Source organism: Deltaproteobacteria bacterium (assembly GCA_016210005.1).
Classification (GTDB): Bacteria; Desulfobacterota; Binatia; order HRBIN30; family JACQVA1; genus JACQVA1.
Genome location: JACQVA010000256.1, coordinates 1 through 89,772 on the forward strand (window position 1 = coordinate 1; position 89,772 = coordinate 89,772).

At 66.5% G+C, this 89,772-nt stretch carries 78 protein-coding genes and 1 pseudogene; 48 read left to right on the forward strand and 31 right to left on the reverse strand.

The features are described 5' to 3' along the window. From HY699_23855 to HY699_23865, 3 genes and pseudogenes are all read right to left on the reverse strand, one after another. Window positions 1–143, reverse strand: a pseudogene (locus HY699_23855) (GIY-YIG nuclease family protein). Window positions 144–231: 88 nt separating this feature from the next. Then, a complete protein-coding gene (locus tag HY699_23860; protein ID MBI4518841.1) occupies window positions 232–822 on the reverse strand; it encodes a class I SAM-dependent methyltransferase in 591 nt (196 codons plus the stop codon). A gap of 2 nt (window positions 823–824) precedes the next feature. Then, the gene (locus HY699_23865) at window positions 825–1,337 is read right to left on the reverse strand and encodes a ComF family protein (protein ID MBI4518842.1); all 513 of its coding nucleotides are present in this window, start codon (window positions 1,335–1,337) and stop codon (window positions 825–827) included. Between the two features lie 286 nt (window positions 1,338–1,623). Here HY699_23865 and HY699_23870 point away from each other — a divergent pair, with 286 nt between their 5' ends. The 4 genes from HY699_23870 to HY699_23885 all read left to right on the forward strand — a co-directional run bounded on the left by HY699_23870 (window position 1,624) and on the right by HY699_23885 (window position 3,909). Further along, the gene (locus HY699_23870) at window positions 1,624–1,956 is read left to right on the forward strand and encodes a hypothetical protein (protein MBI4518843.1); all 333 of its coding nucleotides are present in this window, start codon (window positions 1,624–1,626) and stop codon (window positions 1,954–1,956) included. Between the two features lie 79 nt (window positions 1,957–2,035). Continuing rightward, entirely contained in the window at window positions 2,036–2,215 is a 180-nt protein-coding gene (locus HY699_23875) for a hypothetical protein (GenBank protein MBI4518844.1), read from the forward strand. A gap of 8 nt (window positions 2,216–2,223) precedes the next feature. Continuing rightward, a complete protein-coding gene (locus HY699_23880) occupies window positions 2,224–3,405 on the forward strand; it encodes a CoA transferase (protein ID MBI4518845.1) in 1,182 nt (393 codons plus the stop codon). A 24-nt stretch (window positions 3,406–3,429) separates the two neighbouring features. Beyond that, on the forward strand, window positions 3,430–3,909 hold the full coding sequence (locus tag HY699_23885; GenBank protein MBI4518846.1) for a transcription elongation factor GreA: 480 nt from the start codon (window positions 3,430–3,432) through the stop codon (window positions 3,907–3,909). Here HY699_23885 and HY699_23890 read toward each other — a convergent pair. Further along, the gene (locus tag HY699_23890) at window positions 3,888–4,910 is read right to left on the reverse strand and encodes a galactose-1-phosphate uridylyltransferase (protein MBI4518847.1); all 1,023 of its coding nucleotides are present in this window, start codon (window positions 4,908–4,910) and stop codon (window positions 3,888–3,890) included. The two genes, HY699_23885 and HY699_23890, sit on opposite strands and share 22 nt — an antisense overlap. A 77-nt stretch (window positions 4,911–4,987) precedes the next feature. Here HY699_23890 and HY699_23895 point away from each other — a divergent pair, with 77 nt between their 5' ends. The 11 genes from HY699_23895 to HY699_23945 all read left to right on the forward strand — a co-directional run bounded on the left by HY699_23895 (window position 4,988) and on the right by HY699_23945 (window position 16,525). Next, complete coding sequence (locus HY699_23895) at window positions 4,988–6,793, forward strand: long-chain fatty acid--CoA ligase (protein MBI4518848.1); 1,806 nt, start codon at window positions 4,988–4,990, stop codon at window positions 6,791–6,793. 152 nt (window positions 6,794–6,945) lie between these two features. Beyond that, window positions 6,946–7,446 (forward strand): ribosome maturation factor RimP, encoded by a 501-nt coding sequence (locus tag HY699_23900; protein ID MBI4518849.1) that lies wholly within the window; start codon window positions 6,946–6,948, stop codon window positions 7,444–7,446. 21 nt (window positions 7,447–7,467) lie between these two features. Further along, complete coding sequence (gene nusA / locus HY699_23905; protein ID MBI4518850.1) at window positions 7,468–8,775, forward strand: transcription termination/antitermination protein NusA; 1,308 nt, start codon at window positions 7,468–7,470, stop codon at window positions 8,773–8,775. Beyond that, window positions 8,772–9,044 (forward strand): YlxR family protein, encoded by a 273-nt coding sequence (locus HY699_23910; protein ID MBI4518851.1) that lies wholly within the window; start codon window positions 8,772–8,774, stop codon window positions 9,042–9,044. The genes nusA and HY699_23910 overlap by 4 nt, the downstream gene beginning before the upstream one ends. A gap of 10 nt (window positions 9,045–9,054) precedes the next feature. Next, window positions 9,055–11,766: a translation initiation factor IF-2 gene (infB, locus tag HY699_23915; GenBank protein MBI4518852.1), complete on the forward strand. Its 2,712-nt coding sequence runs from the start codon at window positions 9,055–9,057 to the stop codon at window positions 11,764–11,766. Window positions 11,767–11,835: 69 nt separating this feature from the next. Beyond that, window positions 11,836–12,123 carry a DUF503 domain-containing protein gene (locus HY699_23920; protein MBI4518853.1) on the forward strand — a complete coding sequence of 96 codons (288 nt, stop codon included), beginning with the start codon at window positions 11,836–11,838 and terminating at the stop codon, window positions 12,121–12,123. Window positions 12,124–12,222: 99 nt separating this feature from the next. Beyond that, window positions 12,223–12,621, forward strand: coding sequence for a 30S ribosome-binding factor RbfA (rbfA, locus tag HY699_23925; protein MBI4518854.1), 399 nt, complete (start codon window positions 12,223–12,225; stop codon window positions 12,619–12,621). Further along, window positions 12,621–13,499: a tRNA pseudouridine(55) synthase TruB gene (truB, locus tag HY699_23930; GenBank protein MBI4518855.1), complete on the forward strand. Its 879-nt coding sequence runs from the start codon at window positions 12,621–12,623 to the stop codon at window positions 13,497–13,499. Before rbfA ends, truB begins: the two co-directional genes overlap by 1 nt. Before the next feature lie 29 nt (window positions 13,500–13,528). Next, the gene (locus HY699_23935; GenBank protein ID MBI4518856.1) at window positions 13,529–14,644 is read left to right on the forward strand and encodes a glycosyltransferase family 4 protein; all 1,116 of its coding nucleotides are present in this window, start codon (window positions 13,529–13,531) and stop codon (window positions 14,642–14,644) included. After that, window positions 14,641–15,630, forward strand: a complete 990-nt coding sequence (rfaE1, locus tag HY699_23940) for a D-glycero-beta-D-manno-heptose-7-phosphate kinase (protein ID MBI4518857.1) — start codon at window positions 14,641–14,643, stop codon at window positions 15,628–15,630. The genes HY699_23935 and rfaE1 overlap by 4 nt, the downstream gene beginning before the upstream one ends. Before the next feature lie 19 nt (window positions 15,631–15,649). Beyond that, window positions 15,650–16,525, forward strand: coding sequence for a YicC family protein (locus HY699_23945; protein ID MBI4518858.1), 876 nt, complete (start codon window positions 15,650–15,652; stop codon window positions 16,523–16,525). Window positions 16,526–16,561: 36 nt separating this feature from the next. Here the strand turns inward: HY699_23945 and fabD are convergent, their stop codons facing one another. The 7 genes from fabD to lon all read right to left on the reverse strand — a co-directional run bounded on the left by fabD (window position 16,562) and on the right by lon (window position 26,711). After that, complete coding sequence (gene fabD / locus HY699_23950; GenBank protein ID MBI4518859.1) at window positions 16,562–17,500, reverse strand: ACP S-malonyltransferase; 939 nt, start codon at window positions 17,498–17,500, stop codon at window positions 16,562–16,564. A gap of 264 nt (window positions 17,501–17,764) precedes the next feature. After that, entirely contained in the window at window positions 17,765–20,041 is a 2,277-nt protein-coding gene (locus HY699_23955) for a hydantoinase B/oxoprolinase family protein (protein ID MBI4518860.1), read from the reverse strand. 9 nt (window positions 20,042–20,050) lie between these two features. Beyond that, window positions 20,051–20,953: an SDR family NAD(P)-dependent oxidoreductase gene (locus tag HY699_23960; GenBank protein ID MBI4518861.1), complete on the reverse strand. Its 903-nt coding sequence runs from the start codon at window positions 20,951–20,953 to the stop codon at window positions 20,051–20,053. A gap of 126 nt (window positions 20,954–21,079) precedes the next feature. Continuing rightward, on the reverse strand, window positions 21,080–21,682 hold the full coding sequence (locus HY699_23965; protein MBI4518862.1) for a histidine phosphatase family protein: 603 nt from the start codon (window positions 21,680–21,682) through the stop codon (window positions 21,080–21,082). Continuing rightward, the gene (gene glgA / locus HY699_23970; protein ID MBI4518863.1) at window positions 21,679–23,124 is read right to left on the reverse strand and encodes a glycogen synthase GlgA; all 1,446 of its coding nucleotides are present in this window, start codon (window positions 23,122–23,124) and stop codon (window positions 21,679–21,681) included. The genes HY699_23965 and glgA overlap by 4 nt, the downstream gene beginning before the upstream one ends. Before the next feature lie 23 nt (window positions 23,125–23,147). Next, complete coding sequence (galT, locus tag HY699_23975; GenBank protein MBI4518864.1) at window positions 23,148–24,149, reverse strand: galactose-1-phosphate uridylyltransferase; 1,002 nt, start codon at window positions 24,147–24,149, stop codon at window positions 23,148–23,150. Window positions 24,150–24,278: 129 nt separating this feature from the next. Next, window positions 24,279–26,711, reverse strand: coding sequence for an endopeptidase La (gene lon / locus HY699_23980; protein ID MBI4518865.1), 2,433 nt, complete (start codon window positions 26,709–26,711; stop codon window positions 24,279–24,281). A 207-nt stretch (window positions 26,712–26,918) separates the two neighbouring features. On the opposite strand from lon, the gene HY699_23985 reads away from it, so the two are divergent. Genes HY699_23985 through HY699_23995 form a run of 3 tightly spaced genes read left to right on the forward strand, consistent with a single transcriptional unit; the run spans window position 26,919 to window position 28,599 of the window. After that, window positions 26,919–27,341 carry a DUF2203 domain-containing protein gene (locus HY699_23985; GenBank protein MBI4518866.1) on the forward strand — a complete coding sequence of 141 codons (423 nt, stop codon included), beginning with the start codon at window positions 26,919–26,921 and terminating at the stop codon, window positions 27,339–27,341. A 12-nt stretch (window positions 27,342–27,353) separates the two neighbouring features. Then, on the forward strand, window positions 27,354–27,821 hold the full coding sequence (locus HY699_23990; protein MBI4518867.1) for a DUF4149 domain-containing protein: 468 nt from the start codon (window positions 27,354–27,356) through the stop codon (window positions 27,819–27,821). Window positions 27,822–27,843: 22 nt separating this feature from the next. Then, window positions 27,844–28,599 carry an HAD family hydrolase gene (locus tag HY699_23995; GenBank protein ID MBI4518868.1) on the forward strand — a complete coding sequence of 252 codons (756 nt, stop codon included), beginning with the start codon at window positions 27,844–27,846 and terminating at the stop codon, window positions 28,597–28,599. A 27-nt stretch (window positions 28,600–28,626) separates the two neighbouring features. Here the strand turns inward: HY699_23995 and HY699_24000 are convergent, their stop codons facing one another. Further along, a complete protein-coding gene (locus tag HY699_24000; GenBank protein MBI4518869.1) occupies window positions 28,627–29,616 on the reverse strand; it encodes a polyprenyl synthetase family protein in 990 nt (329 codons plus the stop codon). 134 nt (window positions 29,617–29,750) lie between these two features. On the opposite strand from HY699_24000, the gene HY699_24005 reads away from it, so the two are divergent. The 7 genes from HY699_24005 to coaBC all read left to right on the forward strand — a co-directional run bounded on the left by HY699_24005 (window position 29,751) and on the right by coaBC (window position 35,205). Then, window positions 29,751–30,104 carry a DUF971 domain-containing protein gene (locus tag HY699_24005; protein ID MBI4518870.1) on the forward strand — a complete coding sequence of 118 codons (354 nt, stop codon included), beginning with the start codon at window positions 29,751–29,753 and terminating at the stop codon, window positions 30,102–30,104. Next, on the forward strand, window positions 30,038–30,940 hold the full coding sequence (locus HY699_24010) for an Mrp/NBP35 family ATP-binding protein (GenBank protein ID MBI4518871.1): 903 nt from the start codon (window positions 30,038–30,040) through the stop codon (window positions 30,938–30,940). The genes HY699_24005 and HY699_24010 overlap by 67 nt, the downstream gene beginning before the upstream one ends. 106 nt (window positions 30,941–31,046) lie before the next feature. Next, the gene (locus HY699_24015) at window positions 31,047–31,382 is read left to right on the forward strand and encodes a YfhL family 4Fe-4S dicluster ferredoxin (protein MBI4518872.1); all 336 of its coding nucleotides are present in this window, start codon (window positions 31,047–31,049) and stop codon (window positions 31,380–31,382) included. A gap of 69 nt (window positions 31,383–31,451) precedes the next feature. Further along, the gene (locus tag HY699_24020) at window positions 31,452–32,225 is read left to right on the forward strand and encodes a CDP-alcohol phosphatidyltransferase family protein (protein ID MBI4518873.1); all 774 of its coding nucleotides are present in this window, start codon (window positions 31,452–31,454) and stop codon (window positions 32,223–32,225) included. Then, window positions 32,218–32,394 (forward strand): hypothetical protein, encoded by a 177-nt coding sequence (locus HY699_24025; protein MBI4518874.1) that lies wholly within the window; start codon window positions 32,218–32,220, stop codon window positions 32,392–32,394. The genes HY699_24020 and HY699_24025 overlap by 8 nt, the downstream gene beginning before the upstream one ends. Next, the gene (locus tag HY699_24030) at window positions 32,391–33,389 is read left to right on the forward strand and encodes a flippase-like domain-containing protein (protein ID MBI4518875.1); all 999 of its coding nucleotides are present in this window, start codon (window positions 32,391–32,393) and stop codon (window positions 33,387–33,389) included. The genes HY699_24025 and HY699_24030 overlap by 4 nt, the downstream gene beginning before the upstream one ends. Continuing rightward, complete coding sequence (gene coaBC / locus HY699_24035) at window positions 33,376–35,205, forward strand: bifunctional phosphopantothenoylcysteine decarboxylase/phosphopantothenate--cysteine ligase CoaBC (GenBank protein ID MBI4518876.1); 1,830 nt, start codon at window positions 33,376–33,378, stop codon at window positions 35,203–35,205. The genes HY699_24030 and coaBC overlap by 14 nt, the downstream gene beginning before the upstream one ends. On the opposite strand, the gene HY699_24040 is transcribed toward coaBC, so the two are convergent. Further along, the gene (locus tag HY699_24040; protein ID MBI4518877.1) at window positions 35,105–35,941 is read right to left on the reverse strand and encodes a zinc dependent phospholipase C family protein; all 837 of its coding nucleotides are present in this window, start codon (window positions 35,939–35,941) and stop codon (window positions 35,105–35,107) included. The two genes, coaBC and HY699_24040, sit on opposite strands and share 101 nt — an antisense overlap. Before the next feature lie 163 nt (window positions 35,942–36,104). Here HY699_24040 and HY699_24045 point away from each other — a divergent pair, with 163 nt between their 5' ends. From HY699_24045 to HY699_24055, 3 genes are read left to right on the forward strand one after another with little or no spacing between them, the layout of a single operon-like run. After that, window positions 36,105–36,800: a uracil-DNA glycosylase gene (locus tag HY699_24045; GenBank protein ID MBI4518878.1), complete on the forward strand. Its 696-nt coding sequence runs from the start codon at window positions 36,105–36,107 to the stop codon at window positions 36,798–36,800. Continuing rightward, the gene (locus tag HY699_24050; protein ID MBI4518879.1) at window positions 36,800–38,125 is read left to right on the forward strand and encodes a nodulation protein NfeD; all 1,326 of its coding nucleotides are present in this window, start codon (window positions 36,800–36,802) and stop codon (window positions 38,123–38,125) included. The genes HY699_24045 and HY699_24050 overlap by 1 nt, the downstream gene beginning before the upstream one ends. Window positions 38,126–38,145: 20 nt before the next feature. Further along, a complete protein-coding gene (locus tag HY699_24055; protein ID MBI4518880.1) occupies window positions 38,146–38,904 on the forward strand; it encodes a slipin family protein in 759 nt (252 codons plus the stop codon). A 40-nt stretch (window positions 38,905–38,944) separates the two neighbouring features. On the opposite strand, the gene HY699_24060 is transcribed toward HY699_24055, so the two are convergent. The 4 genes from HY699_24060 to HY699_24075 all read right to left on the reverse strand — a co-directional run bounded on the left by HY699_24060 (window position 38,945) and on the right by HY699_24075 (window position 47,956). After that, the gene (locus HY699_24060; protein ID MBI4518881.1) at window positions 38,945–43,999 is read right to left on the reverse strand and encodes a 2-oxoacid:acceptor oxidoreductase family protein; all 5,055 of its coding nucleotides are present in this window, start codon (window positions 43,997–43,999) and stop codon (window positions 38,945–38,947) included. A 98-nt stretch (window positions 44,000–44,097) separates the two neighbouring features. Beyond that, a complete protein-coding gene (locus HY699_24065) occupies window positions 44,098–45,093 on the reverse strand; it encodes a hypothetical protein (GenBank protein ID MBI4518882.1) in 996 nt (331 codons plus the stop codon). Then, a complete protein-coding gene (locus HY699_24070; protein MBI4518883.1) occupies window positions 45,083–46,036 on the reverse strand; it encodes a 2-oxoglutarate oxidoreductase in 954 nt (317 codons plus the stop codon). Before HY699_24070 ends, HY699_24065 begins: the two co-directional genes overlap by 11 nt. A gap of 24 nt (window positions 46,037–46,060) precedes the next feature. Continuing rightward, window positions 46,061–47,956 carry a 2-oxoacid:acceptor oxidoreductase subunit alpha gene (locus HY699_24075; GenBank protein ID MBI4518884.1) on the reverse strand — a complete coding sequence of 632 codons (1,896 nt, stop codon included), beginning with the start codon at window positions 47,954–47,956 and terminating at the stop codon, window positions 46,061–46,063. Between the two features lie 549 nt (window positions 47,957–48,505). Here HY699_24075 and HY699_24080 point away from each other — a divergent pair. Beyond that, window positions 48,506–49,306 carry an SDR family oxidoreductase gene (locus tag HY699_24080; GenBank protein ID MBI4518885.1) on the forward strand — a complete coding sequence of 267 codons (801 nt, stop codon included), beginning with the start codon at window positions 48,506–48,508 and terminating at the stop codon, window positions 49,304–49,306. 134 nt (window positions 49,307–49,440) lie between these two features. Here the strand turns inward: HY699_24080 and HY699_24085 are convergent, their stop codons facing one another. The 4 genes from HY699_24085 to HY699_24100 are packed head-to-tail and all read right to left on the reverse strand — an operon-like array spanning window position 49,441 to window position 54,293. Continuing rightward, window positions 49,441–50,223 (reverse strand): polysaccharide deacetylase family protein, encoded by a 783-nt coding sequence (locus HY699_24085; GenBank protein MBI4518886.1) that lies wholly within the window; start codon window positions 50,221–50,223, stop codon window positions 49,441–49,443. Window positions 50,224–50,239: 16 nt separating this feature from the next. Next, the gene (locus tag HY699_24090) at window positions 50,240–50,860 is read right to left on the reverse strand and encodes a class I SAM-dependent methyltransferase (GenBank protein MBI4518887.1); all 621 of its coding nucleotides are present in this window, start codon (window positions 50,858–50,860) and stop codon (window positions 50,240–50,242) included. Continuing rightward, window positions 50,860–51,729 (reverse strand): HEAT repeat domain-containing protein, encoded by an 870-nt coding sequence (locus HY699_24095; protein ID MBI4518888.1) that lies wholly within the window; start codon window positions 51,727–51,729, stop codon window positions 50,860–50,862. Before HY699_24095 ends, HY699_24090 begins: the two co-directional genes overlap by 1 nt. Then, a complete protein-coding gene (locus HY699_24100; protein MBI4518889.1) occupies window positions 51,726–54,293 on the reverse strand; it encodes a glycosyltransferase in 2,568 nt (855 codons plus the stop codon). Before HY699_24100 ends, HY699_24095 begins: the two co-directional genes overlap by 4 nt. A gap of 196 nt (window positions 54,294–54,489) precedes the next feature. Between HY699_24100 and HY699_24105 the strand changes: the two genes are divergently transcribed. The 7 genes from HY699_24105 (at window position 54,490) to HY699_24135 (ending at window position 62,316) form a co-directional block, all read left to right on the forward strand. Further along, on the forward strand, window positions 54,490–54,636 hold the full coding sequence (locus tag HY699_24105) for a hypothetical protein (GenBank protein ID MBI4518890.1): 147 nt from the start codon (window positions 54,490–54,492) through the stop codon (window positions 54,634–54,636). Then, window positions 54,633–55,457 carry a trehalose-phosphatase gene (gene otsB, locus HY699_24110; GenBank protein ID MBI4518891.1) on the forward strand — a complete coding sequence of 275 codons (825 nt, stop codon included), beginning with the start codon at window positions 54,633–54,635 and terminating at the stop codon, window positions 55,455–55,457. Before HY699_24105 ends, otsB begins: the two co-directional genes overlap by 4 nt. 7 nt (window positions 55,458–55,464) lie before the next feature. Next, window positions 55,465–56,136 carry a hypothetical protein gene (locus HY699_24115; GenBank protein MBI4518892.1) on the forward strand — a complete coding sequence of 224 codons (672 nt, stop codon included), beginning with the start codon at window positions 55,465–55,467 and terminating at the stop codon, window positions 56,134–56,136. Then, on the forward strand, window positions 56,133–57,356 hold the full coding sequence (locus HY699_24120) for a glycosyltransferase (GenBank protein ID MBI4518893.1): 1,224 nt from the start codon (window positions 56,133–56,135) through the stop codon (window positions 57,354–57,356). Before HY699_24115 ends, HY699_24120 begins: the two co-directional genes overlap by 4 nt. Window positions 57,357–57,362: 6 nt before the next feature. After that, window positions 57,363–59,603, forward strand: coding sequence for a trehalose-6-phosphate synthase (locus HY699_24125; GenBank protein MBI4518894.1), 2,241 nt, complete (start codon window positions 57,363–57,365; stop codon window positions 59,601–59,603). A 70-nt stretch (window positions 59,604–59,673) separates the two neighbouring features. Then, window positions 59,674–60,360, forward strand: coding sequence for a DUF4336 domain-containing protein (locus HY699_24130; protein MBI4518895.1), 687 nt, complete (start codon window positions 59,674–59,676; stop codon window positions 60,358–60,360). Window positions 60,361–60,387: 27 nt separating this feature from the next. Further along, complete coding sequence (locus HY699_24135; protein MBI4518896.1) at window positions 60,388–62,316, forward strand: mechanosensitive ion channel family protein; 1,929 nt, start codon at window positions 60,388–60,390, stop codon at window positions 62,314–62,316. Window positions 62,317–62,813: 497 nt separating this feature from the next. On the opposite strand, the gene HY699_24140 is transcribed toward HY699_24135, so the two are convergent. The 3 genes from HY699_24140 to HY699_24150 are packed head-to-tail and all read right to left on the reverse strand — an operon-like array spanning window position 62,814 to window position 65,896. Further along, a complete protein-coding gene (locus tag HY699_24140; protein MBI4518897.1) occupies window positions 62,814–64,322 on the reverse strand; it encodes a glycosyltransferase family 39 protein in 1,509 nt (502 codons plus the stop codon). A gap of 14 nt (window positions 64,323–64,336) precedes the next feature. Next, complete coding sequence (locus HY699_24145) at window positions 64,337–64,525, reverse strand: hypothetical protein (GenBank protein MBI4518898.1); 189 nt, start codon at window positions 64,523–64,525, stop codon at window positions 64,337–64,339. Window positions 64,526–64,585: 60 nt separating this feature from the next. Then, window positions 64,586–65,896, reverse strand: coding sequence for a cation:proton antiporter (locus tag HY699_24150; protein MBI4518899.1), 1,311 nt, complete (start codon window positions 65,894–65,896; stop codon window positions 64,586–64,588). 208 nt (window positions 65,897–66,104) lie between these two features. Between HY699_24150 and HY699_24155 the strand changes: the two genes are divergently transcribed. Genes HY699_24155 through HY699_24170 form a run of 4 tightly spaced genes read left to right on the forward strand, consistent with a single transcriptional unit; the run spans window position 66,105 to window position 69,953 of the window. Next, window positions 66,105–67,244 (forward strand): extracellular solute-binding protein, encoded by a 1,140-nt coding sequence (locus HY699_24155; protein ID MBI4518900.1) that lies wholly within the window; start codon window positions 66,105–66,107, stop codon window positions 67,242–67,244. Next, entirely contained in the window at window positions 67,241–68,080 is an 840-nt protein-coding gene (locus HY699_24160) for a sugar ABC transporter permease (protein MBI4518901.1), read from the forward strand. The genes HY699_24155 and HY699_24160 overlap by 4 nt, the downstream gene beginning before the upstream one ends. Next, complete coding sequence (locus HY699_24165) at window positions 68,077–68,886, forward strand: carbohydrate ABC transporter permease (GenBank protein ID MBI4518902.1); 810 nt, start codon at window positions 68,077–68,079, stop codon at window positions 68,884–68,886. The genes HY699_24160 and HY699_24165 overlap by 4 nt, the downstream gene beginning before the upstream one ends. Beyond that, window positions 68,886–69,953 (forward strand): ATP-binding cassette domain-containing protein, encoded by a 1,068-nt coding sequence (locus tag HY699_24170; GenBank protein MBI4518903.1) that lies wholly within the window; start codon window positions 68,886–68,888, stop codon window positions 69,951–69,953. Before HY699_24165 ends, HY699_24170 begins: the two co-directional genes overlap by 1 nt. A gap of 96 nt (window positions 69,954–70,049) precedes the next feature. Here the strand turns inward: HY699_24170 and HY699_24175 are convergent, their stop codons facing one another. Next, window positions 70,050–70,394 carry a hypothetical protein gene (locus tag HY699_24175; GenBank protein MBI4518904.1) on the reverse strand — a complete coding sequence of 115 codons (345 nt, stop codon included), beginning with the start codon at window positions 70,392–70,394 and terminating at the stop codon, window positions 70,050–70,052. Between the two features lie 90 nt (window positions 70,395–70,484). On the opposite strand from HY699_24175, the gene HY699_24180 reads away from it, so the two are divergent. The 7 genes from HY699_24180 to HY699_24210 all read left to right on the forward strand — a co-directional run bounded on the left by HY699_24180 (window position 70,485) and on the right by HY699_24210 (window position 79,775). After that, window positions 70,485–73,373: a molybdopterin-dependent oxidoreductase gene (locus HY699_24180; protein ID MBI4518905.1), complete on the forward strand. Its 2,889-nt coding sequence runs from the start codon at window positions 70,485–70,487 to the stop codon at window positions 73,371–73,373. A gap of 93 nt (window positions 73,374–73,466) precedes the next feature. Further along, window positions 73,467–73,754 (forward strand): Asp-tRNA(Asn)/Glu-tRNA(Gln) amidotransferase subunit GatC, encoded by a 288-nt coding sequence (gatC, locus tag HY699_24185; protein ID MBI4518906.1) that lies wholly within the window; start codon window positions 73,467–73,469, stop codon window positions 73,752–73,754. 48 nt (window positions 73,755–73,802) lie between these two features. Further along, window positions 73,803–75,260, forward strand: coding sequence for an Asp-tRNA(Asn)/Glu-tRNA(Gln) amidotransferase subunit GatA (gatA, locus tag HY699_24190; protein MBI4518907.1), 1,458 nt, complete (start codon window positions 73,803–73,805; stop codon window positions 75,258–75,260). Between the two features lie 20 nt (window positions 75,261–75,280). Beyond that, complete coding sequence (gene gatB, locus HY699_24195; GenBank protein ID MBI4518908.1) at window positions 75,281–76,732, forward strand: Asp-tRNA(Asn)/Glu-tRNA(Gln) amidotransferase subunit GatB; 1,452 nt, start codon at window positions 75,281–75,283, stop codon at window positions 76,730–76,732. A gap of 17 nt (window positions 76,733–76,749) precedes the next feature. After that, entirely contained in the window at window positions 76,750–77,682 is a 933-nt protein-coding gene (gene cysK / locus HY699_24200) for a cysteine synthase A (protein ID MBI4518909.1), read from the forward strand. A gap of 42 nt (window positions 77,683–77,724) precedes the next feature. Further along, window positions 77,725–78,243 (forward strand): nuclear transport factor 2 family protein, encoded by a 519-nt coding sequence (locus HY699_24205; protein MBI4518910.1) that lies wholly within the window; start codon window positions 77,725–77,727, stop codon window positions 78,241–78,243. Then, window positions 78,240–79,775, forward strand: coding sequence for a hypothetical protein (locus HY699_24210; protein MBI4518911.1), 1,536 nt, complete (start codon window positions 78,240–78,242; stop codon window positions 79,773–79,775). Before HY699_24205 ends, HY699_24210 begins: the two co-directional genes overlap by 4 nt. Window positions 79,776–79,804: 29 nt before the next feature. On the opposite strand, the gene HY699_24215 is transcribed toward HY699_24210, so the two are convergent. The 6 genes from HY699_24215 to HY699_24240 all read right to left on the reverse strand — a co-directional run bounded on the left by HY699_24215 (window position 79,805) and on the right by HY699_24240 (window position 87,513). Further along, a complete protein-coding gene (locus tag HY699_24215) occupies window positions 79,805–80,842 on the reverse strand; it encodes a DMT family transporter (protein ID MBI4518912.1) in 1,038 nt (345 codons plus the stop codon). A gap of 453 nt (window positions 80,843–81,295) precedes the next feature. Then, a complete protein-coding gene (locus tag HY699_24220; protein MBI4518913.1) occupies window positions 81,296–82,951 on the reverse strand; it encodes a response regulator in 1,656 nt (551 codons plus the stop codon). A 170-nt stretch (window positions 82,952–83,121) separates the two neighbouring features. Beyond that, entirely contained in the window at window positions 83,122–83,271 is a 150-nt protein-coding gene (locus HY699_24225; GenBank protein MBI4518914.1) for a hypothetical protein, read from the reverse strand. A gap of 587 nt (window positions 83,272–83,858) precedes the next feature. Then, on the reverse strand, window positions 83,859–84,488 hold the full coding sequence (locus HY699_24230; protein MBI4518915.1) for a response regulator transcription factor: 630 nt from the start codon (window positions 84,486–84,488) through the stop codon (window positions 83,859–83,861). Continuing rightward, window positions 84,482–86,152 (reverse strand): PAS domain-containing protein, encoded by a 1,671-nt coding sequence (locus tag HY699_24235; GenBank protein ID MBI4518916.1) that lies wholly within the window; start codon window positions 86,150–86,152, stop codon window positions 84,482–84,484. Before HY699_24235 ends, HY699_24230 begins: the two co-directional genes overlap by 7 nt. A 224-nt stretch (window positions 86,153–86,376) precedes the next feature. Further along, window positions 86,377–87,513 carry a hybrid sensor histidine kinase/response regulator gene (locus tag HY699_24240; GenBank protein ID MBI4518917.1) on the reverse strand — a complete coding sequence of 379 codons (1,137 nt, stop codon included), beginning with the start codon at window positions 87,511–87,513 and terminating at the stop codon, window positions 86,377–86,379. A 452-nt stretch (window positions 87,514–87,965) separates the two neighbouring features. Between HY699_24240 and HY699_24245 the strand changes: the two genes are divergently transcribed. Further along, on the forward strand, window positions 87,966–89,772 hold a 1,807-nt coding region (locus HY699_24245; protein ID MBI4518918.1), incomplete at its 3' end, for a HAMP domain-containing protein.

The following is an 89,772-nucleotide window of genomic DNA, read 5'->3' on the forward strand; positions in this document are numbered from 1 at the left end:
CGCGCTTCGTAGTAGACCAGCTTGTCAACGCCGTACTTGGCCGAAAAACCCTCCACTACCTTGCTCTAATGCTGCCACACCCGCGTTGCCAGCTGTGAAGTCACCCCAATGTACAGCGTGCCGTTTCGTTTGCTGGCCAGGATGTAAACGCAGAACTAGCTTGTCCGTAGCGCCAAACGCCAAACTGGATTCCCGCTTTCGCGGGAATGACGGCCATAACACCGAACCACGTTACCCACAAATTTGTCGCGCACCCGGCCGGCGGGCCACCAATCGCCCCAGGTATGTCGGGCCGACTTCGGTCTCCAAGCGGCCCTCTTGCGCCGCCAGGACCTCGAAGTCCTCGAAGTAGCTGAGCAACTCGCCGTGGCGCAGCAGGTGCTCGGGGTTGGTGGGATGGCCGATCAAGCGTTGCTCGATCAGAAAGGTCTCGCAGATCACGATCCCGCCCGGACGCACGGCCCGCTTGAGGGCATCGAACAACGTGCGCTGCAAGTAGCGGATATTCACGGCCGCGGCGTAGTGGTCGCGGGGCAACGGGAATTCCTCCAGGTCGGCCTGCAAGGCGCGCACCGGCAGATGCTCCGCGCGGGCTACGGCCGTCAGGTATTGCAGGCCGGTGAAGGAGATGTCGATGGCGTCGACGGGATGGCCGTGCCGGGCCAGGTAGAGGCTGTTGCGTCCGTCGCCGGCGGCCGCGTCCAGCACCGGCCCGGGCGCGATCAGGTGGCGGAAGGTTTGGAGGAACTGTGACGGCGGATCGGCAGCGTGCCGGCCCCGGCTGCCGTAGCGATGCTCCCAGCGGTCGCGATCGGCGCGCATCGTCAGTGCAGCACCGCGCGCGCGAGCACGAGCACATCTGTATAGACGGCGCCGGCACGCTTGAGGGTGCGGCTGCACTCGTCGGCAGTGGCGCCGGTGGTGTAGACGTCGTCAATCAAGAGCACCCGGCGGCCGGCAACCCGCCGGTCAGAGCTGACCCGAAATGCGCCGGCGACGTTGCGTCGGCGCGCGCGCTCATCGAGTTCAACCTGCGGATCGGTGGCGCGCACGCGCTCGAGCGCGAAGGGATCGAGCAGGCACCCGAAACGCCGCGCCACCCCGTGGGCCAGCAGCAGCGCCTGATTGAAACCGCGCCAGCGTAACCGGCTCAGGTGCAGCGGCACCGCAATAATCAGGTCGTAGCGGCTGACCTCGAGCGTGCAATGCCTGATCATCAGCCGGGTCAGCGCCGGCGCCAGACTGACATCGGGGCCGTACTTGTAGCGTTGCAGGGCATGTTTGAAGGGGTCGGTGCGCTCGTCGTCGGCGGCATAGGTGGCGCAGGCGCGGGCCACTCCGAACGCCGGCCGCCGCCCCAGACAGCGGTGGCACAAGTGATCGGGGCCGCTGCCGGCAAAGGGATCGCCGCAGATGGAACATAGGGGGGAAGCGGGCGGATGGATTTCCCCTTCACACGCTTCACAGAAAGACGCGGCGGCGCTGGTGCCACCACAGCCGGGGCACTTCGGCGGATAGAGCAGATCGAGTGCGCGAACCCACCAGGACACGCGCGCATGCTACGCACTGACTCCGCCGCGCGCAACTTTTGTGATCGGCCGGCGCACGCGCTAGACTGCCGCCATGCGGTGTCGCAGCTGCCAACAGACGGCGGGATGGTTGCGCCGGTCGTGCGCTACCTGCGAGCGCCTGGCCGCCGTCGTGGCGGCCAATCGCGGCCAGGGCCTCAGCCACACGCTCGATCTCCTCATCGCCACCGGCGTACCCGCGGCCCACATCGAGAAGTTCCTTGCGGCCGAGCCGGATGGCCACGGCAGTATCCGCGATCAAATCGTTGCCGATATGACCAACGAGTTGATGCACGCCCTCGGCCAACCGAGCGCGCAGACCGCCGCTGATGTGAAACGGGCTCGCACGCGCGGCCAGTGGCATGCTTACGGACAACGCCCGCGCTAGGCGCCGCACCGAGGGATGGGCGACGAACTTTGACTGGACGCAAGCCGGCATATTATACGTTGAGCACTAAGGAGCGGCCATGAAACGCTTCGTCATTGGTTTCGCGATCGGCATGGGCCTGATGTACTGGTACCTGGAAAACGGGGAGCGCGTGTTCGGCAATGCCAATTCCTGGATGGAGAAGTCCGCCTCCGGCTATCGGCACGATCGCGTCCACGATGCCGCCAAAGAAGTCGCCGGCGAAAAGGCCCAGCGCTGATGCCCGCAATGGCCCTGGGCGACCTGCGGGTCCTCGATCTGACGCGGGTCATTGCCGGCCCCTTCTGCACCGGCTTGCTGGCAGACTTTGGCGCCGAAGTCATCAAGGTCGAGCTTCCCGGCCGTGGTGACGATACCCGTTATGGCTACCCGACGGTGGCAGACGTGCCGGTCGCCTTTCTCGCCCTCAATCACAACAAGAAAGGCATCACGCTCGACGTGCGCAAGCCCGCCGGGCGTGAGCTGCTGCTCAAGTTGATCGACCGCTGCGATGTCTTGGTCGAAAACTTCGCGGCCGGCACGATGGAGAAGTGGGGGCTGGGGTACGAGGTGTTGCGAGCCCGCCACCCGCGCCTGATATACGCGGCCCTGTCCGGCTTCGGCCAAACCGGCCCCTATGCTCATCGCACCTCCTACGACATCATCGCTCAGGCCATGGGTGGCTTGATGAGCCTGACCGGCTTTCCCGATGGACCACCGACGCGCGGCGGCGGCGCACTCGGTGATTACATCGGCGGCCTATTCCTTGCCGTCGGTATCCTGACCGCGGTGCATTTTCGCGCCCAGAGCGGGCAGGGGCAGCTGGTCGATGTCTCGAACATGGATGCCATGTTCACGATCCTCGACAGCTGGCCGACGGTGACCGCGATGACCGGCCGGCTGCCGGCCCGCTTGGGCAATCGCCACCCGTTTACCGCACCCTACGACTGCTACCGCGCGACCGACGGCTACGTTGTGATCGGTGTGGCGAATAACCAGCTCTTCCGTACGCTCGTGACGGCCGTAGGGCGCCCGGAGTTGGGGCAGGATGTACGCTTCAAGTCGCCGCGCGCGCGGTTGGAGCATCACGACGAGATCAACGGCGTCATCGGCGGCTGGGTGGGTTGCCGCACGGTGGCCGAGGTGATGCGGGTGCTCGGTGCCGCCAACGTGCCCTGTGCACCGGTGATGACGGTCGACCAATTGTTGACCGACCCACAACTCCGGGCGCGCGACATGGTGGTGCAAGCGCCGCACCCCCAGATCGGACCGGTGACCATGCCGGGCGTCCCGATCAAGCTTTCGGCCTCGCCCGGGGCGGTGCGGGCGGTGGGGCCCGGGCTTGGCCAAGATAACGAGGCAGTGTACCGTGACTTGCTCGGGTTGTCGGCGGCTGAAATCTCGGCGTTGCAGGCCGAGCAAGTGATTTAGGGCAGAGGGCGCGGGAAACACACTATGGAACTTCCGGTTATCCAACGGCTGAAGAAGGATCTCGCCGAGCTCACCAACGAGCTGAACACAAAGATTCCCAAGCTGCTGCAAGAAGCAGCCGCGCACGGCGATCTCAGTGAGAACGCGGAGTACGACGCCGCTAAGCAGCGCCAGGAGTACGTCCGCGCCCGCATCGCGCAGCTCAACCAGCGTATCCGCGAGCTATCGCTATACAACGTCAGCCAAATCCCCGACGGCGTTGTCGGCTATGGCAGCCGAGTCACGGTCGAGGACATCGACGAGGGCGAGGTGCAGGATTTCGAGATTGTGTTTCCCGAAGAGGTCAACGCCGGCGCCGGGCAGATTTCACTGAGTTCACCGCTGGGGCGGGCCCTGCTCAATCGCACCGCGGGCGATGAAGTGGAAGTGCAGACGCCGCGCGGGAAGAAGACCTACCAGATCGTCACCCTGCGGACCTTTCATCAGCGCGCCGCCTCCGACTGATCCGGGAGCACGCCGTCGCGCAGGGCGGCGGCAGCGTCTTCGGGGGCGACCGGGTTGAAGTACACCCCGGTGGCCCATTCCATCCCCAACTCGCCGGCCAGGTGCGGGATCAGCTCCCAGTGCCAGTGAAAGGTTTCGTGCTTGCTGCCGTCAAGCGGGCCGCTGTGGAGCGCCAGGCTGAAGTGTGGATTGGCAAGCGTGGTGCGCAGCTTACTCATGGTGTCGCGCAACAACGCCGCCAGTGCCGGCAGCTGGCGTTGGCTGATGGCGCCGAAGTCGGCGTGGTGTTGGCGCGGCAGAATCCAGATCTCGAACGGAAAGCAAGAGGCGTAAGGGGCGAAGGCGACGAAGTCGAGATTGGCCGAGATGACCCGGCTGCCGGCATTCACCTCGGCCTCCAAACAGTCGCAGAACACGCAGCGTTCCTTGAGCCGATGAAAGAAGTCGGCCGCCGCTAGTTCGTCATCGATGCGCCGCGGCACAAACGGCGTGGCGACGATGTGGGAATGATTATGAGGGTAGCGGCTGGTCGGTGCCCCGTGATTCTTGACCAGCGCGATCTGGCGAAAGCGCGGGTCGCGGCGCAAGTCGTTGAAGCGCGTGAGGTAGCTCTCGAGCAAGCGCGTCATCTGTGCCAAGTCGAAGTCGGCCCAGTGCGCGTGGTGGTCGGGAGTATCCACCACCAGCTCGTGGGCGCCGATGGCACTCATCAAGTCGAATGGCCCGATCCCGCGCCGCTCCAGTTTGCCTTCGATGTGCAGCAGCGGCCGGCGGTCGGGCGTAATGCGGACCAGCCAGCCGGTGGGGTTGGCTTCGGTGCGCTCGCCGCGCACGGCGTACAGCTCATTGGGGTTCATGGCCTCGTTGCCGGGGCAGAAAGGGCAGGGGGTTTCTTCCATCAGCGGCACCGCCGGAGCGCGCCGGCGTACCACATCCGCGCGCCGCTCGGGTGCAACGATAACCCAGCGGCGCATCAACGGATCACGACGTAGCTCTGACATGGCGGTGCCGGCACCCTTGCGTTAGGACCGTGTGCGGCACTATAGGCGCCCCAGCGCACGGTCGCAATGAGGAATGCATGACCCCGAACAACTTAGCTGACATGTTCTTTGCCCAAGCGGCGCGGATGGGTAACCGCCCGCGTTACCGCTACCGCAGCGAAGCCGGGTGGCGTGAGGTCTCGTGGGCGCAATGCCGCGAGCGCGTGCAAGACCTTGCCGCGGGCTTGTGCGCGCTCGGCCTGACTCCCGGTGCGACGGTGGCGCTGCTCAGCAGTACGCGCCCGGAGTGGACGGAGATCGACTTGGGCATCCTTGCGGCCGGCGGTGTAACCGTTCCCATCTACCCTTCCAACCTCGCGGCCGAGTGCGGCTACATTGTGTGCAACGCCGAAGCCCGCATCGTTTTCGTCGAGAACGAGAAGCAGCTGGCCAAGATCATCGAGGTGCGCGACCGCGGCTTCGAGCTCGATGGCGTTCGCCATCAAGCAACCGTGCGCCACGTTTGCTTGATCGACGGGCCGGGCGGCGGCGATGTGGTGGCGCTTGCGGACCTGATGGCCCGCGGGCGCGCCGAACGCGAGCGCCACCAGCCGGAATTGCAGCGGCGCCGCGCTGCGCTCGGCCGGGACGCGCTTGCTACCATCGTTTACACCTCGGGAACTACCGGGCCCCCGAAAGGGGTGATGCAGACGCACGGGAATCACCTGGCGGCCGTCGAACAGCTAATGCGCCTGGGTTTGATCGCCGAGGGCGAAGTGGACTTCTTCTTCCTGCCGCTGGCCCATTCGTTCGCGCGCTTGCTGGAATACCTTGGCTTGTACGCCGGCACCGTGACCGCCTTCGCGCGCAGCATCGACACGCTGATCGAGGACGCCGCCGCGGCCCAGCCGCACGTGATCCCGGCCGTGCCCAGGGTCTATGAGAAGATCTACGCGCGTATTCAGGCTACCCGCAACAGCGCCTCGCCGCGCAAGCGGCGCCTGCTCGATTGGGCCTTTCAGGTCGGCCGCCGGCATAGCCAATGCCTACAGCAGGGGCGAGCGGTGTCGCCGTTGCTGGCGCTGCAGGTGGCAGTCGCCCATCGCTTGGTCTTCCGCCGCATCCACGCCTTGCTCGGGGGCCGTCTCAGGTACCTGATCTCTGGCGGTGCCCCGCTGGCGCGCGAGATCGCCGAGTTCTTTCATTCGATCGGCCTGCTGGTGCTCGAAGGCTACGGCCTCACCGAAACCACACCGATATTAACCGTCAACCGGCCGGGCGCTTTCAAGTTCGGTACCGTCGGCCAAGCCCTGGACGACGTGGTGCTGCGGATCGCCGAGGACGGCGAGGTGCTCGCCACCGGCCCGAACATCGCCCAGGGCTATTTCAGACGGCCGGAGGCTACCGCGGAAACGTGGGACGCGCAGGGTTGGTTCCATACCGGCGACATCGGCGAGTTGGACGGTGATGGGTTCTTGCGCATCACCGATCGCAAGAAGGATCTCATCAAGACCTCCGGGGGCAAGTACGTGGCACCCCAGACCGTCGAGAACCTGCTGAAGACGCAGCCGCACATCAGTCAAGCCGTCGTCATCGGCGACAACCGCAAGTACTGTGTGGCGCTGATAACTCTCGACGCCGAAGAAATCCAAAGCTGGGCCCGGGCGCAGCGGGTGGATCTCCCCGCGCGCGAGCACTGGCCTGCCCATCCCGAGATCATGGCCTTGATCGATCGCGAAGTGGCTGCGGTCAACCAACAGCTGCCCTCCTACGGCACGATCAAGTATCACCGCATCCTGGCCCACGACTTCAGCCCCGAGAGCGGCGAGTTGACCCCGAGCTTGAAGGTGAAACGCAAGGTTGTGGCCCAGCGTTATCAGCCGCTGATCGAGGAGATGTACTGAGCCCCGGGGGCGCCGGCGACCGCATCCGTGTGCGAATTCCGCTGAGCTGCGGCGCACTTGCTGCGGCAGTAGGGGTGTGCTACATCCCCCAGCGACATTGAGGGCCGCTGAGGAAAAGTGGGCCGCGCGCCCACTTTTTTTGTTTTGGAGATATGGATAAATCTGTGGCCGAGCGCGTCTGGGCGCTGGCCGAACCCTTAGCGCAACAGGAGGGACTGGAGATTGTCGACGCGGAGTTCCGTCGCGAAGGACGGGGGATGGTGCTACGGCTGTACTTGGACCGAGCGGGCGGCGTGGCGCCGGATAGCCCGCGCGGGATGGGCGTGACGCTGGACGAATTGGCCCGCTTCAGTCGCCAACTGGGAGATGTGCTCGATGTGCACCAAGCCGTACCCGGCAGTTACACGCTGGAAACCTCGTCGCCGGGGATCGACCGGCGGCTGCGTGTGCCGGCGCAGTTTGCGCGCTACCTCGGTAAGCGCGTGCGCCTGCGCCTGCTCGAGCCGCTCGCCGGCCGGCGCACGCTGCTGGGGCTGCTGAAGGAAGTCCGCGATGACGGCATCCTCGTCGATGCACAACCGGAGGCGCTATTTGTTCGCTATGCCGAAATTAGCCAAGCCAATTACGAGCACGAGTTCGGACGCCAACTCTGAGCGTGGCTCACGGAGGGTACCATGCAACCTGAACTCAGCCGAGTGATCGATCAAGTCAGCAAGGAAAAGAGTATCGACAAGTCGATCGTCATCAGCGCCGTGGAAAACGCGATGCTCTCGGCGGCCAAAAAGGTGCTCAGCGCCGATATCCGCGTCGAGGCCAAGTACAACCCCGACCTCGGCGAGGTGGAGTTGTTCAAGATCCTCACCGTCGCCGAAACCGTCACCAATCCGGAAACCGAAGTCTCGCTCGAAGACGCTCGCGCCAATCTCGATCCCGAAGCCAGCGTCGGCGACGAACTGCTCGAAAAGCTCGATCAGCGTTACGGCCGTATCGCCGCCCAGGCCGCGAAACAACATCTGATCCAACGCCTGCGCGATGCCGAACGGGACATCATTTACAACGAGTTCAAAGACCGTAAGGGTGAACTGACGCATGCCGGTATCGTGCAGCGCTTCGAAAAGAAGAACATCATCGTCAATCTCGGCCGCACCGATGCCATCTTGCCGGAGAAGGAACAGATCCCCCGCGAGCGCTATCGCCAGGGCGATCGCATCCGGGCTTACATCCTCGACGTCGAGATGAGCAGCAAGGGGCCACAGATCATCTTGTCGCGCACCCATCCGGGCTTTCTGGTCAAGTTGTTCGAACAGGAAGTGCCGGAGATGTACGAAGGCATCGTCGAGGTCAAAGGCGCGGCCCGCGAACCCGGGGGCCGCGCCAAGATCGCCGTGATCTCCAACGATCCCGACGTCGACCCGGTCGGTGCCTGCGTCGGCATGAAGGGGACGCGCGTGCAGGCGGTGGTACAGGAACTGCGCGGCGAAAAGATCGACATCGTGCACTGGACCCCGGACCCAGCGGAGTATGTCTGCCGCGGGCTCGCTCCGGCGAAGGTGTCGAAAATCATCATGGACGAGGACGAACACGTCATGGAGGTCATCGTCGCCGACGATCAGCTGTCGTTGGCCATCGGTAAGAAGGGCCAGAACGTGCGCTTGGCCTCGCGCCTGAGCGGTTGGAAGCTCGATGTGCGCAGCGAAGCCGAGGCCGAAGAGGAGGCGCGCAAGGCCCGCGCCGCGCTGACCGCAATTCCGAACCTCGGCGATGTGACGGCAGAACTGCTCTATCAGTACGGCTTCAAGTCCGCTGAAGAAGTGATCGCCACCGACGAGCAGACCATCGCCGAGATCGACGGCATCGGGCCGGAGAAGGCGCCGATCGTGCTCAAAGCCGTGCGCGCCTACATCGAAGAACAGCAGCGGCTAGCCGCAGCGGCGGCCGCGGCGGCCGCCGCTGAACCCAAGGGAGAGGACGAGCCCGCGTGAGCAAGTCGCTGCAGCTCCGTACCTGCCTAGGTTGCGGCCAGCGTGCACCCCAGCCGGAGCTGGTGCGGCTGGCGGCGATGCCGGACGGCGCTATCGCTGCGGATTGGCGCCACCGCCAGCCCGGCCGGGGCGGCTACCTGCATCAGGAGCGCAGCTGTTGGGAGCGATTCGCGGCGCGCAAGGGGCCGGTGCGCTCGCTGCAACGGTCGATGAGTCGTGCCGAGCGCCAGCTGCTGGTCGCTCGCCTGCGAGCAGATTCGGAGCTATAGAAGAATGTCCATGGCTGGGAAGCGCATAAGCACGCTGGCGAAAGAGTGGTCGACCGGCCCACACAAATTCGAGGTGAAGGACTTGCTCGCTCACCTGGAACGGCTCGGCATTCACGGCAAACGGCCGCAGAATTCGCTCAGCGATGAAGAGGTGGACCAGTTGCGCGCGGCCTGCTTCGGTGAGAAGCCCGTCATTGCCGTGGGCGAAGAACGCACGGTAACCAGCGACGAGGGCCAAACCAGCGTCGAACGGCGGGTCAGCACGCGCGTGATCCGACGCCGGGCCGCGCCGGTGCAGCCGGCGCTGCCGGAGGAAGCCCCCGCGGCTCCGGCTGAGCCCCTGATCACCCACGCCGAAGTTATCGAAACCTTCAGCGAGCCGTTTGCGACCGAGCCGTTCGTGGAGCCCGAGTTGCCGGTTCACATTGAGCCCAGCTTGCCGCCGGTCGCGCCCGCCCCGACACCGCCGCTGGAATTACGACCGGTGGCACCGGCGCCGCCCGCGGCAGTCGTCAAGCCCGCGCCCAAGCCTGCGCCGCCACCAGTTGCTTCGGCGAAACCGCAGGCCATGCCGGCGGCCCGAGCCGGTGCCGCCCCGGCTATGCCCGAAGCCCAGCGCGGCCCGCGCGTGCTCGGGCGCATCGATCTCAAGAAGGCGGAACCGCCCAAACCGGCGCCCCGCGCCGAACGCGAACGGCCGGCGGCGGCGGTGCAGCCTCCGGCCGCGCTCTTCCCGCCCGAGGAGACGGCGGAAGCGGGCGGCCGCGGGCGCAAGAAGAAACGACGGGTTATTCAGAAACCCGAAACCGCCCCCGAAGTCCTTGGCGGCCGCGATACCCGTTACGGCAAGCTGCCGCGCAAGAAGCGCGCTCAGCCCGGCAAGGAACAGCGCAAGACGGAAATCACCACTCCCAAGGCGAGTAAGCGGGTGGTGCGCATTTCCGAAATCATCACCGTTGGTGACCTCGCCAAGGCGATGGGCGTCAAGGCCGGCGAGGTCATCAAGAAGCTGATGGACGCTGGCATGATGGCCACGATCAACCAGGTGCTCGATGCCGACACCGCCTCCCTGATCGCGACCGAATTCGAGTACAACGTCGAGAACGTGGCCTTCAACGCCGAGTCCGCCATCGAGGTCGATCGCGAAGCCACCACCGAGGACCTGCCGAAAGTCCCCCGGCCGCCGGTGGTTACCATCATGGGCCACGTTGATCACGGCAAGACCTCGTTGCTGGACCGCATCCGCCAGACCAACGTCACGGCCCAGGAAGCCGGCGGTATCACGCAACACATCGGCGCCTATAGCGTGGAAGTGCACAACAAGCGGGTGGCCTTCCTCGATACCCCGGGGCACGAGGCCTTCACCCAGATGCGCGCCCGCGGCGCCAAGGTGACCGACATCGTCATCCTCGTGGTCGCCGCCGATGACGGGGTAATGCCGCAAACGGTCGAGGCGCTCAATCACGCGCGCGCCGCCGCCGTGCCGGTGATCGTCGCGATCAACAAGATCGACAAGCCCGAGGCCGACCTCGACCGCATTCGCCGCGACCTCGCCAACCACGGCTTGGTGCCGGAAGACTGGGGCGGTGACACCGTCTGTGTGCCGGTGTCGGCAAAGACCGGCGACGGCATTCCCCAGCTGCTCGAAATGCTGCTCTTGCAGGCGGAAATGCTCGAGCTGCAGGCGCCGCTCGAGGCCCTGGCGCGCGGTACCATCGTCGAAGCCAAACTCGATCGCGGCCGTGGACCGGTGGCCACCGTGCTGGTGCAGGAAGGCACACTCAAGATCGGCGACCCCTTCGTCTGTGGCGGCGAGTACGGCCGCCTGCGCGCCATGATCGACGACAAGGGCCGCAAACTCAACAGCGCCGGGCCGTCTACGCCGGTCGAAATCCTCGGCCTCAATGGCGTGCCCGATGCCGGCAACGCCTTCGTGGTGGTCAAGGACGAGGCCACCGCCCGACAGGTCGCCGACCACCGCCGGCAAAAGCAGCGCGAGGCCGACCTGGTCAAGAGCGCCAAGGTCTCGCTCGAAGACCTCTACGAACAGATCCAACAGGGCGAGGTCAAGGAGCTGCGCGTCGTCATGAAAGCCGACGTCCAAGGCTCGGTCGAGGCCTTGTCGGAGGCGTTGTCGCGGCTGTCGAGCGAGGAAGTCCGCCTCAATGTCCTGCATGCCTCGGTCGGCGGCATCACCGAGAGTGATGTGTTGCTGGCGTCGGCTTCCAACGCCGTGATCATCGGCTTCAATGTGCGGCCCGAGAGCAAGGCCGCCGACCTGGCCGAGCGCGAAGGCGTCGATCAGCGCCTCTACACCGTCATTTACAACGCCGTCAACGACGTGCGCGATGCCATGGAGGGCCTGCTCGAACCGACGTTTCGGGAAAAGACGGTGGGGCGCGCACAAGTGCGCGAGGTCTTCGCTATCCCCAGCATCGGCGCGGTCGCCGGCTGCCACGTCAGCGAAGGCAAGCTCACCCGCGGCGCCGCGGCCCGGCTGGTGCGCGACCACGTTGTCGTGCACACCGGCAAGGTGGCGACCTTGCGCCGGTTCAAGGAGGACGTCCGCGAGGTCCAGTCCGGCTACGAGTGTGGCCTGACGCTCGAGAACTATCAGGATGTGAAAGTCGGCGACGTGGTCGAAGCCTACGAGAGCGAGGCCGTCACCCGCCGGCTGACGCCGACGGCGGGTCGTGCCGTCGCGGCGGAACGACGCGTCTAGGAGCCTGTCGCATAGACGGCCCGCCGGCCAGCTGGCCGCCCGGGCGTGAGCCGTGCAGGGTCGATTGCCATGGTGGTTGGCGTTCTCAGACTGACGTTGTTCCTGCCCGAGAACCACTCCCTCAAGGGTAAACGCGGCGTGATCAAGAAGATCAAGGCGCGCATCGCCAACGAGTTCAACGTCTCGGTGGCCGAGTGTGATGGCCAGGACTTGTGGCAGCGGGCGGTGCTCGGCGTGGCCCAAGTGGGGCCGGACGCTCCCTATGTGGACGGCACCCTGCGCCAGGTGGTGCGCTTCGTCGAGGAGCTGCACCTCGCCGAAGTGGGGGCCGATGAGATCGAGGTGTTTCACTGCTGAGCGGGTCAAGCGGCCGAGCTGGCCAGCGCAATCGCGGGTGTTCGCCCGCTTCCCCGCTGGCGACCAGCAACGCTGGACCTGCCGACTAGTGGCTTCGCCATGACTGGACATCGCACCGAACGGGTGGCCGACGCACTGCGCGCCGTGATTGCGGAACTGCTGGTGCGCGACATTAAGGATCCGCGCATTGGCATGGTGACCCTCACCGGCGTCGAAATGAGCCCCGACCTCAAGCACGCCCGGGTCTTCTTCAGCTGCTTGGGTGACGAGGCCGCGCACCAGCGCTCATTGGCAGGGCTGCGCAGCGCCAGCGGCTTCATCAAGGCGCAGGCGGCGCGCCGCCTCAAGCTCCGCTTCACCCCTGAGATCACTTTCATCTTCGACCCAGCGCTAGAACGAGCCGAGCGCCTGGCGACGTTGTTGCGCCAGGCCGAGCAACCTGACCAGGAGGCCGCCCCCGGCGACCGCGATGATACGGGCGGTGAGGGGGAAGCATGATCGACGGTATCTTGCTCGTCGATAAGCCCGAGGGGCTGACCTCGGCTGCCGTCGTTCGCATCGCCAAGCGCAGTTTGCGGGTTAAGGTGGGGCACCTCGGCACGCTCGACCCGTTTGCCACCGGCCTGTTGCCGCTGTGCCTCGGTGAAGGTACCAAGATCGCCCAATTCCTGGTCGTTGCCGACAAGGTTTACGACGGCTTTATCCGGCTCGGCAGCGAGACCGATAGCGGGGACCGTACCGGCCGGGTGGTACGCACGGCAGAGGTGCCCGTCTTCGAGCCGGCGGCACTCGAGGTGCTGGCGCAACGCTTCACCGGCGAGCAACTGCAGACCCCGCCGATGTTCTCCGCGATCAAGCAGGGCGGGGTTCCGCTCTACGAACTCGCCCGCGCGGGCACCGAGGTTGAACGCGCGCCCCGCCCGGTGGTGATCCATCGTCTGCAATTGCGGCTGGTGGCGCCCGACCTTCTCGCGCTCGCGGTCCACTGCTCGAAGGGGACCTACATTCGCGTCTTAGCGCAGGACCTCGGCGTGGCACTGGGCTCGGCCGCTCACCTCGAAGCGCTGCGGCGTACGGCCTTCGGCGCCTTCAGCCTCGGCGATGCCGTCTCGCTCGCCGACCTCGAAGCCGGGCGGGTAGACAAGCTGATCGGCCTGCGCGCCGCCCTGCGGCACTTGCGCGAGTTCAGCATCGATGTCGGGCAAGCCCACCGCGCGCGTAGCGGCCAGGCGGCGGCGCTGCGCGACCTGCCGGCGGCCGCGGCGGTGGAAACGGCCAAGCTGATTGGCCCCGGCGGAGAACTGATCGCGGTGGTGTCAGGGGCGGCGGCCGCCCCGTGGCGCTTTGAACGGGTGTTTGCGCACCAACAAGTCTGAGCGCTGGCGGGCGAGGTGCGGGGTTGGCAATGCTGTCCGTTCTGCATGTGGATCCGGAGCGGCGCTGGGGCGGCGGGCAAGTGCACCTGCGCGAGTTGTGCCGCAAGCTGCGCGAGTTCGGCGTGTCACAAGCGGTTGCCTGCCATCCCGGCGCACCGTTGCATTTGGCGCTCGCGGCCGATGGGTTGGTGACGTTGCCGGTGCCGATTCGCAACGCCTTCGACGGGCGCGGCCTGTGGCGGCTGCGCCAGGCGCTGCGCGGCGGGTTGTTCCAGGTGGTGCACTTTCACACCGCGCACGCGCACGCCCTCAGCCCGTGGCTGCCGCGACAGCGGCGGGCGTTCGTGGTCACCCGTCACATGGAGACACCGCCGCGCAGCGCGCTGCTGTTCAATCACGCCGTCGATGGCGTGATCGCCATCTGCGAAGCGGTGCGCGGTGCGCTGCTGGGCGTGGGCGTCGCCGCCAGCAAAGTGCGGGTGATCTATCTCGGTATCGACCTGGCGCCACCGGCGGCAGGGGCGGCGGCGCGCCAGGCGCAGCGCCGGGCCTGGGGTGTTAGCGCTGACGAGATCGTGGTCCTGACCGCGGCGGTCTTGGAGCGCCGCAAGGGGCACCGCTTTCTGATCGAAGCGATCAGCCGACTGCCGCCGCTGCCCGGGCCCCCGGCACGCTTCGTCTTCTGCGGCAGCGGCTCGCAACAGCCGGCGCTGGCGGCGCAGGTGCGTGCCGCCGGGCTGGCCGATCGCGTTCTACTTGCCGGGTTTGCCGGTAACATGCCGGAGGTGTTGGCTGCCGCCGACCTCTTCGTCTTGCCGTCATTGGCCGAGGGCCTGCCGGTGGTGCTGATGGAGGCGATGGCCGCCAAGCTGCCGGTAATCGCGACCGCGGTGTCGGGCACGCCGGAAATCGTTGCCGACGGGGTGAACGGCCGGCTGGTGCCGCCGGCGGATCCGGCGGCGCTGGCGCGGGTGCTGACTGAGCTACTCGCCGACCCGGGCCGGCGGCTGGCCATCGGCCAACGTGGCCGCGCGCGCGTCGAGCAGCATTTTAGCAGCGAACGCATGGCGCGGGAGTTTCTGGCATACTATGAAGGCCTGCGCGCGCACCTGAATGAGCGACGCTTGGACGTGAGAGCAAGATGATCGGCGCCGACCATGTCGCCCGCTGGCTGCGGAGCTTTGCGAAAGTTCGCGTGCTAGTGCTCGGTGATCTCATCCTCGACCAGTTCATCTGGGGCCGGGTTGAGCGCATCTCGCCCGAGGCGCCGGTGCCGGTAGTGCAGGTTACCGATGAGTGTTTTCGGCTCGGCGGGGCCGCCAACGTGGTGCACAATGTGCGCGTGCTCGGCGGGCAAGCGGCCGTCCTGGGGGTGGTGGGAGCGGACGCTGCCGGGCGCCGGCTGTTGCAGCTGTTGCGCGCGATCGGCGCGAAGGTTGACGGCGCGGTGACGAGCCGGGGCGTGGGCACGACGCGCAAGACGCGCATCGTGGCGCACCAACAGCAGGTGGTGCGCCTCGATCGCGACCAGCCGTCGCAGCGCACGGCGGCCGCCGCGGCGCGCTTGGCGCGCGCGTTGCCGCGGCAGGTGGCCGCTGCCGATGTGGTGGTGGTCTCCGACTACGGCAAGGGTGTGGTCACCCCGGCGCTGCTGGCGCAACTGGCGGCGCTGCGCCAGCGCCGCGGCTTTGTGCTGGTCATCGATCCCAAGAAACAGAACTACGCCCACTACCGCGGGGCCACGCTGCTGACCCCGAACACCGCCGAGGCCAGCCAGGCCGCCGGTGTCGAGATCACGGACGCGGCGAGCTTGCAGCGTGCCGGCGCGCTGCTGCTCGAACGCTGGCAGGCCGAGGCCATCTTGATCACTCGGGGTGAGCACGGGATGGCGCTGTTCCAGCGCGGCGGCCCGGCTCGTCACTTCCCCACCGTCGCCCGTCACGTCTTCGACGTCACCGGTGCCGGTGATACGGTGGTGGCAACCGCGGCCCTGGCCTTGGGCGCGGGCGCGGCGCTGGAAGAGGCGGCGGTGCTGGCCAATCACGCCGCCGGCATCGTCGTCGGCGAGGTCGGCACTGCCACCGTGTCGCTCGCCGCATTGCGCGCCGCGTTGCGCCGGGGTGCAGCGTGAGCCGTACAGGGAGCTACGCATGCGCAGTATGACAGGGTTCGGACAGGCAACCGTGGAAGGTGACGGCCGCCGCATCACCGTCGAAGTGCGCTCCGTCAATCAGCGCTTTCTCGACGTCAAGCTGAACATGCCGCGGGAATACGCGCCGTGGGAGAAGGATCTGCGCGCGTTGGTTCAGGCGGCGGTTGGCCGCGGCAAAGTGGACGTGGCGATCAACCGCAGCGGTAACTCCACCGTCGAGGTCCGCGTCGAAATCAATCAGACCCTGGTCCGCGCTTACATCGACGGCCTGAGGCAACTGCAAGCGGAATTGGGTCTCGGCGGGCAGATCGATCTGGCGTTGCTGCTGAGCCGGCCGGAGGTGCTGCGGGTGGTCGAACGCCGGGGTGACCCGGCGCTCGAGATCGCGGCGGTACGCCGCGGACTCGAAGAGGCGTTGCACCGCTTCAACGCCGAACGCGCTCGCGAGGGCCGCGCGCTTGCGCGTGATCTGCGTCAGCGCCTCAAACACCTGCGCCAGATCGCCACCCGCATGCGCGCGCGCGCTCAGCGCCTGGGCCCGCTGTTGGCGCGCCGATTACGCCACCGCCTGGCGGAGCTACTCGAAGGCACCCCGGTCTCCGAAGAGCGGCTCCTGCAGGAGGTGGCGATCATGGTTGAGCGCGCCGACGTCACCGAGGAGCTGGTTCGCCTCGACAGCCACATGCAGGCGATGGCCACCGCCATCGCCGGGTCTGAGGCGGCCGGCCGGCAGCTCGACTTCCTGTTGCAGGAGCTTCACCGCGAGATCAACACCATCGCCTCCAAGAGCGCCGACTTGGATATGACCAACCTCAGCCTGGCTGCCCGCGCCGAAACCGAGAAGGTGCGCGAGCAGGTGCAGAACGTGGAGTAGTGCGCCGGAGCTTCGGGGCGCGCGCCCCGTGTCGCTTCAGCCGCTGGCGCCGGCCCCACCGGTCAATGCCGCCCGGGCGGCCGCCGCCGAGGCTCGGTCATGTACGTTGAAGCGCTTGAGGTTGCGGTCGATGCGGCGGGCAAGGCCGGTGAGCACGTTGCCGGGGCCGACTTCGACGACCGCGTGGATGCCCTCGGCGGCAATCATGCGAGTCATCAGCTCGTGCCAGCGGACAGTGCGGCTGACCTGCCGGGCCAGCCCGTCGCGGGCGTCGGCGCCGGAGCAGATCTTGCGCGCGTCGACGTTGTTGTAGAGCGGCACCCGCAAGTCACGGAAAGTGACGGCGCACAGGTCGGGCAACAGCCGTGCGGCGGCGGGCTGCATCAGCCGGCAATGAAACGGGGCGCTGACGGGCAATTCGATGGCCTTGGCGCCGGCCGCGGCCGCCGCCGCGCGCACCGCCGCGCGGTCGCCGGCGATGACGATCTGGCCCGGAGCGTTGAGGTTGGCGATGTCGACGACCCCTTCGCCGACACTCGCCAGGGCGCGCTCAACGGCTGGCAACTCCGCCCCCAGGAGCGCGAACATCGCCCCCTGTCCTTCCGGCACGGCCTCCTGCATGTAGCGGCCGCGCCGGTGTACCAGCGCGATGGCATCGCGGAAATCGAGGGCCCCGGCCGCGACCGCGGCGGCGTATTCACCCAAGCTGTGTCCGGCGACGACGGCCGGTTCGAGACCGAGCACGCGATAGGCCGCGATGCTGGCCAACACAATAGCCGGCTGCGTGTTGGCGGTGCGGCGCAGTTCCGCCTCCGGCCCCTCCAGTACGATGCGTGAGAGCTGGAAGCCGAGCACGTCATCGGCGGTGGCGAACAACTCGCGCACTTCGGCGAAATGTTCGTGGAGGTCAGCGGCCATGCCGACCGCTTGCGAACCTTGTCCGGGGAAAATGAACGCAACGCCTGCCAGACCCATGCACGCTTTCCTACGACGCCCAGCGGGGTTTGCGCAAGGCCAAGCGCGGCCTCGGCGCGCGCTATGCGGACAAAGGGCCGGAGCCCTCGAAGTGGCGGAAGGAGATGCTCGGTTTCTTCATCGACCCCCGTGATCTCGTCGATGTCCGGTTGCATTTCCCTGACTCCGCGTCTCCGTGTGAGCATGCCGTGTTGAATCGTTGCCGGCGAACTGATGGCCTTGACCCAGGCGATTCCCGGCGCGGCGACGGTACGCAGAAATCTGTCAACGTGCCGCGCCGGTGCGCGACTGCAGCTCCCCGAGTTGAGCCTCCAACTCGGCAATGCGCAGATCCTTGGGGTCCGGCATGAACACCTCGGTGATGTTGCCCGCCGGCATGCGCTGGCGCAGCGCGCCCTGGCCAGCATACACCACGGTGTCGTCATCCCACGATCCATAGTACGGGATCTCCATGGGCGGTTCTGCGGTCGCCCACTGCTTGACGAACTCGGCGTACGGCTGGCCGCGCCGCCGCCGCGCCATGCGCTCGGCCGCGCGCGCAGCGCAGGTGGCGTCCTCGTCCACCACCAGCGTCTCCTGGTCGTACACCACGCAGTAGATCGCCCGCGCCGACTCGTGTGAGATCAGTTCCTCGCTCAGATCCTTCATCACCAGTGCCGGCTCCCGCTCCAGCACGTCACCATAGCCGGCGCCGGCGCCCTGACAGGTCATGTAGATCTCACCCTCGCGCGCCAGCTCGAACGCCATGCCCGCATCCTGGCTGAGGTACTGCCCGCCGGGAATCGGCCGTTCGTTCATCAGCCGCACGATGTCGAAAGGAAAGGCGGTGCCGTGTTGCGCGAGGTAGTCGAAGACGTTGACGCCCTTGACCTTGGCGACCGGATAAGCCGGGCAACCGTAGCCGCCGAACAGCGGCGGGGCGGAGCAGAACCACGACCCCGACTGGGCGGTCATGAAGCCCCACATCGCGCTGCCGCGCACTGCCACCATCTGCTCGTAGCCGAGGCCGCCGCGGTACTTGCCCCAGCCGACGCGGTCGCGCGCCAGCTGCTGGGCGATCAGCCGCACCATCGGCAGCTCTTCCTCGTTCAGCTCCTGCTCGCCGGTGTCGCACATGTAGCCGAACAGCGGCGAGAGCGCGTGCTCACCGTCGCGGTTCTCGCGTGCCCCTTGGCCGTTGCCGTTGATGTCGGCGCAGAAGTTGCCGGTGACCTCGAAGTGCTGCGTCAGGCCGCCGTAAACGAAGGTGGCCGGCTGGTTGTACTGCGAGGCAATGATGTTGGTGTAGCGCTTCGGCACGCTGTAGCAGAACTTCGCCAACGCCAGGCTGAAAAGCGTGATCAGGCGGAATAGCGGCAGCAGACTCATCGCGTTGGGGGCCTCGACCGAGGCATCGATCAGCGAGTTTGAATCACTGACGAAATCGACCGGCGCGATCACCGCCTGATTGTGCGGCAGGTCCGGCCAGATGTTCTGTAGCAGCGTGGTCAGCAGTGCGATCTTCGCCGGCGCGATGACGGCGTTGATGGAGCGGTTGGTAAACTGCGGCGCCGTGCCGCGGAAGTCAGCAGTGATCTGCTCACCTCTGACGGTGAGAGTGACGCTGATCTTGATGAGGGCGTTCTCGCGCAGCGTGGAATCCAGCCAGCTGACCGCGCGTACGGTGCCGTCGGGCATCGCCGCGATGCGGCGGCGAACTTCCGCCTCGGTGTCCTCTAACGTCTGGCGCAACGTGGCGATGAGATACTCCCGGCCGAATTCGGCGCAGATGGCGTGCAGCCGATCGATCAGCCGAATGCAGGCATGCAGTTTGACCTTGAGGTCCTCGTACTGCAGCTTGGGATCGCGCACCGAGTTCTGCAGGAAGGTGAGCAGGTCACGCTTGATGCGGTAGTGCTCGACGATCTTGAAGGGCGGCATCTTGAGCCCTTCGTCCCACTTGCTTTCCGCTTTCGCCGGCATACCGCCGGGCTCGCAGGCGCCGTTTTCTCCCTCGTGAATCGTGGACGACACCCAGCCGATCAGCTCGCCATCGGCGAATACGGGCATGATCAGGCTCTGATCGGTGTTGTGGACACCGCCGTAACGGGAATCGTTGTGAATGAAGCCGTCGCCGTCGCGTACGCCCACCGTCGGCTCGTCGCTCCAATACTGCTTGACGAACTTGAGCGGATAGTGACAGACGCCGGCGAAGCCGACGATGCCGCGCGGGCCGATCATGGCCAAGTCGCCGGCGGCGGTGAAGACCGCGGTGACCAGATCGCCCCACTTGGCGCCGGGGGCCGCGCCCATCTGCTCGACCATGGTGAAGCTCTCAGAGAGCGCGGCGTCGAGGCGGCCGCGCACCTGCTGCAAACGGTGCGGATCGGGACGGTGCCGCAGAATCGCGTCTTCGGCGGCGGTGCGCGGCGCGAGGCGATGCTCGCGCATGATCTCCGGGTCGGGGCCGTAGAACAGTTTGTGCGTATCGATAAACGCGCGCAGCAGTTGCTGCTCTTCCGCACTCAACTCGCTGGGCGGCGCGCCCGGTTCCAGGCTCATGGCCGGCCTCTAGTCGAGCTCTTGCCCGTCCATGCCGGCGTTCTTGCGCGCTTGCCGCACCAAATCGGCCACGATCGGCCCCAGCGTCGTCGGGTCCTCCACCGGTTTGGCGACCGGGCCGCGGTGCCAGCCCTCGGCGATGCCCAGCAGGGTGCCGGTAGCCTCGAAGACCTTGCCGGTGACGGTGGCCGATTCGGCGCTGGCAAGCCAAGTCACTATCGGTGCGATCCAGCGCGGGTGGAGCGCGGCCTTGGCCGCCTCGTCGCCGCGTCCCATGGCGAGATCTTCCGTCATCCGCGTCAGCGCCCCGGGAGCGACGGCGTTGACGGTGATGCCATAGCGGCGCAGTTCACGGGCGGCGATGACGGTGAAGGCGGCAATGCCGGCCTTGGCCGCGCCGTAGTTGGTCTGGCCGGGGTTGCCGTAGATGCCGGATACCGAGGTAGTGTTGATGATGCGGGCGTCCACTGGCTTGCCGGCTTTAGCCTGATCGCGCCAGTAGGCGGCGGCGAAGTGGGCGGGGGCAAAGGTGCCCTTCAGATGCACCTTGATGACAGCATCCCACTCGGCTTCGGTCATGTTGACGAGCATGCGGTCGCGTAGGATGCCGGCGTTGTTCACCAGCACGTCCAGGCGGCCGAAGCTAGTGATGGCTTGCCGGATCATGCTTTCGGCCCCGGCCCAATCGCTGATGTCATCGCCGTTAGCGGCGGCCTCGCCGCCGGCAGCCTTGATTTCGTCTACCACCTCGCTGGCCGGCCCCAGCGAGGCGCCGGTGCCGTCGCGGGCCCCACCCAGGTCGTTGACGATCACCCGCGCACCGTGCGCGGCCAGCATCAGTGCGTGCTCGCGGCCGATACCGCGCCCGGCGCCGGTGACGATGGCGACTCGCCCTTCGCATAGCTTGCTCATTGAGAACCCTCCTCGCGCTCTGGCTGCCGGACTCGGCGTTGAAGTCCGGTCTGGACCTGTGGCTTACGCCAGGCTCGCAAGCGAATCAATGCCTTCGCCCTGGAGGCGCGGAGCACGAGAGCGCGGCTACTCGATCAACGGGCGTGTGCTGAACACGCCGCCGTGGTGCTCGACCACGATAATGCCGGCGTTGGCGGTTGCCAACACTTGTTCCCAACACCCGGTGATGTGGGCTTCTATCGCCATGAGGACGCCGGCGTGAGCCACGACCACGACATCTTGCGCGGGGTAAACGCTGGCCAGGCGCAGCAGGGCCGGCACGACCCGGCGCTGCACGTCGGTGAGCGCCTCTCCGCCCGGCGGCCGCCATTCCCAGCGCCGCTGCGGGTTGAATGCCGGGTCCTGCAGCGCGACGTCGTAGGGCTGGCCCATCAGTTGTCCCATGTGCTGCTCGCGCACTTCGGGGTCGATCGACAGTGGCAGGGCGAGCTCGGCGGCAATGATCTCGCCGGTCTCGCGGGCACGGGCATAGGGGCTGGCGACGACGCGGATCGGGGCGAACTGCGCGTGAATGCGCTCAGCGGCGTTGCGCGCCTGCGCCCGCCCATTGTCGGTCAGCGGCACCTCAGTCGAGTGCGTAAAGCGGCGGTCGCGATTGCCCTCGCTCTCACCGTGGCGCACCCAAATCAGCCGGCCGGCGCCATCGCCGCTGCGCTGCCTCAGGCTCATCGGCCGAGCAACCCGCGGTAGAGTTGGAGGTACTGCTGGGCGCTGCGCGCCCACGAAAAGTCTGCCGCCATCGCGTTCTGCATCAGTATTCGCCATTGCGCCGGCCGGCGGTAGCAGCTCAGCGCGCGGCCGAGGCAGTCGAGCAAGGCCGGCACGCTGTAGTCGCTGAACTTGAAGCCGGTGCCGGTGCCGGCCGCCGGTTCGAACTCACTGATGGTGTCGTCGAGCCCGCCGGTGGCCCGTACCACCGGGATGGTGCCGTAGCGCAGGCTGTAGATCTGGTTGAGCCCGCAAGGCTCGTAGCGCGACGGCATCAGGAACATGTCGGCCCCGGCTTCGATCTGGTGGGCGATGGTGTTGTCAAAGGCGATCCGCACGCCCACCTGCTTGGCGAAGCGCCGGCCGAGAGCAGCAAGCAGGTCCTGGTACTGGGCGTCGCCGCTGCCCAGCACCACCAGTTGGAGCTTGCGCCGCAGTAGCACGGGCAGGGCCTCGGCAAGCAGGTCGAAGCCCTTCTGTGCCGCCAGCCGCGAGACGATGCCGAGCAGCGGTCGCTTGGGTTCAACCGGCAGGCCGAACAGCCGCTGCAGGTCGGCTTTGCAGGCGGCCTTGCCGGCGAGGTCATTGGCGCTGTAGCGGGCGGCGATATGCGGGTCGTGCTCGGGACTCCACTCGCGGTAGTCAACCCCATTGAGGATCCCGGTCAGCGCCCGGCGGCGCGCGCGCAGCACGCCAGCGAGTCCGTGGCCGAATTCTTCGGTCTGGATCTCCTCGGCATACTTGCGGGAGACGGTGGTGAGGGCATCGGCGAACACCATGCCGGCCTTGAGGTAATTGATCTTGCCATAGAACTCGAGTTGCTCAGGATTGTAGTAACGCCGGTCGAGAATGAGCAAGTGCCAGTCGGCGTTCCAGAACAGGCCTTGGTAGGCGAGGTTGTGGATGGTGAGGACGGTCTTGGTGGCGGCCAGCGTGGGATAGCGGGCGGCGTCTGCCCGCAGGAAGGCCGGGGCGAGCGCGGTCTGCCAGTCGTGACAGTGCAACACCGCGGGTGCGCCCAGGTGTGCGGCAATCGCCAAGACGGCGCGAGCGAAGAAGGCGAAGCGTTCGGCGTTGTCGAGGAAGTCGCCCGCGGCGGTGCCGTAGAGGCCGTCGCGATCGAAATAGGCATCGGCGCAAGGCAGATACACCGGCACGGCGCCGGCCAGTTTGGTGGTGAGGATCTCGACGCTGACTTCGCGGTTGCCCACCGGCACGGTGATCGACCAGCCCGCCGGTTGCAGCCCGAAGCGCTCGCGGTTGATCGCGCGATAGGCGGGTAGGACCACGGTGACGTCGGCACCGGCGGCTTGCAAGACGCCGGGCAGGGCGCCGGCGACATCAGCCAAGCCCCCGGTCTTGGCCAGCGGTACGGCCTCGGAGGCCGCCATCAGAACCTTCATTGTCTGTGGCTGAGCAATCGCGGCTACGACTCGCCGGCCTCGCGCAGCGCGCGGGCCGCCTCCTCGGGCGGTGTCGGGTTGATGTAGAAGCCGGTGCCCCACTCGAAGCCGGCGACCTTGGTCAGCTTGGGGATGATCTCGAGGTGCCAGTGGTAATAGCCGGAGTCGCTGTCTTGCAGGGGCAGCGAGTGAATCATGTAATTGAACGGCGGCCGGTCGAGCACGCGATTGAGGCGGCGCAAGGCGTCGCGCAGTGCTTGCGCCAAGTGATGGTACTCGTACTTGGTAGCGTTCTCGAAGGCCGCACCGTGCTGCTTGGGGAGGATCCAGGTCTCCAACGGAAAGCGCGGCGCAAACGGGCAGACGGTGATAAAGTCGGCGTTTTCGGCGACCAGGCGCACGCCGCTCTCGGTCTCCTGGCGCACGATGTCACAGAAGACGCAGCGCTCCTTGTATTGGAAGTACTCGCGCGCCCCTTGCAGCTCCTCGGCGACGTTGAGCGGCACGATCGGCAGGGCGATCAGCTGCGAGTGTGAATGCTCCAGGCTGGCGCCGGCCTCGGCGCCGTGGTTCTTGAAGATCAGGATGAAGCGGAAGCGCCGGTCCTTGCGCAGGTCGAGGATCCGGTCCCGGTACGCCCACAGCACTTCCTCCACCTGCGCCACCTGCAAGTCGGCGAGATGGCTATCGTGGTCGGGGGTTTCGATCACCACCTCGTGAGCTCCCAAGCCGTTCATGAGGTCGTACAGGCCCTCGCCGTGGCGGCCGAGTTCGCCCTCGATGCGCAATGCCGGGAACTTGTTGGGGACCACCCGCACGCTCCAGCCGGCGGTGTCGGGGCCGTTGCCGTTGCTGCGGTAGGCAAGCACCTCCGGCGGGGTTTCCAGCTCGTGTCCGGCACAAAAGCCGCACGGGCCGCCGCGGCGCGCATCGCCGCCATGGGTGAAATCGTGCGGGCGCTTGCTGCGTTCGGTGGCAATGATCACCCACCGTCCCATCACCGGGTCTTTGCGAAGCTCGGGCATACTCAACCAATATTCCGTATCAGGCGCGGGCGAGCAAGCTGTTCTAGGAGAGCGGACGAAGACGCGGAGCAGCAGCGGTCGGCCCCGCCGCTATCCCGGGAAAGCAGCCGCGGGGGTGTGGACGGCCGATCACGAGGCCGCGGCACGCAGGCGCTGGCTGCCGGCCTCGCTGTCGCTGGCCTCGAGTGCCAGGGCGAGCACTTCGTCGAGCGTATCGACGAAGTGGAAAGTCATCTCCTTGCGTGCCGACTCGGGCACATCTTCGAGGTCGGTTTCGTTGCGCTTGGGCAGGATTACGGTGGTGATGCCGGCGCGGCGGGCGCCGAGCACCTTTTCCTTCACGCCGCCGACCGGCAGCACCTTGCCGCGCAAGGTGATCTCGCCGGTCATGGCGAGGTCGTGGCGCGCCAGGCGCCCGGTCAGCAGCGAGGCCAGTGCGGTGGCGATCGTCACGCCCGCCGACGGCCCGTCCTTGGGCACGGCACCGGCGGGCACGTGGATGTGCAAGTCGAGGTTTTCGAAGAAGTCGGCCGCCAAGCCGTAGCGCTCGGCGCGGCTGCGGACGTGGCTGAGGGCGGCTTGCGCCGATTCCTTCATCACTTCGCCCAAGTGGCCGGTCAGCGTCAGCCCTTTCTTGCCGGTCATCTTGGTGGCTTCGATGAAGATGATGTCGCCGCCCATCGGCGTCCACACCAGCCCGACGGCGATGCCCGGTTCGTTGGTGCGCTCGGCGATTTCAGAAAAAAAGCGGCCGGGGCCGAGCAGCTCGCGGACTCTTTCCGTGGTGATGGTGGCGGGTTCGGTCTTGCCCTCGGTATAAGCCCGCGCGGTCTTGCGGCAGATACTGCCGATCTCGCGCTCGAAGTTGCGCAGCCCGGCCTCGCGCGTGTAGTGGCGCACCAGCTGCACCAGCGCCTCGTCGCTGAACGTGATCTGTTCCAGCGCCAGGCCGTTTTCTTTCACTTGCTTGGGCAGCAAATGGCGGCGGGCGATCTCAAGCTTTTCCTCCTCGGTGTAGCCGAGCAGCTCGATCACCTCCATACGGTCGCGCAGCGGCGGCGGAATCGGTTCGAGCATATTGGCGGTGGTCACGAACATGACCTTGGAGAGATCAAACGGAACATCGAGGTAGTGATCCTGGAAGGTGTTGTTCTGCTCGGGATCGAGCACCTCCAACAGGGCCGAGGCCGGATCACCGCGGAAATCAGTCCCCAGCTTGTCGATCTCATCGAGCATGAACAGCGGGTTGTTGGAGCCGGCGGTGCGCAGGCCCTGAATGATGCGGCCGGGGCGGGAGCCGAGGGAGGTGCGGCGGTGGCCGCGCATCTCGGCTTCGTCACGAATGCCGCCGAGCGAAAGGCGGATGAACTTGCGGCCGAGGGCACGCGCGATCGACTTGCCGAGCGAGGTCTTGCCGACTCCCGGCGGGCCGACGAAGCAGAGGATTGGCCCCTTGGAGTCCTGCTTCAACTTGCGCACGGCGAGGAACTCCAAGATGCGGTCCTTGATCTTCTCGAGATCGAAGTGATCTTCATCGAGAATGCCGCGGGCGTGAACGATCTCGAGGTTGTCGGTGGTCGAGGCACTCCAGGGCAGGTTGACCAGCCACTCGATGTAGGTGCGCACGACAGAGTGTTCGGCCGACTCGGGCGGGATGATGCGCAAGCGCTCGAGTTCGTTCTCGCAGGCTTTGCGCGCCTCCTCCGGCATATTGGCCTGCTCCATCTTGGCGCGCATCTCCTCGATCTCGGCCGCACGCGGATCGCCTTCGCCGAGTTCCTTCTGGATCGCGCGCATCTGCTGGCGCAGGTAAAACTCCTTCTGGTTCTTCGACAGCTCCGACTGCACCTGGGTCTGGATCTTGTGCCCGAGCTCGAGCAGCTCGATCTCGCGGTTCAGGATCGCGGACAGGCGCTCCAGCCGTGCTCGCACCTCGAGGGTGCTGAGCAGCTCCTGCTTTTCCTCGATCGAAATGTTCAAGTTCGAGGCGATCAGGTCGGTGACCTTGCCCGGGTCCTTGATGTTCATGACCACGACCTGCAGCTCGTCGGGCAGGTAGGGGATCATGGAGACGAACTTGGCGAACTGGTTGACCATGTGCGCTTGCACCGCCTCCAGCTCCTTGGAGCCGTCGTGCAAGTCGCTGAGGTGGCGCACACGCGCGCGCATGTACGGGGTCAGCTGTAGGAACTCGGTGGTCTCGATTCGCCGCAGGCCCTGCACCAGAATGCGCACGCTGCCGTCGGGGTACTTGAGCATCTTGAGGATGCGTCCGGCAGCTCCGCGGCCGAACAGCCCGGCCGGTTCCGGCGCTTCCTCCTCGGGGTTCTTTTGCGCGATCAGCGCGAGCATGCGGTCGCTGGCGAGGGCTTCTTCCACCGCTTGCAGCGAGGGTCCGCGCGAGATCAGCAGGGGCACGATCGCAGATGGGAAGATCGCCACGCCGCGCAAAGGCAGCACCGGCAACTCCGTCGGCACGGCGATGCCGCTCAGGTCATCCTCGAAGCCGAAGAACCGCTGCTCTTTGATTTCGGTGATTTCCGTCTCTTCGCTTTCGCTCATGTTCTCACGACTCGGGTTTGGCCGGCGCGGTTACCGGCTCTCGTGCGCGGCGATCCGGCTCTCAGCTTTCGTTGCGGCGTGAATCTAGTACACACCTGCTATGCGAACAAGGGGGCAGCTTACGGTCGTGAAAGAGCGGCCGAGCCAGTTTGACTTAAGCCAAGTGGGCCGCTAGGGACGAACCACAACTGGGCGAGGATGATTGTTGTGGCAGACCGCTTGTTCAGCATCGAGGAAGCCAACGCGCTCATTCCCAAGCTCGAACTGCTGATGGCCCGCTTGCAGCAGAGTGCCGCGCAGTTGCGCCGCAGTATCGAAGCTCTGGCGGCGGAAACCGGCCGGGCGGCCAACGACCTTAGTGGCAGCGACATCGTCACGCTGCGCCCGGGACTGCGGCCGCTGATCGTGGAAATGGAGCAACTGGTCGGCGAGATCGAAGCCTGCGGCGGCGAGTTCAAGGGCTTGGATCTGGGCCTGGTGGATTTTCCCGCCGAGGTCGATGGTGAAGTGGTGTTGCTGTGCTGGCAGTTCGGCGAGAAGGAAATCGCCTATTGGCACGCGTTGGAGGCGGGCTTCTCCGGCCGCAAGCCGCTGTCGCGGCAGCGCGATCGACGCAAGTACTTGCAGTAGGCTGGTGCGGCAGTGGTCTTCGCCGGCGTCAAGGTCATCTATCTGCTTGCCCTGATTGTGTGGCTGGGTGAAGTCGTGTGCGTGTCATTCGTGGCCGCACCGGCCCTGTTTCGCGTGCTGGCGGTGGCCGACGCCGGGCGGGCGGTGAGCGCGATCTTCCCGATCTACTACAAGGTGGGCTACGCCTGCGGTGGCTTGCTCTTGGGTAGTGCTTTGATCTTGCGTTCGCTTGCGGGCGGGCGTGCCTGGGCCGTGGTGGCGGCGCTGGCGGCGCTGATGCTGGCCGCGACCCTATATGCCGGCGTCGTGGTCCAACCGCGGGCCCAGAGCTTGCGCCACCAACTCCACGCCGAGGTTGCCGCACCGGAGGTCAAGGCGCAATTCGACCGCCTGCACCATTTGGCGGTGCAACTCAATGTCGCCGTGCTGCTCGGGGGCTTGGCGATCGCCGCCATCACGGCGGTGCAGCTCAAGCCCTAGGTTAACTCGATCTCCCGGTTTGATGTACCGCGCGGTAGTGTTCGACCTCTACGACACGCTGGTGGTGTTCCGGCCGCAAGTGCCGGCACTCGAGGTGGCGGGCACCCGCTATCGGTCGACCATGGAATGGATGGCCGAGACGGTGGCGCGTGAGTTGCCGGCGGTGGAATTCGGCGACTTTCTGCGTGCCGTAGCGGAGACCACCACGGAGATCATTCGCGCGCGCCCGCCGGAATACCTCGAAGTGCCGTCGGCCGAGCGATTCCGGCGGGTGTTGCTGCGCCTGGATTACGGCCGCGCCGACTTGGCCGAGAAGGCCGCCTGTTTGTCGCAGGTGCACATGTGCCACTTGGCGGCCCAGACCGAACTACCCGCGGAACACCTCGCCTTGGTGCAGGCCCTGGCGGCGCGCTATCCGCTCGGGCTGGTGTCGAACTTCGATCACGGCCCGACCGCCCGCGCCATCTTGGCCCGCCATCGACTCACCGATCTATTCCGCAGCATCGTGATCTCCGATGGATTTGGCCGGCGCAAGCCGCACCCGGCGATTTTCGCCGAAGCCTTGCGCCAGCTCGGCGCCGCCGCGGCCGAGGCGCTGTTCATCGGCGACAGCGCGGTCGACGACGTGGCGGGGGCCAGCGCAGCCGGCATGGCCACGTTGTGGATCAATGCCCGCCGCGAGCCCTTACCCGACGGCGTGCCGGCGCCGACCCACACCGTCACGCGGCTGGTCGCCGTCGCCGAGATCCTCGGCATCGAACTGCAAGCGCTGAATTGATCGCAAAAGGGTCCGCCGCGGCGCGGGCTACGACACGCGCTCGACCAGTTGATCGATCAGGTCGAGCAGGTTGTCCTTGTAAGCCGAGGGGGGCACGACTTGCATGGCGGCGCGGGCGCGGTCGGCGTGACTCATGGCCAGGGTGCGAACTTCGTCGAGCACACCGGAACGCCGGATGCGTGCCAGCGCGGCGCTAACATCGGCGGCGGTCGGCTCCGGCTTTTGGAACAAACGGCGTAACTCGTGGTCACTGCGCATCGCCAGCACCACCGGCAGCGAAGGGTTGCCGTCGCGCAGATCAATGCCGACGGGCTTGCCGATGCGCTCCTCGGTGCCGGCGACGTCGAGCAGATCATCGACCATCTGGAAAGCGATGCCGACGGCAAAGCCGCACTCGGCCATGCCGGTGACCACGACCTCATCGGCGCCGCCGAGATGTGCCCCCGTGCGCGCCCCTTGTTGAAAGAGCGACGCGGTCTTGCGGTTGATGATCTCCAGGTAGTCGGCGAACGTCACTGAGGGATTGTGCCGGAAGCGCGCCTGCATGATCTCGCCTTCGGTAAGCGCGACGCAGGCCTCGGCCGCCCAGCTGATGACCTTCTCGTCGAAGCGGGCACAGAGCTGAAAGGCGCGGCAAAAGAGGAAGTCACCGGCCACCAAGGTGTCGGCAAGGCCATACTTGCGTAACGCCGAATCGTTGCCGCGGCGGATCTCGCTACCGTCGATGATGTCGTCGTGCAGTAGTGTCGCGGAGTGAATCAGTTCGAGCGCGGCGGCGGCGTCGACGATGTCCGCCAGATTACCGCGGCCGCAGGCGCGGAAGACCAACAAGGTGACTGCCGGGCGCACCCGTTTGCCGCCCGAGTCGAGCAGATAATGCGAGATCTCGCTCAGCCGCGGCTCGCGCGAGCCGATCAACTCCGTCAGCCGCTGCTCGACCCGCTCGAGCTCTTCGCTGATCAACAGGCCGGCGGCTTCGGAGTACTGGCGCGCGGCGCTGGGGCTGGCGGTGGTCACGTTTCAATCCTTTACACAGGGCGGGTGAGTGTTTGCAAATAATGACAAATCCTCCGGGGAGTCAACCCCGAGCCCGCACCCAGCGCGGCTGCCTGCGTTGCTTTTCAGAAGCGGACTGGTAGGGTCATCCGATCATGGCCGGCTCCGAGATTCCCACCGACATCAGGCGCCTGGGCAAGCACGGCGTCGAGATTGTGTGGCGTGACGGCCACCGCTCCGAGTACACCAACCACGAGCTGCGCCAGCACTGCCCGTGTGCCGCTTGCCGCGCCCGCCCGCAACATGCGTTGCCGGTAGTCGGTGCCGGCGGCGCGGAGCTGTTTGCGGTCCAGATCGGCGTTGTCGGCCGCTATGCCATCAGCATTCAGTGGAGTGATGGCCACGACACCGGCATTTACAGCTACCGCACGCTGCGCGGACTATGCCCGTGCCCTGCCTGCCGTACGCCCGCGGGCGCGGAGGGCGCGAAGGCGCACCTGCCAGCATGACCACCAAGGCGCAGCAGAGTCCGAACGAGGAGTTGGGGCCGATTGCCGGCGTGCGCGATATCATCGCCGTCGCCAGCACCAAAGGGGGCGTGGGTAAGTCCACCGTCGCCGTCAACCTGGCCCTGGCGATGCAGCGGCACGGCAGAACGGTGGGGCTGCTCGACGCCGACGTTTACGGGCCCAGCCTGCCGCTAATGCTCGGCGTTTCCGGCCGGCCGCGGATGGCGGACGACAAGCGCATTTTTCCGCTGGAGAAGTACGGCCTGCGGGTGATGTCGCTGGGCTTCTTTCTCGACGACTCGTCGCCGGTGATCTGGCGTGGCCCAATGGTAATGGGCCTAGTGCGGCAGTTTCTCAAGGACGTCGAGTGGGGCACGCTCGACATCCTGGTGATCGACCTGCCGCCGGGAACCGGCGACACCCAGCTCACTTTGGTCCAGCAAGTTCCCCTGGCCGGGGCGGTGATCGTCACCACGCCACAGGCGGTGGCCTTGCTCGATGTGCAGCGCGGCATCGCGATGTTCGAGCAGGTCAACACCCCGGTGCTCGGGGTGGTGGAGAACATGAGCTATTACCACTGCCCGAAGTGTGGCCGTAACGACGAATTATTCGGCGCCGGCGGCGGCGCACGCATTGCGCAGAGCTTCGGGGTGCCGCTGCTGGGCCAGCTCCCGCTCCAGCCGGCTATCCGCGCCAGCGGTGACGCCGGAACACCTATTGTGGCGGCGGAGCCGCAGGGCGAGGCCGCGATCATCTTCGGCAGTATCGCCGGCCGGGTGCTGGATGCCATCGAGGCCGCGCGCGGTGAAACCGCCGCCCCACGTATCGTCGGGTAGGCGCGGGGACCATGCGGCTTTGCAGGGCGGGCGCGAGTTCCTTGTTCAGCGTGGAGCCATGTGGTAGCTTCGCGCGACTTTTTTTGTTCAACCGGAGGCTGCGTTAATGTCAACCGTGATCACCGAGGAATGCATCAACTGCGGCGCTTGTGAGCCGGAGTGCCCGAATACCGCCATCTACGAAGGTGGTGCCCAGTGGGAGTCGGATGGCTCCAGCCACCCAGCGATTAAGGATGACATCTATTACATCGTGCCGGACAAGTGCACCGAGTGCGTCGGCTTCTTCGATCAGGAGCAGTGCGCCGCGGTGTGCCCGGTGGACTGCTGTGTGCCCGACCCCAACATACCCGAGACCGAAGGCGTGCTGGTCGAGCGGGCGCGCAAGCTGCATCCCGACAAGGAAATCGGCGCCGATTTTCCCTCGCGCTTTCGCAAAGCCTGAGGCTGAGGCTGCCGGCCTGGATGCAAGTGGCCGCGCCGTTTCGCGATTGCTGTCGGCCTTGAGGGTTGCATGGAGCTAGCCTCGCGTGCCGGGCTCGCGGCGCTGCTCTTGGTCTTGATCCCGGCCTCGGCCCTCACCAGCATCATCTGGTTTGCGCGTCGCCGCCCCGACACCAGCGCGGCCGGCGGGTCGTTGCTGTTGGGCCCGACGCTGCGCGCCTGGCATTTCGAGAATATGCGTCCTTTCGAGGACGCCTTGGTGCGCCGTCGGGTGCCGCCGGCGTGGCTGTCGTGGGCGCAACTGCTGGTCGGCGTAATCGTCGGCCTCACCTACGCTCGGGGGTTGATGTTCGATAGTGGCTTGCTGCTAATCCTGGCGGGCACGCTCGATATTCTCGACGGCCGGGTGGCGCGGCGCACCAACTCCGGCAGCCGGCGCGGGGCGTTCATGGACTCGGTCATCGATCGCTACGCCGACAGCATCGCCTATCTCGGTATCGCTGTCTACTTCCGCGACTCGTGGGTGCTGTGGGCGGCAATGTTGGCGCTCGTCGGCGGGGTAATCACCAGTTACACCCGCGCCCGCGCCGAAGGGCTAGGGGCCACCTGCTACGTCGGCCTGCTGCAGCGGCCGGAGCGCTACGTCCTGCTCGGGCTGGGCTCGGTCTTCAGCTCGTTGGTCGAGCAACTCGCCGGCCATCCGGCGAACTGGCAGCCCAACGTGCTGCTCACGGTCGTCATCGTGCTGCTGGCGGGGCTGTCCAACTTCACCGCGGTGCAGCGCGCGCTGCACGTCATGCGGCAACTCGATGGGCCTTTGCCACCGGGGCCGTCACATGGCTGAGCTCGATGCCAAGGGCCGGCGCGTTCTCGGCTACTTCGTCTTCATGCTCGGGGCCGGGCTGGTGTTGGACAGCTCGGCTTTGTGGTACGGAGTGCTGGTGATGATTGCCGGCGCCGCTTGCTTTGCCGCGGGGGTAACGACCCGGCCGCCGCCGGGGGATGCCGCGTGAGCCGCACGGTTCGCATCGCTCTGAGCATCGCGATCTCGGCGATCTTCCTGGCCTTCGCCGTGCGCGGGGTGGAGTGGAGCAAGGCGGCCGCGGCTTTGGCCGGGGCGCATTACATCTACGTCATTCCGATGATCGCGATCACGGTGTGGTCGCTCTACATCCGCGCCCAGCGCTGGCGCGTGTTGCTGCGCCCGGTGGGCAGGCCGGCCATGCGCACGCTGGTGGCAGCCACCAACATCGGCTTCATGGCCAACATGGTGCTGCCGCTGCGCATGGGCGAGGTGATTCGCCCGGTCTTGCTCAGCCGCAAAGAGAACGAGCCGCTCGGTGGCATCCTGGCCACCATCGTACTCGAGCGCATCTTCGACATGTTCACGATACTGTTCCTCTTCGGCGTTTCGGCGGCGGCGGTGACGGTGTCGCCGACGGTAAGCCAGTGGGGTTACCGGCTGTGCGGCCTGGCGCTGGCCATCGGTGCTGCGGTCGCCTTCATCCGCTGGCAGGAGGCGCTGGCGCTGCGCTTGCTGCAGCTGGGGCTGCGGCCGCTGCCGGCGCGACTGGCCGGTCCGATCGAGCACTTCTTTCGCGGCTTCGTGCAGGCGCTCGAGATTCTCGATAGCCCCTTGACCTTCGTGCAGTTGCTGGGGTGGTCGCTGTATCTGTGGGTGGTGATCGGCAGTATCTATCTGTGCGGCATCGTGGCCTTCGATCTCAGCGTGCCGCTGCTGGTGGGCGCGATTGCGGTGACCGCGATCGTCGCCATCGCGGTATCGGCGCCCTCGGCGCCCGGCTACATCGGCGCCTTTCAGCTCGGTTGCGGGCTATCGCTGGGGATTTTCGGGGTCTCGGAGAGCGACGCCTTCGCTTACTCGATCATCTTGCACGTGACCCAGTTTGTCGGCGTCGTCGCCGCCGGGCTATACTCGCTGTGGCGGGAGAACATGTCGTTGAGTCAAGTCGAAGCAGTGTCGGAGGCCGAAGGTGCGGCGTCTTGAGCAGCGCACCATCGTGCTCGGGCTGAGCGGAGGCATCGCCGGTTACAAGGCGGCTGAGACCGTCCGGTTGCTGGTCAAAGCCGGCGCCGGCGTGCGGGTGGTCATGACCCGCAACGCGCAGCAGTTCATCACCCCGTTGACGCTGCAAACGCTCAGCGGCCACCCGGTCGCCACCGACACATTTGATCTGACGCAGGAGTCGGAGATCGGTCACATCAAACTGGCCGACTCGGCGGACGTCGTGGTGGTAGCGCCGGCGACGGCCAACGTGATCGGCAAGCTCGCTCACGGCATCGCCGACGACCTGTTGACCACGCTGCTGCTGGCAGTGCGGGCCCCGGTGCTGATCGCGCCGGCCATGAATAACCACATGTACGAGAACACGATCGTGCAGGAGAACTTGGCGCGGCTGCGCGCCCACGGCTATCGCATCATCGAGCCGGCAGCGGGCTACCTGGCCTGCGGCTATGAAGGCCAGGGCCGCCTCGCCGATCCGGAGGTCATCGTGGCCGAAGTGGCGCGCGCGCTGACGCCGCCCGAGTTGTCGGGCCAGTGTGTGTTGGTCAGCGCGGGGCCCAATCGCGAGCCCATCGATCCGGTGCGATTCATCTCCAATCGCTCCACCGGCAAGATGGGCTTTGCGCTGGCCGCGGCCGCGTGGCGGCGCGGCGCTGAGGTCGTGCTGGTTGCCGGTCCAACCAGCCTAACGACCCCGCACGGCGTTCGGCGCGTCGACGTCAGCACCGCCGCGGAGATGCAGCGAGCGGTGCTGGACGCCTTCGAGCGCGCCAACGTGGTGCTGATGTCGGCGGCCGTGGCTGACTACCGCCCGGTGAAAGTGGCCCCCGCCAAGCTCAAGAAGGGAGCCGGCAACTTGCAACTCGAACTGGCGCGCACCGCTGATATCTTGTCCGACCTCGGGCCGCGTAAAGGTGATCGTATCGTCGTCGGCTTCGCCGCGGAAACCGAGGCCGTGCTCGCCAACGCCCAGCGCAAGTTGCGTGAAAAGGGCGTGGACTTCATGGTGGCCAACGACGTCTCGCGGGTGGATGCCGGCTTCGCCGTCGATACCAACGCGGTAACGATTGTCGGCTCCGACAACAGCGAGGAGTTGCCGCTGATGTCCAAGGACGAGGTGGCGGAGGCGATTCTTGATCGCGTGGTGGCGCGGCTGCGCGCGCGGCAGAGCGCGATCTTAACGCCAAGCTCGCGCGCGCAGTGCTGCTCCAGGGCCATGGGCGAACCCCGCAGTCCCGAGGCCGTCCAGCTGGTCGCCGGCCTGCTGGCGGCTACCCCGGCCTTGCTTGCCGAGGCGCGAGCGGCGCTGAGCGCAGAGTTCGGCCCGCTCGAGGCCGCCAGCGCGCCCTACCGCTGGAGCGAGAGTTCCTACTACAGCGAGGAGATGGGCGCCGAGATTTGGCGCCAGTTCGTCAGCTTTGCCGCCTGTGTCGATGCCGGCGACCTGGCCGCGGTTAAGCAGCGCACCAACGCTATGGAGGGGCGCTGGCGCTCGCCGCAGGGGCGGCGGGTCAACCTCGACCCCGGTTATCTCGCTGATAACAAGCTGGTGCTGGCGTCAACCAAGGACGCCGCCCATCGTATCTATCTGGGTGGCGGCATTTACGCCGAGGCCACGCTGCACTTCGCCCACGGCTCGTGGCGGCCGTATCCGTACACGTACCGCGATTACGCCGGTGATACGGCGGTCGCCTTCTTCAATGCCGTGCGGGCGCGCCGGCGGGCGGCGGGCCATGGTGCGGGGCCGGAGCAGCCAGCTGCGCCCGCAACGTCTCAGGACGCAGGACCAAAGCGCTGATCTCGTGGCGCAAGGCGGGCGTGATGCGCCCTTGGTTGAGCAATGATCGCAGCGTGCGGCGAATTCTCATTGCCTGCGCCAGGGCCTGCTTCCCGGTGGGGTCGCCGCCTTGCGACGCTGACTTCCTGCCGTCATGGAGTAGCTCGACAATACTATCCACGCACAGCTGGTTGTAGATCGGCACCACCGCCGGCGGTAGGGCGAAACGGGAGCGGGCATCGACTGCCAGCACGACGCGGTGCCACTGCTCGAACCCTTGCCACGCCAACACCGAGTTGAAGATACGTTTGTTGGTGCGAAAGGAGAACAACGAGCGAGCCACCACCCGCTCGACCAGAGCGTCGCAATGGCGAAAGCGGCCGCGGCGCAGCTCCTGCGCCAGATCGCGCAAGGCCGGGTCCTGTAGCGAATCGAAGCGGGCCTCCCAGTAAACGTGGCGCAGGGTGCGCGCCGGGTAGCTGACGATCAGTTGCGTCGGCACGAAGTGGTTGTGCGAATAAACGTCGGCGGCGAGATGCGAGAGGTAGCCGCACGCAAACGCCCGCTCGGCGTCGGAACGGGCGGCCGCCCGCACCTGCCAGCCCACCAGCCACGAATGACAGTGGGCCGCCAGGGCGCGGGTGTACTTCTTGACCTGCGTGATGTCGGCGCCGATGCAGCCGTAAAGGTATTCGAGCGGATGCTGCGCCAACAAAACTTGAAGGGCGGCAGTGGCGGTGTTAAGGTTCTGCAACACTGTCGACCCGTGAGCCAAGTGCGTAATCGGCCCCCATGCCTGCGCTTCCGAGGGCGCCAACAATCCGGCGATAAACACTGTAAGCAGGACTACAGCCATCGCCAGTGAGCGTACTATGGCGACACCGACCCCTCAAGCTGAATTGCTCGCGCTGGTGGCCAGCATGCGTGCGGCGGTAGAGGAGCTGCGCGCCACCGGGGTGGCGGGCTTTCCGCCGGGCGGTATCACGCCCGCACCGGCAACTCGGAATGAGCCCCCGACCATAATGGCCGCGGGCGGCGGCGACCAGGCCACGGACGCCCATCCCTCGCTCGCGGCGCTGCGTGCCGAGATCGGCGACTGCCAGCGCTGCAAGCTGCACCAGGGGCGCACCCACCTCGTCTTCGGCGTCGGCAACCCGAACGCCGAGATCATGTTCGTCGGCGAGGGCCCGGGCCAGGACGAAGATCTCCAGGGCGAGCCGTTTGTCGGGCGAGCGGGCCAACTGCTGACGGAAATCATCACCAAGGGCATGAAGATGCGCCGGGCCGACGTCTACATTGCCAACGTGGTGAAATGCCGGCCGCCGAACAACCGCAATCCCGAGCCCGAAGAGATCGCCGCCTGCGAGCCCTTCCTGCTCCGGCAGATCGAATGTATCCGGCCACGCGTGCTGGTGGCGCTGGGGAAGTTTGCGGCGCAGACCCTGCTGCGCGAAACCACCCCCATCACCAGACTGCGCGGCCGCTGGTTCGACTACCATGGCATCAAACTGATGCCGACTTTTCATCCCGCCTATCTGTTGCGCAACCCCGCGGATAAGAAGCTGGTGTGGGAAGACATCAAGCAGGTGCTAGCCGAGGTCGGAAGGCCGCTGTGATGCCCCAGCACAGCCGTTCTCTGGTGGCGCGCTATCGCCGCGCAACACGCCTGGCGGGCATGATCGTCATGCTGCAACTGGCGCTGCCGCTGGGTGCCGCCTCGCGCCACGTCAACCTCATCGAAATCGACGCCGGCATCAACCCGGCCACCGCCGACTTCATCCACGAAGCCATCGACGAGGCTCGCCGTGACGGGGCACAGGCACTGATCATTCAACTTGATACCCCCGGCGGTCTGCTCGACTCGACCAAGAGCATCGTCAAGGACATGCTCGGCTCGCCGGTACCGGTGATCGTCTACGTTGCCCCCAGCGGCGCCGGCGCGACCTCCGCGGGAGTGTTCGTCACTATGGCGGGAAGCCTGGCCGTGATGGCACCGGGCACTAATATCGGCGCCGCGCATCCGGTCGGCGGCCAAGGGGAAGACATCGGCGGTGATATGCGCGAGAAGGCGGAGAACTTCGCCGTCTCACTGAGCAAGACCATCGCCCAGCAGCGCGGCCGCAACGTCGACTGGGCCGAGAAGGCGGTGCGCGAGAGCGTCTCGATCACCGAGCAAGAAGCCCTCACCCTCAAAGTGATTGATCTGATCGCCACCGACTTGAACGACCTGCTGCGGCAAGCCGACGGCCGCGAGGTCGACGTCAACAACGCCAAGGCGCGCCTCGAGCTCGCCGGTGCCGAGGTGGCGCGCAAACAGATGCGGCTGAAGCAGAAGCTGCTCAACATTCTGGCCAACCCCAACGTCGCCTACCTGCTCATGATGGCCGGATTGCTCGGCCTCTACGTCGAATTCACCCATCCGGGCGTGTTCTTCCCGGGCGTGGCTGGGGCGATTTGCCTGCTGCTGGCGCTCACCGCCTTGCAAGTGCTGCCGATCAATTACAGCGGGTTGGCGCTGATCTTTCTCGGCGTGGCGATGCTGGTGGCCGAGCTGTTTCTGCCCAGCTTCGGCGTCGTCGGCGTTGGCGGCATGATCGCGTTTGTCATCGGCTCGCTGCTGCTGTTTGACACCCCGGAATCAAACCTCGCCGTCGACCGCGGCATCATCTTCGCCGCCGCCGCCACGCTCGGGGGCTTCACCATGGTGGTGGGCTTTCTGGTGGTCCGCTCGCAGCGGCGCAAGCCCGCGCTCGGCCGCGAAGGCCTGGTTGGCGAGGTCGGCGAAGTGCGGCAGCGGCTGGCGCCCAACGGCAAGATCTTCGTGCATGGCGAGTATTGGAACGCGACCGCTCACGAGCCGATCGAGGTCGGTGAGCACGTCGAAGTGGTCGCGGTCGATGGCCTGAAGCTGGTGGTGCGCCGCGCCGCGGCCGCCGGCTGAACTGCGGAAGGAGGCGAGGCATGCTCGGTCCGGTTGCAACCGTCGTCTTGCTGGGGGCAGCTTTTATCCTCAGCGGCATCAAGATCCTCAGGGAGTACGATCGTGGGGTGATCTTCCGCCTGGGGCGGCTGGTCGATCATCGCGGGCCGGGAATCATCTACGTCATCCCCTTCATCGAGCGCATGCAGCGCGTGGACTTGCGCACGGTGACCATGGACATTCCGCCGCAGGACGTGATTACCAAGGACAACGTCTCGGTCAAGGTGAACGCGGTGCTGTACTTCCGCGTCGTCGATCCCAACAGAGCGGTGGTGGAAGTGGTCGACTACCTGTTCGCCACTTCACAGCTGGCGCAGACCACTCTGCGCAGCGTTTGCGGCCAGGCCGAACTCGACGAGCTGCTGGCCGAGCGCGAGCGGATCAACGACCGCATCCAGACTATTCTCGACCAGCAGACCGACCCGTGGGGAATCAAGGTGGTGACGGTCGAGGTCAAGCACATCGACCTGCCGCAGGAGATGCAGCGCGCGATGGCGCGGCAGGCCGAGGCCGAGCGCGAGCGGCGCGCCAAGGTGATCAACGCCGAGGGCGAGTTCCAAGCCGCGCAGAAACTCGCCGACGCCTCCGCCATCATCAGCCAACACCCGATGGCGTTGCAGCTGCGCTTCCTGCAGACCCTCACCGAGATGGCGGCGGAGAACAACTCGACGACGGTGTTCCCGGTGCCGGTGGATCTCCTCGTCCCGTTTTTCACCAAGGCGGAGAAGGACAAAGGCTGAGACTGCCGGGGCGCGCACCGCGGGCGCGCTACCACCGGCTTCAGGCGGCGCCGCCGTTGAAGGGCTGGGCGCGCGCGACCCACTTGTCGACGTCTTTTTCCTTGGCGTTGAGCGGTGCCGCCGGATGAATGATGGCCACCGGGCAACGCTCCGCGGCTGTCACCAGCTGTTTGTAGGTGCCGGCCCGCGGGTCCTTGATGTACGCCTGCTTCTGCGCGTTGTAGGCGAACAGCTTGCTGTTGACGTTGATGCACTCATCGCAAGTGGTGCAGCGCTCGGAGTCGATGTAAGGGCCGTTGCCGCGCGCCTCGCTGCCGGTCTTTGCTGCACCGTTGGTGCCGGCGGGTGCCACTGGGGCTGTCGCCACCAGGGCGGTGTCCGCGAGTGCCGGGGTCGGGGCAATGCTCGCCGCTGCCGGCGTAAGGTCGGGCAGCGCTTTGGCCTGCGCCAGCAGCGCGGCGATGGTCTGATTGCCATCGCCGGCTTTCAGCAGGCCCTGCGCCAAACGCCGCGCGATCTCGCGCGGGTACTGCGCGCGTAAGTTGGCCAACTGATCTTCAAACTGGCGGCGCAGCGCCGCCTCTTTTTCTTCGAACTCCGTCTGAATCGCCCCGGCCAGGGCCTCACGAACCGCCGGTGCTAGCTCCAGCCCCGCCATCTGGCGCAACTGCGACCAGAAATGCAGTCGCTCTTCCGCCAGCCGCACGATCTCCGCCGAGGCCGCCAGCCGGCTCAGCCGGCGCCCCTCGCCGAGCACATAGATGAACGGGGTCAGATGCGCGCGCTGCGGCGGAGCCAGCTGCAGGTACTCGTGGAATGCCGCCAGCGATTCCGGCGCCGCCTCGCGTGGTAGCGGTTTGAAATGCCGCTTGAACCGCGCTTCGGTGGCGGCCCAGTCGGCGATGGTGAGCGGCAGCGTCATCGTCTGCTCTGCCCCGTTGTCGTCGACGTAAGCGAGGTCGTACGACGGCCACACGTCATCGAGCGCCGGGTTGCCGTCGAGACTCAACCGGTCGGCCATCGCCGGACCGCCGTCGGGATCGTAAACCAGGGCCGGAAAGGCGCGGCTTTCCAAGCTCAGCTTGGAAGCCTCGAAAGCGGCGTCGTCGGCGATGCCGTGCTCGGGCGGGCAGGGCGAATGCAGCACGAAGATCGCCGGCCGCCGCGACTGCAAGCCCTTGAGCACCCCCCCGATCAAGTGTGACGGGGTCGCTTGCGATGACTGCAGCACAAACACATCCCGGTGCGCGATTGCCAGCAGGCTCAGCTCTTTGCGGACTTCTTCCTTACCGCGTTGCGCCGATCCGAATGCCGCCATGTCGGAGACCTGGCCGGTATAGCCGCTGGTGCAGGCCTGACCGCCGGTGTTGGAGTAGACCTGGGTGTCGAGCACGATCACGCGCGCCGGCTTGCCCGAGGCCAGCAACCGCGACAGGTTTTGGAAGCCGATATCCATCATCGCGCCGTCGCCGCCGACCGCGAAGATCGGCGGGCACATGGCGAATTCCTCGTCGCTGAACTGGCGCCAGTCGAACTTGGTGAACTCGGCCTCGTGCACGCCCTCGCGATACTCGCCGGCCAGCACTGCCTCGGCGCGGCGTACGGCGATGAAGCCGTCGGCCATCTTACGCATGTGGCCTTCAAACAACCCGATGGCGATCGAGGGCGCGTCTTGGAATAGATGATTGACCCACGGGAATGGGTACGGGTTGTAAGGGTACGTGCTGCCCCACACCGACGAGCACCCGGTCGAGTTGGCGATGCCGCAGGCGGCGCGGCCCTGGCCGCTGGGGCCTGCGGCGTAACGCCAGCGTAGATCCTTCAGCTCAGCAATCATGCCGGCGATCTGTGCCAGCGCTGCTCGCTTCGACTGATCGAGCGGAATGGCCACCTCGGCGCCGGGCGCCGACAGCACCGCGCCCAGGTCGGCACCCGAGGCCAAGATGGTGCGGGCCTTGCCGTCGAGACGAGCGATGAGATCGTCGAGCCGCTCGATATGGCGGGCCACGCGCGGCTGCATCATTGCCGTGACGGCGGCGAGCACCAGGTGGATGGAGGTCTTCTCGCCGCAGCCCATACAGGCGCCGTCGCCGCCGGCCATGGCGCCGTAGTTCTCCTTCTTGAGCAACAGCGACGGCAGCACGCCGATACCTTCTTCGAGGCTGGCGATGTTGACGTAGCGGTCCGCGGTGTCGGGCAGATGGCGCCACAGCGCCCAGTTGCGGCGCAGCTTGGCGATCGCGGCCTCGTCTTGCTTGCTGGTGATGAGCGCGCCGTCGGGGCAGACCTCGACGCAGAGCATGCAGCCCTTGCAGGTGTTGGGGTTGACGGTAATCGAGAGCAGGCCGCCGTTGCCCGCGTGCTTGGACTCCGGGACCTCGAAGAACGGATTGGTCTTGGCCAGCGGAAAGTCGGCGAGTGTCCCGAGCACGCGTGCAAACTCGCTGTCCAAGTCTGCCCGTTGCGGTGCTTCGGCATGCAGCTCGGGCCCGAGGTCGCCGTAGGCGAGGGAGAGGATGTCGGCAAAGGTGGTGAACGGCACCGCCTTCATCACCCGCCGGCACTCGCGCGCCAGCTGTGGAACGATGCCGCGCAGGTTATCGAGCGCGTCACCGTTGGCGGCGGTGGCGATGGCGGCTTCGATCACTTCCTCGACCGTGTTGACGACGCCGGGGATGGCGGTATCGGGGCACTGCGTCCAGCAGCGGCTACAGCCGGTGCAGCGGGCGGCGATGAATTCCGGCACCTCGAAGCGCACGTCGGTCATGTCACGGATGACCGAGGTGGCTGCCGGCATGGCGCTGATCGCGGCGAACGGATCGGCGAGACCATCACTGCCGCCCTGATGCAGCGCGCACACCTGTTCGCAGAAGCGCTGCGCGTTGCCGATGCCTTGCTGGGCGGCCGGATCGCCAAGAGCCGGCAGGGCAGGGCGGCCGCCGGCGGGCGCGCCGCTCTCGTCCATCGCGGCCGGGTCGAGCGCGCGCACTTGATCGAAACCGCGGCGGATCACGCGCAGGTTGTCCTCGACCACGCGTTCGCCCTGATGGCCGAACTTCTTTTTGAGCTGCTTGCGAATACCGTCGAACAGCTTGACATCGTCAAGCCCGGCCTCCGCGCTCAGCGGCGCGACGCGGAAGAAGGCGCCCATGAACGCCGCCCCTTGCATGCGATAGCGCAGCTCGGCGTCGGAGGCTTCCTCGCGCGCGATCTTGAAGGCGTCGAGAAAGAAGACCCGGATCTGCTTCTGGCGGATCTCGCGCCGCGCGCTCGCCGGCAGCAAGTTCCACAGCTCCACCTCGGTCCCGTCGCACTGGAGCACGAACACGCCGCCCGGGGCGAGACCGGCCAGGGGATTGGAGTGACGGAAGACGTTGGCGTCGGGTGACAGCACCACGTCGACGTGCCGCAGCTCGCAATTCAAGCGGATCGGCTCACGCGCCAAGGTGGCGTAAAAGGTGGTGGGCTGCCCCTTCTTCTCGGAGCCGTACTTCGGATTGGCCTGGATATGGAGCCCGAGCAACTCGGCGGCGGTGAGCGCCAGGTTCTTGCCCATGGTGATCGCGCCCCACCCGCCCACCGAGTGGATGCGGATGGATACCGAGCCCTCGCTGTCGAGCTTGACCTCTTCGGCGCAGCGCAGTGCCAGCTGCGGCAAGTGCGGGTAGCCGGCGAGCAATTGCTGCTGCCATTGCTCGACCTGCGGCGAGTGCACGTTGGAGCGTACGAAGTCGATACCGAGATAGAACTGCCGGCGCCGGCTACCGCTGTCGAGCATGTTGTCGGCGGCGGCGACGATGTCTCCCGGCTGCAGATCACGGCTGCCGAGCCCGAAACAGCCGGAGTAGAAATCCGGCACCTGGTCGCCGGCACAGGCCGCCACACCGGCGTAAGGCGGCACCCCCTGGGCGCGGCCGTTCTCCAGCGCCTGCCCCATCGCGGCGCGGATCTCGCGCAGCAGCGGCGGGTCGACCGCGAGCGGCTGATCCACCCGTTCGAGCACGGTCACGCCCCGCTTGCCCCGCAGCAAATGGGTGACGAGGTCGGCGGGGAAGGGACGGAACATGGTGAGGTTGAGCACGCCGAGCTTGAGCTTGCGGGTGGCGCGCAGGTAGTCACAGACCGCCTCGGCGTTGGTCACCACCGAGCCTTGACCGACAATGACGTAGTCGGCGTCGTCAAGGCGGTAGCCGGCAACGCGGGCGTACTGGCGGCCGGTCAGCGTGGCGTACTCGGAGAACGCGCGGTCGGCGAGCGCGGCGATGTGATCGAAGTAGAATGGCCGCTGCGCTGCGACTCCTTGCTGATAGCTGTCCTGGTTCTGCACCACGCCCAGTTGCGCCGGGTAATCGAGATTGAACATCTCGGGGATACGGCGCCGCTGCGGGCCGAAAACCAGGCGCTGTGCGGGCGTGGGCGTCTCGATCAGGTCCCAGGGCGCGCCGAGGTACTCCTTGACCAGTTCCCGCTCCGGCAGGTTGATCGACTCGATCACGTGGCTGGTGAGAAAGCCGTCCTGCGCGCAGATCCCGGGATTGAGCGAGAGTTCGGCAATGCGGTGTGCGATCAAGTTGAGATCGGCGACCTCTTGCACGTTCTTGGCGAAGATTTGAAAGAAGCCGGTGTCGTCAACCGCGTGATAGTCGTCGTGGCCGGCGTGGACGTTGAGGGCGTGCTTGGTCATCGCCCGCGCGGCCACGTTGAGCACGTAGGTGAGCCGCTTGCCGACCGCGGCATAGAGCGACTCGTGCATGTAAGCGATGCCCTGGCCGCTGGAGAAGTTGGTAGCGCGCAGCCCGATCATGGACATGCCCGCCGTCACCGCCGCCGCGGCGTGCTCGCCTTCGGGCTCGAAGAAGATCAGCCGCCGTCCGTGCACGTTGGTCTGCCCCGCCGCCACCGCTGCTGCCCAACCCTCGCCCATTTGCGTCGACGGCGTGATCGGGTAGGCGCCGGCGGCCTCGCCCGCTGCCGTTTCCATCGCCACCACCGCACTGCTGCCGTCGATGGCCGCGGCTAAACCGGGATACTTGGGCGAGCTGGGCGAATCGGGCGAATTGAGCGCGGTGGTCGTCTTGGGTTTGCGGGGCTTCATGCGCGGCACTCCGTAGCCAGGAGATCGAACGGATTAGACTGATTCCCGGACTGGGGCCGCGAGAGCTCGTCTGATCCGGCGGTTGACATCACTCTAAGTTACTCGATTCCGGCCTGGTTGATGAGCCAGTTCGCCAGTCTCTCAACGGCCTCGGGCCCGGCCGGGGCGGCGGCGGCTGCGGTTGCCGCCGGCTGGTCCGCGGCTGGTGCCGCCGCCAGCGCGCGCAGCTGATCCAGCTCGGCCGCTTGCTGGGCGGCGCTGAAGCCGCCGAGGGCTTTGAGCGGCCGCGTTTGCGGCAGCGAACTGACCGCCAGGCGCTGCCACAACTGTTGCCCGCCGCGGGGGTCGTGGATGAACTGCGCCGTGCCCTCGGGCACCAGCGCCGCCACCGCCGGCCCGTTACATGCCGCCAAGCGCCGCAGGCATTCCGAGTCGGTGCTCTGGGCCACCAGGACATCCGGCGTGATCAGCCGCACCAGCGCTGCCGGCGGGCACTCGCCGCGCACCACCAGCACGAACTTCTGGCCGCCGTCGAGGAACTCTGCCAGTCCGCCGACGTACAGGTCGGCGCCGTCGACGTGCACCACCAGCGGCGGCGCCAGCAACCGCTGGGCCTTGTTCCAACTCCTGAAGGGCAAGGCATCGAGTGATCTTAGGCGCTCAGGGTCGGGCCCCGGCTGGCTCTTTGCCAGTTCCACTACGCGGGTAGCGGCAAACACGCGGCCGATCTGTTCGAGCGCCCGCGCCACGGTGTCGCGCAGGCAGCCGGCCGGCGGCACATTGGCCACGAACAGCTCGGCGCCGAGCGCGCTCAGCTCCTCCAAGGTTTGCAGCGCCCGCTCGACCGCCTCGATCAAGACCGGCTCGACGCTGCGGGTCTCGGCGAAGACCTGGGCGAAGCGGTCGACATTGATCCGCTCGGCGGCAAACGCGCCCAGTTCCGCCCCCAAGCGCAGCGCGTGCCCGTCGTGCGGCGAATGGGCGGCGACGTGGCGCTGCACCTGCTCCACGGCGGTGGCCAGCGCGGCGCGAAAGGATCCCGTGGCTGCGCTCAGGGCGGTGAGCGCAGCTTGAATTCGAGCGTCAGACAGCATACCGGTCTAACTCCGCGTTAAGTTTCCGAACTCGTTCGTCGGCCGTGCAGCTGGCTTGCTGCCGGGTCTCGTTGTAGCGAGGCAAGTCTTGGTTTTGGTACAGCAGGCCGATCCGAACCGTGTCGCCCTGCTCGGCTAGGCGGCGGGCGCCATCCAAGTCCGCCGGATCGTGCTGCACCCGGCGCCGGTAGAGCCGATCCAATTCGGGCACGACGATGCCGTTGTCGTGGACCAACAGCTCCACGCGATTGGGGTCGCGCACGAAATCGCTGAACAGATTAGGAGTGAACTGCGGGCAGCGTTGCAGGACGCGCACGAAGGCAAATCCCGGATGGCGGAAGGCCGCGCTGACGGTGGCGTAAACATGGGCCGGCACCCAATCGGCAGTCTGCGCTACGAACGAAGCGTTGGTGACACCCAGGGTCGCCGTCAGCGGATTCAAGGGGTTGAGGTAACTGCCGCGGGGCTGCGTGTTGCTGGGTACGCCGTGCGGGCTGGTGGGCGAGGTCTGGTTTTTGGTTAAGCCGTAAACCTGGTTATCGAGCAGCAAGGCCACCATGCGCACATTGTAACGCGTGGCGTGGATCCAGTGGCCGGCGCCAATCGAGCAGCAGTCGCCGTCACCCATGACCACGAACACGTGCAGATCAGGGCGGCGCAGCTTCACCCCGGTGGCAAGCGGCAGCGCGCGCCCATGGAGGCCGTGAAAGCCGTAAGTACTGAGGTAGTGCGGAAACCGGCTCGAACACCCGATGCCGGAGACGAACACGGTGCGCTCGGGCGGTAGCTGCTCGGCACTGAGCAAGCGCTGGACGGCGGTGAGAACGGCGAAATCGCCGCAGCCCGGGCACCAGCGAGGCACGCAGCCCTCGTAGTCATCGATGTCGAAGCTGCGCTCGTCGTCATCAAACGCGCTACCGAGCAGTGAACATCCTAATTCCATCGTATGACTCCGCTGGCCCGCGTCCTAGCGTGCACGTAGTTTGTCGAGAATGGCCTGCCGGATCATCGCCGGGCGCAAGGGCTCGCCCGGCACACGCGTCCAGCAGTCCACGTCCACCAAGGTCGCGGCGCGCAGCAGCCAGGCCAACTGGCCGCGGCGGCGGTTCTCTTCGCTGATGTGCGGCTGGCCGAGTTCGTCGCTGTAGTTGATCTCGACGGTCATGACGGCATTGAAGCGGCTGAAGATGTTCTTCAAGCCCGGCTCCAGCGGCGAGAGGAAGCGCAGGTGGAGGGCCGAGACCGCGGCGCCCTCGGCGCGGGCGCGATCGACCGCCTCTTCAATCGCCCCCTTGGTGCTGCCCCAGCCGACCACCAGCAGATCGCCGGTCTCATCGCCGTGCAGCTTGGGCGGGTGCAGCATCTGGCTGAGCGCGGCCAGCTTGCGGCTGCGCATCATGCAGCCGCGCTGGTGCTCCTCGGGGTTGTAGGCCACCTTGCTGGCCTCGTCGTGGGAAAGGCCGGTGGCGATGAACATGCCGCCGGGTTGTCCCGGAATGAAACGGCGCGACAAGCCTTGCGCGTCCCACTCGTAGGGGCGCGTTCCCTCCGGCACCGGGCTGAGGTCGGGCGCAGCCGCGGGCCAACGGGTATCGAGTTGGGGCCGCGGGAACGGCTGCACCCCGGTGGCCAGGTTGGCGTCCGACAGCACCATCACCACGCAGCGAAAGGCCTCGGCGATCCGGCGCGCGGTGATCATGGAATGAAAGCACTCCTCGATCGTCGCCGGTGCCAGTACCACGTGCGGGGCGTCGCCCGGCTGCCCGAAGATCGCCGCCAGCAGGTCGGATTGCTCGACCTTGGTCGGCAGTCCCGTGCTCGGACCGCCACGCTGCACGTCGACCAGGACCAAGGGCGTCTCGGTCATCACCGCCAGCCCGATGAACTCGGTCTTCAATGCCAAGCCGGGGCCGGAGGTGATCGTGAAGGCGACCTTACCGGCATAGGAGGCGCCGATGGCGACGCCGGCAGCGGCGATCTCGTCCTCGGCTTGATGGACCACGCCGCCGAATTTCTCGAACACGTCCCCGAGGTAATGCGAGGCCGAGGTCGCCGGCGTGATCGGGTACATGGCACACAGGTCCATGCCCGCGGCGATTGCGCCCAGCGCGATCGCCTGGTTCCCGTTCATCACCACCATGGCGCGCTCCGCCTTGGGGGCGGCCACTTTGATGCGGAAGTCGAGATTCTCTTCGGCCCATTGATGTCCGAGCTGGAACAGATCGAGGTTGGTTTTGAGCACCGACTCGGCCTTCTTGCGGAACTGCTGAGCGATCTGATCGCGGATCAGATCGAGGTCGCGCCCGTAGATGCACGCCAGCATGCCGAGGGCGAACATGTTCTTGCCCTTGCGCGGGTTGTCGATCACCGTCAGGCACTGCTCTTCCATCGGCACCGGAACGAGGCGAAAGCCGCGGCCGCTGATTTCCCGCATCGCCTCGTCCCACTCCTTGCGGATGTCCGGGTCGTCGTGCGTTGCCCACATGTTTTCCAGCAGGATGATCGCATCATCGGCCAAGGCGTTGAGGCGAACACGTTGCAGCAGGGCCTGCTCGTTGAAGGCGACGATCAGATCGGCGGCGTCGCCCCAATTGGTCACCGTCCCGGCGCCGATGCGGATGCGGTTGCCGCTGGCGCTCTGGGGCTGGCGCGGGGGCGGCTGGATTTCGGCGGGGATGATCTCCACCGTCCAGACCCCATTGCCCATTTTGGCGGAGACCGTCCCGAAAATCTGGCCGCAGCGCTGTGCGCCTTCGCCGGAGTCGGAGACGATCTCGACCGTGTGACCAGGCAGCTCGAGGAGGTTACTAACGACCGCGGTTGGCGCCTCGGGCGCGGCGGTTGCAGCAGCAGTAGTGGTCATGAGTCACCGTCGGCTATTACCTAAACAGGTGGATTCGCTTGATTCGTGAGGCCGGTCGCAGGGGAACGGCTCCGTGCCTGAAACAGTGACCGTCACGCGCACGGCTGTATACATGCCCCTCCCGTCGGATTCAAGCGCAATTACCGCCGGTTGCAGGCGCCGGCCGCGGGCAGCGCCGGGCAGCATGACCAAGGTGCAGCAGCTAGGCGAGCGCGTTGAGCTGACCCTTATAGCAGCCAAGACATGACGAAAGTCACATCCGTGGACATCTTTGTCAAGCGAAACCGGCGCCGGCCTGCGAGCGGGGTGTGCGACAGATCATACACGATCTCGTCATAGAGGTCTCCGCCAGGATGTAAACGCAGAACTGCTTGTCCATAGCGCCAAACGCCAAACTGGATTCCCGCTTTCGCGGGAATGACGGCCATAACGAATGACGGCCATAACGCCGAACCACGTTACCCACAATCTGTCGCGCACCCCTGCGAGCGGGGCTGGGGTCGCTTCGGCGTTGCTTCCGGAGCGCCTTTTTGCGACATGTCGCATGCCATGAGCAATCGCCTGCAAGGCAAAGTCGCCATCGTCGTCGGGGCCGGGGCAACCCCCGGGGATTCGCTCGGCAATGGCCGGGCGGTGGCCCTGCTCTTTGCGCGCCACGGAGCGGCGGTACTGCTGGTCGATCGGGATGCCGAGTCCGCCGCCGCGACCAAGGGCATGATCGACGTTGAAGGCGGCGGGTCGTCTGTCTTCGTTGCCGATGTAACTCGTGCCGAACTCTGCCAGCAGATGGCGGCCGAATGCATCAAGAGTTACGGCAGAATCGACATTCTCCACAACAACGTCGGCATCGGCGTCTTGGGCGGGCCAGTGGAGGTCAGCGAAGCCGATTGGGACCTGGTGCTCGACGTGAACCTCAAGTCGGTATTCCTGACCTGCAAGCACGTTCTCCCGCAGATGGAGCGCCAGAGCAGCGGCGCCATCATCAACATCTCCTCGATTGGGGCGGTACGCTACTCCGACACCTACCCGTTGGCGGCGTACAGCGCCTCGAAGGGCGGCGTGAACGCGCTCACACGCGCCATCGCCATGCAGTACGCAGCCAAGGGCATTCGTGCCAATGCCATCATGCCCGGGCTGATCCGGACACCGATGGCGGTGGACGAGCCGGCCAAGCGCTATGGCCTCGACAAGGAGCAGCTCGCCCGCATGCGCGAGCAGGCCGTCCCGATGAAGCGCATGGGCGAAGCTTGGGACGTGGCTTACGCAGCGCTCTTCCTGGCCTCGGACGAGGCCAAGTACATCACCGGCGCCGTCCTGCCCGTTGATGGCGGCCTGTCTTGCAAGGGCTGACACTGCGGCCGCGAAGATTCGGAACGCTGCTTCCAAGCCGAGCTGCGCTTTCTCGGCATCAACTCGAGCCCTGCCTGGATGTCCCCTGCTGCCGGCGGGCCGGCCGGCGCGCCGACAACGCTACCCTGCGCGGACTACTGGCCGAGTCCGCGGACGAACTCTCCCACGGTCATCGGCACCATGCGCGTGGACGCCCAGGCCAGCAGCGGGTCGAGGGCTCGGAGAAACGATGCCCCCGTCCGGAGGGCAAAGATGCGGGGGATGCCGAGGGGGCGGATGTCGACTGCTTCCCATGCGTGGAAATACACATGCAGATACGGCGCGCCGAGGCACGCCGCGCCCGCGGCGATTATCCCCGCGCATGGCCCGGCGGTCCGGTACCAGATCCACGACACCGGCACGCGGATCAACGGGAGCACGGAGATTGGGATGCGCACCACGCCGGCTTCCCGCCATGGCCGGCGCGGCCAGGTCAGGCCGTTGTAGCGACCGGGAACCCAGGTCGGGTGCGGTGAAGCGTCATACACGAAGCCGGCGTCGCGCAGCACCGTTGGCGCGCAGGGGCGCAGGCGAGGCGTTCTGACCCCGCGAGCGGGACGGGCGCTGATCGCCTCGATGACCGCGCGGCTCTCCCGCAGTCGCTCAAGCGCGACCGCGGCGTCCATCGTGCCGTAATCGTCGCTGTGGGCGAGCCCGTGGACTGCCGCCTCATGCCCGGCCTCGACAATCGCGCGCACTCGCTCGGGCCGCGCCCGCGCAAACGCGGCGGTGATGAAAAAGGTCGCCAGCGTTCCGTGCCGGGCCAACAACTGCAGGACGTGCCCGGTTCCCTCCTCCGTCACGTCCATCTCGGCGGTCGGACTGAGCGGCCGGCCGCGTTCGGCCGGCCAGTCGAACTCCTCGATGTCGAACGTCAACAGAAAGGGCTTCATGTTACGCGCTCGCCGGAGCGACCGATGGCGGGCGCCGCTGCGCCACGCACAGCGTCGAGAGCGAGCCGTCTTGCCACGCGCTGGTCTCAAAGCCGGCGGCGGATAGCAGCGCCGTCACCTCGTTGCGCCGAAAGAGGTGGATGCGGACGCCGTGCGTCCGGTGGTAGCCGGCGTAAAGCACCCCCAGCCAGTGGCGGCGCGGGAACAGCAACGCCAGGCGTCCCGATGGCTGCACGCAGTCGCCCAGCGAGCGGATGCTTCGTTCCGGGCTCTCGGCGAACTCGATCACACCGATGCAGAGCACCCAGTCGAATCGGGGCTTGAAGCCCAGACGTTCCATGTCCTGAACGCACGTCACAAACCCTCGCCGCTGGCACCGGAGCGCCATCGACCTGCTCATGTCGACGCCGACACCGCGCCCACCGCACGCGGTCACCCAGGCCAGTGTCGTTCCGTCACCACAGCCGACGTCGAGAACCAGCGCACCGGGCTCGATATGCACGAGGCGCTGGAGCGCGAGCCGCTCTTGCTGTTGCAGCGCTCCGAGCGGCCACCGTGCCCGCAGGCGCCCGTAGCCGGGCGCGACGCGTTCAAAGTGCCGAACGACGTTCCGCGCCTCCATCAGCGCTTGGCGGGGGTCGTACGTTCCACGATGGACAAGATCGCCGCGGCAGCGGAGGCACGCACCTGGGGGTCCGGGTCGGCGAGAAGCGGCCCGAGCCCATCCACCAACGTTCGATCGGGAATCAGGCCGGCCAGGCGGATTATGCCGTCGCCTGCGGCGGGCGGGTGGTCATTCAAGCGCCGTCGCACGACGTCCGCAATGCCGCCGTCATGCAGCGCCACCAGCCCACGCACAGCCTCTTCCTGGACCGTCATGATCGGATCATCGACCGCGCGGTACAGCAGCGCCACTGCCTCCGGACCACCGATCTCCGCCAGGGCTCGGGCGGCGAACGCACGGAGGTCCGGGTCCGAGTCGCCGGTGAGCACCGCCCCGAAGCGCTCGGCAAGCGCGCGATCGTTCAGACGGGCAAGTCCCTGCAACGCGCGCAGTCTGACCGAACGAAAGGGTGAATCGAGCGCCGCAAGGAACTCCTCACGGCCGCTCTGCGGGTCCAGGCGTGTAAGGAGCTCCAGTGCCAGAGACCGAGCGTAGCGGTCGTCCGAACGGGCGAGGCGCCGGATGTCGTCCGTCAAGTCCTTCTCTCGCAGCGAGCGTGCGGCGTTGAGTCCGCCCCACTGCAAGTACGAATCGTGGCTTTCGAGTGACACGGATAGCAGCGTTCGGGCCGTCTCCGCCAGTGCGGCGATGCGCTGTGTCCCGGCCGTGCGGAGCGTGGCGTCGTAGGCTTCGGCGTAGCGACCGGCCTCGATCAGCGCCCGTACGGAGTCCTGTTGCGCTTCGGCCAGGCCAGGCAACGGCTTCGCCACCAAGTCGAGCACGAGCAGAGTCAGTATCGCCCCGCGGTGCAATGATCCGTGTGTCATGATGGACTCCCTGGCCGGCAACCAGTTTGGGCGGTGCACCGATAGATGATCAGCTGCCGCACGCCTTCCTCCTCCCGCACCTCCCGTTCCACGCCCGGAAACCGCTCGGTGATCGCCAGTCCGACCCGGCGGAAATCCGGGGTCAAGACAAAGGCCGCATCACGGGCCAAGTGATCCGGCAGGTCCGCCTCGGAAAACCCGCTCACCGCCCGAGTCTCAGCGCTGAAAAAGCGAAAGATCGGGGAGTCCGCCAACAGGAATGGGCCGGTGTAGAAGTAGTAGTCGTACTGGTTTCCCAGTCGCCGGAGCACGGCCAACACGTCCCACTCGCGCGACATGACGCGCATGCGGCCGACGAATTGCTGGTAGCCGATGAGGTCGAAGCCTGCGGATTGCGCCACCAACAACAGGTAACCAATGAGGACGAACTCCGTGCGCCGGGGCAGTCTGAGCCGCTCCGCCACGTGTGCCGCCCGCTCGATCGCAGCCGCAGCAAGGATGTACGGGACTGGAACCAGGATCAGCAGCCGCGTGTATGACGGCGGATCGATGATCACCACACTGCCCAACAGCACACCAAGTCCGGCCCAGAGCAGGACGAAGAGGTGGCGGGGCTCGCGCCATCCCACGATGGCGACGCCCAGCCCGATGCCGGCGAGCAGAGCGGTCAGCGGTGACAACAGCGGCTGCTGGGTGCCGTACTGCGTGCTGCTGTCGCCGCGGGTGACAAAACCGGCTATCGTGCGCTTGAACTGCTCCCACAACACCGCCCCGGCACTGGTTGTCCCGAGCGTTGCTTCGACGTGCGGCTGACTCTCCTCCGCGAATACAAAGACAGATGCGGTTCGATCCCGTTCGAGCAGTTCCGGATGCTTGAGGTACGTCATCAGCAACGGCGATGCGGCGATCACGAAGCCGCAGAGGTAGTACGCAGTCATACGGGCTCCGGCGCGGCGGTCTCGGATCAGTTGGGTCAGCAGGAACGCGCCCGCCACGACCGCCACGATGCGACCTGCGGTGTAGGTGTAGAGGGCGAGACCCGAGACAATGCCTGCCGCCGTGAGCCAGACTCTGCGCTGATGCCTGACGCCGACCACGAGGAACGCAAACGCCGTCAGCTCGCAGAACAGCGCCTGAATGTTCCACAGACCGATTCGACTGAAGTGAATGGCTCCATGAGAGGCGGCATACAGCCCCGTTACGGCCATCGCCGCGCGAGTGCCCCACCAGGCCCGCACGAGGAAGTACAATGGTACGATGCTGGCGGCCCCGAGTATGGCTGACGGCAACCGCAGCCCCACGGCCGATGCCCCGGTCAACCACAGGCTGGCCGCATACGGCACGAAGCTCACATACATGGTGTCGTACCAGGGCGAGAAACCAAAGACGTTTGGCACCTCTCCGCGCAAGAGCGCCAAGCCCAACAGGCCGCATTCGGCGCTGTCGCCGTGGACCATGGGCGGCACGTCACCGAGCCGGATCAGGCGCAGCATCGCACCCACCAACAGCACGCCGGCGAAGCCGGCGCCTTCGGCCACGCTCCCGAAGAGCCGCAGGCGTGGCTGGGGCCGCTGCAAATCGAGCCGCCACACCAGACCCGCGAGCGCGACCAAAGCCGTCAACCAACTGACTGCGGCTACGGCGCCGCTGCGCAGGACCAGCCGCGCCAGAAACAGTGCAATGAGCGCAAGCCCACAGGTCGTCAGCAACACTGCTCGAGCGGCCTCAGACTGCATGCCGGCGAGCAGGGATATCCGAGTCTGCCCGCGCCAGGTGTCGAGCACCGTGCCCCATTGCTCGAACCCGCCCCTGACAAACCGGAGCCGAATCTGCGCGATATCGCGGACGCCCCTGATCATGTCTCGGACGAACCGCACCGTGCTCGGTTCGCTCTCTTGGCGATACAACACCGGCACCTGTACGACTCCCAGGCCGAGACGAGTAGCCCGAAAGAGCACCGCCAGGTCGAAGCTGAACCCGCGCGGCAGCCATCCGCGGAACAGCTTGTCGGCGGCGGTCGCGGTGAAGCCCTTGAGACCAGCCTGGCTATCCGTGATGCCCGGCAGCAGCACCATGCGCACGATCCAGTTGAACAGCCGCCCGGCGACATACCGCAGGTAGAAGTAGGTGAAGAACGACGGCGTCAGCAGCACGCGTGACGATGGATGCGGCCGCGAGGCGATCGCAACATCGGCACCGGCCGTCAGGGCCGCGCAGAGCCGCTCAATCTCGGAAGGGGGATAGGCGAGGTCGGCATCCAGAAAGACACGGTAACGACCGCGGGCAGCGTGCATCCCTCTCGCAATGGCGGCCCCCTTGCCGGCGTTGCGCTCGTTGCGCAGCAGTTGTACCGGGATGGGTACCGCAGTCAGCGCCTGCCGCAGCAGCGCCGGCGTGGTGTCCGTGCTGCCATCATCGACGATAATGAGCTCGACCGGCTGATCGCGGGCTGCCAGATGGGTGATCAGCGCGTGGATCGTTTCGTAGACGAACGCGTCCCCGTTATAGACGGGGACGACGACCGACAGCTCCGGAGGTTCTGCTGGTGTAACCACCGCACCCATACCCATAACGTCGCCGCCGCCTCGCGGCCATAACGTCGGATCGTGACCCAAAAGTCAACAAGTCAGAAATCACTGGCCGCATCGACGCAAAGCACATCGCCGTCGCGCACAGGGATCATTCAGCGCGACGCCCGGTTGCGGTGCCGTGTTGTGCCCCGTATAGTCGGAGCTAGTCGCGTTGTTCGGAGCCATCAGCATGGCCGAGATGAGAACTGACGAAATCGAGCAGGTGCCCGAAGGGCTGCGCGCCTGGGCGCGCGAGACCTTGCGGAAGAGCGTGGAGACGCCGGGCAGCGTGCTGAGTCAGATTACCCAGCGCCGCGGTCTGGAGGCCGCGCGATGAGTCCCCCGCACCTGCGGGAGGTCGAACGCGACGTGTTGCGGCGCATCGCCGGCGCTCCCGGCGTGTTCTGTCTTCTTGACTACGACGGTACGCTCGCGTGGCTCGCGCCCACACCCGCCGATGCCGTGCCCCTCCCTGGGGTCGTTGCGCTCTTGAGCGAGCTGACCGAGTTGGCCGGCGTGCAGGTCGCGTTGGTGAGCGGCCGGCCAGTCAGCGATCTGCGGCGCGCCCTCGACGTGCCCGGTGTGTACTACATCGGCATTCACGGCCTTGAAATCAGACTCCCCGATGGCCGGTGCGAAGCGCGTGAAGACCTCGCTGCGATCCGGTCCGCCTTGGCCGACCTCAAGCGTGAGTTGAGCGCGACCGCGGGAACCCGCCCCGGTATTCTTTTGGAAGACAAGGGCGTGGCGTTGGCGTGTCATTATCGGCTGGCATCCGCCGCAGACAAGGCGGCGGCGCAAGCTGCGGTGGCAGAGCTGGTCACCAGCTACCGGCAGCGGGGAGTGCCCATCGCGATCCTGCGCGGTCACGAGGTCAGCGAGATGTGTCCTGCGCACGTCAACAAGGGCACGGCGGTCAAAGCAGTGCTGGCGCAGCATGGATGTGGAGCGCTGCCGATGTACATCGGCGATGACCGCACCGACGAAGAGGTCTTTCGTCTCCTGCCGCCGGATGCGATCACCATTCGAGTCGGCCCGGCGAGTGAGCCGACGCTGGCGCGCTACCGACTGGACAGCCCCGAGGACGTGCGGCAGTTCCTCCGCGCCGTGCGTGAATGCCGCGTGCGAACGAGTGTGGGCCACCCACGGGCGTGTTGAAGGAACTATGGCGACCGGCAACGCGAAACAGCCGTTCCACTTTTACTCCAGTCTCGACCTCACGCTCCTGACCAACCGGCGTGCGCGCGACCTGGCGGAGCTGCTCGCTCACCTTCGGGAGGTACCGGGTTCGGTGATCTACTACCACACCCATCATTTCCTCGTGCAGCATCAGTACCTCTCACCCGAGCCTCCCAACGACGTCGCGTACTGGGTCACCAACGTCTTGCAAGAAGATCGTCTCGGCGAGCAGCTCGCGGCGATCGACCTCGTCCAGTTTCGCACCATCCGTGCGCTGCGGGAGCGGCTCATCGCCGTCATCGAAGCGTACCTCAACGAACGCCGGGAGCTGCGCACCGCCCCGGAGGGCGAGGAGTTTCATTTCCGTGAGGCGGCGTCGTTCGTCCTGCCCACGCGCCACGTGGCGAACGACCTGCGCGAGTTTGCCGACTGTATGGAGCAGATCGGCTTCGGGTCGCTGGCCTATCACTTCTTCGATGCGCGCCTGCGCCTCGAACGTGGCGAGAACGACTTCTCGGAATGGCTCGTGAAAGCACTGGGTGAGCACGAGTTGGCCAGGGCAATCGTTCGACTCGACCCGTACACGTACACGCTCGACGGCTTGCGCAAAGAGGTCGTGCGCTTGGTGCGCGCGCGGCTCGGGGAGGCCGCCGCATGAGCATGCTCGACGGGTATGAGGAGTTCGTCGGGCGCGGCACGATCGATGAGTTGCGGCTGCTGGGCCAGCATCTGGGCCGGCGGCGCGTGCTCACGATCAACTCGACCGCCGTCGGCGGCGGTGTGGCCGAGATCCTCAGCCGGCTCGTCCCGTTGTCCCGCGAGCTGGGTGTGGACGTTCACTGGGAGGTCATCAAGGGAGGCGAGGATTTCTTCAGTGTCACCAAGCGCATGCACAACGCCCTGCACGGAAAGCCCGAGGTGTTGACCGCGCACGATCACGATGTCTTCCGCGAGACGACGAGGCGCAACCTCGCGGACATGGATCTCGACGCCGATATTGTCTTCGTCCACGATCCGCAGCCAGCCGGGTTGATTGAGGCGCGGCGCCGGGGGCATTGGGCCTGGCGCTGTCACATCGATCTCTCGGCACCGCAGGCCGATGTCTGGCGGTTCTTAGCCGACTACGTCGCCCGTTACGACGCCGCGGTCTTCTCAGCGCCGCAGTTCGCAGCCAACCTGAAGGTGCCCCAGGTGATGATCACCCCGTCGATCGACCCCCTGAGCGACAAGAATCGCGAGCTGAGCGGGCGCGAGATCGATGACGTGTTCGAGCGGTTGCGCGTGCCGCGCGACAAGCCGATTGTGACCCAGGTATCGCGGTTTGATCGGCTGAAGGATCCCGTCGGGGTGATTGCGGCCTTCCGGATGGTGCGCCCGTACAACGACTGCCGCTTGGTCCTGGCCGGTGGCAGCGCAACCGACGATCCTGAGGGCTTGGAGGTGCTGGCCGCCGTGCACCAGGCTGCCAATGGTGATCCGGACATCCACGTCCTTGAACTTCCGCCCACCGCCAACATCGAGATCAACGCCATTCAGCGCGGCTCGAGCGTGGTGCTGCAAAAGTCGTTGAAGGAGGGGTTCGGGCTCACGGTCAGCGAGGCGCTGTGGAAAGGCAAGCCGGTCATCGCCGGCGCCGTCGGCGGCATTCCGCTGCAGATCACGCACAAGTACAGCGGCATCCTCACGCACACGGTCGAAGGGAGCGCGTTCTGGATCAAGCAACTGCTGAACGCGCCCGACTTCGCGCGGCGGCTGGGAGCGAACGGCCGCGAGCACGTGCGCACCAACTTTCTGCTCACCCGCCACCTGCGCGATTATCTGCTGCTCTTCCTCTTCCTCGACCACCGTGACGAGCGGGTGATCCGCTTGAGTCGATGAGGCACAATGCTCCGCCCGACGATCCGGTTCGTTATTGCCCTGATTCTCGGCCTCGCCATCTTGACGTGGGTGGCGTCGGTGGTCGTCTACCGGACGACGCGCGGCTGGTTCGAAAAGGACGTCAGTTCGCGGGCCGAGCTTGCGGTCGGCGGGGCGCGGCACGGGCTGCTGTCGCACTGGAAAAGGGAAGACGGCGATGCCCTACATGCTCTGCTGACGGAACTGACACGCGACGAGCGCATATTGGCGGCCGCCGCATGCGCGCAGGATCTTTCGCCGCTAGTGACCACCGGGGAGTTTCCGGAACAGTTCGGCTGCCGCATCGTGGGAGCCCACGTTCGCCAGTCCGCTGGGGCGACAACCGCGTGGGTGCCCTGGAAGACCGTCGCGTCGCTTCCCGGAGGCACGGTGCACGTGAGCGGCGTTCCCTTGCTCGATCAGGAGGAGGGGGTGGGCTTCGTGGTGCTCGTGCACGACTTGAGCTTCATCGAGCGGCGGGAGGCCACCGTGCGCTGGTTCCTGCTTGTCGCCTTCGGCTTCCTGGCGGCGGCCGCCTCGGCGATCACCATCTTTGCCGCTCGCGTGTCGTGGCGCGAGTGGAGCGACCAAATCCAGCGGGTGTTGAAGGGCGAGACCCAGCGGCCGGAGTTCCAGCCGCTTCTGCAAGACGTCCGTGATCTCGTCGAACGAATCGGCGCCGAGCGGCAGGCGGACAGCGAGGCGGGTCTCTGGACGCCGCAGCGCCTCCGGCAAACGCTGAATCGGTATCTTCACGGTGAGAAAGTCGTCATCGTCGCGAACCGCGAGCCGTACGTTCATGAACGTGCGCCGGATGGATCTGTGACTGTCCTGCACCCCGCCAGCGGCCTGGTGACGGCGCTGGAGCCGATCATGCGCGCGTGCTCCGGGGTGTGGATCGCTCATGGGAGCGGCTCCGCCGACCGGGAGACGGCGGATGCGAAGGGGCACCTGCGCGTCCCGCCGGGTGAGGAGTCCTACGTGATCCGGCGGGTGTGGCTCTCCGTCGAAGAGGAACAGGGGTACTACTACGGATTCGCCAACGAAGGCCTCTGGCCCCTATGTCACATTGCGCATGCCCGGCCGATCTTTCGCAGCGAGGATTGGAAGCACTATCAAACGGTCAACCAGAAGTTTGCCGATGCAGTCCGCGAGGAGGTGGACATCGAGGACCCGATCGTGCTGGTTCAGGACTACCACTTCGCACTGGCGCCGCGCTTGATCCGCGAGCGGATGCCCCGGGCGACCGTCATCAGCTTCTGGCACATTCCATGGCCCAACCCGGAGCGGTTCGGCATCTGTCCCTGGCGGCACGAGCTGTTGGCCGGGCTGCTGGGCAGCAGCATCGTTGGATTCCACACGCGCTTCCATTGCAACAATTTCGTCGATGCGATCGACCGCTATTTGGAGGCGCGCATCGATCGCGAACAGCAGGCGGTGGTGCAGCACGGACACACCACGCTCATTCGTCCGTACCCGATCTCGACAGAATGGCCGGTGCATTGGCTGGAAGCGCTTCCCTCGGTGTCGGAGTGCCGCAGGAGCGTGTTCGCGGAGCTCAGTCTTCCCGCGGATGCGCTCCTCGGCGTGGGAGTGGACCGCCTCGACTACACGAAGGGAGTCGAGGAACGCCTTCTTGCAGTGGAGCGGCTGCTGGAGCGCTTTCCGGCTTTCCGCGGACGCTTCACCTTCGCGCAGTTGGCGGCTCCCAGTCGGACGCAGATCGACCGATACCGCGAGTTGAATGAGAGCGTCGAGAGGATCGCCGGCGGGATAAACAAGCGCTTCGGCGGGGAAACATACCGGCCGATCGTGCTCCTGCGAACGCATCACGAGCCGCCGACGGTGTTCACGTACTACCGGGCAGCGGACCTCTGCTACGTGAGCAGCCTGCACGACGGCATGAACCTGGTGGCCAAAGAGTTTGTCGCGGCGCGGGACGATGAGCGCGGCGTACTCGTACTGAGCCAGTTCACGGGCGCGGCGCGCGAGCTGACGGAGGCGCTGATAGTCAACCCCTACGACCTGGATGAAGCGGCGTCCGCGCTGGCGGCTGCTCTCGGGATGCCCGCAGAGGAGCAGGGCGCCCGCATGCGATCGATGCGTGCCTACGTCTCCGAGTTCAACGTGTACCGGTGGGCAGGAAGAATGCTGGTGGAGGCGGCGCGGCTCCGCGAGCGGGAGCGGCTGACAGGCCGGCTGGCCCAGCCGGAGGATGTGCGCCATTAGCCTGCTTGATTGCCTGAGGTGCACGCTCGGAAATCCTGGATTCCGTCCCCGGGCGCGGTACACTGGCGGCGTGATAACGCAAGTCGATGGCAACATTTGGATCGCAGACGGGTCGAGCGTCCCGTTCCTCCGCGTTCCGTACCCGACCCGCATGACCGTGGTTCGACTGTCTGGCGTGAGCCTGTGGATTTGTTCGCCCATACAGCTCGACGACCACCTCAGGGTCGCGATCAACGCACTGGGTCCAGTTCGCCATCTCGTGTCGCCGAACAAGTTCCATCACCTCTTTCTGGACGAATGGATCCGAACCTGGCCCGAAGCGAAGCTCTACGCCTCGCCCGGTCTGGCAAGGCGCCGTCGTGACCTGTCGTTCGACGCGGGACTGGGTGACCAACCCGATGCAGCCTGGACAGCCGACCTCGATCAGGTGATCTTCCACGGCAGCTTCGTCATGGACGAAGTCGTCTTCTTCCACCGCGCTTCCCAGACCGCGATCATCACCGATCTCGTGCAGCGGTTCGATCCTACAACCCTGCGGGGTTGGCGGCGCGTGGTCATGACGTTGGACGGGATGGTTGGTCCCAACGGCAGTACGCCGCGTGAGTGGCGCCTCTCATTCTGGAACCGGGCCGCCGCGCGCCGAGCAAAGCGGAAGGTGCTCGATTGGAACCCGCGGCGCGTGATCATTGCGCACGGCGAATGGATACACGAGGACGGACGCGCGGTGCTCGAACGCGCGCTGGCCTGGATCGGTTGAACCAACCGGGCGGGGTGCTGTCTTGATTTGACGGCGCAGGAGGAAAGCCCGTCCCGAGGCCGCGCTCCACTCGGCTGGCATTGCAAGGACCGCTGCGGCACATCTTCTCCTGATCGCCGGGCACATACGGGAAACCCTCAACGAAGGAGGATCGCTATGGGTTCTGTACGCCATTACGGGTCAAGAGCTGACATGAAGCGATGGTGGGTGCACTGCCTCGCGTTGAGCGCGTGTTTTGCGGTAGCGCTGCTCCCCGCCAGCGCCCAGGAGACGCCGGGCGCGAAACCGGGCGTCGATACGCTTGGCCGCGACAACCCACGGGGGGCCATGCGCGGCTACCTCGAAGCCTGCCGCGCCGGCGACTACGAACGCGCCGCTACGTATCTGGACCTGAGCGGCCTGCCGCCAGCGGCGCGCACCTCACGTGGGCCGGTGCTGGCGCGCCAGCTGAAGGTCGCTCTCGACCGAACCCTGTGGGTGGAGCTGGACAAGTTGAGTGACGCACCGGAAGGCGAGCGCGACGACGGCTTGCCAGCCCGGCGGGACGTGGTCGGCACAATCGACACAGCAAAGGGAGTGGTGCCGATGTTCCTGGAGCGGGCGAAAGCGGAGGGCGATACGCTGATCTGGAAGATAGCGCCGGCAACGATCGCGCAGATTCCTGCGCTCCACCAAGAGTTCGGTTACGGCGTGGTGGGCGAATATCTGCCGCCGATGTTTTTCCAGATCCAGTTTCTGGAGGTCCAGCTGTGGCAGTGGATCGGCCTTCTCGCTCTGGTCGCGGTCGCGGCCGTTGTCTCATGGATCGCCACCGTGATCATTGTGCGGCTCGCGCGCCCGGTTGTGGTTCGTATGTGCACAGGTTGGGACGATCGGGCACTGCGGCTGGCGGCGGGGCCGCTCCGTTTGATCATCGCCGTCACCGTGTTCTCCGCCGGCACGTACACGCTCGGCCTGGCAGTTCCGGTGCAGGCGTTCATCGCTGCGCTGGAAAAGGCCCTGACGATTGTTGCGGTGACGTGGCTACTCGTGCGGGTCGTGGCGGTTGCCGCGCACACCGTAGAGGAGCGGTTGGTGGCACGCGGTCAGACCGTGGCTATGTCCATCGTGCCGTTGGGCCGGCGGACGGTGCAGGTGCTGGTGCTTGCCTTGGCGACGCTCGCGGTGTTGCAGAACCTTGGCATCAACGTCACCGGCATTCTCGCCGGGCTGGGGATTGGTGGGTTAGCGGTCGCTCTGGCGGCCCAGAAAACGGTGGAGAACCTCTTCGGTGGCGTCACCCTCATCGCGGATCAGCCGGTGCACGTCGGCGACTTCTGCCGCTTTGGCGACAAGATCGGGACGGTCGAGGAGGTCGGGCTACGCTCAACCCGCGTGCGGACGCTCGACCGGACCGTGGTGACGATTCCGAACGCGGAGTTCGCCGGCATGCAGCTCGAGAACTTCGCCAGGCGCGATCGTATCTGGTTCCGCACCACGATCGGGCTGCGCTACGAGACGACACCCGACCAGCTGCGGTACGTACTCGTCGAGCTGAAGAAACTTCTTGTGGCCCATCCCAAGGTACATCCCGATCCCGCGCGGGTGCGCTTCGTCGGCTTTGGCGCCTACTCGCTCGATCTCGAGATCTTCGCTTACGTGCTCACCACCGACATCAACGAGTACCTCGCCATACAGGAGGATCTTCTGCTGCGCATCATGGATATCGTTGCCGCGAGCGGCGCTGGCTTCGCCTTCCCTTCCCAGACGATCTACACGGGAACGGACACCGGTCTCGACGCCGAACGCAGCCGCGCCGCCGAGGCCCAGGTGGGCGCGTGGCGCGAACAGAACGCTCTGGGTCTCCCCCACTTCGCGCCGGAGCAGCTTGCACGCCTTGCCGGTACGTTGGACTATCCGCCGCGCGGATCCGCCATTGGGGCTCATTACGCTCGCGCTGCACGAGATGCCCGCTGAGCTGCGGCTGCGCATACTTCTAGAAGCCGCGCGCGTGTGCAAGGGCGACAGCCGGGTCGTCGCCATCGAGCACGGCCGGCCCCCGACCTTCGCCACCTGGATGCTGCGCTACCTGTGGTGGTTCACCTGGGTCCCCGGTAACCCGGAATCAGCCACGACGAGGGATCTCCAGCAACGCGGGGCTGGACGCCGAGATGCGTTCGGCCGGTCTCGAGGTCGTTGAACGGCATGGCACGCGCTGGAATTGGATCGAGAGTTTCGTAGGAAACCCTCGTTCCTGATCTTTTTGCACTGGGTCGCTCCGGCTCTCCGCGCCGCCTATGCCATGGTCGGACGCCTGACCGAGGCCCTGACACTGCTCGACGAGCGAGTCATGGAGCGGGACGCCTCCATGAACGTCATGTCCCGGAACACCCTCACGATCGCGTGCCTCGCCGAGACCCACCTGCCGGCGGGCCACATGGAGGACGCAACCGACCGTGCCGCGCGGGCCGGCCTTACAGCGGTATGTGGCGGAGTAGCACCAGGTCGCCCAATCGCCCCATCTCGACTGCGCCGGCTTCGAGCAGGACCGCCGCGCGCTCGGCCGGCACCAGGCCGGCGCGTGGAAACGCCTCCGGATCCAGCAGACGCCGCTCCAGCTCGTCGGCTTCGAAGAAACGAAAGGGTCGTCCACCATAGAAGATCAAGGTTGGGTGCTCCTCGGTCGCTCCGACAAAAGGCTCTTCCAGCAGCGTCTCACTGATCACGCTTCCGAGGACACGGAAGGACTCGAAAGCCTCCTCGGTCTCGATGACGGAGCGCCGCGCTGCGGGCGCGGCGACGAGCGCAGCGATGGCGAGACCGCTCAAGGCCGCCGGATGTATGAGCCGTGCGCGCGCACGCAGCCCGGAGCCGAGGAAACCCAGCGCCATCCCGCCCGCCACCGCCAGCATCGGCAGTGCCGGAAGACAATACCAGGGCAGCCGGGTGCGTACCGCCGTCGCTGCGGCCATGACGAGAACCGCCGCGAGAAACCAAGGGGCCAGCGCCGCGCGCCGCTGGCGGCCGGTAAGCGCGGCCAGCGCGACTGCCGCGGTCGCTCCAACAACCCACGATCCGCCGCCGGTCCACAGCGCCCACATGGGATACCACCATGGGGCAGCATGGCCCTCGATCGGCTCGATGGCGCGGCTCCAGATCTCGCGTCCGAAATGAACTGCCAAGAAACCCGTGCCTTCCGTCGCAAGCTGCAACGCGTACCACGGCAGGGCAAAAGCGATGGCGCCAAACGCGGCGTATAAGGTATCCCTCTGCCTCGCCCTGTCGCGAATTGACGCAAGAAACGCCGCCGCGGGAGCGAGAAGGCCGAGCGGTCCCTTGGCAAGGATCGCGAGTCCCACCACTATGGCGACGCCGAGCCGCCGGCGGTGCCAGCCTGCCTCAGTGCCGAATCGGGCAAGCGCAACCATGGTCAGGAATATAGCGAGGGAATCCGTGCATGCCCGCCGCCCGCCCCGTTCGATGAACAGCGTGGATCCGAGCAGGCATGCCGTGGTGGCGAGGGCTGCCGGCAGACCAGCTCGCTGGGCCACCACCGCGCCGGCCACGGCAGCGGTGCCCACGCCGGCCAGCGCGGACGGTGCGCGAACCCCCGTCTCGTTCACGCCGAATGTTCCGTAGGCGAGAGCCATTGACCAGAACAAGAGCGGCGGCTTTCGGTAGTAGGCTTCGCCGTTCCATTCGAGGTGATACCAGTTACCGCGGAACATCCCCCGCGCGACATCCGCGTAAACGCCTTCGTCCCAGTTGACCAGCGGCGTGGCGCCGAGTCCCGGCAGGAGCAGCAACGCAGCAAGGCCCCCGGCAATCAACGGGGCCAGGCAGGCGGCGAGAACGCTTCTGCCGCCCGTCCAGCGGTCCGCGATCTCCGCAGCAGTCATCTCACGGAACGTAATGCCGCCGCCCGGGCCGAGCTTCCGCTGCGCCACGTCCAGCATGTTCTGGTTCTGATCGGTTCCCACCACGCCCCCGCGCTCGCTCAGCCGCCCGTGAGATTGCCGGTGCCGCAACCGAGTTCGAGCACGCGCAGCGACTCCAGGCCGGCCACGGCCGCGTCAGCGGCGGCCGCATAGAGGCTCGTTACCCGCCCCAGCGGCAGCAGCCGAATGCTGGCGTCGTACCGGTTGGGGGCGGACTCGAGTAAGCGCATATACACGTACGTGCTCATCGTGGTCCTCCGACAGCCGGTGCGCGCTCCGGGTCCACACACGGGCGCCCTGGTCTTACCCTATCTGCCCTCTCTCTTGACGCGCGCAAAGGCCCAGCGCAGCCCCGGCGGAGCCACTAGGGTCGAGACGAGCACCATCAGGACCAGGGCCGAGAACTGAGCGTGAGAGAGAACCGGCTCGCCTCCGAGCATCGTGCGTACCCCGATTCCGGCGAAGACCAGGCCGACCTCACCACGGGGAACCATCCCGATCGCCACCGCGAGTCGATCAATCCCCTTGCCCACGACGCCGAGGGCGCAGGCCATCTTCCCAACAAGGGCACACACGATGAGCACCAAGCCAAACCCCAGCGCAGCAGGGTTCCCCAAGCTGCCGAGCTGAACCTTAATCCCCATGAGCACGAAGAACAACGGCACAAACAGGCTTGCGATTGGGTGGAGCAACTCCGCCAGCGGCGCGTGATCCGCGCGCGCGCGGATGCCGACACCGTACGGGTCGAGCATCAGTCCCGCGGCAAAGGCACCCACGATGTCCGCCAGGCCGACCAACTCCGCGGCAAACGCCAGCGTGAAGCACAACCCGAGCCCGAGCACTAACATGATCTCGGGGTGATCGCTGCGGGCCGCCAATCGGATCAGCGGCGGCGACACGAACCGGCCGAGCCCCGCGGCGGCGCCGAGAAACACCACCGCGCGCAACACGATGCCGGCGACGCCAACGAACGAGACGCCTGCTCCCCCCGTGGCCGCCGCAGCCACCATGCCGACCACCACCGCCAGCACGATGAGTCCGAGCACGTCATCAATGACCGCTGCGCCCAGAATGACTTGCCCCTCGCGTGTCTGCGTCGCCCCCAAGTCCTTGAGCACTCTGGCGGTGATGCCGACGCTGGTGGCCGCGAGGGTGGCACCGACGAAGAGGTGAGCGAGCAACGGGCTCTCGGGGATCATCCAGGCGGCCGCCGCCCACCCCAGGCCCATCGGCGCCGCCACACCGATCAACGCAACCAGGAGCGCAGATGGCCCAACCCGGACCAGCGCGCGGACATCCGATTCCAAGCCGACCTCGAGCAGCAACAGTAGCACCCCGACCTCTGCCAGGAACAGCAGCGCGGGGTCGCCGCGCAACGTGCCAGCGCCATCCGCTCCCATGAAAAGCGGCAGCAGGTTTCCCAACGCGATGCCCACCAGCAGCTCGCCCAGCACCGAGGGCTGGTGCCAGCGTTCGGCCAGCAGGCCTCCCGCTTTCGCCGCCACGACCAGCACCCCAAGGGCAAACAGGATGGGGCCGAATGCCGCGTGTCCACCTGTATCGGCCGCCGCGGCGATTTCGGGAGCCGCAACTGCCAACAACAAGCCAAGGGCGATCATGAGCGCGCCGTTCGCCAACGCGCCCTGTAGGGTGCGTTGCCACGACGGGGCCATCAGATCACGTCCGCGCATCGGCTCCCAACCACTCATTCGCGGCGCAGAATACCGGCTATCACGGCCCAGGCCAATAGCCCGCGTGTAGCGCCCTGGCCGGGCCATCAGCGCGCCTGCTTTCGCAGCCACCGCGCCTCGTGGTAGGGCTGCTCGCATGGGGCGCTGGGTGACCACCCTGCTGGTGTTCGCGCTGCTGGCGGCCTGCCGGCGCAGCGAGCACGCGCTGACGATGGCGGTCGCCTTGTTGCCGAGTGAGTTGGCGGCGTACCGCGCTGTGCTTGGTGACTTCGAGCGCGACACGGGGCTGCGCGTGGTCGTCGTGCCGCAACAGTATCCGGATATTCAGCGCGCCCTGGCGGCCGAGGCGTTTGCCGGCCACGGCACGCTCGATCTGGTGGAGCTGGACGTCTACGCGCTGGCGCGTTCGGCCCGACACGTGAGCGTGCTCGATCCCGCCGAGCTGGCGCCGGAACTCGACGCGCTCGCGCCGCACGCCCGGCGCGCCGGCGAAATCGACGGCCTGCGCTTCCTGCCGCATCGCATCTCCTGGCAGGCGCTGGTGTACAACCACGCCGTGCTGGGCAAGGCGCCCGCGACCTGGGAAGAACTGCTGGCGGTCGCCCGCGCCCATCCGAAACGCATCGGGCTGAAGGGAGCACTATACGAGGGGCTGACGTGCGATGTGCTCCCGTTCGTGTGGGCCGCCGGCGGCAGCGGCGATCGCTTCGACGACCCGGGTACCCTCGCGGCCTTTCGGTTCTTCGCCGAGCTGGCTCCGTACCTGGCTCCGCAGAGCGAGACCTTCAAAGAAGCGACCGTCGCCGAGGCCATGGCGCGCGGTGAGCTCGTGCTGCACGTCAATTGGCCGTTCGTGATGTCGCTGTATGCCAGTCAGGGCCTCGCCGGCACCATCCGCTCCGCCCCCCTGCCGCAAGGCCCCGCGGGGCGCGCCACCGTGCTGGGTGGCGGCTACATTGCCGTGCCGCTGAGCGCGCCGCATCGCGTCGCAGCCGTGCGCCTGGCGCGCTATCTCATCAGCGCGCCGGCGCAGATGCGACTGCGGCGCCAGTTGGGGTGGTTTTCGGCACGCACGGATGTCGCGGTTGATGAGACCAGCGAGGACCTTGGCGGTTTTGCCGCCATGCGTGGCGAGGCGCGCCCGCGGCCGGAGCGCCCCGATTACCCCCGGCTGAGCCGCGCCTGGCAGCAGGCGTTTCGTGCGGTCGCCTTCGAGCGCAGCGATCCGGTCAGCGCGCTCCAGGCGGCCCAGCGTGGGCTGGGGCGCGAACGATGATGGCCCGAGTATCGGTATCGTCCTGGCTGCTGGCCACCCCGCTGCTCCTTTACTGCCTCGTCTTCCTGGCCTACCCGACACTGTACGCGATCCGACTCGCGTTCAGCGATCCGCACACGGCCGCTTTTCCGAGCACGGCCAACTTCCAACTGATATGGAACGATGCGCTCTTCTGGCGGGCACTGCGCAACAACGTGATCCTCCCGGCGGCCAGCGTCGCGGTCGAACTGCTCGGCGGCCTGGCGCTGGCACTGCTCCTGGCCGCTCGCTTTCCCGGACGCCGCTATGTGCGGGCGGTCGTGGTCATCCCGTTCGCGCTGCCGGAAATCGTCTTTCTCACCATGATGCGCTACCTCTTCGCCCCGCGCGGGTACGTGAACGCGGCGCTGGTCGCCGCCGGCGCCGGTCCGTTGGATTGGCTGCTCCCGGGGCGATGGCTCACGTTTGTCGTCGTGGTGATTGCCGATGCCTGGCATGTGACGCCGGTGGTGTTCCTGCTGCTGCTCGCGGCGCTGACGACCATTCCCGAGGAGGTCACGGAGGCCGCGCAGCTTGACGGTGCGCGCGGCCTGCGCCGGCTCCTTTTCATCACCCTGCCGTTGCTCACACCGGCGCTGATCGCCGCCGTGCTGCTGCGCGGGCTCGATGCGCTGCGCACGTTCGCCACCCCGCTGGTGCTGACCGGGGTCGAAGGCGTCCCCGTACTGTCCACCTACGCTTTCCACCAATGGTCGGACTACGGCAACGACGGCGCGGCCGCGGCCGCTGCCGTACTGCTCGCGCTGCTCAGCGTCGCGCTGACGCTGCCGCTGCTGCGGCGCCGGGTGGGGCCATGAGGCGGACCACGTTGCTGCTCGCGCTCGCCGCCGCCGTGGTGGCCGTTGACCTGCTGCCGCTGGTGCTCATCGTCAAGCAGGCCGTGACGCCGGAAAGCGAGAGCTTTGCCTGGCCGCCAACCTGGTGGCCACGGCGCCCCACGCTCGAGAATTTCGGCATGGTTCGCGCGACCATCGAACTGGGGCGTGGTCTGTGGATGAGTGCGCTGGTGGCCGTGCTGACGGTCGGATCGACGCTGGCCCTGGCACTGCCCGCGGCATGGCTCGCGGCGCGCCGGCCGGCGCAGGCTGATCGGCCACTGGACGCCGTGATGATCGTCACGCGGCTGTTTCCGTCTATCGCACTGGCGGTGCCGCTGGCCGCGCTCTTTGTGCACGTGGGTCTGTACAACCATCCTGCCGCGTTGGGGTTGTGGCTGGCACATACGCTGCTGGGCTTGCCGTTTGCCTTCTTGGTCTTGCGCACCGGATTTCGGGCCGTACCGGTGGAGCTGGAAGAGGCGGCCCGCCTCGACGGCGCCACCGGCATAGGTAGCTTCGTGCGCGTGACCCTGCCGCTCATGCGTCCCGCGCTGGCGGTCGCTGCGCTGCTCGTGTTCTTGATCTCGTGGGACGAGTTCGCATACGCGCTCCTGCTGCAAGTGACCAACCGGCCGCTGCCGCCGCTGCTGTACTACCTCGCCGCCTTTGGGCACCCGGGGCTGGCCAGTGCCGTCGCCACCATCATGCTCGGACCGGCCCTGCTCATTGTCCTCGTGCTGGAACCCGCGTTGCGGTCCGGGGCGCTAACCGGGAGCGGCCGCTAATGGCGCAGGCCGAGTTTGACCAGGTGGAAAAGCGCTTCGGCGCAGTCACGGCCCTCGCCGGCTTCACGCTGGTGGTTGGCGACGGGGAGCTGATCACGGTCCTGGGCCCATCAGGTTGCGGCAAGTCGACGTTGCTGCGGGTGACAGCCGGGCTGGAGCCACTGACGCGCGGAACGATCCTAGTGGGCGGGCGCCGCATCGATCAGCTCCCACCGCATCAGCGCGATGTGGCGATGGTGTTTCAGAACTACGCGCTGTATCCGCACATGAGCGTGCGGGGCAATATCGAGTTTCCTTTGCGGATGCGCGGCACCGCCCGCCCGACACGGCGCGCGCAGGTTGCGGACGTGGCGGCCCTGCTGGAACTGAACGACCTCCTCGAGCGGCGGCCGGCGCAGCTGTCCGGTGGCCAGCGACAGCGCGTGGCGTTGGCCCGGGCGCTGGTGCGCCATCCGGCGCTGTTTCTGCTCGACGAGCCGCTGTCGAACCTCGACGTGCGCTTGCGCGCGAGCGTTCGCCGGTACATCCGACAGGTACAGCGCCGACTCGCTGTCACGACGCTCTACGTGACGCACGACCAGACGGAGGCGATGACGTTGGGGGACCGTGTCGTGGTGATGAACGAGGCTCGGATCCATCAGGTCGCACCGCCGCTAACGGTATACCAGCGGCCGGCCGACACGTTCGTCGCCGGCTTCGTTGGCACGCCTCCGATGAATCTGTTGCTCGCCCACTACGCGGGCGCTGTGCTCACGGTTGGCGGCCAGCACGTGCACGTCCCGATCGAGCTGCAGCGTTCGCTCGCGGGTGTCGCGGGCACGATCCAGGTCGGCATCCGCCCGGAAGCCTTTCAGCCGGCGCCCGATGGGTGCGCGGACCTGGTGGCCTCCACGGTTCCCGAGTCGCGCGAGCCGCTGGGAAGCGAGACGCTCGTGGGGGCGGCGATTGGCGATCAGCGCGTCACCGCGCGCATCGCCGGCAGCCCCACCGAGATCCCCGACCGTTTCGCTGCGCCGATCGGGGCGCTGCACTTCTTTGCCGAGGACGGCACGCGTCTTGGCCCGTAGCGGTGCCGTTGCAGTGTGCGCGTGCTCCGCGTTGAACCCAAGCGGCCCGGCGCCCGGCTGCCGCAGTTGGAGTTCGAGGCGCGGGCACGCGGGTGGTTACGCGCGCAGGCCGGCGGCCTGCAGAAACGCGGCACGCAACTCGTCGTACGTCCGCGTCGCCGGAAACTGTGGGAACTCGCGGACGACGTTGTCGGGCGGGCGCCAGAGGATGCCATGATCGGCCTCGGCGAGCATGGTCGTGCCGTTGTACGATAAGTGCTCGCCTTCCGGTGCAGTCGTGGGCGCGATCGCGGAGATCGTGGCCATGCCCGGCGGCACACCGCCCCTGAAACCTTCGCTTTCGGGGATCAACGTGGAGGTGTGGTAGCGGGACCTGGGGTCCGCCGCAATCTCGCAGAAATCGCTCAAAGGCTGCTTCAGCCCGAACTGGCCGGTGACCATGGCCGTCTGGCCGACGTTGCCGCGGCGCCGGATTCGATCTATAGCGGCGAGTAGCCGCGCGCTATGCCGGTACGACCAGGAGACATGTTGATGAGCCGCTCGGATTACCCCTTCACGTTGAGCCGTCGAGACTTTCTCAAACACAGCGCGGCGCTGACGTTGTCGTTGAGCCTGCTCGACTTTCCGGCCCCGCACTCGGCCGCGTCAGCGCAGGACGCCGCCGCGGCGCCCGCGGTGCCGCAGTATCGCGGCTGGGAAGACGTTTACCGCCAGCGCTGGGTGTGGGATCGCGTCGTGCATTCCTCGCACGCGCGCGCCAACTGCATCTCGGCGTGTTCGTGGAACGTCTTCGTCAAGGACGGCATCGCGTGGCGCGAGGAGCAGAACGCTATCTACGAGGCGTCGGAAGCGTCGGTCCCCGACTTCAACCCGCGGGGCTGCCAGAAGGGCGCCTGCTTCGCGCACGTCATGTACGAGCCCTCACGCATCCTCTACCCGCTGCGCCGCACCGGCGCTCGGGGCGAAGGCAAGTGGAAGCGCGTATCGTGGGACGAGGTGCTCAGCGAAATCGCCGACGCCATGATCGATACCGCCGTGCAGCAGGGCACCGACTCGATCATCTACGACCACGGCACCACCAACATCGATTTCGGTGCCGACACTGCCAGTGAGATGCGGCTGTTCGCCGCGATGAACGCCACCAGCATCGATTCGTGGGCGGGCGTGGGCGACATGCCCGCGGGCGCGGCGCAGACTTGGGGCATGTACAACGTCGAGGGCACCTCCGACGACTGGTTCAAGTCGGACTTCATCATCATCTGGGTGGGCAATCCCATCTACACCCGCATTCCCGAGGTGCATTTCGTCAACGAAGCCCGCTACCGCGGCGCCAAGGTCGTCGCCATTGCGCCCGACTATAGCGCCTCGGCGATTCACGCCGACTATTGGCTCAACCCGCGCGTCGGCACCGACGCCGCGCTCGCCCTGGCGATGGCGCAGGTGATCCTGGCCGAGAACTTACACAAGGCGGAGTACGTCAGAGAGCAGACGGACCTGCCCATCTTGGTGCGCGAAGATACCGGGCGCTATCTGCGCCAGGCCGATCTACGCGCCGGCGGCAGCGACGAGGTGCTCTACTTCTGGGACGGCCCGACCAACGCGCTCGCCGAGGTGCCCGGCTGTCAGGGGAAGGGCGATTCGCTCGCGCTTGGTTCGCTTCGCCCGGAACTCGCGGGCCGCCGCAGCGTGCGCCTGGCCGACGGCAAGGAGGTGGCCGTGCGCCCGTTCATCGAGCGGCTGCGCGCGCACTTGGACGCGAACTACACCCCCGAGAAGGTCGCGACGATCACCGGCGTCGCCGCGCCGACGATTCGCCGCCTAGCGCGCGAGCTGGCCGCCGCGGGCAGCGCCATGATCTATTCGTCCTGGGGCTCGTGCAAGCATTACCATAGCGACCTGAATCAGCGTGCCGAGATCCTGCTGATGGCGCTCACCGGCAACCAGGGCAAGAGCGGCGGCGGCTTCCGCGTGGCGTCGTGGTGGCCGGTGCAGGGGTTCGAGGAGTTCTCGTTCGGCGCCCGCGAGATGCCGTTGGAGCTGAAGATGCGCGTGATGTGGCGCGCGCTGGTTACCGGCTTTAGCTGGCGGCAATACGAAGATCTGATGCTGGAGCTGACGGACCACATGAACAGCACGCCGCTGATGCCCTGGCTCTACGTCCATGCCGGCTACAAGACGGTGTGGGACAAGCGCGAGTATCACGATCCCGCCGTGCCGCGGCCGACCGCTGCATACATGAAGGAAGCCATCGACAAGGGTTGGATCCCGGTGCGCCCGAAGCCGGGCAAGGAGCCGAAGGTGTTCATTTTCACCGGCGCCAATCCGTTACGGCGCTGGCCGGCACCGCAGATCGCGCTCGAACACTTGTGGCCGAAGCTCAACCTGATCATCGACGTTAATTTCAAGGGGGGTACCTCGGGCCTGCAGGCAGACATCATCCTTCCAACATCGAGTTACTACGAGCGCGACTCGCTCAAGTACAGCCAGGCCTACCTGCCTTATCTGGTCCTGTGCGAGAAAGCCGTCGAGCCCCGCGGCGAAGCTAAACCGGAGTGGGAGATCTTCGGCTTGCTGGCGAAAAAGGTGCAAGAGCGTGCTCGCGAGCGAGGTGTGAGCAAGGTGCTCGATTCCTACGGCCGCGAGACTGATCTGGCGACGGTCTACGAGGTTTGGAGTCACGACCGCAAGTTCAACGAGAACGACCCCAAGGCCGCGCTCGACTTCATCCTGCGCGGGACTACGACCACGGGGAAAAAGGGTTGGGACGAGGGCACGAAGACGGGCCTGCTGCCTGTCCTCGAGGTCGAGGGCAAGCCGGACGGGCTCTACGCGCTGGGCACGGACTACAAGCGGGGCCGCACGCTGTTCCCGCACGAGCGCTTCGTCGTGGGCAAGGAAGCCTGGCCGACCTTTTCCGGACGGCAACAGTTTCTGATCGAGCATCCGTGGTACGAGGAGGTGGGCGAGACCTTGCCCGTGTTCAAGGAGCCGCCGCAGCCGGGCGGGAACTTCCCGCTGCGTCTGACGGGCGGCCACACGCGGTGGTCGATCCACGCGACCTGGCGCGACAGTCAGGTGATGCTGCGCCTGCAGCGCGGCGAACCGGCCGCCTACGTGTCGCAGCAAGACGCGCAACAGCGCGGCGTAGCCGACGGTGACCGCATTCGCGTCTTCAACGACGTCGGCGCCTTCGAGACCATCGCCAAGGTGGCGCCGGCGGTCCAGCCTGGACAAGTGATCATCTATCACGCCTGGGAGCCGTACCAGTTCAAAGGCTGGAAGGGGCAACAGGAGCCGGTGCCGGCACCGTGGAAGGCCTTGCACCTGGCCGCAGGCTACGGCCAGATTCACTACCGGCAGATCTATATGGCTCCCGGACACAGCCCGCGCGCGCAAGCCGTCGATTTCGCGCGCGCTTGAGGCGGCGGGTGTTCGACAGCGGCCTTGTCGTCGTGCGATTGGCGAGGCCGCGGTCGCGTTGAACGCCTTAGCCCTGTGTGGTAACTGCGCTGCATGTCGCTGAGCCCCGCGGACGTGCGCCACATTGCCATGCTGGCCCGATTGGAATTGAGCCAGGAGGAGGAGTTGGCCTTCTGCGCCCAGCTCGACCACATCCTCGAGCACTTCGAGAAACTGCGGCAACTCGACACCGAGAACGTGGTGCCGACGGCACATCTGGCCGAGATGGCGAGCGCGTTTCGCGAAGACGTCGTCAGCCACGTGCCCGCCGTTGCGGAGCTGCTGGCAAACGCGCCGGCGCGCGACGGGGATTTCTTCAAGGTTCCCCAGATCATCGAGTAACGCCGGCGGCGCTTCGGGCGGTGTCGAGCACCTCACAGTAGGCAACTCATGGCGGAGGCGTACCGGCTAAGCATCGATGCGGCGAGCGCAGCGCTGGCGGTGCGTGACATCTCCGCGGTCGAGCTGACGCGCGCCGTCCTGGCCCGGATCGAAGCCACCGAGCCTGCTCTGCGCTCGTTCATCACCGTGGCGGCCGACGCGGCACTAGCGCAAGCCCAGGCCGCGGACGCGCGTTTGGCCGGCGGCGACGCCCCGGCACTGTGCGGCATCCCATTGGCCATCAAGGACGTCATCCTCACTCGAGGGTTACGGTCGACTGCCGGCTCGAAGATCCTCGGTAACTTCGTCCCGCCGTATAGCGCCACGGTCACCCGCAAGCTGCTCGACGCCGGTGCGGTGTGCGTCGGTAAGGCCAACTGCGATGAGTTCGCCATGGGTTCATCGACGGAGAACTCGGCCTACGCGATCACGCGCAACCCCTGGAACCTCAGCTGCGTGCCGGGGGGCTCCTCCGGCGGCTCGGCCTCGGCGGTGGCGGCCGGGCAGTGCTTGGGCGCACTCGGTACCGATACTGGCGGCTCGATCCGCCAGCCGGCGGCATGCTGCGGCGTCGTGGGCATTAAGCCCACCTACGGCCGCGTCAGTCGCTACGGTGTGGTGGCCTACGCCTCGTCGCTGGATCAGGTCGGCCCGCTCGGTCGCACCGTGGCCGACTGCGCCCATCTGCTCGGCGCCATTGCGGGGCACGACCCGCGCGACTCCACCTCCGTCGATTGCCCCACCCCCGACTACCGCGCCGCACTCAGCGGTAAGCTCGCCGGTTTGCGCCTGGGCTTGCCCAAGGAGTACTTCGTCGACGGCATGCAACCCGAAGTCGAGCAGGCGGTGCGTGCGGCGGTGCGCCAACTCGAGTCCCTCGGGGCGGCGGTTGACGAAGTCTCGCTGCCGCACACCGAATACGCGATTGCGGCCTACTACTTGATCGCTACCGCCGAGGCGAGCTCGAACCTGTCGCGCTACGACGGCATCAAGTACGGCTTTCGAGCCGAGGCCGAGGCCTTGCTCGAGATGTACCGGCGTACGCGGGCGCAAGGCTTCGGCGCCGAGGTCAAGCGCCGGATCATGCTCGGCACCTACGCGCTCTCCAGCGGCTACTACGACGCTTATTACTTGAAGGCGCAAAAAGTGCGCACGTTGGTCCGAAACGACTTTCTCGCCGTCCTCGACCGCTGCCACGCCATCGTTACCCCAACGGCACCCACTACCGCGTTCCGCATTGGCGAGAAGACCGCCGATCCCTTGCAGATGTATCTCGCCGACATCTTCACCGTCTCGGTCAATCTCGCCGGCCTTCCGGGGCTGTCGCTGCCGTGCGGCTTCGACCGCACTGGGTTGCCGATCGGCTTGCAGCTCATCGGCCGGCCCTTCGATGAGCAGACGGTGCTCAACCTGGCGTACGCTTACGAGCAGGCCACGCAGTGGCACTTGCAGCAGCCGGAGATCTGAGCCGCACGCGATCACCGCTTATGGCCCACGAAGCCGTCATCGGACTCGAAGTCCACGCCGAACTGCTGACCGAGTCTAAGATCTTCTGTGCCTGCTCGGCGAAGTTCGGTGCCCCGCCGAATCAGAACACCTGCCCGGTGTGTCTGGGCATGCCCGGCGTGCTGCCGGTGCTCAACCGGCGCGTGGTCGAGTTCGCGCTCAAGGCCGGCTTGGCGATCAACTGCCGGATCGCCCGCTACAGCCGCTGGGCGCGCAAGAACTATTTCTATCCCGACTTGCCCAAGGGCTATCAGATCTCGCAGTATGAGCTGCCGCTGTGCACCGGCGGTGAGGTCGAGATCACGACCGCCGACGGCGGCACGCGCGCAGTTAGGCTCACGCGCATCCACATGGAGGAGGACACCGGCAAGAACATCCACGACGCCCATGGGGACGCCAGCCTGGTGGATTTCAACCGCTGCGGTGTGCCGCTGCTCGAAATCGTCAGCGAGCCCGACATGCACTCGCCCGCCGAGGCCGGCGCCTATCTGCGCAAACTGCGCTCGCTGTTACGCTACCTGGAAGTCTGTGACGGCAACATGGAGGAGGGTAGCTTCCGCTGCGACGCCAATATTTCCATCCGGCCGCGCGGCAGTACCGTGCTCGGCACCAAGGTGGAAGTCAAGAACATGAACTCGTTCCGTGCGGTCGAGAAGGCGATCGAGTTCGAGCTGCGGCGGCAAGCCGAAGTATTGGAGCAAGGTGGACGCTTGGTGCAGGAGACCCGCCACTGGGATCCCGACCGCGAGGTCACGCGGCCGTCGCGCTCGAAGGAGTTTGCGCACGACTACCGCTATTTTCCCGATCCGGATTTGCTGCCGCTGCTGGTCAGCGAGCAGTGGATCGAACGGGTGCGGGCAGAGCTGCCCGAGCTGCCCGAAGCCCGCCAGGCGCGCTTCGGGCGCGACTACGGGTTGCCGGTGTACGATGCCGAGGTGTTGACCGCGCGCAAGGATCTCGCCGATTACTACGAGGCCGCGGTGCGCACGCATCCTAACGCTAAGGCGATCAGCAACTGGGTCATGGGTGACGTTCTGCGCATTGTCAGGGAGCGCAAGCTGGACGAGGTGCTGGTGATTCGCGACTGGCCGGTGGTGCCGGCGCAGCTGGCGGCGCTGGTGGCCTTGATCGACAACGGCCAGATTAGCGGTAAGATCGCCAAGTCCGTCTTCGAGACGATGGCGCAGACGGGTGCGTCGCCCGAGCGCATCGTGGCGGAACAGGGCCTCACCCAGGTCAGCGACGAGGCCCCGATAATCGCCGCCATCGAGCAGGTGCTGGCGGCGAACGCCGCCAAGGTGGCCGAGTATCGTGGCGGCAAGGACAAGCTCTTCGGCTTCTTCGTCGGGCAAGTGATGAAGGCCACGCAAGGCAAGGCCAATCCCCAGAAGGTCAACGAGCTGCTGATACAACGGCTCACAGGTTCACCATAGTAACGGAAAGGATGGATATGGGACGACTCTACAGTGACATCACCGAAACCATTGGCAACACGCCGCTGGTGCGGCTCAACAAGGTCACCGCCGGCTTGCGCGCGACGGTGTACGCCAAGTGCGAGTTCTTCAACCCGCTCAGCAGCGTGAAGGACCGCATTGGCCTGGCGATGATCGAGGCGGCCGAGCGCACCGGCGCCATCACCAAGGAAACGATGATCGTCGAGCCCACCAGCGGCAACACCGGCATCGCCCTGGCCTTCGTGTGCGCGGCGCGGGGCTACCAGCTCACGCTCACGATGCCGGAGTCGATGAGCATGGAGCGGCGCAAGCTGCTGCGGTTCTTGGGCGCGGAGTTGGTGCTGACGCCGGCGGCGGAAGGCATGAACGGCGCCATTCGCAAGGCCGAAGAGATCGCCCGCGCCAACCCGAAGGCGTTCGTGCCGCAGCAGTTCAAGAACCCGGCTAACCCGGAGGTCCACCGCCGCACGACGGCGGAGGAAATTTGGAACGATACCGATGGCCAGGTTGATATCCTGGTCGCGGGCGTGGGTACCGGCGGGACGATCACCGGTGTCGCCGAGGTCATCAAGCCACGCAAGCCGGCTTTCCTCGCCGTGGCGGTAGAACCGAGCAATTCGCCGGTGCTGTCGGGGGGCAAGCCGGGCCGCCATTCGATCCAAGGCATCGGCGCGGGTTTCGTGCCGGAGATCCTCAACACCAAGATCATCGACGAGATCATTCAGGTGCAGGACGCCGACGCGATCAAGGTGGCGCGCCGCCTCGGGGCGGAGGAAGGCATCGGCTGCGGCATCTCCAGCGGTGCCAACGTCTGGGCGGCATTGCAGGTGGCCAGCCGGCCCGAGAACGCCGGCAAGCTCATCGTCACGGTTCTGCCCAGCGGCACGGATCGCTACCTGAGCACGGCGCTGGTTGAAGACCTGACGTAGACGTGCTTGGCTGGCCGTAGCTGCCGCAGAGACCGGCGCCCGATGTGCAACCAAGACACCTGCCGTGAAGGCAGACCAAAGGCCAACCCCCGGGCGCTGGCGGCGCTTGCGCGCGCCGGCGCGCTGGTCGTCGTCTGCGCCTTGGTGTTGAGCGGCTGCCACGTTGGTTCACGCGGCCACGACGAGGGTCGCCAGTTTGCGGCGGCCTGGATCGCGGCGATGAACTCGCACAGCGTCGAGCAGGTGCTGGGGTTGTTCGAGCCCAAGGGCACCTATGAAGACCTGAGCAAGACGCCACCGGTCTCCGGCACCGCTTTGCGCGAGTTGCTCTTTCAACAGTGGAGCACGTGGGGCGACCTCACCTACACGCTCACCTCGGTGGTCGCGGAAGGCGATTTGATCGCGCTTGATTGGCAGGTGCGCGGTACCGACCGCGCGGGTAAGACCTTCAGCACCAGCGGCGCGACCTTTATCGAGCGCCGCCACGGCTTCGTGGTACGGGCGCGCTCGTACTACGCCGCGCCGCTACCCCTGGGTCCAGGCGCGGGAGCGGCATCGTGATGCAACCGCCGCTCGAGCGCCGGGGAGCGCCGCTGGCGGCGTTGGCCACCCTCGGCGCGCTCGCGGCCGTTGCGGTCTTGCTCACTTGGCGCCTGGCTGCGATCGGCATGCCGATCGACGATGCTTACATCAGTTTCCGCTATGCGCAGAACTTCGGTGCTGGGCACGGCCTGATCTACAATCTCGGCGAACGGGTCGAGGGCTACACCTGCTTCTTGTGGGTCGCCTTGCTCGGCCTGGCGTATCGACTCGGTGGGGAGATCGAAGCGTGGTCGCGCATTTTCGGGGTTGCTGGCTTCGTGGCTAGCGGCTGGCTGACCTACGCGATCGCGCGGCGGGTGGCGGCGGTCGGCCGCGCGGCGGCTCTCATTGGCGCCGCCATAGTGTTCTTCGATGTCGGCTTCTTGTACTGGTCGATCGCGGGGATGGAGACCACCCTCTTCGCCTTCCTTGTGACACTAGCCCTCTGGCTGTATGTGGCGGACGCGCCCGCGCTGTTGTGCGGTGCCGTCTTCGGGTTGGCGGCGCTCACCCGCCCCGAAGCCCCGGCCTACATGGGCGGACTCGGGCTCGGCATCTTGCTGGTTCGCCCGCAGCAGTGGCGGCGCGTGCGGGACATGGCCGTCGGGTTCGTCGCCGTCTTCACCCCGTTCTTGCTCTGGCGCTGGAGCTATTACGGCTATCCGTTGCCCAACACCTATTACAACAAGATGGGCGGAGAGCTGGTCGGGCGCCTCGGGCGCGGGTTGCTGTACACCTGGAAGGGGCAGAACGTCAGCTGGTTTGCGCTCTTGGCGCTTGGGCTGGTGCCCTTGGCCACACCGCAGCGCGCCCGGCTGTTCCCATTGTACGGGCTGATCGCCGCAGTGATTGCCGGCGTGTTGTACGAAGGCGGCGATGTGTTCGGCTTCGGCCGCTTCTATGTACCGGTGTTGCCGGCGATCGCGGTGGTTGGCGCAGCCGGCCTGCACAGCCTGTGGCCCCAGCAGGCGGGGCAACGTAGCCGGATGCGAGTGGCGCTGGTGGGTGCGCTGGTGGTGTTCCTGCTGGCGGGTAAAGCTTCAGGCAATTCACGGCCGCCGCTGCTGATCAAGGCGCTGAAGGCCACCCAAGCCTTCTACCAACGCCAAGCGCAGCGGGCCGAGCGGGTGCGCGAGCTGACTCGCCCGGGCGACGTCATCGCCACCGTGGCGATCGGCGTGCTCGGGTATCGCAGCGGCCTCACCACCATCGACATGGTGGGGCTCACCGACGAGACCGTCGCTCACACCGCGGTGCCCGGCGTCGGCGTCGGCCTGCCCGGGCACGAACGCTTCAACAGCGCCTACGTGCTCAGCCGCCGGCCAAGTTTCATCTTCATGGAGGAGCCCGAGGAGCCGAGTAATACCGGCCAGAGCAAGAAGGCGGTGCACCTGGTAGGCAGCACCGCGCCGTACTCCCCGGTCCTCGCTGTGCGCGACATGTGGTTCAATGCCACCTTCCGGCGTGACTACGAGTGGGTTGGTTTCGCTTATAAACGCCGCGGCGAATAGCACTTCTTCCGCTACCTCAACGCACGCATTCACCCGGAGCCGCCGTGGCCGTGGCGGTGGTGGAGATCCGGCCAGTGGCGGTGGCCATGCGCTGTGGCTTCGTGTACGTGTCGATGCGAGTGCCACAAAGGCGCTGGCCCGGGATGCTCGTGATCGTGGTGCCCGTCGTCGTGCCGGTGCGCGTGCTCGTGCATAGCCGCGTCATGCTCGTGTGTGTGGGCATGGTTCTCCAAGGTCAGGAGGCCGACCCCGGCGATGAAGAGCAGCGCCGATCCCCCGTGAACTGGACTGAGCGATTCCGCTAGCAGGAGCACGGAGAAGATGACGCCAAAGAGCGGAGCGCTGGCAAAGGCGACCTGTGCTCGGGTGCCGCCGAGCGCCTGTGCCGAGGTGATGTACAACACGATGCTGGCGCCGTAGGCCCAGATGCCGACGAACAGTGCCGCGAGCAGCGGCACGAGCCCCGCGCTGAGCGGGGCCAAAACCAAACCGATGACCAGGTTGGTGGTACCTGCCACCAGCCCTTTCCAGAAGGTGCTCTGGCTCGGTGTCATGCCGTCGATGAGAGCAGTGAGGTGATTATCCAGCCCCCAGCACACGCACGCGAGGAGGACCAGGCCACCGGCCATCATCCCGCTCGGGCCGCTGGGCAAGGCTAGGAGACCTGCTCCAGCGAGGGCGCAGGCCACGCCGGCCCAGCCGCGGAGCCCAAGGTGGTCGCGGAAGACTAAGGTGCCAAGTAGGGCGGTGGCGGCGGTCTCGAATGTGAGCCAGAGCGAAACCGACGTAGCGGTCGCCACGCGAAGGCCGAGCAGAAGCAGCACCGGTCCGCAAATTCCGCCGGCAACGACGGCGCCGAGCAGTCGGAGGCGGTTCAGTTGATCGCTTCGATCCGGCAGGCGAATTCCCCCTCCTCGCCGCGCCGCCGGCAATACTCCAACTGCTGCGCCCAGGTAGAGCAGGCCGGCGAGCTGAAACGGGGAGAGATCCGACAGAAGCAGCTTGCTGGTCGGAGTTGCAGCCCCGAACAGAGCGGCTGCCAGGACGGCGAGTCCTACCGCGCGCATCACCACGTCATTGAACCCGACGGTAGCGGGCAAGGCAAGTTCTCACCCGCAGGGGTGGGAGAGTGCGCTCGCAGGGGTGTGCGACAAATCTGTGGGTAACGTGCAGCCGACCGGGCAAATCCTCACCAGTCAGTACTGTGTACTGTCAGGCCGAGGCCCATGGCCGAGGGACGCAATCTGTCATTCCCGCGAAAGCGGGAATCCACGGCACCGGCTCGGTACGACCCGCCAGCGCAACTGCTTGTCCATAGCGCCAAACGCCGAACTGGATTCCCGCTTTCGCGGGAATGACGGCCATAACACCGAACAGGATCAGGGTCGGCACCACGTTACCCACAAATTTGTCGCGCACCCGGTTAGTGCCCCCGGCGCGAATCGACCGCGGACTAACAGGTTCCGGAGGGGGCAAGCCGTGGCTGGAGGCACGACGGTGGTCGAGCGCGCGGCGCGGCTTCAGCCGGCGCACGAGGGTTGGCGTTCTTCGACTTGCAGGTCAGCGGCGTCTTCGACCGGCTCGCTGCGCTCGCTCGGGCGCGGCAGGGTGAAGTAGAAAGTCGCGCCGCGTTCGACGGCACCATCGGCCCAGATGCGGCCGCCGTGGCGGTGTACGATGCGCTGGACGATGGCCAGGCCGATGCCGGTACCGTCGAACTCGGCGTTGCTGTGCAGGCGCTGGAAGGGGCCGAATAGCTTGCCGGCATAGGCCATGTCGAAGCCGGCGCCGTTATCGCGCACGAAGAAGCCCGCTTCATGCTCGGGGCTGGGGGCTGCAGGCTGGAGGCTGGAGGCGGTGATCGGCAATGTCCCGACCTCGATCAGGGCGTGATCGTGCTTGCCGGTGTATTTCCAGGCGTTGGCCAGCAGGTTTTCCAGCACCAGGCGCAGCAGCCGCGGATCACCTTGCGCCAGCAACCCGTCGGCGATTTCGACCTGCACCCGCCGTTGCGGCTCGCGCCGCCGCAGTTCGGCGGCCACCGAGCGCGCCAGCGAGGTCAGGTTCACGCGCTGGTGGCGCATATCATTGCGGGTGACGCGCGAGAGATTGAGCAGGTCGTCGATTAGTTGCCCCATGCGCGTGGTGCCGGCTTGGATGCGCTGGATGTGTTGCTGCGCTTCGGCGTCGAGCTGAGGGCCGTACTCCTGCACTAAGATCTCGCCGAAGCCGGCGATCGAGCGCAACGGGGCGCGCAGGTCATGAGCGACCGAATAGCTGAAGGCCTCCAGCTCGCGGTTGGCCGCCACCAGCTCGGCGGTGCGCGCGGCCACCCGCCGCTCCAGTTCGGCGGCGCGCTCCGCCAGCGCCCGCTCCGCCTGCTTGCGCTCGCTGATGTCACTGAACACCACGACCGCGCCGGCGATGCCGCCGTTGCCGGTAATCGGGGTGCTGACGTACTCGACCGGGAAGCTGCTGCCGTCACCTCGCCAGAAGCATTCGTCGCTGACCCGGTATACAGCGCCGTCGTGAAAGGCGGCAAAGATCGGGCAGTCGCTCGCCGGATACGGCTGACCGTCACCACGCGAATGGTGAATCTGTGCGTGCATGTTGCAGCCGAGCAGCTCCTGCGGGCGATAACCGAGCAGCCGGGCGGCGGCGGCATTGACGAAGGTGGCCCGGCCTTCGCGGTCCAGCCCGTAGATGCCTTCGCCGGCAGCTTCGAGAATGAGATCGACACGCGCTTCCAATGAGCTGGCGTAACCGGCCAAGGCCTGGCGCACCCGCGCCAGCTCGGCGAACACCGCCACTTTCGAGCGCAGGATTTCGGGCACCACCGGCTTGGTGAGATAGTCGACCGCACCAAGGGCATAGCCGTGGGCCGCCGTGCCCTCGTCCTTGCTGGCGGTGACGAAGATGATCGGCGTGCCGCGCGAGCGCTCGCGCGAGCGGATTTGCGCCGCGGTCTCGAACCCGTCCATGCCGGGCATGACCAAGTCGAGCAGAACGACGGCAAAGTCGTGCGCCAGCACTTGGCGCAGGGCCTCGACCCCCGAGTGCGCCTTGATCAGCTGGTAATCGCAGCCGTCGAGCATTGTCTCCAGCGCCAGCAAGTTGTTGGGCTTGTCGTCGACCAGCAAGACCTTGATCGTGGTGCCGTCGTTGCTGTTGGTCATGGTTCCGCTCCGGTCTCCGTGCGCGGCGCGGCGGGGCGTTGTCCTGCCGCCGCGAAGGCGCAGCGCGGGCAGGTGCTGCGGCCGTCACCATTGAGACAACGCACCCGGCGCAGCACGCGGCCACAGCCGGCACAGGTGATTGCCGGCGTGCCTTCTACCCGCAGCAACGTTCACGAGCGGCTGTCCAGTGCGACATGGACCGGCGTATGTCGCAGCAGACAAACGTGCAAATGCTCGACCAGCAGTTCGCGCGCGTAGCCGCTCGGCGCCGCCACAATCAATCCGCCGCCGGCAAATGAAATATGCGCCACCCCCTTCATGCCTCACACTCGTTGTTACGATACCCCAACCGCGCGCACTGCCAAGGGACGGCAGTGGAATCATCGCGTAGGACGATGCCGACAGACTTCCCGCCTCGGACGGCGCCCACGGGCTTCGCGCTTCGGATTACGGATTACGCCCCCGCGGAGCGGAGTCGTAGAGACGCGGCGCGGGCGAGAGCAACACGCGAAGGGATGCGGGTAGAGCGATGGCGCGCACAGCGGGCGTGCTTCAAGTCAAATCGCCGGCCGGAGGAAATGCCTCCCTCTCCCCGCATGTTTTTGCGGGGAGAGGGTCGGGGTGAGGGGCTCGCCCGTTTTTCGGCGCAGCGAAGGACACGAAGAGCTCGAAAGATGAACCCCTCACGCCAGCCCTCTCCCCGCAAAACGATGCGGGGAGAGGGAGCGGAGTCGTAGAGGGGAGACGCGGCGCGAGGGAACACCACGCGAAGGGCTGCCGGTAGGGCGGTGGTGCCATGACAGCGGTCGAGTTTCAGGTCAGGAGCGCGGCAATCCGAAGCGTGCTCGCTCGGTGCGCTCTGTGCCTCTGTGGTTGGCCGGCTCCTCTTTCAATCCGCAATCGATAATCACACCAGGCCGCCACGGATAGCGTAGGCGATCAGGTCGGCGGTGGTCTTCATCTCCATCTTCTCCAGCATGCGGGTGCGGTAAGTGCTGACGGTCTTCACGCTCACGCCCAGGGTGTGGGCAATCTCTGTGACGGTCTTGCCGGAGGCCAGCAGGCAGAGGATCTCGAACTCGCGGTCGGAGAGCACAGCGTGCAGTGGGGCCTCGCCCTGGTCGCCCCAGGCCAGCAGCACCTTCTCGGCCAGTGACGGGCTGACGTAGCGCCCGCCGCTGACTACTTTATGGACAGCCTCGCGCAGCTGCTCGGGCGCGCTCTCTTTGGTCAGGTAGGCGGCGGCGCCGGCCTTCAACGCCCGCACGGCGTACTGATCCTCGGCGTGCATCGTCAGCACCAATACGGGCACGTCGGGCTGGTAACACTTGGCTTGCTTCAACACGTCCAGGCCGTGGCGATCGGGCAACATCAGGTCGAGCACGAAAACGTCCCAGGGTTCGGCCTGCAACTTGGCCAACGCCTCGTTGCCGCTGGCGGCTTCGCCGATCTTGCCGATCAGCGGGTCGTCGCCCAGCAACTGCTTGAGCCCCTCGCGGACGATGGGGTGGTCGTCGCAAACCAACACTTTCAGCATGGGTCTGGCTCCGAATCCGGCCGCTCGCCGCCGCCAAGCGGCAATCGCACGCTGAGCGTGGTGCCGGCGCCGGGCTCGCCGTTGATTGCCAGCTCTCCGCCCCACTGCTGGGCCCGTTCACTCATACCAAGCAAGCCCAAGCCCGTCGGCCGGGAGGATTGCTCGGGGGTGATACCGACACCATTATCGCGTACAGTCACCTGCAGTGCGCCAGCGTCCTGGATTACGTCGATGGTGACGGTATCGGCTTGCGCGTGGCGGGCGACGTTGGTCAGTGCCTCCTGCACGATGCGGAAGACGGCAACCGCACGGTCGCGGTCGGCGCTCAGCGCCAGCGCCGGCATGGTCAGCACACAACGGATGTCGCAGCGCCGTTCGAACTCGCCCGCCTGCCATTCCAGCGCCGGGCCCAGGCCGAGGTCGAGCACCGCCGGCCGCAGGGCAGCGCCGATGCGGCGCACCTCCCGCACGGTCTTGTCGATCAGCCGGCCCATCTTGTCAGCGTGCAACGCCAGCTCCGCCTGCTCCGGCGACAGCCGCTGTTTGAGCCAGGCCAGGTCGAGCTTCAGCACCGTCAGCGCCTGACCGAACTCATCGTGGATCTCGCGGGCGATGCGCAGGCGTTCTTCTTCCTGGGCCGCGTGCAAGCGTGCCGCGAGGGCGCGCAGCGCCTGGCGCGAGCGCAGCAACTCCTGGCCGGCTTGCCGCCTGTCGGTGATGTCTTCGCTGGTGCCGACGTAGCCCAGCAGCGAGCCGTCGTCGGCCCGCATCGGGGCGGCGCCGGCTCGCACCCAGCGTACTTGTCCATCGGGGCGCCGGATACGAAACTCGCGCCGAAACTCCCGGCCCTCGCCCACCGCCGCGGCCCATTCGGCAATGACGCCGTCAAGGTCGTCCGGATGCAGCCACTGCCGCCAGCGCTCGCCCAACGACTCGGCAAAGCTCACCCCGGTGATCCGCTGCCAGGCGGCGTTGGTGTAAGTGCAGCGACTGCCCTTGTCGGTGGTGAAAATGCCGATGGGCGAGCAGGCGCACAGCGAGCGAAAGCGCTCCTCGCTCTCCGCGATCGCCGCTTCCGCTTGCTTGACCGTAGCCACCTGCACCCGCAAGTGCTCGTTAGCCCGCTGCAACTCCCGGGTGCGTTCGCCCACCTGCAATTCGAGCTGCTCGTGCGCCTGCCGCAGCGCCAGCTCCGCTTGCTTGCGCTCGGTGATGTCCAACCAACTGCCGGTGGTCTCGATCGCACAACCGAAGCGGTCATAACGCACGGTGGCCTGGTCGAAGAACCAGCGGTAGTTGCCATCAGCGCACTGCCAGCGATATTCCACGCTGATCGCCCCACTGGCGATGATCCCGGCGAACTCGCGCAACACCCGCTCGCGGTCGTCCGGGTGCAAACGCGAGGCCCAAAAGTCGGGCTGCTCGATGAAACTCGCCGGGGCAAAGCCGCTCACCCGCTCGATGCTGTCGCTGACCCAGGTGGTGAGGGTGCTGGCGGTTTCGCAGCAATACACCACCACCGGAATCGAGCCCAGGACGTGTTCCAGGTGAGCTGAGGCGTTATCGAGGCCAACCCGCCGCAAGGTAGCGCCGCCGGTACGGCCACGCGGCGGAAGGCGGGAAACGCCCCTACTCTGATCACGCGCGGCCCGTTTGGCTTGCATCGGTCGGTGCCTCGTTCCCCGGTCTCGTGCACTACATGCTGGCGATTGCGTGATCTATATCCTAGCTCGCGGCGTCTGGGAAGAATATTTCGCAGCCGGCGAGATCAGGCTCTGTAGGTGCCAGAAACACACGAGCCCCTGACCCCGACCCTCTCCCCGCAAAAAATGCGGGGAGAGGGTCGGGGTCACGCGAGGAGAGGGGGCGGGATTTGTGGCTTGTGGCTTCATGGGGCTTTGGGGATGGTCACGTAGAAGATGCTACCTCCTTCGGGGTTGTCCTCGATCCAGACGCGGCCGTGGTGGGCCTGCATAATCCGTTTGACAATGGCCAGACCCAGGCCGGTGCCTTTCACTCCCTTTTGATCGAAACGGGCGAAGCGGGTGAAGAGCTGGGGCTTGTCGCTGTCGGCGATGCCGTCGCCCCAGTCCTTTACCGCCACGCTGTAGCAGTCGCCGCCATCGCTCAGGCTGGCCTCGATGCGCTGGCCGGCGGGGGAGTACTTGATGGCGTTGTTCAGCAGGTTGGTGAAGACGTTACTGAGCAGCGGGCTGGCGGCGGCGAAACACTCGCCGCTGCCGCGATAGCGCAGCTGCTGGTGCTTCTGCGCCGCCAGCTCCTGCACCTCGCTGAGCGCGGCGTGCATGAGGGCATCGAGATCGAGCGGTTGCAGCTCCAACGCCTCAGGTGATTCGAGCCGCGAGTACAAGCTGGCGGCGCGGATGATCTCGGCCAGCTTGAGCGCGTTGCTCTGCGCCGTATGCGCCAGCTCCCGTTGCAGCTCGGTGCCGGCATCCTCGGCCAGCAAGTCGGTGGCGCCCTGGATCACCATCACCAGGTTCATGATGTCGTGGCGAATGATGTCGATGAACAGGTTCCTGATATTGAGCGCCTCTTCGAGCTGCGCCGTGCGCTCGCCGAGAGCGCGCTCGAGGCGCTTGCGCGCCATGGCATGGTAAATGGCGCGCGTCAGCACGTGGCTCGTCAATTCACCTTTGACCAGGTAGTCCTGCGCCCCGGCCTCTACCGCCCGGATCGCCAGCTCGGTGTCATCGAGTCCCGTGAGCACGATGATGGGCAAATCGCCGGCGTGGGCTTGCACCGTCGCTAACGTCGCCAAGCCCATACTATCGGGCAGTGACAAATCGAGCAGCACCGCATCGAACGCCGCCTCGCGCAGGCACTGCACCGCCGCCACCACCGAGTCACGCCAAGTGAGCGCAAAGCCGCCCGGCGCCGCCTCGGCGAACAACTCCTGGATCATCCGAGCATCGCCCGGATTGTCCTCAGCCAACAGCAAGCGGGCGGCATGCGCGATTTCGGATTGCGTAGATTGCGGATTGCTGATTGCGGACCACTCCACTGGGGATTGCCGATTACGGAATGCGGATCGCAGACTCGGCGGATTTCCGGCTTCCGGGCCCGGCCCGATCGGCGTTCGGTGCTCCATATGCAATCCGCTCGTCGTTCATGATGACCTTACCTCTTGCCCGGGTGATGAGCGTAACCACCTAGCGTGCCACCATACGAAGCGGAGAGTCTGGGCGTACAAAGCGCGCCGCCGGCTCATCCTCTCTCGCAGCGTTGCGAAGGCCGCGCCCTGGCTCTCCTATTTGTGGCGCTGGCGGCTGCTCCGGCCGCACGCGCAGGCTGTCACCTTCGCTGGCACGCGATTCGCCTAATCAACACTCCCATCGAACGATTGGCGCAGCGGGACGAAGGTCGGTAGCGCGATGTGAGTCGCCGCGGAAGCTCCGCGGGAGCCGGGGTAGTCGGATAACTCCTACGGCGGGGGTCAAGTGACAGGAGGCGAGCATGGCAACTACGGAACGTTCGGGTGAACCTAACGCCGGCTTTGACGTCCGGCAGCTGCTCAATGCGCTGCAGGCCGTCAAACGCGGCGACTTCTCGGCGCGCTTGCCGGCGGACTGGACCGGCATCGACGGCAAGGTGGCGGACACTTTCAATGAGGTGGTCGAGTTGAACGCCCGTTTGGGGCGCGAACTCGATCGCGTCAGCCGCGTCGTCGGCAAGGAGGGCAAGCTCTCCCAGCGCGCCGTCTTCAAAGACGTCGGCGGCTCGTGGGCCGGCATGATGGAGTCGATCAACACCCTGGTCAGCGACTTGGTCACTCCCACGGTTGAGATCACCCGCGTGATCGGCAGCGTGGCCAAAGGCGACCTGGCGCAGAGTGTGGCGATGGAGGTCGACGGCCGGGCACTGCAAGGCGAATTCCTGCGCACCGCCCGCACCGTCAACACCATGGTCGAGCAGCTCGGCACCTTCGCCTCCGAGGTCACCCGCGTCGCCCGCGAGGTCGGCACCGACGGCAAGCTCGGCGGCCAGGCCACAGTCACCGGCGTCGCCGGCACGTGGAAGGACCTCACTGACAGTGTCAACTCGATGGCCGCCAACCTCACCGGCCAGGTGCGCAACATCGCCGACGTGACGATCGCGGTGGCCAACGGCGACCTCTCCAAGAAGATCACCGTCGATGTGCGCGGCGAGTTCCTGCAGTTGAAGGACGCCATCAACACCATGGTCGATCAGCTGCGCTCGTTCGCCTCCGAAGTCACCCGCGTCGCCCGCGAGGTCGGCACCGACGGCAAGCTCGGCGGCCAGGCGATCGTGCCGGGTGTCGCCGGGGTGTGGAAGGACCTCACCGACAACGTCAACTCAATGGCCGCCAACCTCAGCGGCCAGGTGCGCAACATCGCCGACGTCACCACCGCGGTGGCCAAGGGCGACCTCACCCGCAAGATCACCGTCGATGCCAAAGGCGAAATCCTCGAACTCAAGAACACCGTCAACACCATGGTCGATCAGCTCAGCTCGTTTGCCGCCGAGGTCACCCGGGTGGCGCTCGAAGTCGGCACCGAGGGCAAGCTCGGCGGCCAGGCCGAAGTCAAAGGGGCGGCCGGCACCTGGCGCGACCTGACCGAGAGCGTCAACGGCATGGCCGCCAACTTGACCGCGCAAGTCCGCAACATCGCCGAGGTCACCACCGCGGTGGCCACCGGCGACTTGCGCCGCAAGATCACCGTCGATGCCAAAGGCGAAATCCTCGAACTCAAGAACACCATCAACACCATGGTCGATCAGCTCGGCTCGTTCGCTTCCGAAGTCACCCGCGTCGCGCGTGAGGTCGGTACCGACGGCAAGCTCGGCGGCCAAGCCGAAGTCAAAGGCGTCGCCGGCACTTGGCGCGACCTGACCGAGAGCGTCAACGGCATGGCCGCCAACTTGACCGCGCAAGTCCGCAACATTGCCGAGGTCACCACCGCGGTGGCCAAAGGCGATCTCACCCGCAAGATCACGGTCGATGCCAAGGGCGAGATTCTCGAACTCAAGAGCACCGTCAACACCATGGTCGATCAGCTCAGCTCCTTCGCCTCTGAAGTCACCCGCGTCGCCCGCGAGGTCGGCACCGACGGCAAGCTCGGCGGCCAAGCGCAGGTGCCGGGTGTGGGCGGTACGTGGAAAGACCTCACCGACAGTGTCAACGGCATGGCCGCTAACTTGACCGGCCAGGTACGCAACATCGCCGAGGTCACCACCGCGGTGGCCAAAGGCGATCTCACCCGCAAGATCACGGTCGATGCCAAGGGCGAGATTCTCGAAC

Bases quoted from the DNA above. Each gene is read 5' to 3' on its own strand.
- HY699_23860 (MBI4518841.1), bottom strand. From the start codon at position 822: ATGCGCGCCGATCGCGACCGCTGGGAGCATCGCTACGGCAGCCGGGGC.
- HY699_23870 (MBI4518843.1), top strand. From the start codon at position 1,624: ATGCGGTGTCGCAGCTGCCAACAGACGGCGGGATGGTTGCGCCGGTCG.
- HY699_23875 (MBI4518844.1), top strand. From the start codon at position 2,036: ATGAAACGCTTCGTCATTGGTTTCGCGATCGGCATGGGCCTGATGTAC.
- HY699_23880 (MBI4518845.1), top strand. From the start codon at position 2,224: ATGGCCCTGGGCGACCTGCGGGTCCTCGATCTGACGCGGGTCATTGCC.
- HY699_23885 (MBI4518846.1), top strand. From the start codon at position 3,430: ATGGAACTTCCGGTTATCCAACGGCTGAAGAAGGATCTCGCCGAGCTC.
- HY699_23890 (MBI4518847.1), bottom strand. From the start codon at position 4,910: ATGTCAGAGCTACGTCGTGATCCGTTGATGCGCCGCTGGGTTATCGTT.
- HY699_23895 (MBI4518848.1), top strand. From the start codon at position 4,988: ATGACCCCGAACAACTTAGCTGACATGTTCTTTGCCCAAGCGGCGCGG.
- HY699_23900 (MBI4518849.1), top strand. From the start codon at position 6,946: ATGGATAAATCTGTGGCCGAGCGCGTCTGGGCGCTGGCCGAACCCTTA.
- nusA (MBI4518850.1), top strand. From the start codon at position 7,468: ATGCAACCTGAACTCAGCCGAGTGATCGATCAAGTCAGCAAGGAAAAG.
- infB (MBI4518852.1), top strand. From the start codon at position 9,055: ATGGCTGGGAAGCGCATAAGCACGCTGGCGAAAGAGTGGTCGACCGGC.
- HY699_23920 (MBI4518853.1), top strand. From the start codon at position 11,836: ATGGTGGTTGGCGTTCTCAGACTGACGTTGTTCCTGCCCGAGAACCAC.
- rbfA (MBI4518854.1), top strand. From the start codon at position 12,223: ATGACTGGACATCGCACCGAACGGGTGGCCGACGCACTGCGCGCCGTG.
- HY699_23935 (MBI4518856.1), top strand. From the start codon at position 13,529: ATGCTGTCCGTTCTGCATGTGGATCCGGAGCGGCGCTGGGGCGGCGGG.
- rfaE1 (MBI4518857.1), top strand. From the start codon at position 14,641: ATGATCGGCGCCGACCATGTCGCCCGCTGGCTGCGGAGCTTTGCGAAA.
- HY699_23945 (MBI4518858.1), top strand. From the start codon at position 15,650: ATGCGCAGTATGACAGGGTTCGGACAGGCAACCGTGGAAGGTGACGGC.
- fabD (MBI4518859.1), bottom strand. From the start codon at position 17,500: ATGGGTCTGGCAGGCGTTGCGTTCATTTTCCCCGGACAAGGTTCGCAA.
- HY699_23955 (MBI4518860.1), bottom strand. From the start codon at position 20,041: ATGAGCCTGGAACCGGGCGCGCCGCCCAGCGAGTTGAGTGCGGAAGAG.
- HY699_23960 (MBI4518861.1), bottom strand. From the start codon at position 20,953: ATGAGCAAGCTATGCGAAGGGCGAGTCGCCATCGTCACCGGCGCCGGG.
- HY699_23965 (MBI4518862.1), bottom strand. From the start codon at position 21,682: ATGAGCCTGAGGCAGCGCAGCGGCGATGGCGCCGGCCGGCTGATTTGG.
- glgA (MBI4518863.1), bottom strand. From the start codon at position 23,124: ATGAAGGTTCTGATGGCGGCCTCCGAGGCCGTACCGCTGGCCAAGACC.
- galT (MBI4518864.1), bottom strand. From the start codon at position 24,149: ATGCCCGAGCTTCGCAAAGACCCGGTGATGGGACGGTGGGTGATCATT.
- lon (MBI4518865.1), bottom strand. From the start codon at position 26,711: ATGAGCGAAAGCGAAGAGACGGAAATCACCGAAATCAAAGAGCAGCGG.
- HY699_23995 (MBI4518868.1), top strand. From the start codon at position 27,844: ATGTACCGCGCGGTAGTGTTCGACCTCTACGACACGCTGGTGGTGTTC.
- HY699_24005 (MBI4518870.1), top strand. From the start codon at position 29,751: ATGGCCGGCTCCGAGATTCCCACCGACATCAGGCGCCTGGGCAAGCAC.
- HY699_24010 (MBI4518871.1), top strand. From the start codon at position 30,038: ATGCCCGTGCCCTGCCTGCCGTACGCCCGCGGGCGCGGAGGGCGCGAA.
- HY699_24015 (MBI4518872.1), top strand. From the start codon at position 31,047: ATGTCAACCGTGATCACCGAGGAATGCATCAACTGCGGCGCTTGTGAG.
- HY699_24020 (MBI4518873.1), top strand. From the start codon at position 31,452: ATGGAGCTAGCCTCGCGTGCCGGGCTCGCGGCGCTGCTCTTGGTCTTG.
- HY699_24025 (MBI4518874.1), top strand. From the start codon at position 32,218: ATGGCTGAGCTCGATGCCAAGGGCCGGCGCGTTCTCGGCTACTTCGTC.
- HY699_24045 (MBI4518878.1), top strand. From the start codon at position 36,105: ATGCGTGCGGCGGTAGAGGAGCTGCGCGCCACCGGGGTGGCGGGCTTT.
- HY699_24050 (MBI4518879.1), top strand. From the start codon at position 36,800: ATGCCCCAGCACAGCCGTTCTCTGGTGGCGCGCTATCGCCGCGCAACA.
- HY699_24055 (MBI4518880.1), top strand. From the start codon at position 38,146: ATGCTCGGTCCGGTTGCAACCGTCGTCTTGCTGGGGGCAGCTTTTATC.
- HY699_24060 (MBI4518881.1), bottom strand. From the start codon at position 43,999: ATGAAGCCCCGCAAACCCAAGACGACCACCGCGCTCAATTCGCCCGAT.
- HY699_24065 (MBI4518882.1), bottom strand. From the start codon at position 45,093: ATGCTGTCTGACGCTCGAATTCAAGCTGCGCTCACCGCCCTGAGCGCA.
- HY699_24070 (MBI4518883.1), bottom strand. From the start codon at position 46,036: ATGGAATTAGGATGTTCACTGCTCGGTAGCGCGTTTGATGACGACGAG.
- HY699_24075 (MBI4518884.1), bottom strand. From the start codon at position 47,956: ATGACCACTACTGCTGCTGCAACCGCCGCGCCCGAGGCGCCAACCGCG.
- HY699_24080 (MBI4518885.1), top strand. From the start codon at position 48,506: ATGAGCAATCGCCTGCAAGGCAAAGTCGCCATCGTCGTCGGGGCCGGG.
- HY699_24090 (MBI4518887.1), bottom strand. From the start codon at position 50,860: ATGGAGGCGCGGAACGTCGTTCGGCACTTTGAACGCGTCGCGCCCGGC.
- HY699_24095 (MBI4518888.1), bottom strand. From the start codon at position 51,729: ATGACACACGGATCATTGCACCGCGGGGCGATACTGACTCTGCTCGTG.
- HY699_24100 (MBI4518889.1), bottom strand. From the start codon at position 54,293: ATGGGTGCGGTGGTTACACCAGCAGAACCTCCGGAGCTGTCGGTCGTC.
- HY699_24105 (MBI4518890.1), top strand. From the start codon at position 54,490: ATGGCCGAGATGAGAACTGACGAAATCGAGCAGGTGCCCGAAGGGCTG.
- otsB (MBI4518891.1), top strand. From the start codon at position 54,633: ATGAGTCCCCCGCACCTGCGGGAGGTCGAACGCGACGTGTTGCGGCGC.
- HY699_24115 (MBI4518892.1), top strand. From the start codon at position 55,465: ATGGCGACCGGCAACGCGAAACAGCCGTTCCACTTTTACTCCAGTCTC.
- HY699_24120 (MBI4518893.1), top strand. From the start codon at position 56,133: ATGAGCATGCTCGACGGGTATGAGGAGTTCGTCGGGCGCGGCACGATC.
- HY699_24125 (MBI4518894.1), top strand. From the start codon at position 57,363: ATGCTCCGCCCGACGATCCGGTTCGTTATTGCCCTGATTCTCGGCCTC.
- HY699_24145 (MBI4518898.1), bottom strand. From the start codon at position 64,525: ATGAGCACGTACGTGTATATGCGCTTACTCGAGTCCGCCCCCAACCGG.
- HY699_24150 (MBI4518899.1), bottom strand. From the start codon at position 65,896: ATGATCGCCCTTGGCTTGTTGTTGGCAGTTGCGGCTCCCGAAATCGCC.
- HY699_24155 (MBI4518900.1), top strand. From the start codon at position 66,105: ATGGGGCGCTGGGTGACCACCCTGCTGGTGTTCGCGCTGCTGGCGGCC.
- HY699_24160 (MBI4518901.1), top strand. From the start codon at position 67,241: ATGATGGCCCGAGTATCGGTATCGTCCTGGCTGCTGGCCACCCCGCTG.
- HY699_24165 (MBI4518902.1), top strand. From the start codon at position 68,077: ATGAGGCGGACCACGTTGCTGCTCGCGCTCGCCGCCGCCGTGGTGGCC.
- HY699_24170 (MBI4518903.1), top strand. From the start codon at position 68,886: ATGGCGCAGGCCGAGTTTGACCAGGTGGAAAAGCGCTTCGGCGCAGTC.
- HY699_24175 (MBI4518904.1), bottom strand. From the start codon at position 70,394: ATGGTCACCGGCCAGTTCGGGCTGAAGCAGCCTTTGAGCGATTTCTGC.
- HY699_24180 (MBI4518905.1), top strand. From the start codon at position 70,485: ATGAGCCGCTCGGATTACCCCTTCACGTTGAGCCGTCGAGACTTTCTC.
- gatC (MBI4518906.1), top strand. From the start codon at position 73,467: ATGTCGCTGAGCCCCGCGGACGTGCGCCACATTGCCATGCTGGCCCGA.
- gatA (MBI4518907.1), top strand. From the start codon at position 73,803: ATGGCGGAGGCGTACCGGCTAAGCATCGATGCGGCGAGCGCAGCGCTG.
- gatB (MBI4518908.1), top strand. From the start codon at position 75,281: ATGGCCCACGAAGCCGTCATCGGACTCGAAGTCCACGCCGAACTGCTG.
- cysK (MBI4518909.1), top strand. From the start codon at position 76,750: ATGGGACGACTCTACAGTGACATCACCGAAACCATTGGCAACACGCCG.
- HY699_24205 (MBI4518910.1), top strand. From the start codon at position 77,725: ATGTGCAACCAAGACACCTGCCGTGAAGGCAGACCAAAGGCCAACCCC.
- HY699_24215 (MBI4518912.1), bottom strand. From the start codon at position 80,842: ATGCGCGCGGTAGGACTCGCCGTCCTGGCAGCCGCTCTGTTCGGGGCT.
- HY699_24220 (MBI4518913.1), bottom strand. From the start codon at position 82,951: ATGACCAACAGCAACGACGGCACCACGATCAAGGTCTTGCTGGTCGAC.
- HY699_24225 (MBI4518914.1), bottom strand. From the start codon at position 83,271: ATGAAGGGGGTGGCGCATATTTCATTTGCCGGCGGCGGATTGATTGTG.
- HY699_24230 (MBI4518915.1), bottom strand. From the start codon at position 84,488: ATGCTGAAAGTGTTGGTTTGCGACGACCACCCCATCGTCCGCGAGGGG.
- HY699_24235 (MBI4518916.1), bottom strand. From the start codon at position 86,152: ATGCAAGCCAAACGGGCCGCGCGTGATCAGAGTAGGGGCGTTTCCCGC.